Annotated in this window: 101 protein-coding genes, 6 pseudogenes and 1 CRISPR repeat array (1 of these 108 running past the window's edge); of the genes and pseudogenes, 39 read left to right on the top strand and 68 right to left on the bottom strand. The window is 38.7% G+C overall.

Annotated features, from left to right (window positions below; translation table 11 throughout):
* The 4 genes from AC012T_RS27870 to AC012T_RS27885 all read left to right on the top strand — a co-directional run bounded on the left by AC012T_RS27870 (position 1) and on the right by AC012T_RS27885 (position 3,737).
* Positions 1-792 carry a ParA family protein gene (locus AC012T_RS27870; RefSeq protein WP_487067563.1) on the top strand — a complete coding sequence of 264 codons (792 nt, stop codon included), beginning with the start codon at positions 1-3 and terminating at the stop codon, positions 790-792.
* A 2-nt stretch (positions 793-794) separates the two neighbouring features.
* The gene (locus AC012T_RS27875) at positions 795-1,916 is read left to right on the top strand and encodes a ParB/RepB/Spo0J family partition protein (protein ID WP_487067565.1); all 1,122 of its coding nucleotides are present in this window, start codon (positions 795-797) and stop codon (positions 1,914-1,916) included.
* 517 nt (positions 1,917-2,433) lie between these two features.
* Positions 2,434-3,375: a ParM/StbA family protein gene (locus AC012T_RS27880; protein WP_487067567.1), complete on the top strand. Its 942-nt coding sequence runs from the start codon at positions 2,434-2,436 to the stop codon at positions 3,373-3,375.
* 74 nt (positions 3,376-3,449) lie between these two features.
* Positions 3,450-3,737 (top strand): hypothetical protein, encoded by a 288-nt coding sequence (locus AC012T_RS27885; RefSeq protein WP_487067569.1) that lies wholly within the window; start codon positions 3,450-3,452, stop codon positions 3,735-3,737.
* 424 nt (positions 3,738-4,161) lie between these two features.
* Here the strand turns inward: AC012T_RS27885 and AC012T_RS27890 are convergent, their stop codons facing one another.
* From AC012T_RS27890 to AC012T_RS27925, 8 genes are all read right to left on the bottom strand, one after another.
* Complete coding sequence (locus AC012T_RS27890; RefSeq protein WP_487067571.1) at positions 4,162-9,537, bottom strand: DEAD/DEAH box helicase; 5,376 nt, start codon at positions 9,535-9,537, stop codon at positions 4,162-4,164.
* A 191-nt stretch (positions 9,538-9,728) separates the two neighbouring features.
* On the bottom strand, positions 9,729-10,448 hold the full coding sequence (locus AC012T_RS27895; RefSeq protein ID WP_487067573.1) for a hypothetical protein: 720 nt from the start codon (positions 10,446-10,448) through the stop codon (positions 9,729-9,731).
* A complete protein-coding gene (locus tag AC012T_RS27900) occupies positions 10,445-11,341 on the bottom strand; it encodes a hypothetical protein (protein WP_487067575.1) in 897 nt (298 codons plus the stop codon). The genes AC012T_RS27895 and AC012T_RS27900 overlap by 4 nt, the downstream gene beginning before the upstream one ends.
* A 36-nt stretch (positions 11,342-11,377) precedes the next feature.
* Positions 11,378-11,680 carry a HepT-like ribonuclease domain-containing protein gene (locus tag AC012T_RS27905; RefSeq protein ID WP_487067670.1) on the bottom strand — a complete coding sequence of 101 codons (303 nt, stop codon included), beginning with the start codon at positions 11,678-11,680 and terminating at the stop codon, positions 11,378-11,380.
* A gap of 28 nt (positions 11,681-11,708) precedes the next feature.
* Positions 11,709-11,999 (bottom strand): nucleotidyltransferase family protein, encoded by a 291-nt coding sequence (locus AC012T_RS27910; protein WP_168642875.1) that lies wholly within the window; start codon positions 11,997-11,999, stop codon positions 11,709-11,711.
* A 366-nt stretch (positions 12,000-12,365) separates the two neighbouring features.
* Positions 12,366-16,418 (bottom strand): Eco57I restriction-modification methylase domain-containing protein, encoded by a 4,053-nt coding sequence (locus tag AC012T_RS27915; RefSeq protein ID WP_487067577.1) that lies wholly within the window; start codon positions 16,416-16,418, stop codon positions 12,366-12,368.
* 22 nt (positions 16,419-16,440) lie between these two features.
* On the bottom strand, positions 16,441-16,839 hold the full coding sequence (locus tag AC012T_RS27920; protein ID WP_168697606.1) for a four helix bundle protein: 399 nt from the start codon (positions 16,837-16,839) through the stop codon (positions 16,441-16,443).
* Between the two features lie 78 nt (positions 16,840-16,917).
* Positions 16,918-17,874 carry a hypothetical protein gene (locus tag AC012T_RS27925; RefSeq protein WP_487067579.1) on the bottom strand — a complete coding sequence of 319 codons (957 nt, stop codon included), beginning with the start codon at positions 17,872-17,874 and terminating at the stop codon, positions 16,918-16,920.
* 140 nt (positions 17,875-18,014) lie between these two features.
* On the opposite strand from AC012T_RS27925, the gene AC012T_RS27930 reads away from it, so the two are divergent.
* Both AC012T_RS27930 and AC012T_RS27935 read left to right on the top strand, forming a co-directional pair.
* A complete protein-coding gene (locus tag AC012T_RS27930; protein ID WP_487067581.1) occupies positions 18,015-21,086 on the top strand; it encodes a DarT ssDNA thymidine ADP-ribosyltransferase family protein in 3,072 nt (1,023 codons plus the stop codon).
* A complete protein-coding gene (locus AC012T_RS27935; RefSeq protein WP_487067583.1) occupies positions 21,067-21,750 on the top strand; it encodes a macro domain-containing protein in 684 nt (227 codons plus the stop codon). Before AC012T_RS27930 ends, AC012T_RS27935 begins: the two co-directional genes overlap by 20 nt.
* Before the next feature lie 44 nt (positions 21,751-21,794).
* On the opposite strand, the gene AC012T_RS27940 is transcribed toward AC012T_RS27935, so the two are convergent.
* The 9 genes from AC012T_RS27940 to AC012T_RS27980 form a co-directional block, all read right to left on the bottom strand.
* Positions 21,795-22,511: a hypothetical protein gene (locus AC012T_RS27940; protein ID WP_487067585.1), complete on the bottom strand. Its 717-nt coding sequence runs from the start codon at positions 22,509-22,511 to the stop codon at positions 21,795-21,797.
* 252 nt (positions 22,512-22,763) lie between these two features.
* Entirely contained in the window at positions 22,764-24,425 is a 1,662-nt protein-coding gene (locus tag AC012T_RS27945; RefSeq protein ID WP_487067587.1) for a hypothetical protein, read from the bottom strand.
* Positions 24,426-24,495: 70 nt separating this feature from the next.
* Positions 24,496-25,221 (bottom strand): hypothetical protein, encoded by a 726-nt coding sequence (locus AC012T_RS27950; RefSeq protein WP_487067589.1) that lies wholly within the window; start codon positions 25,219-25,221, stop codon positions 24,496-24,498.
* A 163-nt stretch (positions 25,222-25,384) separates the two neighbouring features.
* Entirely contained in the window at positions 25,385-26,500 is a 1,116-nt protein-coding gene (locus tag AC012T_RS27955; RefSeq protein ID WP_487067591.1) for a hypothetical protein, read from the bottom strand.
* Positions 26,501-26,575: 75 nt separating this feature from the next.
* Positions 26,576-27,376, bottom strand: coding sequence for a hypothetical protein (locus tag AC012T_RS27960; protein ID WP_487067593.1), 801 nt, complete (start codon positions 27,374-27,376; stop codon positions 26,576-26,578).
* 886 nt (positions 27,377-28,262) lie between these two features.
* The gene (locus AC012T_RS27965; RefSeq protein ID WP_487067595.1) at positions 28,263-31,433 is read right to left on the bottom strand and encodes a hypothetical protein; all 3,171 of its coding nucleotides are present in this window, start codon (positions 31,431-31,433) and stop codon (positions 28,263-28,265) included.
* A 335-nt stretch (positions 31,434-31,768) separates the two neighbouring features.
* On the bottom strand, positions 31,769-32,392 hold the full coding sequence (locus tag AC012T_RS27970; protein WP_487067597.1) for a hypothetical protein: 624 nt from the start codon (positions 32,390-32,392) through the stop codon (positions 31,769-31,771).
* A 183-nt stretch (positions 32,393-32,575) separates the two neighbouring features.
* On the bottom strand, positions 32,576-32,965 hold the full coding sequence (locus AC012T_RS27975; RefSeq protein ID WP_487067599.1) for a hypothetical protein: 390 nt from the start codon (positions 32,963-32,965) through the stop codon (positions 32,576-32,578).
* Positions 32,898-34,778: a hypothetical protein gene (locus AC012T_RS27980; protein ID WP_487067601.1), complete on the bottom strand. Its 1,881-nt coding sequence runs from the start codon at positions 34,776-34,778 to the stop codon at positions 32,898-32,900. The genes AC012T_RS27975 and AC012T_RS27980 overlap by 68 nt, the downstream gene beginning before the upstream one ends.
* Before the next feature lie 628 nt (positions 34,779-35,406).
* Here AC012T_RS27980 and AC012T_RS27985 point away from each other — a divergent pair.
* Complete coding sequence (locus tag AC012T_RS27985; protein WP_487067603.1) at positions 35,407-35,949, top strand: hypothetical protein; 543 nt, start codon at positions 35,407-35,409, stop codon at positions 35,947-35,949.
* Positions 35,946-36,329, top strand: coding sequence for a hypothetical protein (locus AC012T_RS27990; protein ID WP_487067605.1), 384 nt, complete (start codon positions 35,946-35,948; stop codon positions 36,327-36,329). Before AC012T_RS27985 ends, AC012T_RS27990 begins: the two co-directional genes overlap by 4 nt.
* Positions 36,330-36,492: 163 nt before the next feature.
* On the opposite strand, the gene AC012T_RS27995 is transcribed toward AC012T_RS27990, so the two are convergent.
* The 4 genes and pseudogenes from AC012T_RS27995 to AC012T_RS28010 all read right to left on the bottom strand — a co-directional run bounded on the left by AC012T_RS27995 (position 36,493) and on the right by AC012T_RS28010 (position 42,371).
* Positions 36,493-37,026, bottom strand: coding sequence for a hypothetical protein (locus AC012T_RS27995; RefSeq protein WP_487067607.1), 534 nt, complete (start codon positions 37,024-37,026; stop codon positions 36,493-36,495).
* A pseudogene (locus tag AC012T_RS28000) lies at positions 37,026-37,298 on the bottom strand (GNAT family N-acetyltransferase); the annotation flags it as partial. The gene AC012T_RS27995 and the pseudogene AC012T_RS28000, both read right to left, overlap by 1 nt.
* Positions 37,299-37,416: 118 nt before the next feature.
* Entirely contained in the window at positions 37,417-40,842 is a 3,426-nt protein-coding gene (locus tag AC012T_RS28005) for an RNA dependent RNA polymerase (RefSeq protein ID WP_487067609.1), read from the bottom strand.
* A 563-nt stretch (positions 40,843-41,405) separates the two neighbouring features.
* Entirely contained in the window at positions 41,406-42,371 is a 966-nt protein-coding gene (locus AC012T_RS28010; RefSeq protein ID WP_487067611.1) for a tyrosine-type recombinase/integrase, read from the bottom strand.
* Positions 42,372-42,508: 137 nt separating this feature from the next.
* On the opposite strand from AC012T_RS28010, the gene AC012T_RS28015 reads away from it, so the two are divergent.
* Complete coding sequence (locus tag AC012T_RS28015) at positions 42,509-43,084, top strand: hypothetical protein (RefSeq protein WP_487067613.1); 576 nt, start codon at positions 42,509-42,511, stop codon at positions 43,082-43,084.
* Positions 43,085-43,516: 432 nt separating this feature from the next.
* Here the strand turns inward: AC012T_RS28015 and AC012T_RS28020 are convergent.
* From AC012T_RS28020 to AC012T_RS28035, 4 genes and pseudogenes are all read right to left on the bottom strand, one after another.
* Positions 43,517-44,068, bottom strand: a pseudogene (locus AC012T_RS28020) (PQQ-dependent sugar dehydrogenase); the annotation flags it as partial.
* Positions 44,069-44,224: 156 nt separating this feature from the next.
* On the bottom strand, positions 44,225-44,605 hold the full coding sequence (locus AC012T_RS28025; RefSeq protein ID WP_487067615.1) for a hypothetical protein: 381 nt from the start codon (positions 44,603-44,605) through the stop codon (positions 44,225-44,227).
* A 93-nt stretch (positions 44,606-44,698) separates the two neighbouring features.
* Entirely contained in the window at positions 44,699-47,005 is a 2,307-nt protein-coding gene (locus AC012T_RS28030) for an AAA family ATPase (protein WP_487067617.1), read from the bottom strand.
* A 278-nt stretch (positions 47,006-47,283) separates the two neighbouring features.
* Positions 47,284-47,574 carry a CopG family transcriptional regulator gene (locus AC012T_RS28035; RefSeq protein WP_487067619.1) on the bottom strand — a complete coding sequence of 97 codons (291 nt, stop codon included), beginning with the start codon at positions 47,572-47,574 and terminating at the stop codon, positions 47,284-47,286.
* A 59-nt stretch (positions 47,575-47,633) separates the two neighbouring features.
* Here AC012T_RS28035 and AC012T_RS28040 point away from each other — a divergent pair, with 59 nt between their 5' ends.
* Positions 47,634-48,509, top strand: coding sequence for a hypothetical protein (locus tag AC012T_RS28040; protein ID WP_487067621.1), 876 nt, complete (start codon positions 47,634-47,636; stop codon positions 48,507-48,509).
* Positions 48,510-48,604: 95 nt separating this feature from the next.
* On the opposite strand, the gene AC012T_RS28045 is transcribed toward AC012T_RS28040, so the two are convergent.
* Positions 48,605-49,396: a sensor histidine kinase gene (locus AC012T_RS28045; RefSeq protein ID WP_487067623.1), complete on the bottom strand. Its 792-nt coding sequence runs from the start codon at positions 49,394-49,396 to the stop codon at positions 48,605-48,607.
* Positions 49,397-49,433: 37 nt separating this feature from the next.
* Here AC012T_RS28045 and AC012T_RS28050 point away from each other — a divergent pair.
* Positions 49,434-50,160 (top strand): annotated as a pseudogene (locus AC012T_RS28050) (response regulator).
* Positions 50,161-50,452: 292 nt separating this feature from the next.
* On the opposite strand, the gene AC012T_RS28055 reads toward AC012T_RS28050, so the two are convergent.
* Complete coding sequence (locus tag AC012T_RS28055) at positions 50,453-51,031, bottom strand: siphovirus Gp157 family protein (protein ID WP_487067625.1); 579 nt, start codon at positions 51,029-51,031, stop codon at positions 50,453-50,455.
* A gap of 2 nt (positions 51,032-51,033) precedes the next feature.
* On the bottom strand, positions 51,034-51,237 hold the full coding sequence (locus AC012T_RS28060; RefSeq protein ID WP_487067627.1) for a hypothetical protein: 204 nt from the start codon (positions 51,235-51,237) through the stop codon (positions 51,034-51,036).
* Positions 51,238-51,443: 206 nt separating this feature from the next.
* Between AC012T_RS28060 and AC012T_RS28065 the strand changes: the two genes are divergently transcribed.
* Together AC012T_RS28065 and AC012T_RS28070 are read left to right on the top strand one after the other, a co-directional pair.
* Positions 51,444-51,710, top strand: a complete 267-nt coding sequence (locus AC012T_RS28065) for a hypothetical protein (protein ID WP_487067629.1) — start codon at positions 51,444-51,446, stop codon at positions 51,708-51,710.
* A gap of 108 nt (positions 51,711-51,818) precedes the next feature.
* Positions 51,819-52,442, top strand: a complete 624-nt coding sequence (locus tag AC012T_RS28070; protein ID WP_487067631.1) for a PDDEXK family nuclease — start codon at positions 51,819-51,821, stop codon at positions 52,440-52,442.
* 529 nt (positions 52,443-52,971) lie between these two features.
* On the opposite strand, the gene AC012T_RS28075 is transcribed toward AC012T_RS28070, so the two are convergent.
* Positions 52,972-53,817, bottom strand: a complete 846-nt coding sequence (locus tag AC012T_RS28075; RefSeq protein WP_487067633.1) for a peptidoglycan-binding domain-containing protein — start codon at positions 53,815-53,817, stop codon at positions 52,972-52,974.
* 394 nt (positions 53,818-54,211) lie between these two features.
* On the opposite strand from AC012T_RS28075, the gene AC012T_RS28080 reads away from it, so the two are divergent.
* Together AC012T_RS28080 and AC012T_RS28085 are read left to right on the top strand one after the other, a co-directional pair.
* The gene (locus tag AC012T_RS28080) at positions 54,212-56,506 is read left to right on the top strand and encodes an AAA family ATPase (RefSeq protein WP_487067635.1); all 2,295 of its coding nucleotides are present in this window, start codon (positions 54,212-54,214) and stop codon (positions 56,504-56,506) included.
* 103 nt (positions 56,507-56,609) lie between these two features.
* Positions 56,610-58,148: a phytoene desaturase family protein gene (locus AC012T_RS28085; protein ID WP_487067637.1), complete on the top strand. Its 1,539-nt coding sequence runs from the start codon at positions 56,610-56,612 to the stop codon at positions 58,146-58,148.
* 61 nt (positions 58,149-58,209) lie between these two features.
* On the opposite strand, the gene AC012T_RS28090 is transcribed toward AC012T_RS28085, so the two are convergent.
* The 8 genes from AC012T_RS28090 to AC012T_RS28125 form a co-directional block, all read right to left on the bottom strand.
* Positions 58,210-58,542 carry a DUF5615 family PIN-like protein gene (locus AC012T_RS28090; RefSeq protein ID WP_487067639.1) on the bottom strand — a complete coding sequence of 111 codons (333 nt, stop codon included), beginning with the start codon at positions 58,540-58,542 and terminating at the stop codon, positions 58,210-58,212.
* On the bottom strand, positions 58,539-58,763 hold the full coding sequence (locus AC012T_RS28095) for a DUF433 domain-containing protein (protein ID WP_190909286.1): 225 nt from the start codon (positions 58,761-58,763) through the stop codon (positions 58,539-58,541). The genes AC012T_RS28090 and AC012T_RS28095 overlap by 4 nt, the downstream gene beginning before the upstream one ends.
* Positions 58,764-59,370: 607 nt before the next feature.
* Complete coding sequence (locus AC012T_RS28100) at positions 59,371-60,372, bottom strand: hypothetical protein (RefSeq protein WP_487067641.1); 1,002 nt, start codon at positions 60,370-60,372, stop codon at positions 59,371-59,373.
* Between the two features lie 68 nt (positions 60,373-60,440).
* Positions 60,441-60,833 (bottom strand): PIN domain-containing protein, encoded by a 393-nt coding sequence (locus AC012T_RS28105; RefSeq protein WP_487067643.1) that lies wholly within the window; start codon positions 60,831-60,833, stop codon positions 60,441-60,443.
* Positions 60,834-60,845: 12 nt separating this feature from the next.
* Positions 60,846-61,106 carry a hypothetical protein gene (locus AC012T_RS28110; protein WP_487067645.1) on the bottom strand — a complete coding sequence of 87 codons (261 nt, stop codon included), beginning with the start codon at positions 61,104-61,106 and terminating at the stop codon, positions 60,846-60,848.
* Between the two features lie 111 nt (positions 61,107-61,217).
* Positions 61,218-62,711 (bottom strand): glycerol kinase GlpK, encoded by a 1,494-nt coding sequence (gene glpK / locus AC012T_RS28115; RefSeq protein WP_487067647.1) that lies wholly within the window; start codon positions 62,709-62,711, stop codon positions 61,218-61,220.
* 37 nt (positions 62,712-62,748) lie between these two features.
* A complete protein-coding gene (locus AC012T_RS28120) occupies positions 62,749-64,611 on the bottom strand; it encodes a relaxase/mobilization nuclease domain-containing protein (protein WP_487067649.1) in 1,863 nt (620 codons plus the stop codon).
* Entirely contained in the window at positions 64,608-64,970 is a 363-nt protein-coding gene (locus AC012T_RS28125; protein WP_487067651.1) for a plasmid mobilization protein, read from the bottom strand. The genes AC012T_RS28120 and AC012T_RS28125 overlap by 4 nt, the downstream gene beginning before the upstream one ends.
* 739 nt (positions 64,971-65,709) lie before the next feature.
* On the opposite strand from AC012T_RS28125, the gene AC012T_RS28130 reads away from it, so the two are divergent.
* The 5 genes from AC012T_RS28130 (at position 65,710) to AC012T_RS28150 (ending at position 69,785) form a co-directional block, all read left to right on the top strand.
* A complete protein-coding gene (locus AC012T_RS28130) occupies positions 65,710-66,864 on the top strand; it encodes a ParM/StbA family protein (RefSeq protein WP_487067653.1) in 1,155 nt (384 codons plus the stop codon).
* Positions 66,865-66,866: 2 nt separating this feature from the next.
* Positions 66,867-67,418: a hypothetical protein gene (locus AC012T_RS28135; RefSeq protein WP_487067654.1), complete on the top strand. Its 552-nt coding sequence runs from the start codon at positions 66,867-66,869 to the stop codon at positions 67,416-67,418.
* Positions 67,419-67,565: 147 nt separating this feature from the next.
* On the top strand, positions 67,566-68,342 hold the full coding sequence (locus AC012T_RS28140; protein ID WP_487067656.1) for a P-loop NTPase family protein: 777 nt from the start codon (positions 67,566-67,568) through the stop codon (positions 68,340-68,342).
* Between the two features lie 81 nt (positions 68,343-68,423).
* Positions 68,424-69,206, top strand: coding sequence for a DUF6753 family protein (locus AC012T_RS28145; RefSeq protein WP_487067658.1), 783 nt, complete (start codon positions 68,424-68,426; stop codon positions 69,204-69,206).
* Between the two features lie 33 nt (positions 69,207-69,239).
* Positions 69,240-69,785, top strand: coding sequence for a hypothetical protein (locus AC012T_RS28150; RefSeq protein ID WP_487067660.1), 546 nt, complete (start codon positions 69,240-69,242; stop codon positions 69,783-69,785).
* A gap of 165 nt (positions 69,786-69,950) precedes the next feature.
* Here AC012T_RS28150 and AC012T_RS28155 read toward each other — a convergent pair whose 3' ends face one another.
* The 4 genes from AC012T_RS28155 to AC012T_RS28170 form a co-directional block, all read right to left on the bottom strand.
* Positions 69,951-70,340 carry a hypothetical protein gene (locus tag AC012T_RS28155; protein ID WP_487067662.1) on the bottom strand — a complete coding sequence of 130 codons (390 nt, stop codon included), beginning with the start codon at positions 70,338-70,340 and terminating at the stop codon, positions 69,951-69,953.
* Between the two features lie 186 nt (positions 70,341-70,526).
* A complete protein-coding gene (locus AC012T_RS28160; RefSeq protein ID WP_487067664.1) occupies positions 70,527-70,688 on the bottom strand; it encodes a hypothetical protein in 162 nt (53 codons plus the stop codon).
* Between the two features lie 18 nt (positions 70,689-70,706).
* Entirely contained in the window at positions 70,707-70,952 is a 246-nt protein-coding gene (locus AC012T_RS28165) for a hypothetical protein (RefSeq protein WP_487067666.1), read from the bottom strand.
* Positions 70,953-71,395: 443 nt separating this feature from the next.
* Entirely contained in the window at positions 71,396-72,016 is a 621-nt protein-coding gene (locus AC012T_RS28170; protein WP_487067668.1) for a primosomal protein, read from the bottom strand.
* 527 nt (positions 72,017-72,543) lie between these two features.
* Here AC012T_RS28170 and AC012T_RS28175 point away from each other — a divergent pair.
* The 6 genes from AC012T_RS28175 (at position 72,544) to AC012T_RS28200 (ending at position 75,795) form a co-directional block, all read left to right on the top strand.
* A complete protein-coding gene (locus AC012T_RS28175) occupies positions 72,544-73,905 on the top strand; it encodes an AAA family ATPase (RefSeq protein WP_487067672.1) in 1,362 nt (453 codons plus the stop codon).
* Positions 73,898-74,380 (top strand): hypothetical protein, encoded by a 483-nt coding sequence (locus tag AC012T_RS28180; RefSeq protein ID WP_487067438.1) that lies wholly within the window; start codon positions 73,898-73,900, stop codon positions 74,378-74,380. Before AC012T_RS28175 ends, AC012T_RS28180 begins: the two co-directional genes overlap by 8 nt.
* A gap of 93 nt (positions 74,381-74,473) precedes the next feature.
* The gene (locus tag AC012T_RS28185; RefSeq protein WP_487067440.1) at positions 74,474-74,701 is read left to right on the top strand and encodes a hypothetical protein; all 228 of its coding nucleotides are present in this window, start codon (positions 74,474-74,476) and stop codon (positions 74,699-74,701) included.
* Positions 74,698-74,991 (top strand): nucleotidyltransferase family protein, encoded by a 294-nt coding sequence (locus tag AC012T_RS28190; protein ID WP_487067442.1) that lies wholly within the window; start codon positions 74,698-74,700, stop codon positions 74,989-74,991. Before AC012T_RS28185 ends, AC012T_RS28190 begins: the two co-directional genes overlap by 4 nt.
* A 25-nt stretch (positions 74,992-75,016) precedes the next feature.
* Positions 75,017-75,373 (top strand): hypothetical protein, encoded by a 357-nt coding sequence (locus AC012T_RS28195; RefSeq protein WP_487067444.1) that lies wholly within the window; start codon positions 75,017-75,019, stop codon positions 75,371-75,373.
* A complete protein-coding gene (locus AC012T_RS28200; protein ID WP_323313870.1) occupies positions 75,370-75,795 on the top strand; it encodes an HNH endonuclease in 426 nt (141 codons plus the stop codon). The genes AC012T_RS28195 and AC012T_RS28200 overlap by 4 nt, the downstream gene beginning before the upstream one ends.
* Positions 75,796-75,851: 56 nt before the next feature.
* Here AC012T_RS28200 and AC012T_RS28205 read toward each other — a convergent pair whose 3' ends face one another.
* A complete protein-coding gene (locus tag AC012T_RS28205) occupies positions 75,852-76,088 on the bottom strand; it encodes a hypothetical protein (RefSeq protein WP_487067446.1) in 237 nt (78 codons plus the stop codon).
* Entirely contained in the window at positions 76,078-76,308 is a 231-nt protein-coding gene (tumA, locus tag AC012T_RS28210) for an antitoxin TumA (protein ID WP_487067448.1), read from the bottom strand. The genes AC012T_RS28205 and tumA overlap by 11 nt, the downstream gene beginning before the upstream one ends.
* A gap of 218 nt (positions 76,309-76,526) precedes the next feature.
* Between tumA and AC012T_RS28215 the strand changes: the two genes are divergently transcribed.
* Complete coding sequence (locus AC012T_RS28215; RefSeq protein WP_487067450.1) at positions 76,527-78,113, top strand: ATP-binding protein; 1,587 nt, start codon at positions 76,527-76,529, stop codon at positions 78,111-78,113.
* 172 nt (positions 78,114-78,285) lie between these two features.
* Positions 78,286-79,137, top strand: coding sequence for a M90 family metallopeptidase (locus tag AC012T_RS28220; protein WP_487067452.1), 852 nt, complete (start codon positions 78,286-78,288; stop codon positions 79,135-79,137).
* 151 nt (positions 79,138-79,288) lie between these two features.
* Here the strand turns inward: AC012T_RS28220 and AC012T_RS28225 are convergent, their stop codons facing one another.
* Positions 79,289-79,846, bottom strand: coding sequence for a TetR/AcrR family transcriptional regulator (locus AC012T_RS28225; RefSeq protein WP_438893391.1), 558 nt, complete (start codon positions 79,844-79,846; stop codon positions 79,289-79,291).
* A gap of 204 nt (positions 79,847-80,050) precedes the next feature.
* On the opposite strand from AC012T_RS28225, the gene AC012T_RS28230 reads away from it, so the two are divergent.
* The 4 genes from AC012T_RS28230 (at position 80,051) to AC012T_RS28245 (ending at position 82,771) form a co-directional block, all read left to right on the top strand.
* Entirely contained in the window at positions 80,051-80,200 is a 150-nt protein-coding gene (locus AC012T_RS28230) for a hypothetical protein (RefSeq protein ID WP_438893392.1), read from the top strand.
* 232 nt (positions 80,201-80,432) lie between these two features.
* Positions 80,433-81,035: a glutathione S-transferase family protein gene (locus AC012T_RS28235; RefSeq protein WP_487067455.1), complete on the top strand. Its 603-nt coding sequence runs from the start codon at positions 80,433-80,435 to the stop codon at positions 81,033-81,035.
* A gap of 292 nt (positions 81,036-81,327) precedes the next feature.
* Entirely contained in the window at positions 81,328-82,290 is a 963-nt protein-coding gene (locus AC012T_RS28240; RefSeq protein ID WP_487067457.1) for a flavin-nucleotide-binding protein, read from the top strand.
* 64 nt (positions 82,291-82,354) lie between these two features.
* Positions 82,355-82,771, top strand: a complete 417-nt coding sequence (locus tag AC012T_RS28245; protein ID WP_438893396.1) for a nuclear transport factor 2 family protein — start codon at positions 82,355-82,357, stop codon at positions 82,769-82,771.
* Between the two features lie 104 nt (positions 82,772-82,875).
* On the opposite strand, the gene AC012T_RS28250 is transcribed toward AC012T_RS28245, so the two are convergent.
* The 4 genes from AC012T_RS28250 to AC012T_RS28265 form a co-directional block, all read right to left on the bottom strand.
* The gene (locus tag AC012T_RS28250) at positions 82,876-83,658 is read right to left on the bottom strand and encodes a peroxiredoxin-like family protein (RefSeq protein WP_487067459.1); all 783 of its coding nucleotides are present in this window, start codon (positions 83,656-83,658) and stop codon (positions 82,876-82,878) included.
* Between the two features lie 398 nt (positions 83,659-84,056).
* Positions 84,057-85,871 carry a bifunctional 3'-5' exonuclease/DNA polymerase gene (locus AC012T_RS28255; protein WP_487067461.1) on the bottom strand — a complete coding sequence of 605 codons (1,815 nt, stop codon included), beginning with the start codon at positions 85,869-85,871 and terminating at the stop codon, positions 84,057-84,059.
* A gap of 236 nt (positions 85,872-86,107) precedes the next feature.
* Positions 86,108-86,734 carry a hypothetical protein gene (locus tag AC012T_RS28260; protein ID WP_487067463.1) on the bottom strand — a complete coding sequence of 209 codons (627 nt, stop codon included), beginning with the start codon at positions 86,732-86,734 and terminating at the stop codon, positions 86,108-86,110.
* A gap of 344 nt (positions 86,735-87,078) precedes the next feature.
* Positions 87,079-87,774 (bottom strand): hypothetical protein, encoded by a 696-nt coding sequence (locus AC012T_RS28265; RefSeq protein ID WP_487067465.1) that lies wholly within the window; start codon positions 87,772-87,774, stop codon positions 87,079-87,081.
* A gap of 129 nt (positions 87,775-87,903) precedes the next feature.
* Between AC012T_RS28265 and AC012T_RS28270 the strand changes: the two genes are divergently transcribed.
* From AC012T_RS28270 to AC012T_RS28280, 3 genes are all read left to right on the top strand, one after another.
* The gene (locus AC012T_RS28270; protein ID WP_487067467.1) at positions 87,904-88,212 is read left to right on the top strand and encodes a hypothetical protein; all 309 of its coding nucleotides are present in this window, start codon (positions 87,904-87,906) and stop codon (positions 88,210-88,212) included.
* 209 nt (positions 88,213-88,421) lie between these two features.
* Entirely contained in the window at positions 88,422-90,362 is a 1,941-nt protein-coding gene (locus AC012T_RS28275) for a M23 family peptidase (protein ID WP_487067469.1), read from the top strand.
* A gap of 481 nt (positions 90,363-90,843) precedes the next feature.
* Positions 90,844-91,593 (top strand): hypothetical protein, encoded by a 750-nt coding sequence (locus tag AC012T_RS28280; protein ID WP_487067471.1) that lies wholly within the window; start codon positions 90,844-90,846, stop codon positions 91,591-91,593.
* On the opposite strand, the gene AC012T_RS28285 is transcribed toward AC012T_RS28280, so the two are convergent.
* Together AC012T_RS28285 and AC012T_RS28290 are read right to left on the bottom strand one after the other, a co-directional pair.
* A complete protein-coding gene (locus tag AC012T_RS28285; protein WP_487067473.1) occupies positions 91,547-91,855 on the bottom strand; it encodes a UPF0175 family protein in 309 nt (102 codons plus the stop codon). The genes AC012T_RS28280 and AC012T_RS28285 overlap by 47 nt on opposite strands.
* A 495-nt stretch (positions 91,856-92,350) precedes the next feature.
* Entirely contained in the window at positions 92,351-93,433 is a 1,083-nt protein-coding gene (locus tag AC012T_RS28290) for a DUF5895 domain-containing protein (protein WP_487067475.1), read from the bottom strand.
* Between the two features lie 150 nt (positions 93,434-93,583).
* Between AC012T_RS28290 and AC012T_RS28295 the strand changes: the two are divergent.
* Both AC012T_RS28295 and AC012T_RS28300 read left to right on the top strand, forming a co-directional pair.
* Positions 93,584-94,525, top strand: a pseudogene (locus AC012T_RS28295) (DUF4351 domain-containing protein).
* A gap of 160 nt (positions 94,526-94,685) precedes the next feature.
* Positions 94,686-96,554, top strand: a complete 1,869-nt coding sequence (locus AC012T_RS28300; protein WP_487067477.1) for a type IV secretory system conjugative DNA transfer family protein — start codon at positions 94,686-94,688, stop codon at positions 96,552-96,554.
* A 71-nt stretch (positions 96,555-96,625) separates the two neighbouring features.
* Here AC012T_RS28300 and AC012T_RS28305 read toward each other — a convergent pair whose 3' ends face one another.
* From AC012T_RS28305 to AC012T_RS28390, 18 genes and pseudogenes are all read right to left on the bottom strand, one after another.
* Positions 96,626-96,955 (bottom strand): element excision factor XisI family protein, encoded by a 330-nt coding sequence (locus AC012T_RS28305; RefSeq protein ID WP_487067479.1) that lies wholly within the window; start codon positions 96,953-96,955, stop codon positions 96,626-96,628.
* Positions 96,943-97,356: a XisH family protein gene (locus tag AC012T_RS28310; RefSeq protein ID WP_487067481.1), complete on the bottom strand. Its 414-nt coding sequence runs from the start codon at positions 97,354-97,356 to the stop codon at positions 96,943-96,945. The genes AC012T_RS28305 and AC012T_RS28310 overlap by 13 nt, the downstream gene beginning before the upstream one ends.
* A 109-nt stretch (positions 97,357-97,465) precedes the next feature.
* Positions 97,466-98,122 (bottom strand): hypothetical protein, encoded by a 657-nt coding sequence (locus tag AC012T_RS28315; protein WP_487067483.1) that lies wholly within the window; start codon positions 98,120-98,122, stop codon positions 97,466-97,468.
* 103 nt (positions 98,123-98,225) lie between these two features.
* Positions 98,226-98,639: a hypothetical protein gene (locus AC012T_RS28320; RefSeq protein ID WP_487067485.1), complete on the bottom strand. Its 414-nt coding sequence runs from the start codon at positions 98,637-98,639 to the stop codon at positions 98,226-98,228.
* Between the two features lie 152 nt (positions 98,640-98,791).
* Positions 98,792-99,256, bottom strand: coding sequence for an ASCH domain-containing protein (locus AC012T_RS28325; RefSeq protein WP_487067487.1), 465 nt, complete (start codon positions 99,254-99,256; stop codon positions 98,792-98,794).
* Positions 99,257-99,350: 94 nt separating this feature from the next.
* Positions 99,351-99,710, bottom strand: coding sequence for a hypothetical protein (locus AC012T_RS28330; protein ID WP_487067489.1), 360 nt, complete (start codon positions 99,708-99,710; stop codon positions 99,351-99,353).
* 137 nt (positions 99,711-99,847) lie between these two features.
* Positions 99,848-100,525 carry a hexitol phosphatase HxpB gene (gene hxpB / locus AC012T_RS28335; RefSeq protein WP_487067491.1) on the bottom strand — a complete coding sequence of 226 codons (678 nt, stop codon included), beginning with the start codon at positions 100,523-100,525 and terminating at the stop codon, positions 99,848-99,850.
* 121 nt (positions 100,526-100,646) lie between these two features.
* Entirely contained in the window at positions 100,647-103,376 is a 2,730-nt protein-coding gene (locus AC012T_RS28340; protein ID WP_487067493.1) for a DEAD/DEAH box helicase, read from the bottom strand.
* A gap of 126 nt (positions 103,377-103,502) precedes the next feature.
* Positions 103,503-104,359 (bottom strand): annotated as a pseudogene (locus AC012T_RS28345) (hypothetical protein).
* Between the two features lie 276 nt (positions 104,360-104,635).
* A pseudogene (locus AC012T_RS28350) lies at positions 104,636-104,872 on the bottom strand (hypothetical protein); the annotation flags it as partial.
* Positions 104,873-105,251: 379 nt separating this feature from the next.
* Positions 105,252-106,544 carry a cytochrome-c peroxidase gene (locus tag AC012T_RS28355; RefSeq protein WP_487067495.1) on the bottom strand — a complete coding sequence of 431 codons (1,293 nt, stop codon included), beginning with the start codon at positions 106,542-106,544 and terminating at the stop codon, positions 105,252-105,254.
* A 38-nt stretch (positions 106,545-106,582) separates the two neighbouring features.
* On the bottom strand, positions 106,583-107,173 hold the full coding sequence (locus AC012T_RS28360; RefSeq protein WP_487067497.1) for a hypothetical protein: 591 nt from the start codon (positions 107,171-107,173) through the stop codon (positions 106,583-106,585).
* Positions 107,174-107,451: 278 nt separating this feature from the next.
* Entirely contained in the window at positions 107,452-108,054 is a 603-nt protein-coding gene (locus AC012T_RS28365) for a hypothetical protein (RefSeq protein WP_487067499.1), read from the bottom strand.
* A 150-nt stretch (positions 108,055-108,204) separates the two neighbouring features.
* A complete protein-coding gene (locus tag AC012T_RS28370; protein ID WP_487067501.1) occupies positions 108,205-108,888 on the bottom strand; it encodes a hypothetical protein in 684 nt (227 codons plus the stop codon).
* 108 nt (positions 108,889-108,996) lie between these two features.
* Entirely contained in the window at positions 108,997-109,353 is a 357-nt protein-coding gene (locus AC012T_RS28375; RefSeq protein ID WP_487067503.1) for a DUF4258 domain-containing protein, read from the bottom strand.
* Positions 109,354-109,689: 336 nt separating this feature from the next.
* Positions 109,690-110,365: a CRISPR direct-repeat array (repeat unit 36 nt; unit sequence CTTTACCGATTAACTCAAATCGGATTAGTTGGAAAC).
* A 130-nt stretch (positions 110,366-110,495) separates the two neighbouring features.
* Positions 110,496-111,380, bottom strand: a complete 885-nt coding sequence (locus tag AC012T_RS28380) for an XDD3 family exosortase-dependent surface protein (protein WP_487067505.1) — start codon at positions 111,378-111,380, stop codon at positions 110,496-110,498.
* Between the two features lie 93 nt (positions 111,381-111,473).
* Positions 111,474-112,067 carry an HD domain-containing protein gene (locus tag AC012T_RS28385; RefSeq protein ID WP_487067507.1) on the bottom strand — a complete coding sequence of 198 codons (594 nt, stop codon included), beginning with the start codon at positions 112,065-112,067 and terminating at the stop codon, positions 111,474-111,476.
* 75 nt (positions 112,068-112,142) lie between these two features.
* The gene (locus AC012T_RS28390; protein ID WP_487067509.1) at positions 112,143-113,720 is read right to left on the bottom strand and encodes a TIGR03985 family CRISPR-associated protein; all 1,578 of its coding nucleotides are present in this window, start codon (positions 113,718-113,720) and stop codon (positions 112,143-112,145) included.
* Positions 113,721-114,081: 361 nt separating this feature from the next.
* Between AC012T_RS28390 and AC012T_RS28395 the strand changes: the two genes are divergently transcribed.
* Together AC012T_RS28395 and AC012T_RS28400 are read left to right on the top strand one after the other, a co-directional pair.
* Entirely contained in the window at positions 114,082-115,218 is a 1,137-nt protein-coding gene (locus AC012T_RS28395) for a peptidoglycan DD-metalloendopeptidase family protein (RefSeq protein WP_487067511.1), read from the top strand.
* Positions 115,219-115,330: 112 nt separating this feature from the next.
* Positions 115,331-115,343: the 5' portion of a hypothetical protein gene (locus AC012T_RS28400; RefSeq protein ID WP_487067513.1), read on the top strand. 617 nt of this gene lie beyond the right edge of the window; only the first 13 of its 630 coding nucleotides appear in the window; its start codon is at positions 115,331-115,333; the stop codon falls past the right edge of the window.

Here is a 115,343-nt window from a genome sequence, read left to right on the forward strand (position 1 = left end):
ATGAAGCAGATAGTTCTTTCACTTATAGCTAACGCCGGTGGTGTAGGCAAAACCACACTGAGCGTACACATTGCCTATGAAATGAGTCGGCTGGGCTTTGATGTCGCAATCATCGACTTAGATCCACAACGTTCTTTGGATGTATTTTGTGGATTGCCTCCGGCTGAAGTATCAACCACTTTAGTTAAGGTATTATCAAAAGATTTCCAAGGCGATTGGGATTTAATTTCGGTTTGGGAACAATCAAAAACTCAAGTTTGTCAGGGACATCCACTTTTAGCAGAAATAGCCAATGAATTAGTTATCCGCAAACGAGGAGAGTACACACTAAGCGATCGCTTAAAAAAATACCCTTTGCCCCACAATCTAGTAATTTTGGATTGTCCGGCTACTTTAGGAATGTTAAACGTTAATGCTTTAGCTGCCTCAACCCATATATTAGTTCCCGTGCAATTGGAAATGAAAGCCATTTCTGGTTCAGCAGAATTGGTAGAGTGGTGTATTTCTACAGGTGATGAGTTACAGTTAGAACCTCGCCCACCAATCTTGGGATTTGTGCCAAGTATGTATGATGATACAGTGGCAATGCACAGGCAATATTTAGAGCAATTACCAGAGATTACCGAACATTTACATTTAAAACTTTATCCTAAAGTTCGCAACTCAAACGAATTCAAAAATGCCAGCGCTCACGGCTTACCTTTACAAAAATACCGTCCCAAACATCCTGCCTGTAGAGATTTTCAGCAAATTACAGATGATTTAGCAGCTTTAATTCAGGAGAACAAATAATCGTGGCATTGCCGAAAATTGCTAACAAATTCAGCGGCGCAATCCAAAAAACAGAGCAAGAGCAAAAAATTGCTGAACTGCAAGCCGAGATAGAAAGATTGAGAGCCGCCCAATCTCCAGATTTAGAAAATGAATTGCAAGAACTCCGAGAACAGCTGCAAAACCAATCAGGAGAATCACAAATTGATTTAGCTCTCATTGATCCTAATCCTGATCAGCCCCGGCAAACAATTACACCAGAACTAATACAAGCGAAAGCACGGCTGCTCAAAAAACATGGACAAATTTCAGCAGTAATTCTAGTACCACAGGGGAATGGTCGTTACACCTTACTAGATGGTCAACTCCGGACTGAAGCAGCTAAATTGCTGGGTTGGTCAACTATTCGTGCAGTCATAGCGGCAATGCCTAACGACTTAGATCAATCGGCATTACTAACTTTTCTTGGCTTTGAAGATTTGAATCCTTTAGATAAAGCAGAGGCAGTATTTAAAGAAGTAATTAAGTCGGCTGATTTGGAAATGGATGAAGTTGCCACAATGTTAGGCACGGTGATTAAAAGAGTAGAGAGAGATGGCAAGAGTAAAGAACTAGCAAAGTTAACAGCTGTAAACGCCGATGAACAACAGCAAGGCTTAGAACTATTGGGGATTACAGGTAGAGAACAGAATCTACTACAAGTGTTGCTAGAGTTAGGATTAAATCCGAGTTCGGTGAAAGCTAATCTCATGCCGATGCTGTACCTGGTTCCAGATTTAAAACAAGCAATTCGAGAACAAGGTCTAAAAGGCGCTCATGCTTTAGCGTTGGCAACTCTCTCTGCCAAGACACTAGACATATCAGAAAATCAAGCAGCCTCTGAACGGATGACGGCCACAGATGAAGTTTTAAAGAAAAATCTGACAGTAGCAGAAACTCGTGAATTCATTAGAAACATTAAGACTAAATATTTGAAGTCACAGAAACAAGAGTTAAAGGAAATAAAAACCATACTTCAAAAAGTTAATGGAATTTCTGAAGATTTGCTTACCAGAGCTAGTAGTAAACAACTTCAAGAAATGCGCTCTCTATTACAGCAAAAATTAGCAGAAGTTGAGAAAGTGATTGCCGTGAATGGTGAGTGATTTCATTAAGAGACTTCCAACTAAAAAAATATCCCGTCGTTGTGACGGCAGGGGGGCAGGGAGCAGGGAGCAGGGGGAAGAAAAGTCGCTTTGATTTGGTGAAATTGGATAGCGAAGCGCTGCTGCAAGCAGTTCATCTTTTTTGTGGAGTTCTCTAATCCTTTTTAAATAGTGTGCAAATATTCACAAAACCACTATAAATTACTAACTAAAACTAATGTGGGCTGCAAGTAGGTGTTTTATAGGGGTTAAGTATACCCCAAAAAGAAATTAGAGACTTGTATTTATTTCTTTTGACCCCTAAGTAACACCTAAATATATCCTGCCTAAGTGTTATTTAGGGTGCATTTCGCTGAATTAAATTAATTTGGGGTATAGGTAGGTGCTATATAGGTGGTATATATACCCTAACAAGAAATCAGAAAATAATTGAAATTTTAGCCCCTATCTAGGGTATATATAGGTGATACTCAGGGTATCTTTTTACCACCCATTTTTTGTATCCCACTTGACCCCCATGCCCAACATTCATGCCTTACAAAAAATTTTTCCAGCAGGATTCGATAACGGTTACGGCAGCCTGAAACTTTTCGTCGATGGATTTGAAGTTGTTCGTATCCCCAGCTATATTTCCACAGCAGAGATGGAAGATGTACCAGGAAGAATCGTCTTCGATGGAGCAGCTTACACAGTAGGAGAATCTGCCTTTCGTACAGGTTATCATTTTGACCGCAACACAGACCACAACGAAAACAAAATTAAAAATGCACTGTTGATGTTATTTGGTGGATTAGCACATCTGCCACATCGTAAAGCTTGGCATTTAAAATTAGTCGTCAGTTTACATGACATCGGACTAGCAGAAAATTTACAACAAGCACTCAACGGAGAATATCAACCAATCCTGGCGGGCAAAAAATCAGATGTCACCCTAGAAATAATCAAAGTCGTGCCAGAAGGAATGGGTGCATTGTTTGGGCATCAACTTCCACCCAAGCTCACAGTTTTAGATTTTGGTAATGGAACTACGCTTTATTCTCGTTACAACCAGGGAAAGCGAGAAGTTCACACCCCTTACCCAGCAGGTGTAGAAGTTCTCATCGAAGACATTGCTGAAAAAATGAAACGTCTCAACGGGGGGAAAATCGGCAACGCCTCCCAGATTCGATTTTGTTTGGAAAAGGGACATACCAAATACAGTCGTGACATTGATATTAAAGATATCTACACCAGTTGTTTGAAAGATTGGTATGAAAAATTCTTAAAGAAACCCGTAAGTCTGACACTAGATGCCAATCACCAGGGGGATGAAATTTGGGCGATTGGTGGAGGCTGCTTGTTACCTGGATTTAAGAAGCTATTGGAGAAGAACGGGTTCAAAATTCTGGACAATCCCGTAGAAGCTAATGCCTATGGATTGCTAGAGATGGCAAAAGCCATGATGAACAAGAATCTGTAGCCCTCTTGACCACCCCTGGCTTGAGCAATGATGCGCGAATTTTGAATCAACCAATTTGAATGGGAACGAAGCCAATGACACCGGAAAAAGTTCGGATTAAAGATAGCTACCGAGAACGCATATTTGCCGAATCACAGCAACTAGATAAAAGTTACCTAGAAACGCTTTACTTTATCATTGATTGCTATTTTGCTTTCAAAAAGGGTGCATTCCCCATGCAACAAGTAGTTACACATACCCCGGCTTTCAACCCGATTGTTACAAACCAAAGCCAACAAGACCAGCCCTCTGCAACTCCATCACTACCGGAAAATCCCAAAGATGCTGATGGCGAAACATTCACACTGGATTTTGATTTGTAATTGTTATGTCTTGGTGTGACTCAACTAACCATTAATGATCCAGATATTTTGGCTGTGATAAAAATCGCCGCGTTGCTCGGTTGCGCTGTACGCGATCGCATACAGTGAGTGGCGCTAAAAGAAATCTCCGCAGACATCACTCAAAAGTTTCCTCTAAGAATTATTCAAACTACGCCACAGATACCATAGGCAACAGTGCGGTAAAGTTGCCAGCGTTGCTTAAGTGGTTCTACGGTTTGTTTGTTGGCGAGATCAGGTAAACCATAGAGTTACGCAATATTGCAATAATGTTAAAAATTATGCCTCATTTCTTATACAGATTCAGCTTTCTGAGATTTTTTTTGCCTAGATTTTGCATATTAGGTACTGAAGAACCATATTAATTGGATATTATACCAATTTAAATGGATTACCAATTATCAATTCATAAACTCCCTAAAACCTCCAATTTCTCCTGCCAATTTTCATCATAGCGCAGAGTTAATATCTGATATCCTGCGTTGTACCTAAGATTATCTCTCTCAATTTGGTCTTGCTTTTTCTGTTCAGGACTATCATGAACTGAACCATCGCAGAAAATAGCGATCGCCTCCTGATGATAAATAAAATCTGGTTTACAGTTTGCTTCGGCAATTAATTCCTGGGCTGTATCAGGTAGTTTATAACCCCGTTGGTAAATCTCTTGTAAAACTTCTCGTTCAAAATCAGAGTTTGCATCTGTTTGTGCGAATAGTTTTTGATATTGTTCATCTCGAAATACACCGGATATCTCTACTGTACTTGCTTGCAGATCATCGAGTAAAGGTTTAATAAGATGACGATTAATCAAAGGATGGTCAAATTGATTCCTATAGGAAAGTAAGCATTCATAGCAAGCTTGTACACAGCTATCTTTAGGTGTTTTAAAATGACAGATATCTAATGCAGCATTTGCAATTTTTTGAAAAGCATTTGGTTGTTGGAGTAGCTGAGATAAAACTCCTGCACCACCTTCTGATGCTTCCCAAAATAAAAGATATTTACCTTCTCCTAATCGTTCTGAATCTAGTTCATCTGGTTCTAATTTATAAACTGCTTGAATTGCTGTTTCTAGGATGTATTGAAGAGTAGCAATAAAGGCTTCTTTGTTGTCTTGGGGAACACTCAAGGGTTCAATAACGAGAATATTACAAGTGTCATCTACCATTAAATTAACTTCAGTGTGTAAAGTTTCTGGAGGTAAGTTTGTTGGTGATAAATTTGTCTTTAAATCTCCCCAAAGTCCTGTTTTAATATCTAATTTAAAACCTCTTTCTTCGGTGTTTTTTTTCAGTCCCCGATTAATCCGCCATAAGGTGGCTGTACTACCATAGGTTAATTTGAATAGTGGTGTATGATCTGCTGCTAAAACTGTGGCAGATTCTTGTTTTTGGGCGGCATAGCGGAAATGGGTGGTGATGTTATAACCATATTTAAGTCTTTCTTCTTCGTCGCAGGTGATCCGTTCTCTTCTGCGAGTGAGGGCGGTATCCATTGCTAAAACACGACTTAGTTCAGAAAGATTTTGATAGGCATCTGCTTTGAACTGTGTACCGCAGTTTTCACAAGTATCACGACTCAAATTATCTGTATGGAAATAACCGCAGTTAAAACAACATTTTACACGTTGGTACTGGCTATCAATTCCGCCGACAGGGATTTTGGTTTTTGATACCATGAATTTACTACCTTCATAGTAAATAATATTACTGGGTGCAAATTCCCGTAAAGCAACAACACGAGGACGAGAGATAAATTCACCACCGTCATTAGTGGAAATATATGCCCTCACAGGTAAGCGGGGGAAGTTAAACCCTGGTAAAAATCCTTCAGCAGCAAAGTAGCGGTAGGGATAAAATTCAAATTCGCTATTACTCTTACCTTGGTTGAGTCCGACTAATAAGCTTCTTTGTCTTAATGCTTCTCGTTCCTGGGCTTTGGCAATGTCATTTTCTTCTTGGCTGACATAGCCTCTAGCATGACGGTCTATGATGTTGCGGGCTTTGTCTAATTGGATAACTGCTTCACGGTATAATTCCCGCCAGCGATCGCATTTTCTATTCAATGTATTCAGTGCATTCTCTATGGTAAATTGTAGCCAATTCACAGAATACCAAGAGGCTTTTTGTAAATCAGCTTGGCAGAAAGTATCTGCAAGTATTGATTGAGTGGCTTTTAAACATGATGCTAACTTAGTATCACTAAGTATCAATTGTTGACGAATACTCTCTTTCAGAGGATAACCATCAACATCTAAATCGAGAATTTTGTTCATGGAGTCATCTAAGTAAACTCCCGTATGTGCCAGCCAGATAGAATATACGTGAGACTGGACTAAATCTTGGTTGGCTAATTCTAATTTGGGTGGTGCAACAGCCCCAGCTACCATCTGTTCTTGACGTTTAAAGAAATATTGATCATGTCCACTACCAATAGCTGCATAGGTAATAACTAATGCTTCCTGTCCACTGCGTCCAGCCCGGCCACTGCGTTGGGCATAGTTAGCAGGACTGGGGGGAACGTTCCGCAAATGGACAACGCTGAGGTCAGAAATATCAATTCCTAATTCCATTGTCGGGGAACAGAATAAGCTGGCTAATTCTCCCTTTCTAAACCTTTCTTCCCGTTCCTGACGGGCTTGGGTGCGGACTTGTCCTGTATGTTCTCGCCCTTCCATTGTTTGGATTTGGTGGGCATTACTTTGATAAAATTCCTGAAAGAAGCTGTTAACAGGTCTTTTTGCGTCTTCCTGACCCTGTAACCGCTTAGATGCCAGGGGGTCTGGGGGAATTTCAGTTAATTTGGTAGCTTTCCAGACTAGGGAATCAATTCTGAGTTGAATTCCGGGTTTATCCTGGCATAGATAACCGGCATCTGATAAGGCATTAATTAAGGTAACAATTAAATTACTGTACTCTGCTTCTGTTAACAGTTCACTTCTGAGTGACCAAGCTTTGGGAGAACGTAAAAATCTACCTATTTTACTTCTGCTGGTGAGTTTTACTTTCGCTTTTTTATTGGTATTACTGTCTGTTATTGCCCATTCTGCAAAATGTAACTGTTCATTTTCATCAAATACCCAAGGTTCTTTAATGGCTTGAAAAACATCTCTAAGGAGGGAGTCTTTTTGTTCAAATTGGATTAATTTGGCATCAACGGCTAATTCTCGCCGCAAATGATTTAATAACGCTTGGGTAGCAATAAACCGTTCCTGGGGGGTAGCTTGTAATAAGACTGGGTGACGGTGTTTTTGCCACAGGGCAGTTTCCGCGCAGATATCTTTTAAACCATCATATTCGATGATCAGCAGTCCACACTGTTCTAAATTAGGTTGGACAATCCGCCAACCCCGGCGCAAGTCTTCATAAAGACGATATTCTATGAGTTTGCGAAATGCCTCTTCATTGCGCTGTTTTCCTCTACCAAACTCTGCCACTTCTTTAGCGTAAGCTGCTTGTTTTAGTCCCATTTGTTTGATAACTTCACTGACTAACTCGCTGTGGGTGAGTTGTCCTTTAGTTTGTAATGCACCTAATAAAGCAGCACGTAAAAAACTGGTTTGTACGAAGTCGTTAAAATGTCCCGCTTGTAATGAGGCATCCTGGCGGTTATCGGTGAAACTGAGAATTTTGGCGGCTTGGGCTTTTTCGCTTGTGAAAACTTGTTTGAGACGGCTGACGGTGGATAAACACAGCAGAGTTGTAGCGGTACTGCGTCCTTCACTACTCAAGCGGGAGAGTTTGGTAAATTCGTTTTTGTTACCGTCATGGACAACTCCACAGTTGAGACAAACACGAAATGGTCTAGGGATAAACCAACAGGTTGTTCCCTGTAAAATTGAGGTTGTAATTTTCCCGTTGGGGAGAATTTGTAATTTTTGGGGAATGAATTTAGCAAAGTCTTTTTTAGGAACTCTTCCTTTCTTTTTAGTTTCGGTAAACCAAGAATCAGGAAGTCTTTCTTCATCTTTATAAGAGTCCCAAAGTTCTGGTTCATCTAAGGTTAAATAACCTGCTTGAATATCAGCATATTCGGGACTCATATCTAATGCTGTGGGCAGTTGGGGAAGGACTATTTGTTTGTCATTATTGTAGTTGGCTACATAATAATCTTGTCCGCATTCTCGACAAAAGACAAGGGGATAAAGTAAACGGTTTTCTGTGGTGGTATATTGTCCTTCTAGGGTGAGAAAGCGTTTGTTTGGAGTTTCGATAGTGGCGTAAACACTACCACCTTGGGAGATAAATTGATGGAGTCGAAATGCTAATCCTTTGGCTGTGCTTCCCCAGAGAAACATTTGTTTAAGGACATTGAGATATTGTTCGTAGTTTTGCTTGACTGCATTCTCATCTTCTGGTGTTAAAGTGCAACTACTAGCCAATATTTCTGCACCAGATTCTAAACTTATGGGTGTACGTCGGACAAGATGACCTTGTTTATCTTCTAAACCAAAGGTCATTTCTATCCAGTAACTCAGGGGATGGTTCTGGAAGTTTTCTAATGTTTGTTCTGTCTCTGGTGGTAAACCTTTTTCAATGCTTTCTCGCAGTTCTTTTATCGTCGGTTCAGCCAGTTTTATAGAACGTTCTAAGGTTTCATCTATGACGTTATGGGGTTTAATTTCGACACCAAATAATTTACTCGCAACATCTGCTACTACTTGACGGCGTTCTGTGCGTGTTCCTTCTGTGGACATGGTAGCACTTGTTCCAATACATAATAATTTTTGTCCACAACGTTGGCGGAGTTTTCTAATTAAAATGGCTACGTCTGCACCTTGTCTAACGCGATAAGTATGGAGTTCATCTAATACTAAAAATTTTAATTCTGGAGAAGCAACAAGTTTTTCTTCATGGGTGCGGGAAAGCATTAATTCCAGCATCACATAGTTAGTTAATAATATGTGGGGTGGGTTGTTTTGAATTTCGGTTTTTTTGGTTAAACTTTCTTGTCCGGTGTATTTAGCAACGCGAATATGGGTGTTAGAAACGTTATTGAGAAATTTCTTGATTTCTTCTTCTTGGGAGTTAATCAGGGCGTTCATGGGATATACTAATATTGCCCTGACTCCTTGAATTTCTGGATGACGGAGTAAGTCGTTAAAAATGGGGACTACATAAGTCATGCTTTTCCCAGAACCTGTACCTGTTGTTAATACATAAGGTTCTTGTTTTTGAGCGGTTTCAAATGCTTGTTGTTGGTGATAGTGGAAGTGAAAAGGTTTACCGTTTTTGGAGAAGTATTGAGTACATTCAGGATGTAAAATACTGCTATTTACTAATTCGGTGACTGTTGCACCAGGGCGATATTTGGGATTAAGTTGGACGAGGGGATTTGTCCACAGTTGTCCTTTTTCAAGTTCTTGATTGACGAATTCTCTAACTTTATGATCACGGATTTTTAAGAAGCTTTCTATATAGCGGCGATAGTCGCCGATAATTTCATTACGGAAGTTAAATATATCGAGAGAATCGGGAATTGGTGATTGGTAATTGGTAATTGTAGAAGGTTGGGGGGTGCGTCCTAAACGATGATCTATATATTCACAAAGTTGGATAGCAAAGGTTTCTGTAAGGGTGTCAGGATTAAAGATTTCTGTTAGTTCTTCATAATCCCATGTTGGGGGAATATGGGTGAAAATTAGGTTTAGTTGTTCTGGGGTGAGTTCAGCAACGTTTGTACAGTCAACTAATGCTAATTTTTGTCCCATGAGGGAACTAATTGATAAAATTGCTGCTTCTGGTTGTTGTAATAGTTCTTGTAGTCTTACAGGTATTTTCATAATTATGATCAGGATTTTCTGAATTTATTTCAGGATTTATGGCTAACTTCACATTACGCGAACAGTATGAAATTTCGTATAATTTATCACTCATTAATTGTAACATGAGTAAAAAAATCCTGTTCATTTCTTAATCCTGTAAATCCTGATATGGCTTGCGCCACGCTACGCTATCAGACATTAAATTATCATTAAGTATGATGAATTTCCTGCTTTTGACGGATAAATTTAGAACGTCTCATTTTCACGATTTCGGGGATATATTCATTTTTATGATCTTGTCCCTCAAATCCCAACCTTAAATAGACATTACCTCCTATCCCTGGTATTACTTCACCTTCTTGGGTGCGTTCATCGTCTTTAGCAAAATAAAAGAATTCAAATTTACTATAGATATTTTCGTCAAATTCATCTTTGAGTTTTTGCTCTGCATTTTTATAAATGACAGGCGCAACTATAAATATCTTCTCTGGTTCTATTTTTTGAATCAAGTTTACTAAATTAGTTCTGACTACACAAGCACCAGAAATAATGGATTTAATGACAATCAAATACTGAACCTTCTCATAAGCAGGTTCTTGATATTTTTTGAGGATGGGAGCTACTTTTAAATCTTCAATTTCAAAAGGAGAAAATCGCTTGTTCCAAAAACAAGCAAAACCAATATTGTGATAATAATTTTCTAATTTTGAAAGTATGCCTTTAGCTAAAAAATCAGCATCTTCTACTGTACAAGCCAGGTATATATCAGGATTTTTATCATTAATTTTAGATATCAAAAATTTACCAAGATTACCACCTATCTTGGTCATAGTTACTTTGTACTGGTCTGGATTGACATCCTTATTGGCTAATGTTTCCAGTAATTTCCGAACGTCTTTACTACAAATATCTGTATATAATCTAGTCATATCAAGAACACCTCCAATTCTTCAAAGGAAGTGGGGCGATTTCTTTTAATAAGTTCCTCAAATTTTTGAAACCTTGGTGTTTCGATACTGTAAGATAATGTTCCTTCATTTAGTCCGTCGAAATACTCCCATTTTAAAAAGCCTCTGGTTAAATTATATGTGAAATCGTCTATTTTATCAAAAATATCTCTTACTTGTGGATCTAACTGTAGTTCTACTTGAAAGGAACGAATATATGAAGGGATGAAATGTTGAGCTTTTTTGAGAATATCTATAATAGGTACTTTAGATTTATCACTGGCTACCCAAGCACCAAGTAAAACTGTAGCCAGGCATTCAAGTTTATCTGGCTCTGGGTTCTCAAAAGCACATAAATACTCTAATGAACATCTAAAATCAGGTTCTTGAGAAATTATTTTAGGTAGGCTATCGGCAAAATAGAAGTGAATAACTTGGCTATAATCTTTAATATCATTATGGATGGTTGCTTGTAATTTATCTCGGAGTTCTAAAGAAGAAACTACAAGCGCAAGTTCTGATGCTTTAGAAATTGATTTATTTAATTCATACTGTTTTTTAAAGTCGTCATTTATTGATTTTTCTCCTGTTCCCCAAGTTACAGCAGAACTATTTTTAAGTTGATAGTGTTGCAGTGTGTTTTCTGAGACAAGTTCAATAATTAAGTCATCAATAAAAGATAGACATTGGCTTAATAAGTAAATTTCTTTGTTACATTCTAAAACGCATTTAGATAATAAGGATATTTTGTAAATAGCAAAAATGTTTTCATAAGTGTTACCTTTACTGTTACTAACACCACCTGTATTTTTATGTTTTATATATTTTACAGCGGGATCTCCAAATAAATTTTTGATTTGCTCTTCTGTATACATGAGGGTTTTTTATTGTCTATTTAGACAATTAATAACTTAAAATTCTTGAGAAATAATAATTAAAATTGCTGATTTCAAAGGACTAGTTTTAGTTTGAATAATATCCCAAATAATCTCATCTTCTAAGGAAAAATAAGCATGAACTAAAATATCTCTCAATCCGGCAATTTTGCGCCATTCAATATGTGGATATTTATTTCTTATTTCTAGTGGGATTTGTTTAACTGATTCTCCAATAACCTGTAAATTTATAATTACCGCATCAAATCTTAATTCATCAGCAAAAAAACTCTGATCATCTAATCCTTGAGTATAACGAAGAATTTTATCACAACTAATTTAAATATCATCACAATAAAGTTTTAAGCTACGCGACATAAATAGCGTCCTTTTCTACAGCATCAATAATTTGAGGTTTCAACATTTTTTTAGTGACTAAATCAACGGATAAAGATAAGTTATCTTCTAAGAAAAATTTTAAGTCCATATATTTATCAAAGGTAACTTTCCCTTGAAATTCTACTAATAAGTCAATATCGCTAGTAGTTTTTGCTTCATCTCTTGCATAAGAACCAAATAAAGCTAAGGAAGTTACACCATAACTTTTAATGGTGGTTAAGTTTTTTTTGAGAAAGTTGATTAAATATTCTCTGTTCATAATTTGCATTTTTGTCACAATCAGGATATCCAGGATTTGAGGATTTACAAGATGTTTAATATTTTTTGTCACAATCAGGATGTCCAGGATTTAAGGATTTACAAGATGTGGTTTGTTTGATTTAGTAATTTGAGAGTAGAGTTTTTGATGATTGAATAATTGTACTAATAAATTGCCTAATTAAATAATATTTTTAACATAATTTAATTTTTTCATATTTGATAATTTCCAAATAACATCCTGTACATCCTTAAATCCTGGATATCCTGATTCAGACAATTAATAATTATCAAACACACACCACAAATATCAAAATCACATCCTGTAAATCCTTAAATCCTGGATATCCTGATTCTAACAAAATAATTACGAATTACGAATTATTCTATCCCACGCTTCTAATACTAATCTTTGGGTTCTATATTCCCCAAATTGTTTGATTTCATTGTTCTTTAATACTCTAAATGTTTCACTGGGAAATTCTGCACCATAGACATCCGCATGATCTAATATATATCGTAGTTCATCGCGGGTGAGTTGGTAAAGTTTGGCGTAATATGCGTCTAATTCGGCTCGAATTAAGGCGCGTTTATTGGGATTCCAAATAAAGGGTTCTCCGTTGTATCCCATGTCTTGCGCGAAGGGTTGCATATCCCAGGATGTGTACACTAATTCGAGGACGCGGGGGGTGATATATTCTATGTCTTTTTCTGTGTATTTTTCTGGGGGAATAACAGGAAGTTGTTTGAGAATAAAGTAACTAAAATCAGTACCACCCATCTTTTGTCTAGTTACAAAATCAAATACCAATGAATTGAAATTAGCAATTAGACAACTAATTAATGAAATAAACTTTATATCAATAAAAATAAGAGGTGCTTTATGTCCTACAGCAATTTTAGGTAATAAGCTAAAAATAGCGGTACGTTCATTAGTTGAACGTCCAATACTTCTAAAACTTAATAACCAATCTTTTTTCCAATTCTGACTTAATCTATTTTCAACTTCAACCCGACTTACCCAATAGCGAGGTTGAACCGTAAAACTAGGATTTTGTTTTAACACTTCTGATGGTTTTGGAAGTATACCAACATTTAAATCAGCCTGTGTTGCATTTTCATAAGTTGAATAACGGTGATCAAATTGATGAAACATTTTAGCTTCATAAAGTGGAACTAAGTTATTACTTGATTCATTTTTAAACAAACCGCTATCATTAGCCATGTCAAACATACGCATAAATGAAATACCCCAATGGTTAATTCCTGTTTTCTCATTTTCTAGAACAGGTACATTCTTATATATCTTTTTGGTTAATTCTGAATCAGCATGAGTGCGAAATACAGGACAAGTAAAGGTATTAGGATTGATTAATAAAAAATCTAATTGTGTCAGAATTACTTGTCTAGCTATTTCATTAGCTTGTTTAACATTCCAAGCAAACCAAGAAAATTTCATTTCAACAAAATTACATTTTAATCCACCAATAAAAACTGTACAGAAAGATACTCGATGATCAACTCCAGGAAATAAAAATCTTTCGTTTTCAAAACCTATTATTTCTTGAAGACTGGATGATTCAACTAAATCACTAAAAAATTTAGATGTAGTCGCGTCAGTTGCGATACCAGTAGGAACAATTACCCCAACTCTACCATTATCATTAATTAAACATCTCGTAGTTTCCGCAAACACAGCATAAGTATTAATATCACCCACAGCAGTTAAAGGAAATCTCCCCCCTTCCCGAATAAACTTACTTTGTGCTTCCGCATCATGTTTAGCATCTTCAAAAGCTTGTGCTAAAGCTGGATTTTGCTTGGGTAACTCTTTAATCAACTTTTCCCGCGCTGCTTTATTTTGTGCGTTCGCAATTTCCAAATTACGAGAAGCGAAAAACTCTTTTTCTTGTAACTTAATTCTCTCCCAAGGAGGATTACCTAAAATACAACTAAAACCGCCATCTTCAAAAACTTCAGGAAATTCTAAAGGCCAATGAAAGAAATATTTTTCCTTTGCTAACTTATTAGCAGCTTCAATTAACCCTTGTAATTCGTAATTCGTAACTCGTAATGCTCCCTTCGGGAAAGCTTCGCTAACGTAATTAGAATCTGAATTAAGAACCTTTTGCACTAACTCACGTTTTAACCGATTTAAAGTTTCTGTTGTTGGTAATAACTGTAAATTATGTTCAGTTAATGGTCTAAAAAATGCCGAAGTCCATAAATTACAAGCTACATATTTTAACCACCAATGATTATCTAAAAGATTATCTTGATATTTTCTCTCTTTTTCTTTAACTTCTTGGGGTGTATTTTCGGAAAAGTCCGCTAATTCTTGCCATAATTTCGCAAAGATGTAACTATCATCAGCAGCAGTTTCAAAAATAGATAATTGTCCTTGGTTTTCCCGTTCTTTTTTATTCCGCTTCTTAAAATCAGTCGCTAACTTCTTATCATCACCAGTCACCGCTTTAAAAGCATCATCAGGAATACCTGCATCTAAACAATCTAAATCCAAAACACCAACCAGAGAATTACCGCATTTTATCCGATGATCTAAAAAGTTTAAAGGTTTACCAGTCGCAAAACCTTCAATCCATAAAGCCACCTTACACAAATCTACCGCTAAAGGGTTCAAATCTACCCCATAAATACAGTTTTGAATGACATCACGCACCGCTTGACGTAAAGGTTCGGGTGCTGGTTGAGATTCCCCTGTTCTCACCTTCGCTAATTCCTTTCCTATGCGTCTTGCTGCGGCTAATAAAAAATGTCCAGAACCACAAGCAGGATCTATAACTTTTAAACTTAATAACGCTTGTTCTAATCCCTCGTTTCCAGACTCCGGCTGGGAATGCACACGCTGAGGTTCTACCTCAATTGTACCAGTAGGCAGAGCCTCTGGATCTACATTCCCACGCAGAGCATGGGAACGAGAATTGCCAATTTTTTGTTCAGCTTGGCGCAATTTCTCCTCAATAACTGGTTCTAATGCGGTTTTAATTAACTGTTGAACAAGTTGGGGAGGTGTGTAATAAGAACCTGTGGTTTTTCTATCACTGCCAAATACTAAATTAAATTCATATATGCCTTGATTTTGTTTAATTTGAGGGTGAAAATCTAATAAACTTTCATAGACACTTCCCAATTCTTCCACATCCAAAGCTGCATAATTTACCCGGCGGATTTGTCCTTTATCTTCATACAAAGATAAACAACGAATGGCAGTTAATAAATCATAATTATCAATACCACAATCATCTAAATCTGTCAAGGTTTGTGAACCAAATAAATCACCATTTAAAGGCGATAATCCTAATATTTGTCCGCGCCAATTTTCATCAAATAACTTAAATGTCACCCGTAAACCTTGCCAAATATCTTGAAATCCTTCCCGACGATAGCGGGGACGTTCTGCTAATTCTCGCAAGCGTTCAATGCTGTAATATTCAAGATAAATTCTCGCTTTTTCTGTATCTTCTCCAATTAATAATAAGTTGCGAGATTCAGCCACCATTAAAAATAATAGGCGATAAATTAACCGCAATAATTGACGATAATAAGTTAATTCGTAATTATCGGAGTATTTTTGGCGGAGATTTTCACTATCACGATGTTGTAAAAAACCGTTTCCTAGCTGTATCAAGGCTTTTTCTACCCCGTCGCGCAGTCTATCGCGTACTCTTCCCCCTTGTTGGATACTCTCTTGATGGTAATATTCCAATAGGCATTTATCCGCATCATCGGCAGTTTCTGGTAAACGAGAACGGTGGAAAAGCCGATAAAATAGACCAAATTCGGCAAAGTTCTCACCGTTGAGAATCTGCTCTAAGTCAAATTCGATATAAGTAAGGCGAGTCATTAGGGAAGAGTCGCGCAATAACCGCCAGCGAAAACCATTAGTTGCGATCGCCCAAAGATGCTCTGTTTTGTTAAGATATTCCTGTACTAACCCATGTGCTGATAACCGAGGAGTACCACTGGGAGGACGTTTATCAATATCCAACCGACAACCAATAATATGAATGGGGGGATAATTCGTAATTCGTAATTCGTAATTCGTAATTGAAGAGTCGGATGGTAATACAGCGCGGTGGGAAATGGCGTAGGTTTGCCCTTCTACCACCTCAGCTTTAGCGGTATATACGGGGCTATATCCCAGACTTTTTAACAGCAGCACAGCCATTTCACGGGTGATACTGGTGGCTGTATCTTCCGCATCCAGCCTATTTAATTGGCGTTGAAAAGATGCCCAATAGGCTTTTGCATCACCCCAAGCGATCGCAATTTCATCTTCTAATTTATCAGATTTAGGTAAGCCAAAATCCGCCGGTGTTTGTCCTTTGATATTACCGGTTAATAGTTCGGTGGTAATATCTGCTGCGAGTAAGTTGCCTTCAAATTGTACGCCAATCATAGTTTTAATTCGTAATTCGTAATTATTTGTCTTTAAGTTTTTTGGTAGAAGCGACTAAGATTTTTCCAATTTCGTTAGCTTCTTGGAGAAGTAAGGTAAATTTTGGTTTATCTACTAATTCTGATTCTATCAAAATTTCTAACCAGTATTGAGTTTCTCTGGCTTCTTTCAGGGCTATTTCTAATTTATGAATGAAGTCTTTATCAGATTGAGCAGATTGAGCTTCTCTAACATTTGCGCCTACAGAAGTACCAGAACGCAATAACTGTTTAGAAAGTGTCCGATAAATTCCTGGTTTTTCATCAAGAAAGCAACAAGCTTTAATTATCCTAATTGCAAATTGTTTTGTCCTATCTGTAATTGTGATATGATTGTTGCTTTTGACATTTACATTTGCATTTGTGTTTGTCACCTTTAACATCCTCCCTTGCTTCTTTCTTAAATTCCAAATTCCAAATTCCAAATTCCAAATTCCAAATTCCAAATTACGAATTACGAATTACGAATTACGAATTACCCCCGGTTGCAAGATGTACACACCCAATAAATCCATCGGTAATTGTGGTATTACCTGAACCTTGCCCTCCTGAGTAATTGCCCGTACACGCTGATGGGATTGGGATAAGGAGTGCGATCGCTCTTTGGCAAATAGTTCTAAATCTGTTTGCAACTCATCTAAACGATTCAACAACTCTTCTACCTCCTGTTTTTTCAGCCCCGCAGGAGCATCAGCCACCGGGTTAGCTTGTTCTAACAATGCTTTTGCTTCTTCTGGTGCTAACCATATCGGATTTGAGGGCGGTCCGGTAAACCCCACTACCGCACATTCTTCTCCTAACAATTCATGATTACGCTTGAGCGTATCCCCACCTTGAGCTAAAGCCCGACTACTAACTTTTTGTGTCAACAAATGTCGCAATCTTAACAACAATAAAGTTGTCCGTTTAGTTACAGTATCCGTAGTAGTAAACCCGCACCTAGCCGCCAAAGGTTCTGGGGAATTAACCAAAGCTTCTTCGATAATATGACGCGCTAAACCCTCCACCAAAGGATGATTCCGTCCCACATATTCCACCCCAAACGGTACAGGTGTGGTAAAAGTAATTAACCGTTTTTCATTCCCTAAAGTGGGTTGTAAAAAAACAGGAATTGACGGTAATAACCATCCTTGTTTTTTCTCAATCAAGGCACAATTTAACTTTGCACAAGCATTATTCACAAACCTGAATACATCCTCTTCACTACCGAGAATTTGATCAGATTCCATCAATTCCTGTTCTACTTCCGTTGGTTTAATTGCCTTTTGTGCAAAGCGAGTCCGGCTGGTTTTTTCCCGTTCTACAGCCTTATCCCATTGTTTATGCACCTGTTCAACGGCTGATTCTCCCTCATCTAATAAATCTAATAATGACAACTGTTGCGCGTCTGTACTCTTATCAAATAAAGATTTAAACACCGCTTCAGAAACAAAAGCAGGAAAATCGGTCTGTAGAGAATATTGATCAAAAAATTGAGGATCTTATTTCTCAACTCTCAAATTTACTAGAAGCTGAATCTTCAGAAAGTGAGCAGGTAAGAGAGCAATTATTAGCATCTGTGAGAGATAAGATAAATTTACATGGCTACCGATGCCAAAGTATTCCCTTTGAGTTATTTCAAAATGCCGATGATGCAGTAATTGAGTGGAGAGGAATGTCATCACAAGGACAGTTAGATAAAAGAAGAAAAGAATTTATTATCAAATTTGATGACAATAAAATTCAATTTATTCATGCAGGTAGACCAATTGGTTGCTTTCAACATCCTGAATACCCGGAAAAGCAATATCGTGATAAAGGATTTGATCGTGACTTAGAGAAGATGTTGACTTTCAATATTTCTGATAAAGGAGAGGGGGTAACAGGTAAATTTGGTTTAGGATTTAAGAGTGTCTACCTTGCTTCTAGAAGACCTTACGTACTCAGTAAAAATTTAGGTTTTACCGTTGAAGGTGGACTTATACCATCACGATTAAATCCGCAGAAAGCTAGTGAACTTAGAGGCGATTTCAAAAGCTATACTGGTTTAGCCGATGCCACAATAGTGGAATTAACTCTTGAAGAGGATGTAACTTGGAAAAAGGTACTTCAGGACTTTCAATCTGTAGCCTATATTCTGTTAATTTTTTCCAAAGCCATCAAAACTTGTACTTTTGTTGATCATCACCATAAAAAAATTAGTTTATCTTGGCATCCTGCTGCTGTTTTGAATATTTCAGGAGTCGAAACAGGTAAATATAAAACTACCGATGATACTCAAGATTCGACACTACTATGCCTAAAAAGCAGCGGCGAAACAACGGCTACTTTGGTTTTAGGTATTATTGAGCAAAACGGTCGCCTTTATAATGCTTTACCTAAAAATATTTCAACTTTTTGGGTGACAGCACCGACAAGAGAAAAACTATTTCTAGATTTTGTATTAAATGCTGACTTTGACATTACGACAGGACGAGAAAGTTTAGTAAAATCTTCAGTTCGTAATCGTGAGTTAGCACAAAATATAGGAAAAAATTTAGGAGAAGTTCTTGACCATCTTTTCCGTGCTAGTGAAGATAATTGGCAGGGGTTGATAGAAGTTTTTGGTTTTACAAATGTTGATAAATATGAGTTTTGGAACTTCTTATGGGAGGTGTTAGCAGTTCGTTGGCAGCAAAAAGACCCCAGTGAAGGAATTGATATTATCCGTTGTATGTTAGCAGGTGATAATCGCACTATGGGTTATCTCATCACTCGTTGTCAATCTTTACCTAGTGGTTTATATGGTCGTCACCGTCAACTTATCTCACTTGATAATATTAACTACAAAGTAACAGGTAAACTCTCAGAACAAAACACTTTTTTACAAGTTGCTAACTGGGCTGGTTTTCAGGAAAAGTATCAGGATAACCTGATTGCCCGTGAGAAATGGGAAGAAGTTAAGAAACTATTAGGGGAAGATTTTATTAAACAACGTTATACTATCAGTGACTTACGATTACTTGATATCTTAAAAAATGAAATAGGAAATAGTCAACCAAGAGTGGGAGTATCCTCTGCTAGATATATTGGTGGTCTCATTTCTAAAGATTTTTTTAATACCTTTAGCGTAGCTTCTGAACTCACTGAATTTCAGAGGTTTTTAGAGACAGTTCACTTCATATCTCAATCTGGTAGTTATTTACCATGCCAGCAATTATTAATCAGTAATTCCCCTGTTATTGAAGAAAAATTGTTAGTTGATTTTGCACCAGATAGCCGCATTCTTCACCCTGAGTATAAAGATACTGCTTTAGATTTATTCTATGCTTGTCGTTCAAGAAGAGATAGTATTTCTAAAGACGAAATTATTAGATGGGCGCTAGAAGCAACAACTGAAGAGCAACGGAAAGCAGTATATATCTACCTCTTGCAAGGAGAGCAACGAGAAGAAATAGCATCTAGTTTATATACTAATCGGCAGCTTTATTGGTTTGCCCATGATCAACGGATAATAGACATACTTGAGCTTATGGTACTAATTATCATTGAAAGAGGAGAAAGTTTACCACCGATAAATATCAATGAAATTCCTGAAAATGAACTAGAAACAAAAGATTATGATCCTTTGTTTGAAATCCATACTAATTGTACAAGAAATGATTTTTCTTTAAATAGAACGCCAGAAGAATTAGAAGAATTTACACTTAAGCTACAAGCAGGACTTAATAATCAGTATTCCTCTTGGAAAGGATATATATACCACTTTACCCATATTGAAAATGCTGTTTCAATTCTCACAAATGAGAAATTACTAGCAAGGAATCTTTGTCGAAATTTCAATGATTCAGCAGGTGCAACTCTAATAGCTCGCACCAGTGATGATGTGAAAAATTTCGCCCGGTTCTATCTACGTCCAAAAACTCCAACTCAATGGCACAATGAGGGATTGGGCAAACGGAGAGGAAACATTTATGCTCTTTGTCCAGTCCCCATTTTCTTCTGTTTCAACCTGAAGCGAATTCTAGAAACACAGGGCAGCAAATGTGGTATTAGTAGTGGCAATCTTGCAGCTTCAGGCTCTCATTATGGTAACAGTACAACTTTTTTAGAGCAATGTTTTGATTTTGCTCATGTCTACTCTACACTGGAAGTGGGTAAAGAGACTTTTTTGAGAGCATCTCAACAAGAATTTATCATTCATAATTACCTCGATTTTACTGAGTTGAATTTAGAAGATATAAGTATTATTTGTCGAACAACTCAGGATAAAGAAACTTTGTTAAACCTCATCGGTACAAACTCACAATATGCTAGTCGAGTATTTAAAGAACGGGAAATAGTTGGTGAGGGTAGTTTATTTTATCATGATAATCCTTATGTATCAATCAAGGATAAGGGAAATTTTATTGATGTCCAAATTGATAACTACGATAAATATGGAAATATTAATGGGGAATTAATTCTAAGTTTTACAGAAGATCCTCCATTTAATAGAGAAATTATTTCACCGTTCAGAGACATTTCAAGAATTAACCTTGGAGAATCTATGAATATTAGTTCATCTCGTCATCTCCGGTTACAATATAAACCTAATACTCCTATGAGTGTCAGGTTTCAAGAAAACGGTCAGGAATGGTTAATTTATACAAATGAGCCTCAAAATTATTAAAGGCAATTTATTTACCTCAAATTGTCAAACACTGGTAAACACCGTTAACTGTGTCGGGGTAATGGGTGCAGGTATTGCATTAGAGTTTCGCTTGAGATATCCAGAAATGTATGCACGTTATGTGGATATTTGTAAGCAAAGCTCGATGGAAATTGGCAAGTTGTGGCTGTATAAAGATGACCATCGTTGGGTTTTGAATTTCCCAACCAAACATCACTGGAAGAAACCATCAAAATTAGAGTTTCTAGAATTGGGCTTACAAAAATTTGTTAATACCTATAGAGAAAAAGAGATAACTTCCATTGCGTTTCCGCTGCTTGGTACACAAAACGGAGGAATTCACCAAAACGAATCTTTAGAAATTATGAATAAGTATTTGAGTCAATGTGAATTGCCTATCGAGATATATATGTACGAGCCTAATGCACCTGATGATATCTTTAGTAACCTAAAAATTACTTTTTCATCACTATCGGAAAGAGAAATTGTAGAATTAACTGGTTTAGGTAAAACATACATTAAACGAGTTAAGCAAGCAATGCTAGATGAGAGTATATGTAATTTATCTAAATTTTTATCAACGGAAGGAATAGGGATTACTACAGTACAAAAAACTTTACTCCTACTTCCAAATTTTCACCCAACTATCTTACCTAAAACTTAGCAATAAATTTCTACAAGGGAGATTTGATTGATTTTACATTGAAGTTAACAACCAGGAATAAGCTTTTGGCAATAGCGTTGATTAATTGCCATTTTCCCTAATTCTAAAATTACTTCTAGTGGCACATCAACAGATTTAGCTGCTTCGGAAATAGTAACTTTATTAGTGCGTAACAAAGCTAAAAGTTGTCGGACTTTAGGAACAATAGGGTCATTTCTGTGAGTGTAACCACGTTTAATGGCAATTTTTAGCCCAGTTTCAATATCATCAACTGTAACTTGACGATTTTCATCTATTAATAATTTTTGCTGTCCAGGAATTGCATTAGCAATTTGAATACCAACATACCCAGGTTTTTTGCGCTGGGGAATGATATCAAAATTGTAGAGTCGCTTTTGTCCTTGAGAATCTACAGTTTGAACAAGTAAATTAGTGATAGCAGTAGTGGTAGACCCTGGAAACTTTAGAGGTTGGATTGCTCTTAAAAAGATAGTTGTAGCTTGTCCGCTTTTTAAATCTGTATCTGTGGTGTAGACCAGTCGTGAAGGATCTGCTACTAGAATGTAGGCGATCGCTTCGTTGGTTTGACTAAAGCTGATAGGTGTAGCCAGTCCTGGTGTAACTTGAACCTGAATTCTTGTTTTTGCAGCTATATCTCTGTCAATGAAGCGATAAGCAGGAGTTTGTGCCTGGACAATAGGTGCTGTAATCCCCAGCAATAATGCGCTAGTAGTGATGATAAAAGTAGTAAATTGTTTCATAAAAATAAGTACTCGTGCAAAATAAATTTCATATTGAGGAGAGGGAACTCTTAACAGGAGAAGAATACAGAGATTTCTGTTTTAAAAAAATCTGCAATCAATTTTGCTCAGGTACTTACCTGGTATGCGGGAAACTCACACTTTTGTGGGTGCAATTAGTTGAAGTAATCGGACAGAAATACTTACACATTAGATTTCAGGCTGGATAAAAGTTTTAGGTCAAAATTTGTGTAATTAATTTTGTCTTACTACTTACCGGGCAACTTTCAAAAAATTATTGACAACAACTGAGACTTCCGTACCTTCAGGTAAAAATTGAATATTAGGACGTTGTAGTAATTCCTGCACTGCTTGGTCAGACCGTCTCGACAGGCGATCGCTGACTGGACTAAAAAATCCCTCCAACGCAGCCGCCCAAATTTGCGGGTCAGCGGTGCTAGAAACACTATTTTGATTAAACGTGCCATTGGAAACAACAGTGCTAGATTGAGTCCGGGGTTGATTGACGATGCTACCTACTTTTCCCAAACTACTGAGTAATCCCACCAATAAATCTTGTTGAGCAATTTCTGACCCCACATCATTGAGCTTTTGAGCAATCAATGGTCGCTTGTTGTTACCACGAATTAATAGCGTACTAGCTGGTATTGTTTCCTGTTTAACTGTACCTTGGGAGTCAGGATAAACTAGAGCGATCGCACTAGCAGACACTAAATTATTCTTTTTACCTACGGCTATAGTTTTAGCAACAACAACAGTACCAGCCGGAAGTGCCTCTGTACCATCTGTGGCTTTAAGAGATTCGGTTAACTCCACAGCAAAGCGGTCATGAGGATTATTACCCCCCTCGTCCCATATCATTGGCATAATCACTTGACCTCGCACAGATGTACCCAGTGCTACATCCTTATTGCTGCTTACATTAGGATTAACTAAATTTACAGGGGTATGATTGAGGATACCCATCATACCTGGAGTTAATTCAGTTTGACTATCAACACTTTTAGAACCAACTAAAACTGTTTGCAGTTCAGTCTCTTGAGGAGGGGGTGTAGTGGGTTTTAAAGTTTTGAGAGTTTGATTACTTGCTGTTGATGCTATCGGTTTTTCCTGAGTTGACAGAGTTGAGTTGCTAATTTGTGACTGTCCGAGACTAGCTAATTGCTTCCATTGCTGTAAAGGATCAACATCATTTTCAGCTTGTTGTACTGGTTGTTGAATTGTTCGTGGGACTGTATGACTCACAGGCGAATTTACAGAAGCTGGGGAAGAATACCGCATCACTCTGGGTGCAGGTTCAGCAACTCTAACAGCAGTAGTGCGCGGTGCAACAGTCTGTCGCACTGCACGAACTTGTGGTGATGGCTGTGGTTTAGCTGGTGATGCTGGTGATGCTGGTGATGCTGGTGATGCTGGACTGGGAGATATAGTAGGAACTGGTTTGACGTTGAGTTGTTGTTGTTGGTCTTGAAAAGCCAATCGGCTTTTAAGTTCAGCAGACTCATCTAAAACTGGTTCACTACGGGTACTGCTGGGAGAAGGATCATTCGTTTTCGCCGCTTGTTTAGCAGGAGGTTTCGGTTGCAGAAATCCAAACCAGAGCGTTGAACCAGAGGCAATAACTATTCCTACCAAAGTGACTACTGATACTAGACGGACACCAGGTTTTTCTGCTAATGGTCGCTCTACTGCTGCTTCTTGATCTTGTTTCAAGCGATATTCTTGAGAGATAAGTTGATTTGCAGTAGGGTTATGGCCTGCCAGCATTTGCTCCTCTTCAGGACTGATATTTTCCTCATCTACAGCGGTTTGGGTAGAACGATGATTACCGTTATTATTATGAGATTCTAAGGAATAATTAGCCGAATTTCCATTGAGGGAATTAACTTCGTGATTTTGATTGGTATCGTTCATAATTTTAGCTTTTTCCTTGATTAAGAGGTCAATTCAGGAGGCAGAAGGGAACCCACGTTTAAGTAATCACTTAACGTCGTTGCTGAGGATTAAACTCAACCATTCTGATAATTTGCAACCCAGACGAACGCATTTCATAAATTTTCTGCTCTACCAGCGGAGCATTTTTTCCTAATGGAGAATGGGGAATTTCCACTGCTTGGACAGTAAATGTGCGGTTAAAAGGAATACGCTCATCTCTGCCAGTAGTGCGGTCAACTAAAATGCGGGTAGCAACCATGTCTATTTCCCATTCCCCTAGTCGTACTGCTCTTGGTTCTGAAAGATAGGAAATAATAGTTGTACTGCGAAGCTGTCCTGTGAAAACCCCGGTCGGAACTAATTCAGCAATCTTCGGTAAAGAAGCTTGAGCGAATTTTGGTTCTAGCAGCAGGGAAGCAAACCAAGTATTAGTAGGGATACGCCCATTTTTACCAACTTGAATACCTTGATCCGATTGATTAGTACCAGTGAGTTTGTCGTCCCAGTTAAATGTTAGAATTGTCCAGTCATTAACTACCTTTTGAATAACTGCTGCATAGCGCCAGTTGCGCTCTTGCTCAGAAACGTAAATTGTTTCACCGTTTACCAACTGAGCAAAGGTTGTTTTGCGTTCAGCAATTTTATTAATTTTGAAAGCAGTGAACAATGTTAATAATAGAATTAGCCCATTAAATGCTGTCAAGCATAAAAAACATAGGGCTAATAAATTTTTCGATTCTGGCAGCAGCGGCGCTTGAATTCGTTTGATTTCCATAGCTAGACTAATGAAAGGGTGTGCGGGGTTTGTACCGAAAATTCCCAATCCAAAATCTAAAATCCAAAACCTAAAATTTTTCGGTCATGAAGAAAATACGTTAATTCTGTGTAAATCCTAAATTGAAATCAACTCAATTATGGATGTTTTCAACTCATTAGAATCACCCCCTGCGGAGCAAAGCAACGCTAGTTGCAGTACCAATAGCACTACTAAAGATATCAACTAAGCCTTTGACGTTGGCAGAAATACCGTTATAAATCGCCGTTCCCCCACCTCCCGCTATTAACACGGCTAGAATTGGTGCAAAGATACTTAGGAAAAACATGAATGCGACATCAGATGCTAATGCTGCACCTGATTTGACCAAGACAACGGCTGTTAGACCTACTAAAATGTTGTATCCCAGTTGGACACCAAATAGAGAAATAAACCCAGTTAACCATGCCCAAATAGGACGACCTTGCAATGGTAAAAGTGATAAACCAACAGCAATAGGTGCAAATAAAGCAGTTAGTAATAATGCTGCTTCTAAAATGTTGACAAATCCCCATTGCAGAGCATAGAGAATTAAGCGAATAATGGGAATAGCCGTATCTCGAAATACACTACCTGGGTCATTGACAAATTGAATAGTAGTACCAATTTGACCAGGCAATGTCCTAGACCAAAGGAATTGAGCAAAATCTTTGAGTGGTTGAAGTGGAGATTCGGCTTTCTCTTCAGCTGCGGTAATAATAGCTTCTGCTTGTTCTCGTTTTGAATCCCAGCATTCAATTAACTCTTCTCCAACTTGTCCCTGACATTCACTATAAAGATTTTCTAATTGTTGTCTAGCAATACTACTAATAGTAACATTAGTAATCGCCGACTTGAAAGTTAATTCACTAACTTGAATTTCCAGGATATTTTGTACTTGGCTATAAGCAAAGCCTCGGATAAAAAAAATAGTTTTAGCTAGGAAATTACCATTACTACCAAGAAACATCATAATTACAAGTGGCCAAACAAAGATAGCTGCTAATTCTGACCAAGATTGTTTTTCAATAATTTCTTTGCCTGTTGTTAGTGCCACAAATAAGATACTAGCTGCTCCCAAAGTGATACCCAAACGAATTAAACCGTACCATAAACTAGATGAGGGATCTAGGGTAACTTGCCAAACTAAATTCCAAGATTCAACGGTGGCACGAGATAGTTCTAAGGCACTGGAGACAATATCTAAAGCTTGAGATTCTCCACCAGTAGCTGGAAGTGATTGAGCAATTAGGTATATCATATTAATTACCAGCTTTGAAAACTAAAAATGACGCAAACTTTTGGCAACAGTAAATGACAGTTTAGAAATTGAAATTCACTTTTCGTCACCTAAAGTGACACCACCAGGCATCATTAGTAATCCAGCTTGTTGAGTCATGGCATTACCAGCAGCTATGCTTTTACGTCGGTCAGCAGTGTTAATAGCTGCTAGTTCTTTAGCAGTTTGAGTAATCAAAGCGTTGTTTAAGGCACGGTCAATTCTTGCTTGCTGTGCTTCTTGAAATATTCGTTCATTGATTTGACTATTGAGTGCTGTTTGTTGAGACAAGTTTTGTAAAATTTGCTGGGTAACATCCAAGGCTTGGGACTCTTCTCCTAAATTGACAATTGCTTGAGTGTCTTGTCGATTAGCTTCCTTAATTTGAGCCATTTGAGTTTGGGCTGTATCTCCTAAAGTTGCTTGATTAGCAATTTCAGTTACAACATTTCTAGTAGTATCCTTGCCGATATCCTGTCGAATACCGTAAGAACTTTGACCATTGGTTTTATTTTCCAAGATTTCCGATAATATAGAGCCAGGGCTTTTACTAGCTGAACCTCCCAAAATCTGATTCCACAATTTAGAAATATCGGGAATTTGGAATGCGCCAATTGTCGAATTAATCAAATTGGTTATGGGATTGAACAAGTCTTGTTGGACAAAGTTGTTTACATCTCCTAGAAAATCATTAATTTGATTTTCAGTATTCTCTACAAAAATATTGCTCCCGTTAACTTGATTGCTGTTTGCTGTATTGTTAGCTTGAGTATTAGCTAAGGCTGGTTTATTGATCGAGCTAATACTCAAAAATAACATCATGCTGATGAATTTAATCGAAAAGAATTTGAATTTCATAATCAAACTTCCTTCAGCTACAATTAAATTTCAAGGATGTGAATCAAAATCTTATTGCTTCATCTTCAAAACAACAGATTTACAACATTTCTTTCTCATCGAGGACTTACGGACAAATAGTGTAAAAACGTAAGAATTTAGGAGTCATCAGGGATTTATCACCACAATTCTCAAAGCCTTATAAAATATAGATTCTGCATTTCACACTACATCAAAAAAATAATGTGTTAAAAATGTCGGAAACATATTTTGGGTAAGAATTATGGGGAATGCCTTCGCGGGACTTGCGAGAAAAGCAGGTCAGAAGTAAAATGATAAGTTGCTGATCATGTAAGCTTACTTCTGGAGTAGAAGTACCCAACGATCTCAATCCAAAGTTTAAAATTAGCAAGCTCAAGTTGTGGAGAGCGAAAATTTGAGGCAAGGAAGGAAAACGACTTTGTTAACTAGCAATTAAAGGTCGATTTTCAGCCTGTTCATCAGAGTTAGATTGAGAATGAAATTGATTAGGTTGCACAGTAGATAAGTAGAAAGGCGTAAAGAAACCGAAGTATGTAACAATACTGTAGCCAATTTACGAGGGTGAGATGATGACGCTTTAACCATTAACTCCCATTTATCTGAGGCTTGGCAAAAACAATCAGTCCTAATAATTCCTTTAAGGTTTCCCTCTAGGTTTTTTTAATGTATTGAAAGCAGGATAAGGGTTTCAGATTCCAAACCACCTTTTTATCGAAACGCTTATGTATGCTTATTTTTGCCAGTTTTGCCAAGAATGGTCAAGGCTCTTTCTTTGGCTATAGTATTGATGTAACTAAAAATAAAGTTGCCCCAAACCCTCTTCCCTCCTGCCTTCTGCCTCCTGCCTTGCCCTAACGATAAATATTCATGCCCACCTACTTACATCCTGTCCAATATGTTGAAAACCTTTGTTTTCCTTTAAAGCTGAAATATACGCATTCGCAAAGGCTCTAAGTCCTAACAGTCTACTTTTAGGGGTATTTGGATACTGTGCCATTACCCGTGACCTGGCTTCTCGTTCATCTTGGTTATTAGCAACACTAGCCAACATCATTTCACCAGGGTAAAAACGAGTACGCCAAAATCTACCCCCTGTTTCTACCAACCAGCAAGAATAAAGGTCACTAATCCGGGGCAAAAATGCCTCAGTTGCATTCTGGCTAATGATATGGGCAGGATAACCCAGATAACGTTGAAAAGAAGTAACTCCAGTACTGGTAATCCGTCCAGTGATTCGGTAAGTCATATTTTGCATGATTTGAGAACCTGTTGAACACTCACAGATGGTGTCTGGGTCTTGAGATAGCAGCAATACAGCAATACCTTCCTTGCGTCCTGTAGCACAAGTTTCTCCTATCACTTGTGCAAAACCATCTTTACGTAAAAGCACTGAAAGCTCATCACCAATAAACAAACTTTTGGGATGGGATAAAGCGTTACGGATGCAAGCAGTATGAGCATTAATCGCCATCAAATACGCATCTTGTTCGTTAGTTAATCCACTCAGGGCAAAGAATTTAATCGCTGGTTCAGGAGAAAATGTACTCGGACGTGCGATCGCTTTCCCCAACCTCGATGCCAGTAATGCACTCACCTGATTTTGGATTTGGTTCAGTGCTTGTCGGTCAATTTCTTCAAATGAACGCAGATTAAGGCGTTCTCTGGTGCAGAACTTCACAAAATCCGGCAACGTGGGGATTTCTTGCCATTCTGCTGACAACCAACCCATCTCAAAAGCGCGGTTATAGCGAGCAATCATATCTGCGTCTTTGAGAAACACATCCAAAGCCTTGACTAGCATTGCATCAACTCTTTGGGCTAAATGGGGATTTTCGACTTTACCCATTGCAATAGCCACTAATGCTTTACGAATAAAATCCTTCCAAGATTCCATTCGTCGTTCCCGTTCTGGTTTCTCAAACCTACGTAAGTCCGGCGGTTCTAGCAGATTACTACTGCCACTAGCAATGTCATAATATGCACCCTGTTCACCCAGTAATTCAATCGTTGTTTTAAAAGTGCTATTACCACCTGCTGAGATATCCATACCGACCACGGGAATATTGTTCACTAAGGCTTCTTCTGCAAATCGCCACCCTAAAACACTCTTTCCTGAACCAGAAGTACCTGTAATTAAAGCCCGTCCAATTTGTTGATGAAATAAATCTACGTAAATGGGTTTACCACCACGACTAGTCAAAAACTCTACACCTTGCTGATCAATATCTTTGGGAATCGTCAGAGGCATCAATCCAGCAATTGTCTGGGTATCAAGTGTTAATCGGCGTTCACTCAAATTACCATCATGTAATAAGCGTTTGCAGGTGATAGGTAAAGTTTGTAACCATATTTCCCAAGCAATATTGCGTTCTCTCAGTACCTTGGCGGTTTCAAAACTGTTAGCCAGTAGATTGCAAGCATGAGTTAATTCCTCGGCACTATGACGATACACTAAAAAGACTGGCGCACAATGTAGAGCTTTTGTACCTTCGTACAACCGCCGTTGTGCTTCAAACGATTCTTCTTGCTTAATTTCTGCACCAATATCACGCCCCTGTCCTTTAGTTATTGCTACGGTGCGGGCGGCTTTAGATTGCTTTGCTTGACGGGCTAAATTGTCTTGAATGAAAAAGTCATTACCACGACTGATTTCCACCCATGCTTCTGTATCATGGACATAGCTGGAAGACAGTATTTTCCACACCCATTTGAGTTGTTCTTGGGTATTTGTCCAACCCAGTGGCGGATCTGTCATTGTCATCACACCGCAGACTTTACCTTTGCCTGTGAGATAAACTCGATCATGATCTGAGCGATGTTCAGGACTTGCAGAGCGCCCTTGTGTACCTTCAATTAGTAAGGTACAAATGTGTTTGTCTGTGGTTACAGTTTCTGTGAGTTGTAGTCCTGTGGCGGTTTCTTCTAGGGTGATAACTTGGGGAATGGCAGGTGCAACACCTTCGTTAAATCTATTCCACAACCATTGCCATAAATCACCTGCGCTACAAGGTGTGACTTCTAAGCCAATTTTAGTATTTAGTAACACTTCCCATTGAATAAATCCTTGTTGAAAGCCTTGCAATAATAGCTTTTTGAAGAATGTTTCTTGGTATATTCGTTTATTGCCTGTGATTGATTCTACTACCCAAGAGCCGAAATTACGGCATTTTTCAATCACAGCACCGACAAAATCTTTTTGCTGGGAACTACCTTGTTGATCACTTGTCCAGGTACAAAAGGCTATTTGCTGCCACTGTTGGCGTGTACCTGCATTTTTCAATTCTTCTATTCGGAGTTGTTCATTACGAATGAGAACCGATATGGGTTTGAGGTGACAATCATCGGCTAATGTATTGAGTTGGGTTTGGCGTTGGGTATCATCACTGTAGCAGCCTGTACAAAAAGTGATGCGTTCTCCAATTGGTAAATCTTTCATCCCCTCTGCAATGGCATGAGCAAATTCACTAACTTCACTTTCATGTAAGATGTTGTGCAGTCCAGCAATATGAAAACCAAATACTAGTTGATATTGCGATTTTCCTTGTTCTAATAATAGGGCGGCAACTTGTCGGTCATCCTTTTTGATTTCTGCAATACAACAGATATTAACTTCATTTTGAAAGGGCATAAATCTACTTTTACCTCCATACTGATTTGGCACTATTAGGGGTTTAAATCTGATGTTTATTTGTGAATCACTGTAGCGATGACGTACCCAAGGAGGACGGTTTTCTGGTATTGGTGAGATGTAGATATTGTTGGCGTTATACCATTCGTTTCCGGGTGGTTTACGCCATCTATCTAGGAATTGATGAGGTTGGTTGCCGGTTAAAATCCACCAACTGACAATGAGCCAGAATGATGTGGCGAAAAACCAACCCATGCCTAAGCTGAGTAACCCATTAGTAATGATGTAAGCAACTATGATGATGGCAATCCAAGGAACAAGTTGTTCTGCTGGTATTGGTCCGATGCTGGCTTGTTTACCTAAAATTCGGTTAACTTTGATAAATTCGTTACGTGGATTGTTTTCCATAACTGATGATAATTTTCAATTAACACAGATACAGGTGTAATCAATTGATAATTGATAATTGACAATTGTTCCATTCAAGGCTTACGCCACGCTACGCGGACAGAAACCAAACCGGATTCCTATAGATCCTATTTTTCAAGCCACATCAAAAAATAACCTGTCAAAAATGCCCGAAAGATATTTTAGGTAAAGATTATGAAGAATATATTCGCTAGACTTGTGAGAAATGTGGAACTAAGAAAGGCAGCTATTGTTATCATGTTTAATTGCGTTGGCTTAGGGTTTTGTAGATAAATTTATGCTGCCTTTTTACTTTTAAAATTAGCTGCTGTACCTTAAACACCTCCTCCTGTACCATTGCCAATAAATATAAAAGTGATTACATCTATAGCAATGACAATTGCAAAAGCTAAACCAACTTGAGTCACAATTGGCCGCCAATCATTACCTTGTTGTGCTTGGTTATAGGCAAATAAAGAAGCAGCGGCTACCAGCAGTAAGAATGCACCTCTAATTAGGTTAAATGTTAAACCAACAACGTTGGCATCCAATGTGTTAGTACCACCTCCTGCTTGTGAACTTTGTTGGGCTAAAGTGACAAAAAACTGTTCTAACCCACTTAAAAAAATGGCATGGGCTGGAGTTGCAAAGGTATCGAGTAAAGCGGTGACAACGATAATGGCAGTAACGAGATGCCAAAAGCGAATTTTTCTGCCTAAATACTGTTCTAAAATTGGTACTGTGCGGATTAAATAAGCAATACTCAAGAAAACAATGCTGGCACATCCCAAGATAGTCATAAATATGGGTTTAGTCGCCAACAAATAAATTCCCATCGCCAGAGCTATAAAGATAAAAATTAAGTCGGTGCGGTTGATTTTCTGGTTTTTCCAGTTAGTAGCAACTTGGGCAGGTGGCAGCAATTTAAACTGAGAATTGGGAGATTTTGGGTGATTCATCTTTCTTTTCTCGGTAAACTTTAACTGATTCAACAATTCTTTTATGCTCAGAATAAAAACTTTTCTTTTGAGACTCGAAGCGCAAGAAATAATGCATCCTTGTTTCCAACACCTACATTCATGTATGGGGTTTTATCTTCCCTTGCCCCTTGTCCTCTGTTTTGAGGGATGTATTCTGCTGAATTAAACTTGCATTTCTGATTTGTTAGCTTTGGTTTTAGCTTGCTTCTTCTGTTGTTTGGCGGTATCTTGATCAGCTTGTTGAGAACGAGTTGATTGCTGATTGTCTAGTAATGCTTCCATTTCTCTCAAGGGGATACTGCATTGCCTAATCTCCGGGGGTTCTCCTGGTACTAAAACGGCATCCAGCACTAGTTCATTGTCACGATTGGGGTTAAATCCTTGCAGTAGCTGTGTCTGTTTGTCATTAGGCAGTTGCACCACTTCAAAGTCGTACTTGGCTTTACCTTTTTCAGCCCAGGTAAATATTGGTTTATCATCACCGTTAAATTTGTGGGGCAGTTGCGCTTGGAACTTTTGAATTAATGCTTGGGTGGTGGCTTTGAGAGGCATATTCTTCTTTTGACTGTGGCAGTTTGCAGATACCAGTCTTTTCATCAGCGTTGAGATTATCTTGGACTATCGCCCACTGTCCCTGAGTGCAAGTACCCGCAAAAAGTGTTTCCCCTTGGGCATTTTCTAAAGCAATGGCTACGTCCGCAGATATCCCTGTTTGCTCGGTTTGTTTACCCTGTTGTTTCACTTTTAAAGTTTTGTTACTGGAAATAGGAATATTTTCAGGAGATTGGTCAAATAATTCACTAGCAACATTAGCAAATCCCACTAAAGCATTAGCACAAGCAATTTGTTGTTGTTGGGCTTGCCGTTTTGTTAGATGTCCTAAAACGTCATTTTCTGGTTGGTTAGTAGAGTTAAATTGGACAGTTTCTTCAGCAGTTTCTGATGCAATTACAGAACTGTTTTGTTGTGCTGCCATCTGCTTCTCTAGGCGGCTAACTACCTTTTCTAAACGGTCGAGTCGCTTGGATATAATTTGCAAGTAATCTTCAATTTGCTGGAGTTGTTCTGTAATGCTGGCATCTTGATCTAACTCAAAAGGTGGCGACTGATTATTGGGATCTAATTGAGAACCCAATTTATCTACTTTGGAGCCGATTTTCATAGCAGCTACAGCCACTGGATTATCTGCTGTGGATGCTTCAGATACAACTTGATAATCTTGAGAATTTGGGGAATTTGAAGAAGTTCGAGAATTTGGAGAAGTTCGAGAATTTGGAGAAGTTTGAGAATTTGAAGAAGTTTGAGAATTTGGAGAAGTTTGAGAATTTGGAGAAGTTTGAGAATTTGAAGAAGTTTGAGAATTTGAAGAAGTTTGAGAATTTGAAGAATCTTGAAATTCCGATGAGTCAGGCTTGATTTCCTGTAAGCGACTGGTGAGGTTATCAACTCGGTCATTCTGTCTTTGTAGTTGTTTGAGAATTCGTTCTAGCCGCTTTTCATCAGCTTCGGCTGCTAGTTGTTCTAAAACTCCTTGTCCGACAGCAATTCCTAAAGTTGCCAATTGTCCAGCTAATCCTCCCAAATTTACCCCGTTCACTTCTCGTCCATTGGTGGCTGCTGTGGCACTTAAACGTGAAGCTTCGTCTAGTGGTTCTTGGGATTTGGATTTTTTGGTAGCAGTTTTATTGGTTGGGGTTTTATCTTGAGTTTTAGTTGATGTTTTGGGTTGGGACTTACTTTGGGGTTTAGTTACAGTTTTAGCTTGAGGTTTACTTGAGGTTACACTAACACGACCCTGAGGTAATTCGTCTTCTTCATCTAAGTCGTCTGGGTCATCTAGTTCATTGTTAAAATCGTCATTTAACAGGTCGTCTAGTTCGTCGTCAATTTCATCTATTTCTTCGTTTTCCTCTTCTAAATCGAGTAGGTCATCTTCTAATTCATCATCTAAATCATCTAGTTCTGTTTCTGCAAAACCGCAAATTTCGGCAATGTTGGAAGGGGTAAAGTAGTTTTCATCTTTGTTGGTTATTCCTTCTAAGTTTTTAATCAGGTATTTACCACTGGTTCTGTGTCCAGGGTCACTGGTGAGGTAGAAGCGATAGCCTCTAATCTCGTCGTCATTGTCTCCTCCTACGCAGAGTTCTACGGTTATGGGGGCTTTCCCTGATTCCTGGCTGTAATTTTCTACACAGTCTTTAAAGTCTTCGTGGGACTGGATAGAATCGTTCTGAATTGACTCAGAAATGGCTTTATCGAGTGTGTTTTCTATATGGCGGAGTTTACGGCGGTCTGTCAGGTTTTCCCAAGAGCGAGTTTGAGAGCTTTGTTTGCGCTTCGGTTTGGTCAGTGTTTTGGTAGCCATTATGTACTCAACTCTGATTGCCTTAGCACTTAAGCTAACAGGACTTTGTTTAAGATGTCCTAGTCCTATTGGCTATTTATTTTTTGTCCATCTGGCTAATTTTGACAGTTGCTAGTTCAGCGACAGGCTATCATCACACTGAGTCAATGCGTAGTTGTAGCCTTTAGAAAATGGTATTGTTACGCCAGTCAAATAAGTCCCTCAGTATAAGCAAAAAATTTTATGTTCTTCCGTACTTACTATGCTAAATTATTTGGACAAATCATAAAACCATTGCCATATAAGGATTTGAGATAAATTCATCGGTTGATTTGACGTAAATTTGGCATCAAAAATCATAAAAACCTTATAAATAAAGAGTTGTGGGGTAAATAAACTCATAATGGGAGCATAACAAGTACCGAAGAGCCAAATTTTATGAGTTATGAAAATTGACAAATCAGAGATATGAAGAATATATTCAAGAAATTAGTTGGCAGGGTTTAATATGACAGGACATCAGAAGTTTAGCAATCTTACTAAAGATTTTTCCTCATAAATAAAAGCCAAAATTGCCACTCAAACAGCTAAACTAAAAGAAGAAACAATCGCACTTTACTTTAGGATATTACGATTAAAATATTAATTAATGAATTCCAACTCAAAAGAATTGGTAATCACTAAACTTGAAAAGGGATTACCTGCTATCACTCCAGCTTTTGGTGCAACACTAGCAGAAGCCTGTGCTGTTTGTTTAAACAATCAAGGTTATATTCAGGGTATAGAACTCACAATCAAAGGAGAGTTTACCGCTGTCTTTAAACTATATTGGCAAGAAGTAACAGACCAAATGCTGCGCTGTTGGAACGATAGCGAATATACTACAGAACAGGCAGCTTATGGAATCGCTTTCTTAATTATACAAGAACTTACGGACTATACAGTTATCGAACGTTCTCGCAGAGGAACAGGATTTGATTACTGGTTAGGTAAAAAAGGTGATAACAATGAACTACCATTCCAAAACGCAGTGCGCTTGGAAGTTTCCGGCATCCGTAAAGGCGACGACAGCCGAATAAAAGCTAGAATTAAACAGAAGCTTGAGCAAGTCAGCCCCACAGATGGCACACTTCCAGCCTATATTGTGGTTGTTGAATTTAGTAACCCTTTAGCGTTCATAGTCAAAAAATGAGTCAGATTCAAGAGTTACATAAACAGGCTATGGATTTAGCCGAAATGGCACAAGTTGCTAAACTTAAAAATAACTCGGATTTAGCTGCTCAATTATCCCGACAAGCATTTGAAAAAGAACGATTAGCAGCAGAATTAATAGTAAATGATTTAGCAGCAGAACCAACCCGTTCCATATTGTATCGTAGTGCCGCAACCCTAGCAATTGACTGTGGAGAAATTCACAGTGCAGAACATTTAATTGCAGTTGCTTTATCAGGAAATCCGCCAACTGAAATCGCAGAAGAACTCAAGGATTTATTTGTGCAAATCAATATTCATAAATATTTTGCCCGTCGTGGTTTGGTATTTGATGAAGCTAAACTTCAGATTATTAGCTAAAATTAGCTTGAATAAAAAACCTCACTTTTATTTTGATTCTCAGCGATAATGTCAAACTAATACAGCCTAATTTAAAAGTGAAATCAGTTTGATATCACAGCTTGACGTATGCTATGTTTTTATTGTCAGTTTATACTTCATTAACTTGTCGTCTGCTGTATCACTATGCCGAAATTCTCTGAACCAAAACCTGTTGGATAATTTGCTGCTTTAACACATCCGCTGCAACTGAAGCAATAATTTCCCAATCTTCTTGAGTCAACATTACCCCAAGCAGTTCGCGCAATACCTGATGATTAGAAATAAACTCCTCTCCAAAAAGTTCATCCCTCTGCAACACAGCTTGAATATGTTCTTTAACAGTAGATGTAGGTAGCCTGAATCTTTCCAGCAACTTCTCTCTGGCGGTAGCAGATGCTATAGAAGTAGCAGTTCCTAAATTCCAATCTTTAAGCAACAAACGCACTTCTCGATTCAAAGAAATCCGCAAAGTTTTTAAACGATAAAACAATTCGGGATTAAGCAAGAGTTGATCAAAACCACCAAGCCAATCTAAACCAGCACCAATATTACTCCCTACCTCTTCCTCAGCTTGGATACTTTTTCTCAACCATTCTTCGTTCAGCAATAAATCCATCGGGTTTGCTAATTCTTGGTTAGGGGTGAACGGAATATAATTAGATTCTTGCTGACTCATTACTTACCCTCACTGCTTTTGTTATAAGAGCGCCATACACCGTACTCAAAATAAACTAAATCATCGTAATCTTCATCCTGACCTAAATCTAGCATTCCTTGATTATCGTAGAATTTTTCCGTTCCTGGTAAAGAATGCAAACCTATCCTACCTTCATAACCTAGCTCTAAACTGCGGGTTCGGACAAATACCAGAAATACACTTCCAACACCTTTATATCGTGGTGGGCGTTGGACATCCTGGCGATTCCAAGGTGCTGTAGTAATTCCATTATCTGCGTTCAATTCTTACTGCTTGTACCTCACTTGAATGGGAATTACTATAGTTGAGAATCCTTACGTGCAGTAGACAAGATTTACTACTGCTTCTGCACAACCTTCACCAACTTTATCAGTTCAATTCTATATTCTGACTTCGACTCTGGTTTCTATTATTTGATATTTTCTGTTTATTATTTAGCGATGGCTGGGTTGAGTATAGCGACTTCCCAAAGGATATATTTGCAGATAATCGCTCCCTCTCTAAAATCATCTCCTCTAACTCACTTGCGGCTGCTTCTGAAAGTGGAAATATCTCCTCACCCGTGTGAATATTCCCTCTACAAATCGTTCGCTTATTCTCATTCCGCACAATAAAATCACCACTAGACTGAACATAAGCCGTCCACTGTCCACCAATTTTGAATTGCTCAATTTCCTTACTTTCAGATTGATTGGCTTGTCGCTGTTCGTAGGTAATACCAATTGCTTCTACCAAATTATCAAACATTTCCTGCCGCCAAAATTCCCGGTGAATAGCTTGCAATTCCCCAGCAGTATCTAACATTGGTTCTGATTCTGTTAATGTCACCTCTGGCAACTCTATCGAATCAGAATTAACCTTGAGGATAATACTAGAACCTTCTGGTTTTAACGTGGCTACAAATGTAGTTCCCACAGGCAACTTTGGACTATCAGGTGCAAAAGTTCCTAAATTCTGACCATCAATTTGTAATATTGGTGTCCCGTTATAACGATAAAAGTCTGGGTGTGATTCTGGTAATTCAAAAACTCCTACTTCTAGAGTAACACTTCGTTTTCTCCATTGCTTACTGGCAAAATTCTCATCAGCAAAATCATTGTATTTAATCCCCAACACTTTAATTTCTGCAAACTGAAAATCCTGAAGCTGCTGACATACTTCCTCTGTAAATAAATTATATGCCAAAGCCCCTACACCCGCATCCTGACGTGATGTTGCCCAACTATGATCTACGGGAGGGATAATTCGCAAATCTTTGGGGATATTCAATTCATCTAAATCGTGAATATTGTCACCAAATTTAGCCGCTAATTTTTCTGCTACTTTAGGTGATAAATCTTTAAAAGCAAATTCAATCACAGGTAATTGCGGATGAATAGTAGCATCAAATTCAATTCCCTTTTGTTCTAAAGACTCCTTCCACTTAATCGCATCTTTCCCAAACGGAACAGTCAAAACATAAGTATCTTGTGGTAATGCTGCACTAGGCATTTCATAATTATACTCAAAGGAAAACGTAATTTCCATCTGTGCTGCAAACTGTAAACATTCCTTACGATGTCGGTCTAATTCTGGACGGGTATGTTGGGTGTGCCACAGTGCTGCTGCACCCTCAAATCTATCCTCTGAAGTGGTGAATAATTCATCAATTTCGGCTCGATAACTATCGTAAAGTTTGCCCAACTCTTCATTAAATGCTTCCCTATCATCTCCCACCAGTTCTTTAATTTCATCTCTCGATTGTTGAAACCTAGTTTTTAATTCTTCTGCCCATTCTAAGGCATCTACAGATAAGGTTTCTTTGGGAAACAAATAACGAACTTCATGTCTATCTCTACTGCGAATCCGTGTTGGTTCCCACAAGGGATTTACTACTTCTCTAGCAATAACATTTATGGCTCCTGGGGCATCTGCTGGCATGGCAAAAGAACGATAAAGCCGTTCATCTTTTTTAAAGTCAAAAAAGTAACTGGGATGAGATTCTGACCATTTTTTAGCATCTGTTAATAAGTTCACACCATCAATTTCTTTGATGTCCTCCAATCTTTCAGCACTTTTGGGTGAATCTACTTCTACTTGTAGTGCCTGAAAAAGACGATTTAGCAGCTTCCTTTGTCGTCTGATAAATCGTTCGCTATTTTCACCTTCACGGGGCATTGAGGACTGGACACGCCCAATGTTTGTTGCTACCAATCCTACTTTATTTTGACTGCTGGCAGCGGCAATTTGCGATAAATCACGGTATTTTAAATTGCCTTCTTCATCTGTAATTTCTGTATATGCTAGTTTAGGACGTTGTTTAACTGGTTTAAAATGTCCGGGTTCACCTGCACGGAGTGTTTCTTTGGCAATATTGGGCAGTTTATTAGCAGGACTAACCATTAATTGGTCGCCGTCAAAATCAGCTTGGTGATATTCCTCAGCGTCTTTGGGGTGAATCCAAACTACGTTGCGAGTTTTCTTTAATTCTGGATCATGGACGTTATTGTAAAGACGAATATTGTCTGAGTTGACAATAGGGTAACGGGTGAGAATCACATCTCCTTCTGGTAGATGGGGGACACAAATTGTCCCTCGTGGTAAAGTGTCACATGGCATGGCCATACCAGAATTATGGCTGTATCCACTTTTAATCGCTAGGTCACGCCATTGATTGGCTATATAATCAGTAGCAAATTTGCGAAATTTGGGTGTTTCAATTAATTGACCATATTTATCGCTGCGGAGTAGGGAAATCCAGCGAGATTCCTGTACTTGATTGTTAGTATTATCATCTATTCCGTTAACAGTTTCTTCTATTTGTTCTTGTTGGGATTGCTGTTTATCATATTGTTGAATGATGTATTTTGCCAATGTCAAGGGATTACTTTGTAACTGTGCCAATTCCTGAGCTTTTTTCTCAGTTGGTTGACTTAAATCTTGTTGAACTGCTGCTTCTGAGTACCAGATGGTAAACTGCCAACTATTATCATAACTGGTGGCTTTGGCATTACCTCGATTACCTATTACTGCTTGGGGAAGTTGATATTCAGCACAAGGGATTAAATCTTGAAGTTGAGATTTTTTGATGCCTTTAATTGAGGAACAATCCATAACAATATCGTAACCTTCAGCATCTGTTAATTTAGCATCTGGTAAAAAAGTTCCTTTGGCTAAAAAGCTAGTTTTTGGAGATTGCAAGTAATCACTTTCAGCCCAACATTTCATCCATGCAAATCGAAATTGGAGTGGACAGTTGCGTTCTCCTCCCAGTTGTTTGGCTAGTCGCGGTGAAATCTTGCCGTGACAGTCTCCGGTTTTGTAATCAGCATATTGTGGGTCTGTAAAGTCTACGATTTTGACTCGTAAGTTGGTAAATGTTTCTGAACCTTTGTAGCAATTACTAACTAATAATGAACCATAACGACAAGCGGTATCGGGTTCTGTAGCAAATAACCGTCTAATTTTTTTCCGCAGTGCATCATCAGCAAAGTAATAATTATCGCCTGAACTAAAGGCTAATTTACGTTTAATGCCATCTGTAAATGTTCTTTGTCTTAAATGGTTGGCATCTGGATTTTTACTGTCAATTTTCACCAGGAGGAGAGATGGCAATTCTGATGGTTCAAATATTTGTGCTAATAGCGAATTTTTGATGATTTCTGGTTCAGATAAATATCTCCCCTTGCCGTTGTTGTACGACCCATCAAAGATAGGTATACTCAGACAAGAACTTTCTATGACTTTAGTGGTTAAATCCATTGCCAGTAATCTATTAGATGGCTGATCTAGCAAGCTTGAGATTCTAATATTCATCCTGGCATGGAATTACACTCAGTGAAATCATCCAAGTGGATAATTTACTGATGTCAAAAGATAACTTGGCAAGTGGGAAACGAGCGAACCGATAGCTAGTACAACACAGCACTAGTAAACCCACCATTAAAGTTGGCGAGAAATCTGTGATTTGAAACCCTGGAAGTAAATGATAGTGCAGTGATGATTTTGGGAGATGACACCCTCAAAGCGATCGCTCACCGCAATTATCGCTCCCATACTTCAGAGAAGTTACAAAACCGCACCCCGTAATTAGTAAAAGAGCAATGCAGTATCAGAATTAATGACATAATTTTTGAGGAAATCCAGAATCAGGGACATTGACGAAGGCAGGCATTCTGCGATCGCACATTTTTATTCTTAGGGGAAAAGTCACAATGAATTTATTCAGCAATTTTAAACTCTTTTGGATATTTAATTATTTAGGATTACTAATAATTTTATCAGCTTGCGCTCCTGCATCAACTCAAGGACATTAGCATTTGGGCGAATGTTTTACCCCCCCTGAACGGTTACAAAAAACCAAAATACGAGCGAAAGATTCAAACCAAATCCTCCAATAAAGCTGTAATTTTCCCCTGGGCTTTAGTGCGGTTATCATCATAAATCATTAAAGTATTCAGATTGGCATGGCGGCTCAACTTCTGCACACTCCTGACATCCCCACTACTAGCATCCAACGCCGCTGTCACTGATGAGTGTCTAATTTTATGGGGGCTGACAACTTTGGATATCCCCGCCACACTAGCAATTTTGACAACAATCTTGCGAATTCCATCCCCTGTCAGCCGATGTCCGTAGTGAGGTCGCAGGGAAATAAACAACGGTTGCTTAATATCTAATTCCTTCCTCTCCCATAACCAATCCTGGAGAGCCTTGCAAGTCTTGGGATGCAAGTCAATATTTTCCTTCTGAGTACCCTTGCCCTTGCCCAAGATACTCAAAGTCCGGACTTCTAAATCCAAATCTTCAATATTACAGTGAGAAATTTCCTCCCGTCGCAGAGCATTAGCCCACAACAGCCGCAGCAGTGCATAATCCCGTTTTCCTTTGATTGTTTCCTGGTTTGGCACCTGAAGCATTTTTCTAAATGCTTCGGGAGTAATTCCCGTCGTATCTCGGTAAGGTTGAATTTTCTCGCTCTTAATATCAGCTAACGTCCAGTCACACATACCCACCTTATAGGCGTAGTTAACCAACGCCTTAATTGCCGCCAACCGGCGGTTAACAGTTGCTTCCTTCAACCCAAAGTCAACCAACTCCGCCTTATACCGCAAAACCAAAGTTACAGCCGAGTACCTGTGCATCTGCAAAAATTGCCCCACTAAAGTTGGTGTTGGCAACTGGCCGCACACAGAGAGGAAAAACTTGTTTAAATCTTTAGCGTATTCATGACGGGTGCTTTTATTGCGCTTGCCCACCAACAATTCTGCCAACAAATCGCGTTCAGCGGCAATTTGGAAGGGGTTGACCTTGGCAAGTGAATCTGACTCTTGGGGCGGCAACATACAATTATCGAAAATGACTCTTTTCGATAATTACTTTATCATTTATCTGGGGGTTTGAGTGACGCGCACCGACACCTGCTCCCACAACACATCTGGTAAACTGTCTGTACTAGGGTATATATCCGGTGTAGAAAGACATGACTAACGTGGAACGCGAATCGATTAATTTCAAACTCCCCAAAACCCTCACTAATGCACTCCGCGCCGCTGCACGAGAACGTAATACCACTGCTACTGATTTAGTCATACTCGGCTTGCATCACGTTTTGGGGCAAGTTCCTGGTACAGCCAATAGTTTAGAATTTCGTCTACAGGAACTAGAAACTCAATTTTCCCAAGTCGCCTCTGGTATAGAGCCACGTGTAGAAAGTGGTGTAGATGAGAACTTAAAGGAGAGACTTTCGCAGTGTGAACTCAAACTTGAAGGAATCGCTTTGAGATTGGCACAAATTGAAGGGGCAATCTCCTTACTCGCACAGCGTTCTTCAACTAATTCGAGGAGACAATCTTTTAATTACCACCCACCACAGATGAAACTTGAAGCTTATATGGGAGAAAATCTGGCTAAACGATTGGGTATTGATTCAGCTACTTTGGAACGAGAACAAAAAAATCAGAGTTCTCAGGATTTTGAAAGGTGGAGCAGGTCAAAAGATCCCGGTTCAGTTGGCTGGCGGTTTGGCGACGATGGACTCTACCACCCGATCAAATAAATTAGGGCTTGCTGTAAGGACAATACCTTTGCATTTAATTTTTGAGTGAAGAGGCTCTTGTGCAGGGGGGGATTTGGAATTCCCCTGCTCCCTTCCTTATCCCCGGATGTATTTCAGACATCAACGTTGATATTTTCAATCAAGGTAAAACTAAAAAACCAATTCCACCTGCATTTGAAATCTATTCCTAAAAGCAGTTGGAATGAAGCTATTGACAAGCTATCATCTAAAGCTAGTATTGTTTCCAGATTGCTAATAGAGATACCTACTCTTTCTTAAAAAAATGTCCACAATTTGTGGATAAAAATAGAAGTTCTTAATCTTTCATAACCGGGTTAGGTGCTAGTTCTCGCAAAAATGTCCACAATTTGTGGACGATAAACAAAACCTACGCAAGATCCTAATCCTTCCAGCTGTAGCGATCGCATGAACTTAACGAGTAATGCGGAGAATTTTATCCCGCTGTGGAGGGCAATTTCCCCGTCCATCACAGTTACTGGTTGTGACATATAATTCACCATCTGTCCCCATAATTGCTTCTCGCAGTCGTCCATATTGACCTTGCAAATATACCTCATGACGCTCAACTTGTTGGGGAGATTGGGGGTTGAAAACAACGCGCTGTAAGTGTTGAGAACGAAGGCTGGTAATTATTAAGCTGCCTTTCCACTCAGAAATAAAATTTCCAGTATAAATTGCTGCGCCACCAGGAGGTAAAGCTTCACGCCAAACAATTGACGGAGTAACCATTCCTTTCTTTGATTCACAACGGTAGATAGTAGGCCAGCCCAGATTGTCTCCTGCTTTTGCTAAACTGAGTTCATCGTGACCCCTTCTTCCCAAATCCCCACTAGGTCGGTGATCTGTCACCCATAGTGTCGATTTATCCAGCCAATCAAACCCCTGAGTGTTGCGAATCCCAGTTATATAGACAGGATTTTTACTAAACGGATTGTCTTGCGGTACTTGTCCTGGCAAATGTACTGTCAATTGTCTGGAGGCTATACTGTGATTGTAATACTTCCAGTAGTGTCGTTGTTAACTTCCATCATAATATTAAATGTGCTTGAAAGGGGAGGTTCTAAACCGTTCGGCTGACACCGTGAGCGTCAGCCTTGAATGAAACGAAACAATTGTCAATTAATCAAAGATTTCTGGTCTTTCAATAATGAACCATTCATGATACAAAATTGCTAGAAAGAAGTTTTCATTTTTTAGGCGGTCACAAACTGTCATAAAGCCAGAACAGAAGGGATCATCTTCATAGGTGGTATCCGATAAAAATAGCGTGAGTGATTTTTTATCTTCAGCCCAAATAGAACGGATTATGGAAATATTGGGGTGATGAGATTTATCCACAGGTAATAATACTGGATATCCATCAATTTCCATAAATTCCGGTTCCTCATATTGCAAAACAGATGACCAATCTTCTGGTCCTTCATGTTTTTCAATAATCCTATCCCACCGAACCAGTTTGATTTTTTCTAAAGCTTCTGGTGATAAATCTGATAGTTTCATAGCTTTTACTAAAATATATGTATTAGGACTAAATTATTACAAATCAGCCTGAAAAACTTGAGCATATTGACAGATTGACTGTAATTTTTTAGGTTAATTTTGTACAGACTTTCGCCAAGCCTGTACAAATATAATACTACTTTCCCAGTTCACTATTTGGTTAAGCAAATACTGCGTGAAAATCTCCTTTATAGCTTTTAATTCCTGTGGTTTTAGAGTCAGAGCTAAACGGTCTAAATAACTTGGTCGTTTTGCATTGGTAGCAAACAAACGATTGAGAAAGGCTGGTGTAATGTGCATTGGGGTGGAATTTTGCTCCAGAACCGCTGCCACTTTCAAACCAGCTACTTCAAAAGCCTGTCGCAAGTCCTCTACATCCCAATTCAGCATTGGGTCTGAGGAATTAGTATAAATAGCTTCTTCAGCCGTTACTAGGCGTTCGCCTAGGTTGGGGCGTAGTCCATCGTACAACTTAGCACCAAGCTTTTGCTGTTCCAGCAAACGATAAAGTCTTTGTGTATGCCGTGGCACAGTTTCTGCCAGTACAAGCCTTCCTGACTGGGGTAAGATTTGAGCTAAAACTTGGGCAGCCGCCATTTTATCAGGCTCATTTAATAGCGCATTCCGACCGATGATACAGTCAAATTGCACACTTGGTACTTGGGAGGCTAATACAGCAGGTAAGTCAGTTATCTTTGCAGTTATCACCATTGGTTGCCTTAATTCGTCCAGTGTCGCAGACTGTTCCAGTAAAGCTTGGGCATCACTTTCATTGTGAACACAAGCATACACTCCACCTTCTGGGACATGGCGGACTGCTTCCCAGGTCAGTAAACCAGTACCTGCATTGATATCCAAAACGACATGATGACGCTGTAATTGCGCGGTGGTGAAAATGCGAGCGCGTACTGCTGCTAACTGTGTACCTATTTGCGAAAGTGTGCGTTGCAACCAACGTTCTGAAGCTACATCAGTATTGCCGTAGGTAAGGATTTCTAGTGGCTCAGTACCTAAGCCGGACATCATAGCCGCAAGTTGAGCTTCACGGCGACGTGCCACCTGTGTATTAATTTCTCCCTCAAAACCTTGGGTTGAGGGTTGGTAAAATACCTGTCCTTGCAGACTAGCTGGTAGATATTGTTGTGCCACCCAGTGGTCACGGTAAGCATGAGGATAGAGATAACCTGCTCCATGCCCAAAACCTTTTTGATCGCGATTGGCATCTTTGAGGTGGGTGGGAACTTCTGCTTCTCGTTCCTGCTCAACTGCTGCTAAAGCATCGAAGAAGCCCATGATGCTGTTGGACTTAGGTGCAGTTGCCAAATAAAGGGCTGCTTGGGCTAAATGATAACGTCCTTCTGGCATTCCTACACGGTCAAAAGCTTCTGCACAGGCATTGACAACTACCACAGCCTGGGGGTCAGCTAGTCCCACATCTTCGCTGGCTAAAATTAACATTCGCCGGAAGATAAAGCGTGGATCTTCTCCAGCATAAACCATTTTTGCCAGCCAATATAGTGCTGCATCTGGGTCTGAACCACGCAAACTTTTAATGAAGGCACTGATAGTATCAAAGTGAACATCGCCTTCTTTATCGTATAAAACGGCTCGCTGTTGAATGGATTCTTCTGCAACTGCTAATGTGATATGAATAACACCTGTGGTATTGGCTAATATTGACGGTTGGCTTTTAACAGTGAACGGTGAATCCTCAGTAGTTAAGGGTGTTGTTCCTACTGCCAATTCCAAAGCATTTAATAATGAACGAGCATCACCGTTAGCAACATTAATAAGATGAGCTAGAGCATCAGGGTCTATTTTTACTGCTAAGTTGCCATAACCACGCTGTTTATCAGTTAATGTTTGTTCAACTACACGATATAAGTCTTGCTCGTTAAGTGGCTTGAGTTGAAAAATGCGTGAACGACTAATGAGTGCTTTATTGACTTCAAAGTAAGGATTTTCTGTAGTTGCTCCAATTAAGATGACTGTACCATTTTCTACCCAAGGTAGTAGGGCATCTTGTTGGGATTTATTGAAACGGTGGACTTCATCTACAAAAAGAATCGTTTTTTGGTTGTGGTATTTGCGTTGTGCTTGGGCTGTTTCAATGGCTGCACGAATTTCTTTAACACCAGACAATACGGCATTGATAGCAATGAAATGAGCGCGGGTAGTGTTGGCAATTACACGGGCAAGAGTAGTTTTACCTGTGCCTGGTGGCCCGTAAAAAATTAGTGATGATAATTGATCTAAACTAATGGCACGTTGCAGGAGTCGTCCCTGTCCGATGATATGGCCTTGACCAATAAATTCATCCAGAGTTCGGGGACGCATCCGTGCTGCTAGTGGTGCTTCCGTTTCTGTTAGTTGAATCAAATTTTGGTCAAATAAATCCATAAAATGCTGTGGTAAAAAATTTTTGTAGCTCTGGCGTTGCTTTTATGGAATCGAATAATAAATAAACCAATCTTATAGGCTGTAATCTTTATCAGGTTTGGGTTTTAAGGTTTTGAGTCCCTATAAACCTGTGATTTTAATGACGCAGCATAAAGTAGCGGAAGAACTAATAATTCTATTAGGAGCCTTGCAATCATAACTTGAACACTTTTGATAGAGAAGTTAAGCTCACAACTTGTTCCAGATTAAATTTGTACAACTTATTTTTACATGATGACTTAACTTACCTGAGTTGTTTGTTTAGCAACTAAATATTGCTCGATGGCTTCACGAATCAAATCAGGTACTGTGCATTTTTCTAGATCAGCCAGATTTTTCAGATGCTGCTTCATCTGTGGATGCATCAATACTTTTACTTGTTCTGAAAGTGGCTCGTCTCTGCCATAGTCAAAGCGATACTTGGTTCCAAAATCGGGATTACCACCAGGTCTCGCCATTAGTTCCACCTTGTAACGACAATCTAAATTATATCGCAACTGGCATCGCGCAAATATTTCTGAATCAGACACCTTAATTGCGTAGTACTACGTTATAATTCTGTGTATAACTAACCAGGAGCGCAAAAGAAATGATTGATGCGCCGCTTGACAAGACTACCACCGCTATCAGTGACGATTTGCTTCTTGATGCTACAAAGAGTGATACTGCTAATAGTAAAATAGCAATATTTGCTACTGAAGAACTAACTGAAGAAGAAGAGCGCGATCGCTTCCGTTTAGAGCGTCAAGTAGAGAGAGCGTTCTCCGCTGCGGGGAAAGCCTTGAGAGAATTGAGAGACAGAAAGCTATATCGCAACTCCCATCAAACTTTTGAGGAATACTGCAAAGACAGGTTTAGCTATAACCGTTCCCGTTCCTACCAACTCATCGACGCGGCCGATGTTGTGGACAACCTGGAAGAATGTCCACAAATTGTGGACATTTTGCCAACCGCTGAAGGACAGGTACGACCACTGACAAAACTGGAAGCCGAGGAACAAGTTAGCTGTTGGCAGGAGGCAGTAGAGGCGGCAGGTGGTAAAGTACCATCAGGACGGATTGTTAAAAGTATTGTGGACAAATTACGCGAGAAAACGAACTTACCCAACCCCTACCGTTTAGGACAAGTGTGTCAAATCTTACCTAAAGATATTCCAGAAATCAAAGGCAAAAACGGTTGTTGGGGAATTATTACTCATGTCGGTAGTTATAGTTGCACAATTACCACTTGGGAAGGAGAGTATTTGGTGAAGATAGAAAACCTCAAGTCATTGGATTATGATGAGACTGAGTGTGAATATATGCAGCAATTGTGTCAGCGTCTTGTCAGGTTGCATCAAGTCGGGAATCTTGATGATGCTGTGGGTTGGTTACTGACTGGTTTAGGTAAGCGATATCAGCCATTTTTGACACCACTGCAAGAAAAGTTTCTGACGATGGCTGAAGAAGAGTGTGGACTGATCTAATTGTCTAAGTACATCAGGACTTACGCAGATAGATTATTGATTGGAATCGGGAAGTTCTGTATCAAATCCGTTAGAATAACCACACCAAAAACAAGCTACAAACCCTGTTCAGAATCTAAACTATGTTCATTTAACCGGATTTGATATGATTGGTGCAACTTGGGCAAATACACTGTAAATATACTGCCTGTCCCTACAGTCGATGAAACGGAGATATTACCTTGATGGGCTTCAACAATTTGACAGGACAAATATAATCCAAGACCACTACCCCGACGCTGATGCTTACCCTGTCGAAAGCGTTCAAATAAAAATGATTTTTCTGACCGACTTATGCCAATACCTGTATCCTCTACTTCAATTTTTACTCCTTGAACAGTGGAACTGAGGCGAATTTCTACTGACCCAGCATCAGTGAAACGAATAGCATTGCCAATTAAGTTGGTTAGCAGTCGGTAAAGTTCTATTCTATCGCCCCGCACTTTCACCGCAGATGGTTGTGTGTTGTTTAATTTAGCATTCAGAGCTAAGTTTTTAACAACAGCTAAAGGTTTGAGTTCCCGAACTACTTTTTGCGCTAACTCCCACAAATCAACGAGAAAAAATTCCAAATCCTTACATCCGGTTTCATACTGATAAACCTCCAGCATATTTTCAACCATTGACAGTAGTGTTTGATTACTTTCAGTCAGTAATTGTAGATGTTTCCGTATTTCTGAGAAATTATAACCAAAATTGCCTTTTTGAATCATTTGCAGTAGTTGAATTGCTGATGTCAAAGGAGTTCGTAAATCGTGAGTCAGCTTAATCATAAAATCTTCACATCGCTGACGAGCGATTTGATCTCGTTGATTAATACTATGTTTTAGCCGGAGGAGCGATCGCACTAGAGAGAGTACATTTAGCTAGTTGTTGAGGTAAATGATGGCAAATATTAGAGCGGTAATTATCGAAGACCACCATTTGACTAGGGTAGGTATCCGTAGTTGTTTAAACGAGCAAAAGAATATTCAAGTTGTGGGAGACACAGAAACTGCTGCTGCTGGTCTAGAACTACTGCAAAATACTAAACCGGATATTGCTATTGTTGATATTGACTTACCAGATATAGATGGGATAGCACTGGTGCAAAGGTTTCGACAATCTATGCCACCAGAAACAGCAGCGCAAACGAAAATCATTATGCTCACTTCTTTTGCTCATGAGAAGATGGTCTTAGCAGCTTTCGCATCTGGAGCAGATTCTTACTGTGTCAAGACTATTAAGTTTGAGTTGCTGTTAGAAGCACTGTACATGACTTATGAGGGTTATTCTTGGATTGATCCAGCGATCGCTAGAATTGTTCTCAAGCATACTCGTCAATTGGCAGCAGCAGTGACGGCGGCGAAATCGAATGCAGCTCAAACAGTGACCATCTCTGCGATTGACCCAGAAGCAAGCCAGTATTCTTCAAGCAGATCCCCTGACAAAGCGGGAAATGCAAGTCTTGGAGTTAATCGTTCAAGGTTATACCAATCAGGAGATTGCCAATAAACTCTATCTCAGTTTGGGAAGTGTAAAACTATATGTGCGAGGGATTTTGAACAAACTTTCTGCCAATCACCGCACTCAAGCAGCTGTTATAGCCTTACGGGCTGGTTTGCTTAATTGAATTTACCGTACAGAAAAACTGTTCTGTATAGGATTTTAGGGTTTCAGATGTAACAGTCAGCGTGGCTTCTACAATCGCCTGTTCTGGTGTTAGGAGCCTTGCCAAAATAACTTGAACACTTTTGATAGGGAAGTTAAGCTCACAATTTCTTCCAGATTAAATTTGTACAATTTATTTTTACATAATGCCTTAGCAATAAGGTTATATAAAATGCCAAAGAAGTTAGAGATAGATAAAAGCCAACAATACAGGAAAAAACTGTTGTTGGCTGATAAATTAGTTGAGTAGACAGCTAAGGTAATAGCGAATCTTTCAAGTCTTGAATCGCTGTTGCTGTTAAAGCATAAACAACCCGACGCTTACGTTCAACATGAGTACCATCCACAGGAATTCCTTTTTTCCAAGCAGCAATAATTGCTTTCTTGTCTGCTGAGTAAACAGTCTTTTCTCTGCGGTATTTTAAAGGCAATTTTTCTGCCTCTACAAGTACATCACAACTCGGTGGGTTTTCTTTAATTGTGATCCGCAGTGAATTACCAACTATTTGCTCAGGGAGAATTCCTGTGGCATTTTGTTCTAAAATGGTTTCATCTAATTTCTGTCGCCAGCGTTCTAGTCTTAATAGTGCTGATTGATGCACGGCTTTGAGATGTTCTAATCGTTGCTTAATGGCTGCTATTTCTGCATCTAATTGCAATGCCAATTCGGCTTGAATATCAACAGCTTCTGATTGTACTTCTTGAGTTTCCCAAATAGCGGTGATGATAGCAGTTTCCTCTTCAGGAGTTTGACAATTGGTTAGCTGTTCCCAGAGATGAGCAGCAGTTTGAGATGATCCTGCTAAAGATTGTTGAGCGAGTGATAAAACCATGATTACCACCTGCCACAAGTTTGATAGTAGTTATGTTCAGCTTCAATTTGGTTGAGAATAGCTATCGTGCCTACATCTAAATTAGGATCGAGGCATAAATCGGAAATGACCTTTTGTGTAACTTGATTATTTTGCTCAATCACGGCAGTAAAATTAGGTTTAAGTGTAGTTACACTTTCTGTTACAATTACTGTTAGTTGTTGCATTGTTTTGGTTGTATAACACCATCAATTTGAGCGCGGTAGCGCATCTAAACTCCATCCATCTTGAAAACTTGAGTTGGCGCTATAGAAAAATTATAGGTTTCAACTTGGACGGGGTTTATCTGTGTTTGTATCCCACTTTTTTAAGTTAATTTTGTGTCATTTGTTCGTTATTTTGTCAACATCAAAAGTTAAACCTGTCAATAGATATGAAACTCATTAAAAAATCTGAAAAGCTCCTCCAAGAAACGAAAAAGGAACCTAAAGAACAAAATTTGCAAGTTGATTTTGCAAATAATCCTGATTTTGTAAATAATATAGAAGAACCAACAGGTGCTAAACAGGCAAAATTAGGGATAGAATATCAAGAACCTAATTATATTCCCTTACGAGACAATCCCATAGTTCACTCTGTTGGTAAGACTGGATGGCAGGTTTCTGATATTTGGAAAGATATTAGATTGGATAGTTTTTAACTATTACTTAATTCCACTGCTTTTGAATTATTAAAATTTTACAAAAAGTGTGGTTATTTGGTTTTGTTTAATGGGTATTATCCAACAAAAAAGTGTGATTATTTGGTTATGTCTAATGCGTATTATCCAATGATTCTTTATCCACCGTTAGCTAGGCGAGTTACTGGTGATAATCAAGGACAGAAGCATCTGAAAGCTTCGTTTCAAGGATGTGTGGCATTACCAGATGATAAAAGTACAGCCCAGCAAGGTGTGAGTGAAAAGCAGTTTTTTCGGCATTTACTGGCGGCTTTTCCTATAAATTTGATTTGTCAAGCGGTTGAGTTTGAAATTCCAGGTTATCCTCTGCGTTACTCGGCTGATTTTATTTTTTATCATCACTCATCTGGGTTAGCTTTGGATATTGAAATTGATGAACCTTATACTGGAAATACAGGGAAACCTCACCACTGTGTTGATGTTGATGATGATAAAATTCGTAACCGATTTTTCTTGGAAAGGAATTGGGGTGTAATCAGGTTTGCAGAAATTCAGGTGGTGCGTCATCCTTGGAGTTGTTGTAAGGTAATTGCTCAAACAATTGCTAAGTTAACAGGAGATAATAGTGTGTTTATGCTGCTGCAAAGATTGGCTGATGTACCTTTACAAAAACGGTGGACAAGGCGTGAAGCTAGGCTGATGGCTAAGAACAATTATCGTCAGTCTTATCTGCAAAAAAAGCTTTTTAAGTAAAATATTTTGTTGATTTGGCATAAATTAAACATTTCTATTTCTTAGAAGCAATCTCTATAGCAGTGTGCAGTTTAATGAGATACAAAAACTTGTTTTAAATGCTTTTAAGATAAGGAATTTTGGCTCTTGCGTTGTTTTTATGGTGATTGAGGATTGATTATAACAAAACCCTTACGGGGCAGGGGTTATAAACAATTATGCTTATATTTTCAATGAAATGCCCACACAATACGGCTTTCAATGGTTTTGAACCAGGTTTTTCATAAAAAGAACCGAAGAACCGGAATTTATTATTTTTATCAAATCGAAAACCGCCATAGCACAAAGTCTAGACAGGAGGAACTAATACCATTTCTTTGTGAGCCTGCGCCAAATTTTTTGATCTTTTATTTCTTTCTTCGCGCCTTCGCGGTTCGTTTCCTATCTAATTTGGCGCATCTTCATAGAGAATTGGTATAAGCCAAAATTAGCGATGGTGCAGAGCGCCCGCATGAGACGAACGCCCACCATTTATTCCAGTTCCAAATGATTAATTAAACAATGTACCGACAAAATTGAGAATCGGCTTCCAAAAAATACCAGTTAATACATATGGAGCATATTGCAAAACCGGGAAAATTGGCTGTTTTGACTGTTTTAATGGTAAACAATCTAACAAAAAAGGTACTATACAGGTAAGTCCATAAGCAGTTGCTAAAGCTTTACTAAATGTAGGTTCATAACCAGGTAAAGGACTATAATAAATACCCAGCAAAATGCAAGATATCATTAAAAATTGATTCCACAAAAACCAGGATTGAGGCGATAACAAATAAATTAATTGGGGGAAGCTTTGGTCTATTTTTTGTCGCATTCCCAATAATACAGACCAAGTTGCAGCACCAACAATCCCATCGTTTTTCAAACCATAGATATTTTGGAAGCGTTTAACAGCTTTTTCTGTTTCTCTATCAAAACATCCATCAGGTTTCTTTTGAGAAAATCCTTCTTCATAAAGGATATTTTGCACTTCCTTAACTGCATCTTGTAATTCTGGAGATATATTTTTCTGATGGCGATAAAGCTTTGGGTAAAGAAGGCAAGCCCAACTCAATGGACCAACTATTCCATCAACTAGAAGGTTATTTTTTTTCTGGAATTCTTTAACAGCTTCTTCTGTTTCTAAGTCAAATCTACCACTAACATTTGCCAGAAGACCCTGAGCATATAAACGTTCTTGCAATTCAATGATTGAATCTTCTACAGAACTGGGCGTAAAGCCTCGGTAAATTATAGGACGTTTATTGAATACACAGACTTGTTTTTCTGCTGGGAAATAAAGTCGGGGTTGTTTGATCTGAAGCAAGATACTGAAGGATTTAAGTAGTCTATTCATTTGGCGCTCCTACGTAGTAAAGTGTCAAAACCAGAAATCGGCGTTGCTGAATTGAAATATGAAATTGGTAAATTTAACCTTTGCAACCTTGATTCTTTGCGCCTACCCTGCGGGAACGCCAAGGGCAAATGCGTGAGACATATTCATATCTTCATTCAGCAACACCAGAATTTTTGTAGGGCATTGAGCAGTTCCTTATATCTGCACCCTGGTGGATACTGAAAATAAGTGACTTAAAAATTAAACTACTGAATTGAATACAACTAAACAATTAGCAACGTTCAAAATTTGTTAATAATTTGTTAAAGCCTTGTTGGTTAAAATGTTGCTAATATGACATTGATGACAGACTTATTGGGTGATATTTATGTCAAGTCAGTCAGAGGGGTGGAATATGTCCAAAACTTGGTATCGCAACGCTTTAAGGGACTGGGATGTAGATCGGTTACTGACGGACTTGGAAGCTAAAATTAAAGAGCGATATAGGCAAAATACTAAGAAAGACTTGTTATTGGGGTTACTGTGTGGGTATAGCTTAACGAAGCTTTGCAAGGATTTACACAAGGGTAACGCTGCCGTCAGAACTGTTCTGAGCAACATATATCGAGATATTGAAACTTTAACAGGAGAGCCAAATAACACTGTCAAGTCAAGTAACCTCGTTTACGTTCTGGAAAGACATGGATATCGCAGAGGTTCTGTTATATCTGCTATCCAAAGCCGTTCCATTCCCCAAAATTTGCCATCACCAACCTACACAGAATTTATTGGCCGCGAGGCAGATATGAAGAAGTTACTGGAACGCCTTTCACCAGATCATGGCGCTCACATGATCACTGTGCATGGCATTGGTGGTGTAGGTAAAACGGCGCTGGTATTAGAAGCTGCTTACTTATGCTTAAAAGCCAGTCGTGAAAACCTTGCTGTCCTAACGAAATTTGATGCGATTATTTTCACTTCTGCCAAACAACAGGAACTTATCCCTGATAGTATTTTGCGACGGCAACAAGGACAGCGTAACCTGCGCGATATTTTTCGAGAGATTGCCCATGCTTTGGGCGACCCAACCATTATTCAATCTCCTCCCAATGACCAATTTGACCGTGTACGCCACAGTCTTTCAAAACAGCGAACACTACTGATTGTGGACAATATGGAGACTATAGAAGATCGGGATCAGGTTATAGAGTTTCTATATAATCTGCCGATTTGCGTCAAAGTAGTAATTACTACTCGCGAACGGATTGCTTTGCTACCAATTAGTCTGCGAAACTTACCCCCAGATGATGGTTTACAGTTGATTCAACAACAAGCGGAAGAAAAAGGTATAGTCCTTAACAAGGATGAATCTGAGCTACTTTACGATCGCACTGGAGGAATTCCCCTGGCCATTGTTTATGCGATCGGTCAAGTATCTAGTGGCTATTCTCTGAACTCTGTTTTGGAGAAGTTAACTTCAGCTACAGGTGATGTGGCTCGTTTTTGTTTTGAGCAATCAGTGCAAGGAATGAAGGAACAGCCATCCCACAAGTTACTAATGGCACTGGCGATTTTTCCTGATTCTCCAATTCAAACCGCCCTAGTTGAGGTGGCTGGACTGACAGCTGCTCCAGTTTCTGTCAATGATGGTTTGGCACGTTTGCAACAACTTTCCTTGGTGAATTTAAACTCAGAGAAAAAGCGGTATGAAATGCTCTCTCTCACTCGTGAGTATGCCTTGGCAGAATTAGCTGCTTATCCAGATTTTGAGAAAGAGGCAAGACAACGTTGGGTGAAATGGTATCTGGATTTTGCCCACAGTTATGCCGGAGAAGATTGGGAAAAGTGGATACATTACAAAAAGTTGGAGGAAGAAGAAGGGAATCTCCGGGCTGTACTTTATTGGTGTAAAGACCAAGACTACTATCAAGAGGTTAGAGATTTATGGCTGCTGTTGAACCACTACGCAAATCTCTATGCCTATTGGGACGATCGCCTGGATTGGTTAAAATGGCTTATAGAACAATCAGAACGACGAGGTGAATGGTCATCTTTAGTGAAAATCATTATTCGCAAAACCTGGCTGTTGATTCGGGTGTGTTCACCGCAAAGTTTGAAAATAGCAGATAAAATGTTGCAGCGGGCATGGATTTTACGCGAGCATACAGACTTATGTGTTCAGGCAGATTTAGCCGAGAGTATTGCTCGGTTGCGAATTAGACAGAATGACTATACAGAAGCGTGTCTATGGCTCGATATAGAACAAAAATTGGTGACTCAAGCTAATTTAGAGGAATCAAAACACATCCGCCACTATATCCCCATTCTCTATCATCGGGCGATTATCTTTTATCAAGAACATAAATATACTGAGGCTAAGACGCTATTTCAAGAAGTGATGTACAGTGCAGAAAGAATTTCCTGGTATCGAGTCATCAATTCTGCTCAAAATTGGCTGGCTGATATTGCCATTGAACAAGGCGATCGCGATTGCGCTCAACAGCTTTTAATTAAAGGTTTAACTGTAGCCGAACGTAGCAACAACAAACGGCGTTTAGCCCGCTATCAACGTTCTCAGGCTCGCTGGGAAAAAAAGTGGGGAAATTTGGATAAAGCCCGCCAATTCTCAACTAAGGCTATGGATAGTTTTAAACATTTGGGGATGATACAAGATGCCGAGGAAATGCAATTTTTACTTGATTCTCCATAACCCTAATTGGTCTTTGTCGTCAGTTTGGAAACGGATTAAGTTTTCTTTCTATCGACCTCAACATTTATGATTTTTGCAAAAGCCCAGTAATCAACAATTATTCATGAGTAACACAGAAGTAGTCGTAATTGGTAGCGGTATTGGCGGATTGAGTTGCGCTGCACTCTTAGCACGCTATGGAATTGATGTCACAGTAGTAGAAAGCCACTCCATTGCCGGTGGTGCGGCTCATGCTTTTGAACGCAACGGTTACAAATTTGAGTCTGGACCCTCTTTATATTCTGGTTTATCTTATACCCCTTCACCTAATCCCTTACGTCAAGTTTTAGATGCTATTGGCGAAGATTTACCTTGTGTTAATTACAATACCTGGGGTTGTTATTTACCAGAAGGCTACTTTGATGCTCAAGTTGGTGCTGACCAGTTCTGTGAAATATTGCAACAACTGCGGGGAGATAAAGCTGTAGCAGAATGGCGCAAACTACAGGAAATTATGACACCTTTGGGTAAGAGTGCGATCGCTCTCCCACCCTCTGCCTTGCGCTACGATTTAGGTGCGGTGTTAACTATGGGCAAATTTGCCCCGGCTTTACTGCAACAGGCCGCTAACGTGATTAAATTAACTGGGTCTTTTTCTAACATTATTGATGGTGTAATCACAGACCCATTTATTCGCAACTGGTTAGATTTACTTTGCTTCCTGTTATCTGGACTACCCGCAGATGGGACAATAGCCGCAGAAGTGGCTTTCATGTTTGCAGATTGGTATCGTCCTGATGTGCAGTTAGATTATCCGATTGGGGGAAGTGGTGCATTGGTTGATGCACTGGTACGGGGGTTGACTAAACATGGTGGTAAGTTAGTTTTAAATGCTCATGTGGAGCGAGTTTTAGTAGAAAATAACCGTGCTGTCGGGATACGTCTGCGGAGTGGTCAAGAAATCCGAGCCAGTAAAGCTGTTGTTTCTAATGCTTCTGCGTGGGATACTCTCAAACTCATTCCTGAAGGTGCTTTACCTAAACGGTATGTAGAAAAGCAACAAGCAATACCTGAATGTGATAGTTTTATGCACTTGCATTTAGGTATTGATGCAGCAGGATTACCTGAGAATCTAGGTATTCACTACATTGTCGTTAACGACTGGGACAAAGGCGTAACTGCACCGCAAAATGTGGTAGTTGTATCTATTCCTTCAGTTCTTGACCCGTCTTTAGCACCAGTGGGTAAGCACGTGATTCACGTTTATACTCCTGGTAATGAACCTTATGCTATTTGGCAAGGAAAGGAACGCAATAGCGAAGAATATGCGTTGTTAAAACAAGAACGTGCAGAGGTGATGTGGCAAGCTTTGGAAAGAATTATTCCTGATATTCGTTCTCGTTGCGAAGTTAGTTTGGTGGGTACTCCCCTTACTCATGGGCGATTTTTGCGTCGTCATCATGGTAGTTATGGACCAGCTATAGCGGCAGGGAAGGGTTTATTTCCTGGTGGTAATACACCTTTATCGGGGTTGTTGTGTTGTGGAGATTCGACTTTTCCGGGGATTGGGTTGCCGGCTGTGGCTGCTAGTGGGATGATAGTTGCTAATGCGATCGCTCCGGTACAGAAACATTTACAATATATTTCAGAGACATTTGGTTAAAATATCTTTACGCATGATTTGTATATCAGACAATATAAATCTCCAATATCTGGGAGTGTAATTAAGTTAATACCAAAATACTTTCCGTGTCACTACTATTAAATTGGGTAATTGTGGACAAATTATCTCTCAAAATCTGCACAATCTTTGATGTGGGACTATTACCAATACGCAGATAAATAAATTTTGGTGGATGACCATAAAGTAAACTACGTTGATGAAAGTCAGAATCTTTGGAAATAATCACAAAACTATTCATTTTGGCGAATTCCCAGATAATGGCATCATCAGTATTTATAAGTCCTAAAGTTTTAACGTGTTGAGAATCAGGATACAGATCAATAATTTTATCAACAATCCGATCTGATAAATTTTCGTCTAATAGCAATTTCATAAAGATGCAACAAATAACTTTTTCTCTCGGTCAGCAGCAAAAGCAAGACAAGCTTTAATATCTTCAGATGTCAGTTCTGAAAAATCTTCCAGAATTTCGGCTTCTGTCATTCCACCTGCTAAATATTCTAAAATGTCGTACACAGTAATACGCATTCCGCGAATGCAAGGTTTTCCACTGCGTTTTCCAGGTTCAATGGTAATAATATCTTGATAATTCATGATTTCTCCTGCGGTTTAATCTTTAGTTTATATAATTTTAGGATAATTTAGGGGTAGTAATTGTGCTATTAAGAAGATTGGTGGGGGCTGGTTTAAGATTTGGGACTTTTTGTATTATAGATAGCGATCGCTTATTGAGAGAGAAAAGAAGGAGCGATCGCATCTTCTGACTAATAACCTCGTTTTTTACGACATACAGAACAGAAAATCTGCATATTATCCCTAATTTTCTTCCCACATAAACAAGTTCTAGCTGGAGAAGAATAGTTAAAAACTTTTGGGATTTTCATTTGTGTGCTTAAATTTTGATTTTTCCTACAAGCAGAACATTGTATCTCTCCTGCTTTTCTAATTGTTTTACCACATAAACATTTGTATGTCATGTTTATAACCTCATTAGTTTTTTAATCATGTAATTATTTATATAGTATGCTATTAATACACTCTGAGTATTTATAGTGAAATTACTAGAATATCACAACACAATTCGTCTAAATAATTCTGGGAATTTACGCATATCCCAGCCTACATAATTTCTTATGAACTTTTCTATAGTTCATCTGGCTGATTACTTCTAGTTGTTCAATCATGCAAAATACGAAAATTATTACTCACTGCCAGCAGTAATCTTTAGTTCTATACAATACTTCGGTGGTGTAATTTCTAATAGTCTTGCCATACCTGTATTTTCACCATAACGTACTAATTGAATAAAGTCTTGACATGAGCAACCCACTCCCCCCATCATCAGATCAAATACAAAAAACCAAGACAGCGAACTTGCGTAAACATTTATAGATTCAATAAGTGATTCTAGCGTAAACTTATGTAAAGTATCCTTTGTTTTTTTACTGAGCATAACTGGTTTTGTAGCAAGCTTATGTATATTATCAATAGAAGTCAAAAGACATCCCAAATTAAGAATTGAAGATTGCTCTCCCTCAATAAGCTCTCTATATCTTTGCAAACCAATAGTATAGTCAAAGATAGAGGTTGCATCTAGTTTCATCTGTTGGTGCAATACCATTTGTTGTTGACGCTTTGGGAGTTCTTCTAGACAAGGATTATACATCAAGTATTTTATGCACTCATTTCCACAACCTTTCTCCACATAAGACTTATTCAAATTCTCAAGTTTCTGATGCTGTGCTATATTGAAAGATTGATAAACTGAACTTAGATCATAGCGACCATTAGCCCGAAATAATTTCTTCGCTTGAAGCAAGATACCCTTTTGAAAATTATTATTTGGTTCAATATAATCTTGGTACGTAAGAACAACCCCAATATCTGAATGTGTTATGCGACCCTCTTGATGCTTATTGTAGTCAGTTGTTGATATAGAAACATCCGTTTGTAAAAGACCACCATTTTTTCTAAGATCATTATTCAGATCCGACAAACTATAGGGAAGTAAATGTAATTTTGATGCACGTTCATCAAGTAATTCACATAATATTAAAGTTAAATGTTCCTCATGCGGTACAAAGCCACATGAAAACCTCTTAGCCAAAAGTAGGTCTACACCTTTAAAGTATTTGGAAAAGCATTTTGCCTCATAAGGACCTAGAACTGGAATTTTGGGGAGTTGTATAGAAGTTGGATTCATATAAATGTTTGAAGTCTTTGAGATAATTCTGTTACAACATACTAAATTGTTCCATCAAATCTGATTCTTTAATTTTTATTTCCCCTTTTATAAGGTTGTGCTGTAGTAAGATTTGATATTACCCTGTAATGCTTGACATTAAAAGTACATAGGGTAGCACCTCTACCCACAGCACAAGCACCAATCAAAGCATCAAGTAACCCTAAATTATCTGATAGATGATAGGTAGTAAAATTAGATAGAGCAAAAGCACAATCAATTTCAGTAGGCCAAATTACAGGTAGGGGAGCAACCAGCTTGAGAGTATCGCGCAACCGTTGGCTATTTTGAGCATTTTGAATGAGTTCCATAACCACAAAGCCAGGAACGCTCGGTATTTCTGGAAGGCTTGCAAACCAAGCGATTGCAGGAGCATGACCACGCTGAATATCAATCAAAATATCTGTATCTAACAAGTACATAATGAAATTTACCTAACCTCGCTCCCGTGTTTCAGCTTGATGACGTAACTCACGAGCATAAGCTTGACTATCAGTAATATCAGGACGGGAATTAATTACACCTTCATTTTCCCAATATTTAACAAGTTCTGCTCCAGTTTTCGGTAAATTATCTACAAATTTTCTGCTAGATAAAATATGTAAAATATATTCAGATAACGGTAAATTCAGTTGAGATGCTTCGGTATGAAGCTCGGTTTCTAGTTCGGGTGGTAGGTTGAGGTTAATACTCATTTTGATCTAATTTTATTGAATGGAATTTCAATTGGTTTCTCAAACAAATTATATCAACACATATCCCGTAAAAAGTATAAATTTACGTATTGTATATTTCACTTTTATTAATTATACCCAATCAAAAGTCCTACTAACAGCCTTCTTCCAAAGCCGATAACAACCTTCCCTCTCCACAGCATCCATCTTCGCTTCCCAAGTCTGATCCAAAAGCCAATTCTCAGACAACTCCTCCAAACTCCCCCAGAAACCAGTCGCCAACCCAGCAGCATAAGCCGCCCCTAAAGCTGTAGTTTCTGCTACCTGCGGACGAATCACCGGCACACCTAACACATCACTTTGAAATTGCATCAACAGGTTGTTGTACACCATCCCCCCATCTACCTTCAAAGCCGTTAAATTTACCTGCGCGTCTTCTCTCATCGCATCTAAAACTTCACGAGTCTGCCATGCTGTAGCTTCCAACACCGCACGGGCAATATGACCTTTATTTGTGTAGCGAGTCATCCCCACAATTGCACCTCTAGCATCATTGCGCCAATAGGGAGCAAATAACCCAGAAAAAGCCGGGACAAAATAAACACCACCGTTATCTGTAACTGTACTGGCTAAAGTTTCTACCTCTGCACTGCTTTGAATTAATCCCAAATTGTCACGCAACCATTGAACCAAAGCGCCAGCAATAGCTATACTCCCTTCCAAAGCATAAACCGCCGGAGCATCACCCAACTTGTAAGCTACCGTTGTCAATAAACCATGTTGGGAAACCACCTTTTGCTGGCCTGTATTCAGCAGCATAAAGCAACCAGTACCATAAGTATTTTTGGCTTCACCTACCTGAAAACAAGTTTGTCCAATTAATGCGGCTTGTTGATCTCCTAAATCAGCAGCAATGGGAACTCCTGCCAAAATACCTGTAGCTTGACCATAAATAGCCGATGAAGGGCGAATTTCTGGCAACATTTGCCGGGGAATGCCCATAATCTCTAAAATTTCCGCTTCCCAGTCCAGAGAATTCAAATTCATCAGCAAAGTCCGACTGGCATTGGTAACATCAGTGATATGCAAACCGCCTTCTGTACCACCTGTTAAATGCCAAATCAAAAAGGTGTCAATTGTGCCAAAAAGAGCGTTACCATTTGCGGCTGCGGCTTTTAATCCTGGTATATTTTCCAGTAACCACTTAATTTTGGGGGCGCTGAAATAGGTAGCCAGTGGTAAACCTGTTATGGCGCGAAAACGGTCTATCCCACCATCTGCTGCTAGTTGATTACAGATGTAGTCAGTTCTGGTATCTTGCCAGACAATGGCGTTGTAGTAAGGTTCGCCTGTTTGCTTATCCCAAACTACTACTGTTTCCCGCTGATTCGTAATGCCAATTGCTGTTATCTCAGCAACAGTAATATTACTTTGCTCTAAAGCATTTTTAATTACAATTTGAGTAGATGACCAGATTTCCTTGGGGTCGTGTTCTACCCAACCAGGTTGAGGATAAATCTGCTGATGTTCTTTTTGGGCATAGCCAGCAATTTTACCTTGCTTGTCAAAGATGATGAAGCGGGTGCTGGTCGTTCCTTGGTCAATTGCAGCGACGTATTTGGTCATGGGTTTATGTTGCTTGGCTATGCACTGGTAAACAATATCAAAGTTCCCAATCTTGAGGTTGTGGGATTTGGCTATGCTTGGGTTGCATTTTACTATCAGTTAACAGCTTATTCCAACCCGCTTGACCAGGAGAAACTCGTTTGGACTGTGGTAGTTCAGCCAATATCTCAGATACCAAGTCCTCATTCTCATTATCTTTAACCGCGATGATCACTGTATCAAGTGAGCGTAAAAATTCTAAAGGTATTTGAGAGCGATCGCTCGGCGCTGCTGCAAGCAATTCGCTTGTGGCATTGTACTCTCTCTCCATGCCCATACTCCAATACAATGTTGGTTGCCGCTTTCTTTTGTCAACAGTTGATTCTAAGGCAATAACAGAAAGAACTTCGATAGGGTCACTCAGTAGCACTGCTCTTTTGACTGTGGTATCCGTAGCAATCCAAAAACCACCGTTTTTCGTAGGTTCAGAGTTGAGAGGAATAGCAGTGAAGTCACCTGTTGGTTCTAGCTGCTTGGCTTGAGTGGGAATATCATCAAGTGTGCGTTCTACAAATACTGGTTGACCTGTTTTACTGGGATATAGCCAACCTTTTTGATACAGTTCTGTGAGCAGAGAATTGGGTAAATTGTACTGCTGGTGTAAATTTAGCCGTATTTGTTCCCAGTTTGCGGGTTCTGGTGTAGGTAAAGAATTTGGTTGCCTGATAGGTGGTGTTGAATGGTCAAATGTTTGTGCTGTTAATCGTTGGATACGCTCATCATCTTGTTTTGCTCCGACTGTTGATGTTGAATGGTCAACTGTTTGCACTGTCAGTCTTTGGACGAGTTCATCATCTTGTTTTATTCTTACTTTTGATGTTGAATGGTCAATTGTTTGTTGGATTTGAAGATGTTTGTCATTGTGTTTTTGAGCAACTGTTGGTGTGGAATTTTCAACAGGTTGCCCGATTTCAATGTGTTTCTTATCCAGTGGTGAAGCAACTTTTATTGTGCTATTTTCAACATTTGCCTGAACTTGAATGCCTTGCTCGTCCTGGTTTGGTTGATTGGATGTAACATTTTCAATATTTCGTTCCATCAGTTTTTGGATGAGTTGATCATCCCGCTTAGGAATATAGCTGACACCTAGATGTTTTTGTAAACCGGGAAAAGTATATGCTTTACCAAGATGCGTCCCACTGAAAGCTACACCGTCAAGTTGGTAACTAATGCCTTTGACTTTGCCTGTGCGAGTATAACTAACGCAGACATTAATACCTTGTTGTTGCGTTGGCGAAGCCGGCCGAAGGCATCGCTTGATAAACTCTGGCATAGTTGGGCGGTCATGGGTTGCTGCATCGAGCGATGGCAACGCCCGCCGTAGGCATCGCTGAAGTCTCACCCTAACACTTTCCTCTCCAGTTCTAGCGAGTTGTCTGCGTTCCCCAGTAGTAGGACTACGGTTCTCCTTTCTCTTACTTGGTTCTACTGATTGCAAATTATATTCTTTCTCTAACTTGCGAATTACTGCTTCACTTCTGGGATAGTCCCAGCTATCGAAAACTGTAGTTCCATCTAAGCGAATGCGATTGGCAACAATATGTGCATGATCATGAGTCCGGTCAGTGTGTCGCACCACAATATATTGGTTCATAGTAAAACCCATTGCTTGCAGATATTTCTGGGCGATTTCATGCCAAGTATCATCGTCTAAACTCTCATTGTGGGGCAAGCTGAGAGAGGCATGATAAACATTTCTAGTAACTTTTGGGTTAATGCGTGTAGAAAATTGCAACTCAGCAGCTAATGAGCGTGGGGTTGTTTCGTCCATATTGCCACCAATTTGTCTTGCTCCTTCCTTGCCAAAAAGGTATTTGAGCAATTTGATAAAACTTTTACCTTTAACCTGTTTAGCAATCAATTTTCCTCGTTTTGTAAATCGGTGATTAAATCAACTTCTGTAATCTCTCGTCGCACCTGTTTCACTAAATCTCTTATCTGTTCCAACAATCCTCTATCAACAACCACTGGCTCACCCATGAGTACCGATGTATTAATGGCTTTAGCTATTTGATTGAGGTTATTGCCTATTTTCCCCAATTCCCAGTAAGTTTGACCTGCCACTTTAGTAACACGCCTGGGCAATCTATTTTTGATAGTCTTAGCACGGAATAACTCTGCCATCGTCAAGCTATTTTCTGCTGCCATTTGTCGCACCTGTGCTTTTTCTTGCGGTGTGAGGCAGATATGAAATCTAATTGTGCGCTCTTTTTGAGGCATGGCTTAATTTATTGCAAAGATTATGTTTTACTTCCAGTTTGAAATATGTAAGTCAATTAGTCATTAACCAAATGGCTATTTTCGATTTGAATTTCACATCCAGCATTGAAAGCGAATACAAGTCCTATGAGTTTTGATTTTTTCGTATATTGAGAGTGAAGGCAAGTCCTGTGAGTTTTGATTTTTTTCGTATCATCCTCCCCTCCGTCACGGTGGTTAACCTACTGAGGTAGGGGAACCGTGAAAGGAGGGCAAGTCTGTCGCTGCTTCCCTGAAAAGTACAAAATTTTTGCATCCTAGAGATGCACATTGCGACATGGCTTGCTATGCTCCAAACGTTTTTTTAGTCTGCTCAAATCAAAAATATGAGTGGAGTTTCAGTGGAGTACCAATGGAGTAGGAGTGGAGTTTTACTGCCAAAATTATTATCAACAAGCTTTTTTATTGACAGTTACTAACTATACAAACAGCAGACAATGGCGTTTGAATGGAGTTTTACTGGAGTTTTAATGGCGGTTGAGTGTAATTCCAGTGGAGTTTTACTGGAGTACCAGTGGCGTTGCATTGCCATACTTTTAGAACTGGATCAAATTAACAGAAAAGCCAAGAATTGAACAACGATTGTGAAAAAAATAACCAACTGGCTAAAATTTGCAGCAAAAAAATAGTCAATAGAGTGATGTTCATAAGCAATATTTGGATTTAAGTTAAAAGCAGCTTTTACGTATAACCACAGCTAATGTCAATGTCAAACCTGATAGTCAGTTTTGACCCTGGTGCTTCCTTGACCAAGATTGTTTACGAACTAGCAACTGAAGGCCAACCATGTTTAATGACAATGGAACCAGAAATGCTGAAGTTGCCCCAAAGTTCGATTGACGCTTATATGTCAAGTCGCAAGGGTCTGGAATCTTCTAAACCAGTAGATGAAGCTTGGGTGTCTTGTGCGGTAGATGGTGATACACAATGTACAGTAGTTGGATTCCTGGCACGCCAGTTTTCAGCATCAGCCAGATTAGATAAACTCAAGTACGAAACTTCAATTGACAAAGCTTTAGCAGTAATTGGTGCGATCGCTCAACACAATAAACTGCCCAACAGGTTCTCACTATCGCTTACCTCACTATTACCCTATGGCGAATATCAAAATCGTCAAGCCTTTGAAGAACAGTTGCGGGTGGCACTCAAAGATTTTAAATTTCGGGGTCAAAGGTTGCGGGTAAAACTGGAACGATTCGAGTGTCTGCCTGAAGGTGCGGGATTAGCCATGATTCGTCAACGCCAGAATGGGAAAGAATGGTTTAACTCCCAAACCATTGCCGTGCTGATGTTTGGGCATCGCAATACCAGTCTGCTCTTATTTGAACGAGGGAAGATGACAGCGGGTTACACCAATGGGTTGGGTTTCCACCAAATGGTAAAACGGGTAATTGAACGCACATCTGGACAAGATGCCACCACTTTGACTGCTGCTATCTATGCAGCCGGTTCAGATATTACAGCAGATAACCAAGCGATTCGCGCTTTGGTTAAAAGCAGAGACGCAAAAAACATTGATTATGAGTTGCAGATGATTGTTAATGCCATTGCGACTGCTAAATCTGAGTATTGGTCTAGGCTTTACGATTGGCTGGAATCAACTTTACCTGCGGTCAACGAAGTGATTTTGAGTGGTGGTGCAGCTTTGTACTTAGAGCAAGAATTACAAGAATGTTTTCAAGAAATTCCCACTTATTGGGGTACGGATTTACAGCAGCAGGTGCAAGCAGCTTTCAAGAATGACAATAATCATTATCACCATAGTTTCCGAGAACAAGAAGCTTTATCCTTTAGGTTAATTGATGCTTTTGGCTTGTTTATGCGATTTAGAGCGCAAATGGAGAAAGTGGCATAAATATGACTAATAATAAATTACCTAAAAATCATGACCCTAATAGACAACACAACAGACAAAAGGAAGATTTTAGTTTTCGATATCGTCCTCTGGCAAATACTGTAGATGGGAAACTAATTGCATATTTACAACAGGGAAATAAAGCACAAACTGGTAAAGAAATGGTATTACAAGCAATTAGAATATGCTGGTTGCCATTAGCATACAAAGCCCAAGTAAATACAGGTGTAGGTATTAGTGATCAAGAAGTGCATCGCATAGGGTTGATTTGTTGTCATGCCCTAGAGCAACACTTAGCTTATTTGCGAATGGAATTGGGATTACCACACAAATCAAGTGATGTTTTAGCTGTACCTATAAGTACGATGAGTAATCCTCAGACACTGGCTACTATGTTCGGTTCAAATGCTGGTAATTTCAGTAGTAATGATGATAGTAGTAGCCAAGACCAAGGTAATAGTAATCAGGTAAAGAATCAAATTGATTCTGATTCTTTCATTTCTGGCAAAGGGTCTTTTTATGATGACAATAATGATATGTTTACAGATATTTAAGCATCTATAGGACTCTATTTAATTTCTGACCTGTTTTTCAGATAAAACCCTGTTTGGATAGAGATTTAAGTCTCAGTATATTTTCAAAATTCAAACCAGATTCCTATATAAATGCACAGTTAATCAAATCACAAAGGAGAGAATAAGATGGCTACAATTCACTTCATTGATGGTGAAAAAGGTGGTGTTGGCAAGTCTTTATTTGCCAGAGTCATGGTGCAATACTGCATTGACAATAAATTACTTTATGAGTTAGTGGAAGCTGACCAAAGTAATCCAGACGTAGGTGCATTTTACCCAGACAATCATAAAACAGCCATTTTTAGTGAATCAGAGCGCAAAGCTTATGAAGCTGATGAAATCTTTAATTTGGCACTGACAAATTCTGTAATTGTCAATTTACCTGCTCAAGTCTACCCAGCCGTAACTGATTGGATTGAGCGTAATCAAATTCTAGAAATTACTGGCAAAAATAAAGTCAAGATAAATAAATGGTTTGTTTGTAGTGGAGGATATGATAGTGTGCAGTTATTTATGCAATCTCTTCAAAAATTTGAAAAAAATATTAAACATATATTTGTCCGTAACTTTGGTTTATGCGATGATTGGAAACACATAGATGGACGTGAAGATTTACAGGATTTAATTAAGGCTTATAAAGTAGCAGTCATTGACTTTCCCAAGTTTAGTTATCGAGAACGGGATCTCCTTGATGCCCATCGGATAAATTTTTCTCAGGCTAAAGATTATGGAGAATTAGGAATATTAGGTAAGCAGAGACTGCACAGTTTTCTCAAAAAAGCTTGTGAGGAAATTGAAAAAGCTAAAATTTGGCATCTACCAGCAGCTTCAATTACTCCACCCTCAGAAAAAGCTGATAGTGCTAATACTAATACTAATGGCAAAGTCGCTACCAAGAAATAACCTATTTAACACTCTTCAATCTAATAGCGGAGTCTGGCTTTAGTCATAGACTCGCTCGTTTCCTAATTACCCAGTTATCCTATGAAGAATTCTCACACCGAAGAACTCGATTTAGATGATGATTTTTTGGATTCAGTCGCTGCTAGAGGTAGAGGTTTAAGTCGAATTCCTTACCCTACTTTACTAGATTTAGCAATTCGTGGTAAAGATGACACTTTTAAAGCCAGGGTTTGGGAAATAGTTGTTCAAACTGGACTTGATCCCGATGATCCAGCATTTCTAATGATGATTGCGACTGGCAGACTACAAGTGTTGTTAGAAGACAGTCCTCAAGAAATGGAGTCAATGTTTGATCAGTGGCAAACCCAACTTTATGACCATCTGCAAAATTATGAAAAAGCAGCAGTCAAAGGACAGCAGAAAGCGATCGCTCACGCAGTCACAACATTAATCAAGCATACAGAATTTGAGCGTGCCATTCATTCAGTTCCATCATTAATTGTAGCTGGAATACTCTTATTGATTACCGCAGGAGTGGGTGGAGTTCTCAGTGTGTGGGGAATGCTTTGGTATCAATCTAGCAATTTAGACCCAACTGGTTCACGCCAACTGACTCAACAAGAAGCTAATGCCTTGGAATGGGCAACCACTAATGAAGGCAAGTTTGCTCGCAATTTTATGGAATGGAATCGAGATTTATTGAGTCGAGATAATGCTGGTCAATTGGCTTGTACTAAGGAAGTGAAACGCTTGGGAGTGACACTGGAAATGGGAGCAAACAGCAGAAAAGCTGTATCAGGTTTTTGTACTCTTTGGGTGCAACCTTCTAATCAACGCAAGTTTGTCTCTCAATCAAAAAATTAGTTGTTTAATTGTGAAATAGGAGTGAAACAAAAGATGAGCTACAAACTTCGTGCAACTTGGCTATTAGTAATAGGAATAATCCTAGCAGCTTGTACCCCTAATACTGTAGATATAAGTGGAAAAAGTGAAAGTAATATAGCCAAAGCACAGAGTCCCTCTGTACCTAATTATCCACCAATGTATGATGTTGCGGTAAACGTATGTGGGAATATCATTGCTCCAGTTAAAGACGGGAAACGCTGTATCAAGCACAAGCTGCGTTTGTGGGGCCCAGTAGAAGAAGCTAAATTGGTTCAGACAGGTATTCCTCTGGCAGCAATGTCTGCTGTAGATCATAAATTAGCAATTAGCTCTAAAGGCTGTTATCCTGAATATTCTCAACCTTCCCAGCCGCAGTTTTATTGGGCGGATCTCCTGATTTATGTGAATAAAACAGGAAAGAAACCAACAATTGAACTGAACAAAACTCAACTGTCCAACCAAGAAATTTTCAGTTTAATGAATAGTCGGTTTTCTAGTCCAACAATTGCCACGTTTGGTGGGGTTGGTTGCAAACCGATACCTGTGAAAAAAAAGTGATTTTTCAGCCAGATAACGAGTTTTTACGGGTAAGGGTGAGTGGGCAAAAAAGCTATCCCACTTAAATACGAGGAAAGGGCGCAAGGGGATGGTCGTCAGATCAACGGCAAGAGGAAATAACTGCTTCCCCTTGCCTCTTTGGCTACTGGTTTCACCAGCAGATACTTAAGATGCTTCAGCAAACCTAGCTGTACGTTGTTGTTTGTGAGCCTTACGTCGCTCGCGTACTGCATCCAAATCTTTCAATCCATAGAAACGTTTAGCATAAGCTAATAATTCATTCATAGGAGTATCAGCATAGTCCTTGCGAAACTCTGTGTTGTGTTCGTTCCAATCAAATTCTTCTTGACTAAACCGTGCTTTGGCAGCGAGTTCTCGTCCACTTTCTTCTCGCAAAACTTCCAGTACCATTAACCGTACTTTGTCTGGATATCCCATGACCTTTTCTAAAGCTTTGATTTGTTGCTGCTGGAGTTTCCGTTTCCTCGGATTTTCCTGTTTCTGAGATTCCATGACTTTTTTCAAAGCTTTGGCCTGAGGCTGATTACGTTGCATACAATTTTCCTTGGATTAACAAATTACTTGCATCTCGCAGAGATAGCATCGACAGATGCCTTCCAAATTAAAATTCACTTTTTGCTGGTTGGAATTCAGTGGCAATTATTGTCTTCAATTCTGCTTTTGGGATTAGATGTGTGGAAAACCAAAATGCCCCGATGCAGATAATTTGGGGCATGATAATTAATCTTCAATTTCTAAATCTTCGTCATCTTCATCTTGGTCAAAATCGTCATCTATCCAGTCATTAGAGTTGTTACTTAAACCATTAAGTCCGTCCATGCGTTTAGAGCGAGCAGCTTTATGAGCAGCACGTCTATCTCGAATTTCGTCCAGATTATTCAAGCCGTAAAGTAGGCGTGCCTAATTGATTAATTCTTTCAATGGTGTGTTTATGTAGTCCTTACGAAATTGGGCATTGTGTTTTTCCCAATCAAACTCTTGTTCATTAAATCTGGCGGTAGCTGCTAATTCTCTACCCGATTCTTCTCTTAATACTTCAATGAGCATCAAGTGGACTTTCTCTTGATAAGTAATTACTCGCTCTAAAGCTGGAATGTGTTTGACAATTTTACGTGCTGATTTGGTAGTTTTGCGAGTGCTAACCATGAGAATTACTCCTTGATATTTTCGATTTTTCTCATAGAAACAGCATCGAAAGATGCAATTCACTGTAATTCCAATTCGTTGATTGTGTTCAATATTTTGTGGTAAGTGACAGAGTTAAATTTTTATCCAAATCTACTACTTTCGGAAGGGATAAAGTTGATGTTTTAATCACCTTTTCGATGACTATATTTACTAGATTCAGTCTGTAAATTCACAAATTTTAAGTAATGCGACAGAATTAGTTACACAACTGATTTCTCTGTTAAGAGTTTTCTCTCTGAACGAGTGAATTTAATTTTGTCCGACTACTTACTAAAAGTTTTTACGAAATAAGATGCATTCAATTTCAGGATTTTCTTGTTCAAATTCAGGAAAAAATAACCTGTATTGTTGGCAATACATGGTTATTTTGAGTTATAATTCTGTCAATTGCTAAGAATCAATTAATCGTCATCATCATCCTCATCTAAGTCGTCATCTTCATCCAAGTCTTCATCGAGTTCATCATCCTCATCTAAATCTTCATCCAATTCCTCGTCAAGTTCGTCATCCAAATCATCAAGTTCTTCTTGTTCTTGGAAAGAATTGCGACGTTCTAGTGATGCACGGTTGAATTCAACCAAATCAGCTATTGCTTGTTCTGGGTCGGTGCTGATGGTGTCGTACAGCATACTCATGAAGATGGCAACTACTTCTGGGGCATATTGGAGTGTATCTGGTTGTCCAAATAATCTAGGAAATAATTTAGTGTTCCATTTCTGCCAATCAAATTTTTTATTACCGCCTTTCTTTTTGACTTGAGCGGCAATATCAAGTCCGAGTTTTTCACGGGCTGCATGACCGACTTTAGTAGAAATTCTGGAGTCCCGTAGCTGTAATTTAATCCCATATTCTTTGAAGATTAAATTCCGCAACTCTTTCAATAAGGCTAATGCTTCCTGTTGCGGTGAAGCCTTTACTGCTTTTGATTTAGTTGCGGAAGCTGTATTATTTGCTTTTGCTGGTGTTTTACCGTTAGCTGTATGGCGAGTATTGCCGTTAGTACGAGTTTTGGCGATTGCCATTTTACTTTCCTCCTTTAAGAAGGTGAATTTTTCACCTCCTTGCCGCAATCGCGGCTTTCATTTCCATTTACTTCCAATTTCCTGATTGAGGTTTCAAATCTATCTTTGCTCTGATACTATTTACACTTGCAAATGTCCAAATAAACAAGCAGATTATTCTGGTGATATAGCAATCCGATTTGAGTTATCATAGCTGGCGAGGCGTAGCCATACTGAATCATAAAACAGGCAACATAAAGCATTCACATTTTATTTAGGATTACTATAGCAATTCCCATTTAAGTGACGTATGAGCAAAAAGAATTAACCGCAGATGGAAAAGGATGAGCGCAGATAAACACAGATAAATTTGTACCCCATTAGACTAGGAAATGCTATATGTGCTTATTCATACTTAATAAAGCAGTAAAAAAATGCAAAGTTAAACAGGAGCAACAAGAGCGAATACTGACGAATATATTTGCGTAATCTCCTCTTTGCTTCCCTATAAAATCGAGCATTTTGAGGATAATTATGATATGAATGCTATGCTAACCGAATTTACCCTCGCCAATTTTAAAAGTTACAGTACAAGCGGAACTCTAAACAGTTCGACAGACTCGCTATCCCACCTGTCAAAGAGCCGATTGCCTCTAGGATCTTTGACTGTCCTAATAGGAGCTAATGCCGCAGGTAAAAGTAACGCCCTAGAAGGTTTGCGGTTTCTGTCATGGCTGGCACAAGGGCAAAAACTCTCTAGTATTCAATATGCAGTGAATAGCGCCGACCGAGTTGTACGCGGTCGAGTCAATGACTTATGCCATCGGGGAGAATCAAGTTTTACTATCGGTTGCCGTTTAGACTCAACAGAGTGGAACGAACTCAATATAACTCTGAATGTGCGTGATGGAGAACTGCATATCAGCAGCGAACGAATTGTTGACTCGACAAATCCAGTTCCGCTATATGAGCTAAGTCAGCCTTCTGAAGGGATAAATACTGATGTTAGTGTCGCGTATAACAATTTTACCAAAGGAAAGAACAAGCCACGAATAACGTGCAGTGATCAAATGGCTATCTTTGTGCAATTAGACAGCCCTGCCCGTTTTGATGCCAAATATGAAAATTCCCAAAAGATAATTCCGGAGACAGTCCGCGAATATCAACGAGTCTTACAGAATATCCTGTTTCTAGATCCCGTTCCCGCCAAAATGCGCGAGTACAGCTTCAAATCTGATAAGCGATTACAAGAAGATGGTACTAATCTGTCCAGCGTTCTCTATCGCTTGTGGGAGAACCAACCCGAAAATCAACAGGCAATTCTCAACTTTATCCAGAGTTTACCAGAACAGGCTATAGATGGGCTAGATTTCCTTATTGGTCCACGGGATGAAGTCATGGTGCGACTAGCCGAAACTTTTGGTAATACCCGTCGCTATTGTGAAGCCGCATTGTTATCAGATGGCACTTTGCGGGTGTTAGCGATCGCAGCAGCTATGCTATCGGCAACCGCAGGAAGTTTGGTAGTTATCGAAGAAATTGACAACGGTGTTCATCCCAACCGTGCCAAGCATCTACTGTCTAGCATCCGAGATATTGCCGAGCGGCGTAAATTACGAGTGTTGCTTTCCACACACAACCCAGCCTTAATGGATGCTTTACCCGATGCTGCTTTAGGCGATGTAGTCTTTTGTTTCCGAGATCCAGAGGAAGGGAATCAAGGAAATAGTCGCCTGATCAGGCTTGGGGATATGTACGATTTCCCCAGTCTCATATCGCAAGGACCATTGGGACAACTGGTAACTGCTGGGGTAGTGGATAGGTTTGTTAAGTCACCGCACACACCTGAAGACAGAAAACAGCAAGCTCTGGCATGGCTGTCTCGTTTGCAGGAGTACGACAATGAGTAGTATTTGCCTGATTGATACCAGCATATTCCTGGAAATACTCAACGTTCCTAACTATAATCAACATAGAGCATCAGTTCTCGAAGATTTTCAGACCTATGCTCAATCTGGCTGTACTTTTCTGTTGCCTATGGCGACCATTCTTGAAACAGGCAATCATATTGCCCAAAATGGGGACGGCACAATGCGAAGAAAAACAGCCCTCCGTTTTGTTAAAGCAGTTAAGGAAGCATTTACAGGCGAAGCTCCCTGGCGAACTACTACATTCCCGAACACCGCAGAGATATTAATGTGGATTGATCAGTTCCCGGATTTGGCTGGCAAAAACAAAGCCCCTGATAAACAAGAAGGAACAAGCTTCGGGGATCTCAGCATTATTGAAGAATTTAATAAATCGTGTAAACTTTTCCCCATGAGTGAAGTGTTTATTTGGTCGCTAGACAGAGATTTACAGAACTATCACCAAACGCCAACATGAGCCAGTAGTAGACTAGCACTAGCAAAGGAGGTAGTATGGCAACAATTACGATTCGCAATATAATCTGATGAGTTGCTTGAGCGCATTAAACGCTTGGCAGCACAAAAGGGGGTTTCTATGGAGCAAGAAGTCCGCGATTTGTTGCAAAACGTTATGGGCAAAGGGATGACGTGCTTGCTCGTATTCGTCAACGAGCAGAGGTTTTACCGATGGAAGCAGAAAGTCGGGTGTAGTCTTGGAAGGGACGGAAAAATTGCAAGCAATGCGGAAATAATTGTATTTGTTAAGATTAAATTAACTGTGGCTGACGATAAAAGATGATGAAAAGTATTCATGAAGTTCGGGAAGTTTTATCACTACAAAAGCAATCTCTCTGTGAAATTTATCAAATTACAGAAATTGGGATTTTTGGTTCTTATGCTAGGGGTGAGGAGACGGAAGCAAGTGATATAGATATTTTGGTTGATTATGAAACAGTGCCTACTTTTATAATGTTGGTGGAATTTAGAGATTATTTAAGTCAGTTGTTTGGCTTAAAGGTGGATGTTGTTACTAAGAACGGGCTTAAACCACGGATTCGTGAGTGTGTTTTGTCAATGCGTAACTCCTAATTTATATTACTGAGAGCAAAAAATTATGCAAATTACTTTAGACATACCTGATGAAATGGCGCGAAATTTAGAATCTCGTAAGGAAGATTTACCCCAAATTTTGGCTTTAGGATTGCGAGAAATTAGTGCTAATCCGGCGACGGGTTTTTCTGGACTAACTGAAGTTTTAGAGTTTTTGGCAAAGTTACCATCTCCTCAAGAAATTTTAACTCTCCGTCTTTCGCCTATGGTTCAGGCTGAAATTGAATCTCTTTTAGACAAAAATCGTAATCAAGGTTTGGATGAAAGGGATTTGTGTCTGTGGCAACATTATGAGTTTATTGAGCATTTAGTGCGTCTTGCTAAAGCTCAAGCTCTGCTCAGATTACAACAAGGTGCATGAGTAAAACTTATATTCCTAGCAATTTACGACAAATTGTATTTGAACGCGCTCAGGGGTGTTGTGAGTATTGTTTAATTCCAGAGATGTTGGTTTTGGCTACTCATCAGATTGATCATGTGATTGCAGAAAAACATGATGGTGCAACGGTGTTAGAAAATTTGGCGCTGTCCTGTTCGCTATGTAATCAGGCTAAAGGTAGTGATATTGCTTCAATTGATCCAGAATCTGGTGATACGGTGAGACTTTATCATCCGAGAAAGGATAATTGGAGTGAGCATTTTTTGTTTGATGTAGAAAGCGGTATGATTCAGCCTTTAACGCCAATTGGGCGGGTGACTGTTAAGTTATTGCGGGTGAATCGTGTGGAGTATCTGCCTGTCCGTAAGATAATTGCTCAGTTGGAATTAAATAAAAATGAATGAATTAGACAATATGCTGATATATAAATATTGGCAGGTTGATGTGGCGGTTGTATGGGCTACGGTTCAGCTTTTTTACCATCACTAAAAGCAGTATATTTAATCTGATTATCTACAACAACAAAGGCTTCACTGACTGCTAGTAAATATCTAATCGCAAAACGTACCCTAATGCGGAGATTATCCCGCTCTGTCGTTAAAATGACTGCGCTATATTCCTCAATGTATGCATTAGAGCAATTGAGTAAAAGTTGCTCAATTTCATCTAAATACGCTTGGATAAGTTTACGTGACATCTTGGAGTTTGCTGGTTATTTCTTGATGTAAAGCTAGATAATGCTGATAATTTCCTGCCCATTCGACAAACACTTCATCATCAGAAGTTTTTCCTTGGCTATATTTGGCAAAAAAATCTTCTGAACTCATTTGGTACTTGATTTCATAAACATTTAACTGTTTGGTAAGGGCAATCAACGCATCTAGTGGAGATGTATATTCGATAACTTGTTTACGCATTTATTTATCTGTTTAATTTGATTAACTTAATCATATAGCAATCCTAATCAGATAGACTTTGTGAATATGATTATTGACTACCCTACGTTGCGTTGAAGATATCGCTATTGCTCAAATAAAAAACATAGTCTGCTGGATACTGATAATTGTCCATAAGGCTAAGGCATCAGTAATCAATTTACTCTATAAGGAGGAAGTATGTTGTTCAAACAAGATTAATGAAGTTGACAGATTGGACTGCCTTAGCTAACCAAAATACGGCAATTGTGGCTGTGGAATATCATACCCCTGACAGAATGCAGATTTTACAGCAATTTTACTATTGGGGTGAGGAACGGTCTTTGTCAGTTTTTCTCTGGAATCCCGGTTACTGCGAACTACAGCAATTAATTCAGCATCAAGGTCAGTACATCTTACAGTCAACAGATAGGGGTAACAATGAGGATATTCTTCAGTATCTTTTGTCAGACTATCAACCAGGTATTTATTTATTAGAGGGGATGCTCAACGAAGATGACAGTAGTAAAATTAGTCAAAAACTGAGTTATCAACTATTGAATGCTTATCATCAAGCTTTGTGGAATCAGCAAGATAATTATTGGGTGTTACTAGAAACTTACGTTCAGCTGCCTCTAGAATTACAGCCTTTTATTCCGGTGTTGTCTAATCCACTGCCAAATCAAGAGCAGGTGCAATTGATTGTACAGCAGTTTTTTGATTGTTGTTCGTACTCGACTTTAGCCAATGGCTATTCTTACTCAAACACAGCTTCAACCAACCAAGCACTGCAATTGCTAATTCGTGCCTGTCAAGGTTTACCCAGAGGTGAGATAAATCTGCTACTACAGCAATGTTTAGGTTTTACAGATCAACTTGAGGACATCGCCCAATTAGTTCTTGAGCATAAAGTTAACAAATTACGAGGACGGGGTTTAGAGTACATTGCCCAACCGGATATCCCTTCATCTGCGGGGTTAGATTTACTCTCAAAAAGGTTAGCAACTATTACCTGTTTGCTACAACCAGAAGCACAAACATATAATTTGCAGTTTCCCACGGGAATGTTGTTATGGGGACCACCAGGAACAGGTAAAAGTTTATCTGCCAAGTTAGCAGCCAAGAAAATGGGCTTGCCACTGTTAGCTGCTAATTGGGGTGTACTATTGGGTAGTCCTCATCCTGACCGAGCTTTAAAGGAATTTATTGCTTTGGTAACATCCCTTGCTCCCTGCGTTCTCTACTGGGATGATTTTGATAAAGGTTTTGCAGGTTGGGACGCGAATGCAGATGGAGGTGTAGCCCGGCGGTTGTCTGCGGGATTGTTAACGTGGATGCAGGAACATGAAGAACCTGTTTATACCATTGCTACTATCAACCGTCTAGAAATGTTACCTGCGGAATTAGTGCGCCGTTTCGATGATATCTTTTTTGTAGATTTACCCCACGAGGGGGCAAGATACGAAGTTTTCAATTTACATTTAGCTAAGTATTTTCCAGCTTTTGCAGGTAATGATTCACCTTGGAGTGATGAGCAATGGCGCAGGTTATTGACTGAATATAGGATTTGCACTCCAGCCGAAATTGGTAATGCTGTGCGTCGTTGTGCTGAGAACGCTTTTGCTCAAGCTAGAGCAGGGCGAATTGAGTTTGAGGATTTGTTGAAACAGCGATCGCTCTTTACTCCAGCTATGGAGCGAGAATCAGAACAGATGCAAGCGATTCGCAATCAGGCTATTTATGCTCAACCTGTGTCGAGTGAAGATGTTTCACGGTTTGCTTATCAGCATCGGGAGTTATTTGAATAAGCTGGTTTTATCCTCAACAATTTAGCTAATATATAATTAGCATTTGATTTATGAAATTATCTGTGTAGAGAGTGAATACGGAAAATGTACTGAGGTTTTCAGTAATTAAATATGATTCCTATATATGATTTTAAATTTTTATAAAATATGGCAGTAATGCGACCAACAATCAATGATTGAAACAATTATTGTCTTTGTCATTATTGGGTTAATCATCACGTTAATTTTAGTTAATCCCATCCTCATAAAAAGGAGAAGAAATCGTCTCAAACATCGCCCTTTTCCTCCCCTTTGGAATGCCGTTATTGAGAATAATCTTCCTATATATCTCTATCTGTCATCAGATGAAAGAAGGCGACTTCAAGGACATATTCAAGTATTTTTAACCGAAAAGCAATTTATTGGCTGTAGAGGTTTACAAGTGACAGAGGAAATGAAACTGATAATTTCGACTGTTGCCTGTTTACTTCTACTCAATGAACGAGGAGAATATTTCCCCAGACTGCGTTCAATTCTGGTTTATCCCAGTGCCTATATTGTCAAGGAAACAACTGCTATTGATAATTATGTTGTTGAGGAAAAGCGTGTAGCCAGACTAGGGGAATCATGGACAAAAGACCAGTTAATATTGTCTTGGGAACAGATAAAACAGGATACTTTTAATTGGCAAGATGGGCATAATGTTATCCTCCATGAATTTGCCCATCAGTTAGATCAAGAAGATGGAAAAGCTGAAGGTGTACCGATTTTACAACGCAATTCTGACTATCCGATTTGGGCTAAAGTGATGAGCGAAGCATATCAACAACTTTGTAACGATTTTCTCCAAGGAGTCAATAATGTCATAGATAGTTATGGTGCAACAAATCCCGCAGAATTTTTTGCTGTAGCGACTGAGACTTTCTTTGAAAAACCACACCAATTGTTATCTCATTATCCGGCAGTTTATCAGCAACTACAACGTTACTATCATCTAGATCCTGTGCAGTGGAATTATCCTTCTCCTGTCAATTTTGGCAAATAAGAAAGCGATACAAGAATTGAGGATTGAGCAAAAGACGTGGTAGCAAGCACTGGTTTTTTAATACCTCTTTTGTCACCCCATCAGATAAAATCGCTCTCCCAATTCGCCTAACTACCCCCTTTTTGATGCCTTCACAAGAACAATCATTCTGTCAGCTTTGAATATCCCGACAGAGTTGTTGCGGTAATTGTTTAATTATTCGCTGAAATGGAGCAAAATCTCGCAATCCGTGGGAAAGAATCAATGCGCCTTGAATGGCGATCATGGCATCTTCTCCGCGTTCCTTTGCTAAAGTTTCATCCAATCCTGCGGTGATAAGGACTTTAGAGATCGCCTCAATCCATTGAGAAAATGCCCAACCAATCTGTGAGTGAAAAAGATCATCACTCGATTGTTCCATCACCAAAACTGCCCATAGGCAGGAATTTTGCCCCGCATTGAAAAAGCGACTCGTTTCCTCACACATGGACTGAAATTTGTCGATAGGTTTTTCCTGACTATCAAGGATCTGCAAAATACTCGCCTCTAGCCACTGATTAACCTGAGCCAGAGCAGCAGCAGCCATTTCTGCCTTACCACCTGGGAAGTGATGGTAGAGACTGGCTTTCCCCAGCCCCGTTGCTTGGGCAATTTTGGAGAGCGTTACACCCTCATAACCATATTGGCGAAACAGTTTGAGCAGAGTTGGCACATAGGTTTGTTTAGACATTGGCAAAAAAGAGGAATTTATCTATTGACAATTATATCGAACGAACGGTACAGTAATTGCATACCGAACGAACGGTACACTAAATAAGCTTCCCAGAGGTTACAGATATGAACCCCACGCCAGGCAACATTCCTCAGATCAAGACAAATAACCGAGTTTGTCAGGATCAGCTTTGGTTCTTATCTTTGCTATTTCCCTTAGAACGTGAATTATTGTCAGCCGACTGCTTACCCTGGCAAAACCTGGAATATTGGTAATTGCCACGGCGCTTTGGCAGCCACCCAAATCTGGCATGATATTCGCCGCACAGAAGACACTAGTACCGCTTTCTCGGAATTAAAAATTGATAATTAAAAATTAAAAAAGCAGATTACATAGGCTTTATAGGGATTTTTAATGGACGTTCGGCGAAGCTCAGTCGAGCCGTTGGTTGATTTCCGCCGTTGTGTACTAGGCGATAGCGTATCCCTGACGGGAGTGCAAAGCACTCAGCGCTCCGTAGGAATCGCCTCTGGTAAATATTCATCTACCATCTCTAGCAACAATTCCAGCCGTTATTTAATCAATACATACTGAAGGAAAAACAATGATTAAGTTACATGGTCACGAAATCTCTGGTAACAGCTACAAAGTCCGTTTAATGTTATCACTGCTAAATCTTGAATATGAATGGGTCAGAGTTGATTTGATGAAGGGTGAACATAAGTCACCGGAATACCTGGCAATCAATCCTTTTGGACAAGTGCCTTTGTTAGTAGATGGAAAAACAACACTTGCTGATGCACAAGCAATTCTCGTATATCTAGCACGACAATATGGCGGTGAACAGTGGCTACCTGTGGATGCACTACCAATGGCACAGGTAATTCGTTGGTTGTCAACGGCTGCGGGTGAAGTGCGTCAAGGTCCAGAAAATGCTCGTCTCTACTATTTATTTGGGGCTGGAACTAACATCAATGTTGAACGGGCAACGCAAAAAGCCGAATTTATTCTCAAGCAACTTGAGCAGCATTTAAGTACACGCAATTGGTTAGAATTTGAGCATCCTACAATCGCTGATGTTGCTATCTATCCCTATATTGCTCTAGCAAGAGATGGCAAGATTGAACTTGATGCCTATCCTCATGTTTTGAATTGGATTGAACGGGTTAAACAACTCCCTGGTTATATTCCCATGTTAGGAATCTAGACAAATGTTAGCCATAATCTTGAATATCACAAATCTAGCAAAGGCACATAGCTTATTAGAGTTTGGAAGAGCGATCAGCAAGGTGATCTTATCTGAATTACGGTACCCGGATTTCTCACCACAATTCTCAAAGCCTTATAAACTCTAGATTCCGGTTTTTCACACTGCATCAAAAAATAACCTGTCAAAAATGCCCGAAACATATTTTGGGTAAGGATTATGAGGAATGCGTTCGCGGGACTTGTGAGAAATGCGGGGGTAGAAGTTTCTTTAATTTCAGGAGCAAAACACGATGGCAAACCCAGGCTGGTCACGTACCGAATCACCCTTTCACGCAGGTGAACTGGCAATTCAGGCTAGATTTGGAGCGCAGGAGCAGATAGACAAGCAAGGACGGCGAGTGATTCGAGACTATCTCCCCGATCAGCATCGGCAATTTTTTGCCCAACTGCCATTAGTAATTGTTGGAACAGTTGATACAGCCGATAATCTTTGGGCTTCGATTCTGGTGGGAAAACCAGGCTTTATTTCCACTTCTGATAGTCGTACCGTGCAGATTTTGTCCAAACCGCTCTTTGGCGATCCCCTGACAACCACACTCGCCGCCGGCATTAACATTGGCTTTCTCGGCATTGAACTACACTCTCGTCGCCGGAATCGTCTAAATGGGACAGTCATACAAACTCATGCAGATGGCTTTGAGGTGCAGGTGGGGCAAAGCTTTGGTAACTGTCCCCAATACATTCAGTCCCGGATGTTTGAGCTAGACGAGTATGAGGCCGCAGCGCCCAAACCAGTTCATCAGGTAACAACCTTGGGAGCAGTAGAACAAGCCATGATTAGGGAGGCTGATACATTTTTCATTGCCACTGCCTATCAAGACGAATCGGCGGGTGTAGCTGGAGGTGTAGATGTTTCCCATCGAGGTGGCAAAGCGGGTTTCGTGCGGGTGGACGAAGATTGCAGTTTGACTATTCCTGACTTTTCAGGCAATTGTCACTTTAATACCTTCGGTAATTTGGAGTTAAATCCCCGTGCAGGATTACTGTTTGTAGATTTTTCTCAGGGTAATTTGCTTTACCTCACAGGCACTGCCAAAGTAATTTGGGAAGGGGCTGAAATTAGCAGATATCGAGGGGCAGAGCGATTGTTACGCTTCTATGTTGAGCAGGGATATCGGGTGGAAGGTAGTCTTCCCCTCCGTTGGTCAAATCCTGAATTCTCACCCTTTCTCGCTCATACTGGTTCTTGGTAAGAAATGATTAATCGAGTATAGGAAATAACTATTAAGCTGCACACAGATTCAGGAACATGGCTTCATGGAAACTAAACCCCCTCTGCCTCCGTTTACCTTAGAAACTGCTCAAGCCAAAGTCCAAGCGGCTGAAGATGCTTGGAATACCCGTGATCCAGAGCGGGTTGCCCTGGCATACACGGAAGATTCTCAGTGGCGGAATCGCTCCGATTTTTTTAGTGGACGAACCGCTATTAAAGAGTTTCTTCAACGCAAATGGGCAAAAGAACTAGACTACCGCTTAAAAAAAGAACTCTGGTGCTTTATGGATAATCGGATTGCGGTGCGATTTGAATATGAATGGCACGATGATTCTGGTTCTTGGTATCGCGCCTATGGCAATGAAAACTGGGAATTTGCCGAAAACGGGCTGATGATGCGGCGTTTTGCCAGCATTAATGATATCTCTATTCAGGAGAGCGAGCGAAAATTTCGATGGTGATTAACCATCTTTGGCATTAAGCAGAAATCAGGGCAATCACTGAAATAAAACCTGAAAAAGCTTATCATATATGCTCCAACGCGATTATCCAGCATCTCCTTAGTTTACGCACAGTTTTCAATTAAGGATAAAAATGATAGCGGTTGGCTCATATTAGCAGCAAAGCCGAGAATTCCTGGATCTCGATGTTCGTAAAGTAACTGACCTTTGCTATCAAACAAAAAAGTGCCACCGCGCTGAGTTAAGTAGGCAGAATTCGGTACATAAGTCTGCCAATTTCTGAGAACTTCCACCATATTCCGTAGCCGCAGAGTAGCTAACTCAAAGGGGCGTTGAAAGCCACTGCCGCCGACTAATTGGAAAAACGAGCATTGGAAGGCAGGCAGAGGAGTACCTTGAATGATTTCATCATCTCCAATAAGTTGAGGGGCTTTGCGGTCTCCCTTGTATCCCCGAAAAACTTCAGCCAGTGTTCCCGGACTACCAATTCCTGCACACATCAAAATTAGATTTAGCCAAGCTTTCCCAGACTCAGCAAGCCCAGGGAGAGAAATATTCAGACCAGAATAGAGATTGAGTTGGCGATGTAATTCTCCATTCGGTTCGACAAATAAATTTTCCGGCGGAAATCCTGTATATTCACAGAATTTTGTGCCAGAGGCGAGATTGCCTATTCCCACTGCACGAATAGCGAGTTTTTTGTCTGTCAACTTTTTAGCTTCACGCTGCAACCACCACGCATATTCAAGACTATCAAAATCTCCAAGTTGTGGCCAAACTAAGATAAGGATATGTGAGGCAGTCTCGCAGTTTTCTAGCAAGGGTCGGCTCATGCCATCACTTACACGTTGATATTTGTTCTGATTAAGGATAGCGTAGAGGTTCATTACCAGGGATAAACTGCTATTTAGCTATTAAATTTTAGTTCAATTTAACAGAATTTACGTTGATTTTATCAGATTGCCGTAATACCCCGTCCCTCTATAGTGCAACTACGGTGTACACACAAGTCTTAAAATTCCTACTAGTGCTTGGTTTCGTCATCTAGCTTGAGGTTTTGTGATCGCTCTGGAAGCCTGTCATTGCGTTAGCGTTAGCGTCTCGTAGAGAGGAGGAACGACGGAGCAATCGCAAAAACCACGGGATGATGTGATTACTTCGCTCCGCTCGTAATGACAATTTAAGGGGTCTATAACGCCTAAAACCCTTGCAGATAGTACTTGTGTGTACACTGTAGCTATAGTGCAAGGAGCGTCAAGACATTTTTTGTCTAAGTTCCGCCAACTTACCAGGAATCACCTACTGTAATATCTACTACCACAGGCACAGGGTTGAGAAACTTAAGAGCCGCAGCAACCATACATCTGTGTAGCATTTTTCTCACTCGCTCAACGTCATTCTCTGGACATTCCAGGACAATTTCATCATGAACAACACAAATCAACCTTGCATTAGTCCTAGTTAACGGTTTAACCAGCTTCACCATCGCCAACTTATTAATATCTGCATTTAACCCCTGCACAGGATGATTAAGCATTTCTGCTAATCTGGGTTTATCAGCCCATCTCCGTCTTCTCCCAGCTAAAGTCCGACTTTCTTTAACACCCCGCAAATATGCTTGCTTAATCGTTTCATGCCACTTAGTCACACCAGAATAAGCATCAAAAAACCGCTTTCTAAAAGCCTTAGCTTCATCGAGTGTCATAGTCACACCATACTTAGTTTCAGCATAGATACGAAGTTTGGCAGCCCCCATACCGTAAATCAGACCAAAATTAATTGCTTTAGCCAGTCTGCGGTCTTCCTCTGTTACCTCCGTGATCAGCTTACCAGTTACCAAAGCAGCCGTAAGTTTGTGTAAATCAGCACCTTGACGGTATGCTTGGCGCATCTTAGCATCACCAGAGAGACGAGCTACTATTCTTAATTCGATTTGCGAATAATCTGCTGCTAAAATTTGGTAGCCAGGTGCAGCAATAAAACAATTTCGAGCTGCTGCATGACGGGGAATGGTTTGCAATGGTGGGTGACGACAGGAAAATCTCCCAGACCTTGCTCCTAGTTGATAGTAATTGGGGTGAATTCTCCCAGTTTTGGGGTGAATGTGTTTAGGTAAACTATCAGTAAAAGTAGTAGTAATTTTGGCAAGGTGGCGATAGTCTAAAAGAGCCTTAATAATAGGATATTCATTGGCTAAAGGGACTAAATCTTTTTGATTAGTTGATTGTACTGGAATACCCATAGCTTGGAGAGAGGCTAATACTTGTGGGGGTGAATTCGGATTAACAGTATCCGTTAGTTCTGGTAACAGTGATAGTTGAGATTTACCAGCCAAACGCAATTGTTTCAACTGTTGAAGTGCATTTATTTTATCAGCTTCTAAAGAAGCACCCAGCGTTTGCCATCTAGACAAATCAAACAACATTCCATTGAGTTCCATTTGGGCGACAACAGGCAGACAATGAAATTCCAGTTGGGCAATTTTTAGCAATTTCGCCTGTGTTAATTTCTTGACTAAAATCGGGTAAAGGTAAAGTAAAATAGCAGCGTCTGTAGCAGCATATTGTAATTGTGCTGGAGTCAGATGTTGATGCCAATTGCTGGTTTGTAATGTTTTATCTAGTTGTATACTTAACAGCTTACGAGTGATATTTTCTAAAGATGCACTGGTTTTAATGCCCGCATTTAAAACTTGGTAAGCAAGTTGAGTATCGAAGAAATATCCAAAAGGTTGAAGTCCGGCTTGAGTGAGAAATTGCCATTCAAATTTGGCATTATGAGCAATTTTTACAGCAGAATTGCAGAAGAGTTTTTTGAGCAGTAAACGATAAATTTCACTGCGTCCACCTCTGGTGCAGTGTAGTTGATTACTTTCACGATTGTGTTCTGCGCTATCGCGCACAGATATAGCTGGTAAATCAATTAGTACAACTGGGTAATTAGGTGCAGCTATTTGAATTAATCTAATTGTGTCAGTTAAAGGGTCGAGTCCTGTTGTTTCACAATCTAAGGCTAAAATTTCTGCATAAAACAAAGGTTTGATAATGCTTTTAAGAGTGAGGATATCTTTGACTAAAGTGTATTTTGGAGAGTAAATCATAGGGTTTATTAATTTGCTTTTTTAGCCATAAGTATTAGTCGGTATTGTTTTGATAAGAATAATCAAATTAATTCGTAATACCGCTACGCAGACGCAAGCTACGTAATTAAGTTTTGCAACAGGGATTTTGATCACAATACAAAACTTGCTGCCTTTAGAAGCAGGGGAGTTAAACTCCTAAACTTTGTTAAAGAGAGGTTTATATGAAATATTCCTCTCTTTTTAACTTGATTTAATTAACTAATTTGACGCTGATGTTTAGTTGTTTGTACAACTTGATGATGCTGGATATCCTGTTGAGAATTATGAATGGCAGTAGGAGCTAATTCTTGAATAATTGGTTTGACAATTTCTGGGGCAATTTCTAAGCGATTTTTAATTTGTGCTTGCAACCAAGCTAAAGGAACGCTTTTACCGTTAACTGTTTGTTTGATAATTAAGTCAGATTTAGGTTTTGAAGCTTTTTTAATGGCACTGGCAATTTTTCTGGCTGTGCGTAAATCAATTTTGTCTATGTTAAGAGTAACCGAATTATTGAGTTCTGGTTGTCCAGAAGTGCTACCATTTGATTGATTGCCATTGTCATTTTCAACATTGAGAGAACTATTTGAAGTATAATTATAGTGAGCAGATGGATGATAATTTTCTTGTTCAATATTGTTATTGCTATTTGTGGTATCAATAGGTTCAATGTTTGATTGCTCAGATGTTTTGTGGGCAGTACAAGATTCGATATTCAGAGTGACTTGATGCCATAAATGCACTAATCCCACCAGAAAATCAACAAGCATAAGAATGGTAGAAAATGCTGTAATTACCAGGATGAGATAATTTAAATTTTCTTGAATTTGTTGAATATTCATAGTGACTAAATTGAGATTTGATTATCAAAAACAACGAAGCAATAGCTTCCATTTCACCCTCTTTTAATCAACACAATTCAATGAAACTTAGAAAATTACAATATTTGTAGATTTCGAGTATTTCATTAATTGTGGGTGGTGTGCCGTGCGTCATTTGTGGACTGCTTGTGAGAAACAAAAACATCTGTTTACAGATTTATGGAATGCGGACACTTTCGTGAAATTTTGAATTTTTACTGCTTGTCTCGTTGTAAATTGATTGATACAAAAGTGATGAAATATGGTAAAGCCAATGTATCCTCAGTTTCAAATCAGAAATTTCAGACTGAGGATTTTTAGTAACTTTAAAACAAGTCCATTTGTACAGATGAATTGGAAGAAGATTCAGGAGGAGGAGGATTTTCAATTGAGTCTATCTTAGACTTAGCATTAACACGACGTTTACCCCATCCTTCTTGTGCTGCGTGTTTAACTATGCTGCGGCGAATTGATTGACTTATATCGTGAAAATCATTCTTTACCTGCTGAAAATGAATGATGGATTTATTGCTAGTATCACTTGTAGTACCATTAATAAATTCATAAAAACTCTGGCAGTCTTTTGGTAATTTGTTGTATTTAGTTAAAACTTCATTGCCTACCCAAAGATAAAGATCAGCGTAATCTCGATGTAAAGGTGCTTCGTAACTTGCAGGCATCATGTAAGTGAGAACTTCTGTAGCTGTGGCATACTTACCAACTTGATTTTGTTCATACTCATTGCAAATTAGTTCTAACCTGTCTTGAATACAGGCAAACTTCAACCATTGAGGAATAGTATCACTCCAAGAATTGCCATGAATAACCAATGGACCAGCTAGATAACGAATATGGTGGATAGAAAATTCGGCTATTTCTAATAAAGTTGCTAACAATTCTTTAGGAGTATTTAAACTAGCCAGGACTTGCAGCATTTTCAAGGTGTTGTCTGGCAGTTTAGCATTTTTATGATTATTGATTTCTGCCATGACTTCGGGTGGAATCAAGTTGATTTGTTCCATTTGTCTTCTCGATATGAGCGCATCACCAAAAATAGCCAATAGGCTAATATATAATTAGCCAATAGGTTATTGCTGTTACTCAACCAATCTTCTTATGCTGGTATTGGTATTGTTGTTCAGGTAATAGCCATGAATCAAGAACCCGCATTAAATCAAAACTCTGACGATGAAAATAATCATCAGGTGAAGTCTATGAATGGTTATCAATCACCGGGTTATAGCCTTGAGGAATCCGGTGATGAGGATAATGGTAATCCCTGGACAACAGACAGATTTGAAGATGGTTATCAAGAGAATATTTTTGAAATTAACTTTGGCGATACACCTTATACTGAATCATCTGCTAATCCCAATCCTAAATTACCAGGATATGGCTCTGTTTCAGGTTATAAGTCTAAGAAAAGTCAACAGTCAACATCCCCAGAATTAGAGTTATAAATCATATCTTCACTGATACATATAACTCAGAGGTAAAACAAACACAGTCTCAATACTATTCGGTTAAGCTTTTTTGGGCATTATAGACAACGATATCTTAAGGGGTTTAGTCTACTTTATTTCCTTAACCAATTCGTATTAAATCCAGCCTTGATTCAAGAAAATACTTGACTGATTGGGGTGAAGCCGTCATTTGAAAACATTGAATTATGAACAATTCAAAAAGATGGATATTTTTGCTCATTGTCATGAGTTTTATTATCTACAGTGTAACTGTGCAAGCTGCAACCAGTACATTCGATAATGGCAATCTACCAACTCGAATTGTAGAAGTTGCTAATGGTCAATCTCGATTACCTACTACCAAACTTTTGTTGCCCGACTGGAATCGCATTTCTCTTGACCAACTACCAGGTATCAGTCAGTCTGGGGTAATTGATGGCAGTTTCTACAGTCAAACATTAGGTTATGATTTGAGTCGAACTTGGACTGCGGGAATGACTCCTGATGAATATTTGAAGTTGGGAGATATCAGTGAAGCCTTGCAAGCAGAAAAGTTCTCTTTGCAAGCCATTGGAGATATAACATTTACTGATTTAAACAAGATTGCTTTGAGTGAATTTCCTTTAATTGCAGAACAAACATTGAGTCATTTAGCTAAAGTTGTTCCTCAATTAGCTCAAATACCAGTCAAAGATATTCAACCTGTTACTGCTTTACTGAAAACTCAAAGAATTAAAGCATCGAATTTAACATTAGCTCAGGTGTTGACACAATATGAATTTGGGAACATGAAGCTGGGAGAAATTGACTTGTCAAAGTTTTCGCTAACTTCAATTCCTAAGTTAGAAACAGTACCCATCCAAGATTTAAGCAATTGGATGAATAGCTTTGTCAAAAACATTCCAGGACTAGGACAAGTGCCTTTAGGATTAATGCCCAATCCTATCAATGAAATTGGTAATTTAGTCATGCGAATTGATGCGGTTTATGGAACAGCAGAAAATCGCCGTAACAATACAATTTCTGGTTCAGACGTGCAAGGATTTTCTGTACCCTGTACTCAAAAAGACTGTGCTTACGTAGAATTGGATAATTTGGAAAATGTAGGTAAGAGCGATCGCAATCAACTAGAAGGTAAGCAATGGATATCCGGTAAATACCAGGAGGTTGAGGGAGGTTGGGGGTTACTCAAAGCAGTTAACAACGGACGAGAACCAACGGGACGTTTACCCTTTGGCAAAGCTTTTAAAGTTGTGGTGATGGAAACAGATGAAACCACAGATACAGTAGATACGGCTTTATATTTTCGCTTCTGCGCTTGGCGGATGGGTTGTACACCCTATTTTATCGGACCGATTCCTTTTTTCAGCTATCAGGTGAATGCACTGATGTTTGTAGGTAATTTGGACAGTGGGAATGAGCAGAGTGTTAATACTACTTCTACATCAACGGGTGCAAATAAAGAGGTGAAAGGTAATCTCAGTCAAAGTAATACAGTAACAAGTCAAATTAATTCTTGCACATTTACCAGTGCTAATCGCTCAATTGTCAGTCAATCATTTTACGGTGTTAATTTGCCATTACTAGGAAACGCCATTGCTGAAATTGAAAGTGCTGGTAGTGGGGATTATAAAGCTGTTGGTGTGCATACCTGCGCTGATGGGAATTTAAACTGTGGTCGAGGACTGGGACGGTATCAGTTTATGAGTTACAACCCCTATGCAGTGCGGTTAATTGCTGCCAAACCGGGAGGGGAAGAGTTTCTTAATCAGGTAAGACAAGGTTATCAACCTACTGAGGCTGAATTATTTGAGTTTTTTCCTCCTGCTGATCAGGATAGGGCATTTATGACTGATATAGCCAATAAGATTCAAGTAACTCAAGGAGAAATTGACCCGATTACGGAACAATTATTCACTGGTGAACGGCTGATTGAAAGAGTAGCTCAAAAGCATTTTGGTGGTGATAATAGCAAAGTAGATGCTAGTAGTTCTGATGTTTTTGGTCGTCTCAGTCTGAAAGATTACGGACAAACTGCTTTAGCTTTTTATGGCAATAATAACAGCGATAATGGAACGTTGACCTGTATTCCTAGTTTAACTTCTAGATACATTAGCGATGCTCAAAATACTGATGATTCAAGGTAGGAAATACAGCAGGATATGGCTTACGCCACGCTATCAGGAGTTAGGCTTCGCCGTGAGTTTCGACAAGTCTTACAGTGAGCTTGCCGAACTGCTCAACTACCGCGTCAGCGGCTCGAGTGAGCCTTCCCTGCGGGACGCTACACGTAGCTCGCTTCCCCGGAGGGGTACGCCGAACTCCGAACGGAGTCAGAAGTGAAAGCCACTTAATATTTGATATCGCAGCGTGGTGTATGACTCTAGAGCCATATTTTGATTTTCAGTTTGTACCTCCTGCAACTTGCAATCTGCTGTTAATTGAAGAAATATAGCAACTGACATATTGGTTAGGATATAGCATTTTAATTGAAAGGGAACGGGTAACAAAAAAATGTCCTAATAATTGTGGCTATTGTTATAATTTCTCATAACAAATAAATTCGTTTAAATCGTCTTTTTTACGCTCTAAGAAGTTGCAAATTCCATATTTATGAAGGTGTTCTTTATGAATAATTTATCTACAAACTCTATATCTTATGAGCCAGAGATAAAGGATTTTTCTGATATTGACTTGCATTCAAAAAAGCAATTTGAGCAAGCAGCCCAAGAAAACGAAATTTATTCTTCCTCAGTTTCTTCTACTCAGCCTCAATTACTGAAAACAACAGCATATCAATTACCAGAACCTTCTATGAGAATACGTTATTGGGTGCATTGGTTTCGTGTTGGTTTAAGTATCTTTCTGCTGCTTTCTGTTCTCTGTGGTTTAGGAGGATGTAGTTTGAATGCAGCAACTGTGACTTGGCACAAAGCTGTTAATCTTGTCTCTAGTTCTGTAGTGGAACAGGTAATTGGAGAAAATACAAACTTAAATCCTCAAACATCTGTTGACAATACATTGGCTGTAAATTTGGCAGGAAAAGACGGGAATCTGACAATTTTCAACTTTAATACTCCAGATGTTTGTGGTGCTTTGGGTTGTCTGTATGCTGGTTATTGGTTCAAACAGAATCAACCAATTACTCAGGTATTTTTGAGTTATTTAAATCCTACATTACCCCCAGGAAAGCAATTATTAGCAGTAGGAGAAAATCGCCATCAGCCCTTACCTTGTATCAAGGTATTGCAAACAGAAAAACAGCAATTACGACAATTGAACTTTTGTTTTAATGGTAATCGTTATCAAGTTGCAGATAGTCAACTTTTGGCTACAAGGAATAATCTTCTTCAATACAGATTTGCTGGATTTCCTTAACATTATCACCTAACATCTTTGTTTGTTTAGCTTGTCCTAGATTTTCTTGGGTATAATCTAGAGAAACCTGAGATTGGTTTAAAAACACTTGAGTTTTTGAAAGTGAATCAAATTGTAGTAACTGTTGAATTTGTCCAGCAGTCATGATACCACTTCGATAAGCTTCTATTGCTAAAGTTTCTAAGATTTTTTGGGGTAAGTCTTGCCAGTTCTGTTGTAGTTGGTTGCCAATATCTTCAGGAATTTCGATAGTGATTTGCATAATTGTACCTTTTTTCCTTTCATCAGGATTAATAGGATTTATTTAATTATATATGATATTAATTGTCTGCATCATGATTTATGGCTAATGCTCCCGTTAGGTTTAATTAACACTAGCTAAATAGCTAACAATTTCAATTACTTATGCTCACAGCCAAAGTCATCAAATTTTGTGACCATACTGGCATTTGACTGTAAAATACAATCATGCTACTAGTAGTCTGTCAAGTTTAAAATTGTGAGTCATCAAATTTTATCAGCGTTTGTTAGTAATACTTTCAAACTTCGTTGACACATAAAATTAATGTTGACAGACTACTAGGATTCCAGACAGAAATTAAGATAAGCCAGTAACAAAGACTACTAAAGATGTAGTCTATTTACCTGAGAATGGCTGTAAATAAAAATAAGGTCTAGCTTTTTTAGTGAGAAACCTGCCATAGTGTTTGACTACGGCAGATTTTATGTTCAACACAAGTAATTTGATAGTATTAAACTATTCATCATCATCGTCAAATTCAAAATCATCATCGTCCAAATCGGTTTCTAAATCGTCGTTTTCATCCTCGTCATCTTCAATTACTTGAATTTTTCTGGGTGGCTTAGTTGCTGGTTTGGATTTACGGACAGCTTGAGTTTTACTCTTATTCTTATTCTTGTTTGGTGGTAAAACTTCCACTTCTACAGATGTCGATTCTCCTGGTAAAGCAGGTAGAGATTGTGGTTCATTGAAACCAGCGATAGCATCATGCTGTTGCCAAATTAAACTTTTAGCTGTGGTTTTACCTAAATACAGTTGGGGGAAATTTTCAACTGTAGGTTTAGTATAGGCTACAGTTTTGCAACAGTTATGTTTATTCTTACCTTCACCTTCTTTAATTGCTCTAAACTCAATTTCTAGCACCCCTAAACTCCGCCATTTATCACTTTTACCACTAAATGCTACTTGGAAATAATCAGCAAAGGTTTTCTCTAATGAACGGTAAAACTCTTCACGAACTGATTTAAAACTCCAGAGGGCTACATTCTTGAATCGGACAACAACAGGAGTAGTATGTAATGGTTGATTCTTGTCATCCAGAAACATGATTGCGTGTTCTGAACAGACATCCATTGTTCTTTTATCAAGACTTTGTTTATAATCATCATAAAGCCCAACAAACGAACCACCCACTTCTTCAACATCCGATTTATAGCGAATATATTCTGGTGCAAAAGCTAAAACCAGTAACCGACCTTCAGTAATTAATAATCCGGTGACATCTTCAGTTAAAGTGACAGTAGTTAAATCATCTTCTTCAGGCATTTCTAGCCAACCAGCTTTTTCTAACTGGTCTTCGGGAATCAATAGTCCAGCAGGTTTATCGTTAAAGACAATGCCATAGGGAAGAAGCGGTTTGCGAACTTGGTTATAATTATCATCGAAGAGTTCTGGATCTATTTCAAATTCTTCTCCTTCAAAGTCATAATCATCAGGTTCAGTTGCTCTGGCTTTGGTAGTTTTAGGTTTAGAAGCAGTAGTTTTTGTCGTAGATTGATGGGGGCGTTTAGAGTTGTTTGTAGTTCTTGATTTAACCATTGGACTACATAAATATGATTGTCCAACGTCTGAGGCGTTAGCCTCTAAATTTAGTACAAATTAATTATTTTATGTTAGAATATTAGGTAGATATTAACAAATCAAAGTAAAGAAACTGAGGTTGCAATAACTATTCTTAGCATAGGGTTTATGACCAAAAATGAAATCACTGCAAATTACGATGAATCCTGGAAAGAAGCATTAAACTAATATTTTGATAGTTTCTTATCCTTTTTCTTTCCTGTGGCTTACGAAGCAATTGATTGGACAAAACCACCGGAATCACTAGACAAAGAACTGCAACAAATTACAGCTTCATCATCAACTGAAAAACGGATTGCAGATAAACTGTACAAAGTTTGGTTATTGGATAAAACACAAGCATGGATTTTAATTCATATTGAGATTCAGAGTCAATATGATGTTGACTTCCAAGAAAGGATGTACACTTATAATTACCGAGCTTTTGACCTGTATCATAAATTTGTGGTGGGTCTGGCGATTTTAGGAGACACAAGTTCCACTTGGCGACCTAACAGTTATCATCAAGCTATGTTAGATTGCGAATTAAGTTTGAAGTTCCCCATTGCTAAACTCCTAGATTATGAATCACGGTGGACTGAATTAGAATCTAATCCTAATCCTTTTGCTACCATAGTAATGGCACATTTAAAAACCAAAGCCACCACGGGGAATTTATCAGAACGTGAGCAATGGAAATGGGTATTAATTAGAGGACTTTATGAACGAGGCTTAACAAGAGAACAAATTGTTAAACTATTTAAGATCATTGATAAAATGATGACATTACCCAAAGAATTGCAACGAGGATTAGTAACTAAAATCAAACATTTAGAGGAGGAAAAGCAAATGCCTTTCATTAGTCCAACAGAAGAATTAGCAATGGAACGCGGTGAACAACAACTAATTATCCGACTATTAAATCGGCGAATTGGTGGAATTGAATCATCATTCATTGATACAATTCGGACATTATCAATTGAGCAATTAGAATTACTCGGTGAAGCACTCTTAGATTTCTCCTCTGTTACTGATTTAGAAGAATGGTTACAAAATAAACCAGAGTTTTAGATTAAGTAAAAACCCCACTTTTCATTAACTACTGTGGGGTAACATTGATAACTTCTCACTGGAATCTGGGATTCTTGGGGGAAAATAAAATATCCATAAGGTCAATTCCCTAACTTTACCTTGATAACTAAAATTGCTGGTAAACCCATACACAACTGCCATGACCCTTTACCAGCAAAACTTACCAAACCACCATTTCACCACTCAAACAGCACTAATTCAACTACCATCTTACCAACCGACACTAGCCAATATTGACTTCGGTAAATTCTTTCAACAGTACAACAACCCCCAAGGCTGGACAATGATAGGTGGACTGTTAGTAGTCCTAATTCTGCTGCAAATCAGTGGTACGGGTAAAGGCAAAATCACCACTGGTAAAGTCTGCGGTGTCAGCGAAAAACTAGCAGCCACTAACCTGGCATTTAAGCAAATTCAAGAACACAAACACAATAAAGTTACCCTGTGGTCTGGTACACCCCGTTACTGGACAAAAGGTAAGTGGCGGGGGTTAATGGCTAACCTGCAAACCATGCTGGGTGCTGCACCTACAGTTTGGTTTCCTCATGCCGAACGGGGAACACTGGTAATAGGTGCGCCTGGTTCTGGGAAAACTTACTCAACCATTGACCGGATGCTAGAAAGTGCCATGCAGCAAGGGTTCCCGATTTTACTCTACGACAAGAAGGGCGACCAACTACGACTTCATGCACCCTTAGCAGCCCGTTATGGCTATAAAGTGCGAGTATTTGCCCCCGGTGAAGCTTTTAGCGGTGTCATCAATCCCTTGGATTTTATGCGTGATGCGCGTGATGGGGTCATGGCTGGGGAAATTGGTCAAGTCATTAACCGCAATGCTGCTAGTGGGGGTAAAAGTGACGAATTCTTTGCTAAAGCTGGCGACTTGTTAGCAAAAGCACTATTACAGTTAGTCAAGGGTTCACCTTACCCAGATATGGCCATGTTGTATGCAGTGTTGCGGTTGCCAAAATTGGTACAACGTCTTGATCATGCGGTACAGTCCAAACGCTTAGATGAATGGGTAGCTACTTCGTTTATTCAATTTTTGAGTGCTAAGGATGCAGAAAAAACCGTTTCCGGGATTTTGACGACAGCGGCTGGGACTTTCTCATCTTTTATTCAAGCTGATTTACTGCGGGCATTTATCGGTCAATCGGATATTCCCACTCAGCTATCAGGTAGAGAAATGGTGGTGTTCAAGCTAGATGATGAACGTCGTAGTGTGGTTGGTCCTTTACTGGCAGCAGCAATGCACTTAATGATTGTCGGTAATTTGAGCCGTCCTCGTAAAGACCCGTTGATTATTTCTTTGGATGAATTACCATCAATTAAGTTAGACCGACTGCCTCAGTGGATTAATGAATATCGTTCTAATGGGGCTTGTTTTATTTTAGGTATCCAAAGTTTAGAGCAGCTTTACGATATTTATGGCGATAAAATGGGAAGTGCGATCGCATCAGCTTGCAGTACCCATGTGTTATTCAATCCTGGTAATTACAAAACAGCGGAAGATTACTCAAAGCGTTACGGTGAAAAGGAAGTGCTGATTAAAAATCGGACTACTGGGCGTTCTTTGGGTGGACAAATGAGCCGTTCAATTAGCTGGAGTGAGAATTTACAAAAAATGCCTGTTATCAGTGCAGATGAAATTCTCAAGTTTCCCCAAGGTAAATGTGTAATTACCAGTCCTGGTTACAGTTCCGGGGGACAAGCTTCTATTCCCTATCCTTTAATTATTCCTGTGTCGAAAACCGATGAAAACCGAGCTAAAGAAAGTGAAGGTCTTTGGGACACACAAGTTAGATTGGCTTTAGAAAGTCAGGTGACAATTCCTGATCTTAAAATGTTGACCCAGGCATTGTATGACCGCATTGAGGAAGCAGGACGGATGTTACCATTACCAGAGGAAGATGTGGCGACAGTCCATGAGTCTAGTAATCATCAAGAACCTGATGTTTTGGAGAATTTTGTATCACGAGTTTATCAAACTCCGGGATTGCAAGGATAGGAAGCTGGTCGCTTTTACAAAGCTACAGGACTTTTACGAAATTACAGGATGGTGTGACTATTTTATTAACTTTAAGCAACACCGTATTTTGTATAAGGACGTTTATATGGGGGATGCAGCCCTAAAACAATATCTGAAGGTGGAACTCCTCTTTCCACTAACTCTTGACCGATATCAGCTTCCGTCATATTTTGTTGAATCCAGATTTTGTTGTCTTTAATGTCTAAATGAATGTAACAGGCATAAATGCGATTTAACTCTTGCCAACCAACATCTAGAAGTTGATAGTGATCATGTTCTGTATCAAAAATGAGTTGACATTCAATATTTGAATCATTTGGGGTGGCATGGGAGATTAATAATTCCCGGACAATTTGGCGATATTTAGCTAGTTTTTCCATACGATTATCTCCTCTGTATTTGGTTTATATGCTATTATTTTTAAGGCATATTTTGAGATTGCTGCTTGAGTAAAACGCTCCTGAAAAAAAGTATTAAAAATATCAATAGGAACGGCTAAATAGAGGATACGCTCTGGCTCTGTCATTTCCAAGGCAAGGCGATAATTAAGAAATTGACCGAGAGCATTATGAAAATCACTAATTGCAGAGGTATTGATAAAGCTCTTAACTTCTACAGCAATTTTCAGATCATCTTTTTCAGCAGCAAATACTTTTTCAGCAGCAAGATCAATTTCTAGTTTAACGCGCTCAATGCGAATGATTAATGGATCGCTAGTGATTATCCATCCGTTTTTGATCAAGGCTTGCTTGACTGCTTGGTGGAATAGGTCTTTGGCCATAGTCGAATATTTGCACCAATTTCCAAATACATGAGTTACACCTATATCCTACACCCTGTCACTTCAGCATTTGCTTTACTCGCTCTGCTAAATATGCTTCTAGTTTAGCTTAAATGCTAACTTCAGAAATATCATCTAAATTGACCAGTGACGATATATCCTGATTTATTTGATTTGATTGGGCATCATTCTCTTGAGGTTGATTCAGGAGTTTAATTAACCATTGTTCAGTCTGCCGATGATATTTCTTGTTCCAGCGTATATCTAATCTTTGGGGTGGTTTAACAGGGTCTAATGCTAAAATAACAAGCTGCATTTGCTTAGGAATAACTGAGTATTGAGTAGTCATAGTCCACAACTTTACTCGGTCTTGCCAGCTTAACTGAGGATGACGCATAGCCCATTCATAAAGTCTGGGAATACCTTGTTTAAATGCTATATTTGTGGTGACTTGAATAAAGTAATTTTCATTATTTACTGTCAGAGGTGCAATGACAGCGTTATCAACTAATAACTTCTTGCGAGATTGAAAGATTTCTGGTGCAAGTTCCTGTACTTGAGCAACCCATTGAGCAATTTGAGGATTGGCATTTAATAAAGGTTCTACAGGTAGTTGTAAAAATAATTGTTTCATCACTAGTTGAAAGTTATCTGCTATTATAAAGTCGAAAGCAGCGTGATTGTGATGATGCTTTGGGTGAGGAAATAGAAGTTGTTGCTGTGTTTTATTAATTTGTTGAATATCAGCCAGATTAATTATTGGCATGGTAGAGAGAAAATTACATCTCTCCCATGCAGCGTAACGCTGCCAATTAATTATTTTGATTAATCTTGCTTAAATTTATCACTAATTTGGCGCGAAAAGTTATTTATTCAGGGAATTTATAAATAATTCCCTCTTTGTCACTGGTTTCAAAATTAGCATTTAGTTGTTTAGCTTTTTCGTCTAGATATTGTTTAGCTTCCTCTATAGATATTTGAGCAGCTAAAGCAAATTTTGTGATGGTAATTTCTCCTTCTTCTTGTTGTAATAAACGCAGAAATAGTTGCTCTCTTTCTAATTGAAATTGTTTAAGTTTCTGTTGATGCTGCTGGCGTAACCCCCAAATAATCCATGTTCCTATAGCTGTTGATGGTATACCAAATACAACTATTGCTGCTAATGCACCTTCTTTATCTTCATTGGATTTATTAGAATCAATTAATTCTATAGTGCCTAGTAAGAGTATGGCTAAACCTATTATTAAGAATGAACCTGCAAATATTTTTTTGATAATTTTCATAGATGTTTATAAAACTCTGGTAGACAATTATTTTCGTGAATAGATACAGCAGATTGCAAGTCAATGAAGTACAAACTGAAAACCAAAATATGGCTTATACTACACTGCGCTATCAAGCAGTAACCGTGTTTAACCTCCTGCCTTCTGCTGTACTACTTGTATACCACACGAAACCGCTCACATACCAATAGCATTTCTGGTGTTGGATGTTTACCTATTTTGGGTAAGACACGGGAAAAATAGTTCCAGTGTTCTTGTCTCCAAAATTCCAGTGAACGGTCTCCTTCACCTTCATCATAAGCAAACTGGGTATCAACCTCAATATACGGTTTAATGCTTACTTCGGTTATTTCAATAATACAAATTGCTTGTTCATTACCATCAATTACAATTGCTTTTAATCCTACTTCAGGAAGTGCGCTTCCTTCTGCTTCCCATTCCCATAAAGCTGAACAAGTTGCAGTTTTGATTCCTTTGACAACTAAATCACTGAGTTGATTTGCTAAATCAGAATTGTCACCAAATTGACTTATATCATATTTATTGTTAGCTTGTGAATTATTTGGAACTGTGGCTAAATAATCTTGCCAATAATTTTCTATTATTTGATTATTCATGAGCGATAACATCTTAGATATTTTGTAAGTTCTCATTCATATTTTAAGCTGTTGTGCATTTGATTGAGATAAAACCTTTTTTTAGAGTTCATTACTATGCTATAGATTCAGATAGCAAGCCTGACATATCTAAAACTTGTTTAGACCAAATACCAGATTGTTCTGCAACTTCAGCACGCAATTTTTCATCCTCACAAATGTCATCCCAAGTTAATTCCCACATTGCTAGTTGAACTTGAATATTTACTAATTCTTCAGCTTGAATAGTTTCTATTTTTGCTGCTGTCCACTCGATAAACAACTTAGTTTCGGAAATTACACTTTTCACTGCTTCTTTATAAGCAACTTGGGAAAATGACTTAATCCGTGCTAAATTAGACGCTATATGTCCTAAGCGATTTGGTATATTGTTGAGTTGAAAACGAGCTTGTTTTTCATTTAAATTCTGGTTCATAACCACTTATTAATCTTTGAGTAATTTGTGTCATACGTTCTTGTATCACTGGGTCTTGAATCATCATTGAGCGATTATTTTGACACTTGGCGAATATTAATAATTGACTCGTAAGCCATTGTTTGTATAAAGCGCGATTAGGTGAAAAACGCCTTCAGCCACGACTCATTAATCTGTTCTAATGAATCCAGTTTGACATCTGCAATCGTAAATCGGGGATCTTCTCTTTCTTCTAATGCTGGGACGGCAATACATCGCATGGAAGCTGCTTTAGCACTGATGATGCCGCGAATAGAGTCTTCAAACGCTACACACTTTTGGGGATGCACATTGAGGCGATGGGCAGTTGTCAGATACACCGCTGGATGGGGTTTGCCAAATTCCTCTGTCTGAGCAGAACTGACAACATCGAATGTGTCTTGCAAATTTAGCTTGTTGAGAACTACCTCAATGAGACAGATGGGCGATGAGGTAGCCAATCCCAAGGGTAAGTGCATCTGCTGGCATAATTGTATAGTTTCAACTGCACCGGGCATGGGCTGTCCGAGGGTTGCTACAAGTTCGCTGACACGATTGATAATCCGTTCAGCTACCTTAGACTGACTCGTACCTGTCCAAGGAAACCGTGCATACCAATAGCCGACAACCTCATCGCAACGCAAACCCATTGTTTGATTGCACATACTCTCTTGTAGTGGCACTCCCAAGTTATTGAATACCTCTACTTCTGCTCTGTGCCAAAAAGGCTCGCTGTTAATCAGCAAACCGTCCATATCAAATATTACCGCCGTATCTATCATCAGTACCTCTGCCAAAACTGGAAAATTATTTGGTGAACCTTTTTAGCTACACCTCTAGCATGATACCTATTAAACCCTACCCTGTGAGTACGCTGTTGAGGGTAGGTATTGTTGCAAGTTTAACAACTATAAAATGCTATGTTTCAGGTCTAGCGATCGCATCCAACAACACCAACCCCAGTTGCTTCAATAAAGCAGTATTCCCATCAGGACAGCCATGTTGAATTAAACATTTAGCACAGCCAGTATGACAATTACAATCTCGTGCTATTACCCTACCAACATTAGCAAGTTTTGGCAGATGTTTAAACACAGCTTCAGCCGCACCATTGCCGCCATCACTGGTATCATAGAAGTAACCAGTGTAATTGTTATTTTCCCCTAATTCCTTCACCACAGTAAAATTCACCTGTTTGGGGTCAACTCTAGCTACAAGCTGTAATGCTCTCATAATTTGATGTCCAAAGCTGTGCATAGCAATGAAGGGACTGGAATATTCCCACAACTGTTGATAACCAGAAGGTATCGGTTCTTGACTGCGGGTTAAACTGGTTCTAGTTTCTTTAGCAAACTGTTGGATGTATTCTCGCGCACCTGAGTTAATTGTTACTTTCACCATAGGGGCGGAAAATTGGGTGCGGAAAGGCTGCTCAAACTTCGCTTCTGACAGGTTTTTGACAATTACAGCTTTGCGAGTGAGTTTGCGACATAGGGGACAACGCGGTTGTTGAGGTAAGGGTTCTTTATAGTTGAGACAGCGTTTATTCAAACAAGTCTGCTCGTAAATTTGCGTCATTAAACTGTAACCGCTGGTAATGTGTTTAACTTCACCAAAACTCAGTTCTAGGGTTAAATATTCCTGACAGTCTTCAACTTCAAGCAAAGGTGCAGGGTGCGAAATTTTCTCCTTTATTCTCTGTTCCTCCTTCACAGATTTTCCTATGACTACGATGTCAGTTTTGTGGGAAACTTTCCCCTTTATTTTCTGTTCCTCTTCTCCCTGTTTCTTTTCTTCTATCCCATCTGAAGAAAACAGCAATGGTAAATTTACTGGGTCAGTTAACACAGTTAAACTACTCGTTTGTGATACTGTAGTTGCAACTGTAAAAATTGCCTTATCTGTTGTTTGTTTTAAAATCGCTCGTTTACTGTTAAGGTCTAAGGAAATACACTGATAAGTTAGCATTTGTCCCTTGGCATCTTGGCGTTTATAAATGGCTTGGGGATGCACTTCTCGATGAGCGATATCTTCAGATATTTCTTCTAATTCTTCCCCAGAAATTGCATCTACTAATTTGATAGTTGTTTGCGATAAACCACCTCGAAAATTAACATCTTTATGGGGATAACCTTTAGCCCATAAACCATTTTTACCTTTGTGTAAATGTCCTTGGGCTAATAACAGTTTGGCAACATCAAAAGCGGCTGCACCAAAATAGTGTTTAATTTTGTTTGTAGGAATGCCTGTTTCTGCGGCTGCACACATCAAATGTTTGGCTGCAAAGATGGGATATTCATCATTAAAAAACACTTCTTCAGATTCTCCAGATACCAGCATTTCTGGATGTTCTGCTACATAACAATCAATAGGGTTGAAAGCATTGGGAAGCAGCACTGTGAGTCCTGGTTGAGAACGTCCGGCTCTACCACTGCGTTGCTGATACGCCATTTTAGAACCAGGCCAGCCACGCAATACACAACATTCTAATTCTGGTAAATCTATTCCTGCTTCTAAGGCTTCTGTGGCAATTATCCACTTAATTATACCAGATTGAAGTTGATTAACTACTTCGGCTCGACGCTCGGCAGTAATGCCACTATAAAATGCGGTGACTTGATTTGATTTTAACAGTTCTGTGACTTCTCGCACACTGCGTCGGGAGTTACAAAAGGCGATTCCTGATTTATTTTGATTGACTAAAAATTGAATTATTCTGGCTGTGTCAGCAGTTAAATTGTAACTTGGTTGGGTGACAATTACTTGTCTGGGTGGTGAAGCTGCGCCACTTTTACGAAGCCAAATTAAGGGTTTAGGGTTGAGTTTTGTAGGTTTTAAACCGGAGATTTTCAAAGCTAATTGTTTAGGATTTCCACAAGTAGCACTGAGGAAGATAAATTGCAGTTTTTGGGAGTCACCACCGTAATGATCTACTGCTAGTTTAATGCGGCGAATTAACCAAGCCATATTTGCGCCATAGCTACCGGAAAGGGTGTGTGCTTCATCAATTAAGATGTAGCGTAATCGTTGATAAAAGTTTGCCCAATTTGGTGATTTCCAAACTTGTTTGAGTTGGAAATGAATTAATTCGGGAGTGACACCTAATATATGGGGTTCACTGGCAAGGATTTGTTCTCTTTCTGCTGATTTGACATCTCCTGTGATCATTGCTAAGACTGGGCGATATTTTGGGGGTATGGTAGAAAGGAGTTGTGAGATTTTATGGAATTGGTCTAGTGCTAAAGCTCGCAGTCCATAAAATGCTAAGGCTCGGTGTTCTTGATTGATGCAACCTTCGATAATGCCGGGGTATGTGCTGAGGGTTTTACCACTGGCTGTAGGGGAGGTGAGGATGAAACTTTTACCTGTTCTAATTGCTTGTAAGGCTTTGATTTGATGGGAGTAAAGTTGGGTAATTCCTAATGATTGTAGGGCTTTGATTAATTGTTTTGGTAGGTCTTTGGGGATGGTTTTGAGGTTAGGTTCGGTGGCGGGAATTGTTTGTTGATAGAGTAATTCTTCTCCTAGAAATTCGGTGATTTCTGTTGGTTCTGGAGGATGGTGATTTGAGGGGGAATTTTCGGGAATGGGTGTGGTAGGTGGTGTCCACAGGCTTTGTAGTAATAAGCTGTAATTGGGCGTGTTCATGGTGGTGTTTTTTGAACTTTGCCCTTATAAATCCCCCAGTGGGGGAAGATATTAAGTTGATAGAAGTAAACTCCGAATTTACAAAGTTATTTTTGATAAATGCCATAGTAATTTACTATAAAATTATCATCTCGCAACGATTTTACTCTCTGAAGGATGTTTGTAATGGGGTTGATTAATTGTTGGACATAACATAAATAGTCAAAGGAATTATCAGTATGTTCTAGTTGCATATTCCGGGGTGCATTTAAAGCAATGACAGCATCTCCAATCTTTTCACAACGTTTGCAGTCACAGGCTGTTGATCCTTGAGCTAATATTTCCTGTAAATTATTGGCAATATTGATAAATCCCCTAGTATTTGAGTTTTTGGGTAGTTGAGCAGCAATTTGGATAAGTTACTCAATTTCTGAACGGTATTGTACTAAAAGGAATTGGTCAATCTGACATTTGCTGCGACAGTTTTTTACATCTCCAAACTCATCAGCAAACTGTTTTAATCCAGCCGCGAGATTTTGTAAGTCAAGGGTAAGCGGTACAAGGGCGCGGGTACAGGTGGTAGAATCAGTGTTGGTATTATTAAATTTTTTCCTGAGTAGAAGTTCAAAACGTTTGATATAAATTCCTAAAATAGAGATAGCTTTTTCTTTATCTTGGGGACTACTAAAGTTGAGTTGGTGGGTGCTAAAAAGTTGGGAAATAAGTTGTAAAATAGCTTTAAGTTTGCTGGTTTTAAATCTATTACTCCACAGTGCAATTGCATCGCCAATATTATTAATAGTTTCCAGGCGCAGCACAAAGTAGAAGGAAATAAGATTAATTAGATAACTGCGTCTCATTTCCATCTGCACGTAATTAGAAATATAAAGCGTTTGGTCAGTAAATTGAGATTCAAAATACTGCTTATAGACTTGCGTACCAAGTAGCAGAGAACGTAAAACTGAGGTATCTAGAAAGTGTTGAGGAATAGATTTATCATCCAATTGATGTTATTCCGAATGGTAGGGTATCAAAGCCTAAGTTTTCTAGAGTTAAAATTGCTTTTTCAACTAATAAGTTGTTGATTGTTTCTTGATTGACCAGGGATGTAAGTAATTCACAAACTCCCTGGTATTGACTGGTATTATATAGCAATCCTAAATGATTATAGAACGATTAGAGCATAGATACTATTGATGTAAGTCTAGCTAGATTAAGGTTTTAAGTATCCTAACCTTACTAAATCACTTGTACTATTTGTTCACAACTCAAATCGGATTGCTATAGTCAATCCAACGGTTAGAATAGAAGAGTGCATCATGTAATGCCATTACCACTTCTGTATAGGGATCAAATGGTAATTTATCGCGCATAGTACGCATGGTACGCAATAGGTTATCTGCATAGACAGATGCTATTGGTTCTCCAGAGCAAGAGGAGAGTTTTTGTAAATCTATTAAGATAGATTTGGTGATTTCTATTCCTGAAATTTCTAAGACGGTCTGCTCAATATTCATTGTATTTATGCAATAATTGTTAAGGTTTTAAATTAAATATTACTTTCTATTTTAATACATATTTATCTGTGTTGGTAATTGTTTGTTGACAGAGTAATTCTTCACCTAGAAATTCGGTAAAGGGTGTGGTAAGTGGTATCCAAAGGCTTTGCAGTAATAAGCTGTAATTGGGTATGTTTATGATGGTGTTTTTTGAACATTGCCCTCATAAGTAATTGGACAAAATCAATTACACAAAAATCTGAACCGAAATCCTTGACTGGCAAAGAATTGGTAAATAACCAATATGTAATTAATTCTGTTGTACTACTTAAATCCCCCAGTGGAGGAGTGATATTGAATTAGAATAAAAAAGCTTCTGAATGGTTATAGCAACTTATCAATTGCAATCTAGCTGTTTTCGTGATTCTGGGTCATTATTAGGGAAGCATAAACCGCTGGGAATGCGTTTAGGTAAATAGCGAGTTAGATTAGGATCTCGCAACCCAGTTTCCAAAAAAGCAGTTAAATTACTTACTTGTTCTGGGTTAAAATGTAATGGTTTAAACCAAACACTCAAATTACCAGCATATTTAGCCTCTAACTTTTGCGGTTCTGCTGTGTTAAAATATTCCACAATTTCGCGTATTGTCTTGAAAGATGCACCGTGACCGTAGGGTGAACTATCAGCTAAATTGTAAAGTTGCGGGACTTTGAAGTTAAAATCATCTTTTGGTCGTTTAGTAACAGCACCGCGACCAAGATTAAGACCGCTAAAATCGTTGGGGTGATCTGCAAAACCCACTGCACGAAAATCTTTACCAGATAAAGCAGGTCCAGTATGACACTGCACACAGGTAGAACTAAAGAAAATCTTTCCACCTTTGAGTTCCTGTGCAGACATGGCTTTTTCATCACCTTTTAGCCATTTTTGGAAGGGTGCTTGGTTAGCAAGTAATGTGCGTTCATAAGCTGCGATCGCAAAAGCTGCTCTTTTATTATCTTCTTCTTGAACATCGAGATAAGGACGATCTGGAAAAGCTTGAGCAAATAATTTTTGGTATTCAGGAATTTGGGCGATCGCTGCTAAACCCAGTCGATGAAAAGCTAAACCATCAATTGGTTGGGTTTCTAAACCATGTAATTGATAACGGTTAACATCATTACTTTTAATCAAATCTTCTTTAGCATTAGCACCAGCAACACCTAACCTACCATCCCACATTTTTGTTTCTTGATAAGCACCATTCAAAACCGAAGGAACTAAAACATCCTGCTTATCTATTTGTGCTGCTGGTGTTTCCGGGTCACGATGTCTCTGTTTGTTCCATCCCAAACCACCTGCTCCCAAACCTTGTGCCAAATTAGGACGAAACCCAGCTTGAGCAAGATGACAAGTTGCACAACTAGATTGTTGCCAGTGTTTTTTATTAATTGGGTTAATGCTTAAAGCGGTTTCATGAAATAAGAATTGTCCTAGTTTAATTTTCTGTTGTGTAATTGGATTTTGGGGGTCAGCAGGAATTTTATCAAGTTCTGAAGAGTCGGGAAGTGTAAAATATTTTAATCCTTGGTTATTGGGTACTGCTACTTTAATTAATTGTTTTAATTCTCTACTTAAAACATTTGTTGATTTTGATTCAATTGCATTAGCAATATTACAATTAATAATATTGATTATGCAGATTATCAAAAAAATTATAGTTAATTTGATCAAGTTTTGATTAGACTTCATTTTCCATCACTCCCAGGATTAGATGAGGATTTAATTTCTGTTAATAACAAATTACAAAATTGATTGAGGGGTAAATCAATCAAAGGTTGATAGATAGACGAAAAGTCATTTTTAAGTAAAACTTGGATTCTTGGTTGTGCTTGATAATTTCTCATAATTTCTATTTCTTGAGTAATCAATCTTAACGCGTGTCCAATAGTCAAAGTATTCCAAGTATCATCAGATAATTTAATATCAGTGATTTGGTAAATTATCGTTGGTGTTTTAATTATTGGACTTTTAACAGGTAAATTAGGACTAAGATTCCGGGCAAAATTCCTTAGATAGATACTCAAATTTAGTATTTTTTTTTGAGATGGTACTTGATCTATATTTGATAAATGATTGACTTCCAATTCTTCTAAAGTTTTAGGATTACCTATATTTCTCATTAATTCATATTCTAAAATTGTCGAAAATGAAGTATCAGATGAATTCAATGCTAAAACATTTAAAGAATTGGCTGTTAAAATTGCCACGAAAAATAACAATACTCCTAAATATTGGATTTGCTGATTAAATCTTTTAACAATTTCCAGAATATTCATGATGTGTAAATCTCCATAATTTCCTAGTTAATAAATCTAAAGATGAATTCACCATAATAAGTCTATAGAGATAATGTATAGAACCTAAGCAAGTAGCAGACTAAAAATCTATTGTAGGGTGTACCAGACGTTAAAAATCTGTTTATTTACAGGATTTATGTAGCCTGATGCACTCTACAAATTGGATGTTTTTTAATTGGAAGCCCCTATTTATTACTCAGATCCGAAGAGAGTCATATTTTATAACATATCCCTACAGTTATCAATTATGATCATTCTTAAATCTGTCTTACCGTACCTTTTAAGAAAGCATAAAAAACATCACGAAAAAACGCATCAGCATTCACTCGTTTAAATATATACTTTTTTCCTATTTTTCGGTTATGGATAATTAGTGTTAACACTGGAACTCTGGAATTCTGAGGATTATTATTCTGATTGAATACTGCATTAATATCTGAAATTTCCATGTTTTTAACTTTGTTATCCAGCATCTCTGATATATCTTGGGGAGTGATATTTTTAGGTTGTCCTTGTGCATTAATAAATCCCACAACTTCCAAATGACTGATATCTACTTGTCCATTAGTAGATGTAAAAGGTATTGCTAAAGCAGCATTATCTGGCATTTTTGCTATTGCTTGATAAACACGCTCAATACTTTCTTTTAATTTGCTATCATTACCTACGGGTGTTTGTGGTTGAGAATTATTTGCTGGGTTATTTTCTTGTTGTTGGGAGATAATACTATTGACTGAACCCATTACCACTATATTTCTGTTAGCAATACTCTGAATATCAGACAACTGAGCAAAACAAACAGAAGCAATACCTACTCCTATTCCTATGGATATTTTTTGAATTAAGTTTTTTTTATTCATTGGTGAACCAACCTAATTTTATCTAATGTGGATTAATGTTTTTACCTTTTTTCTGAAAATAGGCAATTTTTGAGGATGTTTGGTTACTAAAGATTTCTGACAGATCTTACCTCTCCTTAAAGGAGAGGCAATTTTTCAAGTCTTATTATTTTAAGCTCTTCTCACTTTACGGTTTAAGAAAGAGTTGAGGACATCACGACAAAAAGCATTCGCATTTACTCGTCTAAGTATCTCTCGTTTTCCTGTTCTTTTATGACGGATAATTAAGTTAAAAGTGGGAATTCTCCGCGCTTGGAGAAATGAACCACTAGCATCCGCTAGTAAAATATTTTGTGCTGAAGATAGCACACTTTCCGCAGTTAAATTACCACCATTTCTGCCTTCAATTGCCGTCATTTCCTCAACATCTCCTGCGGTAATATCTTTCGGTTTTCCTTGGCTATTAATATAACCAACTGCCTGATAATTTGTGCCTTGAGATGAGTTACATTGCTTTGGTGCATTTCCTATGCGAACAGGACTATTGGTACAAAAATCTACAGCTATAGCTAAATCTTCTGGCATTCGAGATGCTGTTTCATTGACATTTTGAATGCTTTGCATTAGTTCACTATTAGCGGCTAATTCTATTGGTGGTTGTGCCAGATAATCTAAACCAATTTCTTGGGGTGTAATGATAGCATCAACTAAGTCTAATTTAGCCATTTGACGATAAGCTTGGGTTGCTGCATCTACAGGTTGATGAAAGAACATAGCAGCGAAAAGTACAGAGATTCCTAAGAAAATTACGAGGGCTTTTTGGATAAATTTTGGCATCTTTAAAACTAGTTGCATCTGATTAATACCTGAATTAAAGTTTTTAGAGTTGGAAATGTTTTCCATTTATCTGTGTTAAATATTAATGCTGTGCCAGAAAAGCCTTTTTCCATTGGGTGTATTGGATTATATTCTCACTCGTTGCTTGGTTTTGATGTGCCAGTAGGTGGTAATAATAATGGGGTTCGGTGGTGCTGCTTTGCAAACTACACGCAGTCCTCGCAGTACATCATAAAATTTAGCGTAGGGAGTATGAGATAATTTTTTATCGGTTAAGGTGAATGTTACAGCACCGTAAATAAATTTTCTGACACCATAAGCAATGGCAATTTTAATCATGTCATCGCTGACGGCTCTTTGTTGTTTACGGCGTTGCAAATGATTAATATCTTTGCTATTTTGGTATGGTAGGATGTCACCTAAAAATTGCGTTTTTTCATCTTCTTTAACCAAAACCTGCATTTGATGAAAACTACTACTCATAGATACTTGCCTCTGTAATTGCACTTATGATTAATTATGATCTTGTCGGGAAAATGCTTTTTCCTTTGATTGACTTTTTCGACGTTCAGAATAATTGCTAAAGTATTATGTTGTCTAGGTTTGGGGGCTTTATGAGGCGATGTTTAAGATTTTTATCGACGCACCTCGGCAAATCGCCAAAACCCTATCTTTTTCGTTGAGATGCGTCGATGCCTTACTGGGAGAGGGTTTGAGGTATGTGTTTTTCTCTTTTTTGCTCAATGTGTATAATGTTTTTTAGAGGTGCGTCGATTTGGCGGCTGAAACCCTTACTGGGTAAGGGCTGCTAGACGAACCCTTTACCGATTAACTCAAATCGGATTAGTTGGAAACTTTGGATCTTAAAATAAATTTAAGTGGGCTGCCTTGCTTTACCGATTAACTCAAATCGGATTAGTTGGAAACCTGAGGTTTTCTATCAAAACTTAAAATACCTATGACTTTACCGATTAACTCAAATCGGATTAGTTGGAAACGTTACACTCCCATGCTCGGTTATAAATGTTAAAGTCTTTACCGATTAACTCAAATCGGATTAGTTGGAAACTTAATAAAGCCTTAGAGCTGTTTAATTAAAATTAAAGACTTTACCGATTAACTCAAATCGGATTAGTTGGAAACATTATTGTAAGCAAGGACTTGTACTAAAGTTTTACCTTTACCGATTAACTCAAATCGGATTAGTTGGAAACCTGCTGGGCATTTCCAACAGAGTATGAAAAAACAACCTTTACCGATTAACTCAAATCGGATTAGTTGGAAACTTTTTGAGTTATCTTGCAAATTGCATTTCCATCCTTTACCGATTAACTCAAATCGGATTAGTTGGAAACGATTGTAAGACCAGCTGTAGAATGAGCTTTTAAACTTTACCGATTAACTCAAATCGGATTAGTTGGAAACGCTGAACCCCGTTAGGTTTAATCATGTAACTTCTCTTTACCGATTAACTCAAATCGGATTAGTTAGTAATTATTTCACTCATTTATAAGAAAATGTGGAGACGCTGTACACAACATCTCCACATTTTTATTAAATTGGTTTTTAGTTGATTAATTTGAAAATATCCGCAACTAAAAATTACAGATTTTTATCCACCATAATTAACCAGTAACCACAGCTTTTTTCTGTTGTTTACGCTTACTGAAAGCTAAAACACTGATAGTTCCTAAAGTGAATATTCCAGTTAAAGAAGAAGGTTCTGGAACTGAAACTTTTGGATCTTCTGGATCATGAATTATTGGTGGTTTTTCGGCTACATTTCCTAAAATAGCCATCCATTCATTAGCACATTCTTGGAGTATCCAAGCTACAAAATCTCCAGGAGAAACTAAAGTACGGTTGATGCTAAATCCAAAAGTCTGAGAACCAATAGCACCAAAATGACTAAAATTTAAACCACTCAAGTTTGCAGGTTGAATATTATCCAAGAAATTGCCAGATGCAATTACGTTGTGAGTAGAATCTCCAAAAGGGGCTTGATTTTGTGCTAAATCTCCCATTGTAGGATTTTTGCCACTGTTAATCACAGCATTAGTATATGATGTGTTGGTAGGCCAACCATCATGGGCTGTAGCTACGCTTTTTGTACTAGTAACTTGATAAATTCCCGGTGCAGTTGTGAAGTTAACTCCCAAAAGTCCTTGAGTTGTTTTGATAAAAAAGTCACCCCAACCAATATGACTATATCCTACGGCAACGGGAACAACTGCACCATTTTGGGGTAAGTTGGCATTGATAGCAAACGTAAGTGTATTGTTGTCAATATCATCTCTGTAAGCTAAACCGTAACCTTCAAAAATGCCACCACCAACAGCAGTGGGTCCACCAGGATAGGTGCGGTATGTACTGTCATTAAAGGAATCAATGGCATAATTCCAACCATTGTGTAAAACTGATGCTTGAGCAGCAGTCATCATTCCTAAAGCAACTGCGGTACTTAATGCAGTGATAACAGACAATCGTTTAAGATGGGATAATTTGGACATGAGATTTTTTTCCTCATCATTAAGTGCAATTACTAAATGTAATCACTGAAAACAAGTGTAAAGGGTGGGGAAAAAGGCTCTTTCTTGCGTATGCTATGGAAGGTAATTTTCTAACTGGTGTATCACTTGCTTTAATTCTGCCACCAATACTGACTTGAAGCTATCTGACTGGTAAATTTCCAGAAATGTACTATAAAACCAGAGTGTTCCTTCCTTACCTCCTGAGAATTTCTCCCAGACTGCTTCCCCGTTCACTCTTTTTTCGATGAGAATAGAACGAGCATTATGTACTTTATCTGCTAAAGCAACGCGACGCACGGAAACCGAACCTTGAGAAATTTGTTGCAGATATCTAAGTTTGCGATCGCGCCAGGGTGGTTTTGGTGTAACACTGCTTTCTGTGCAACCATCAACTATGGCTGTGACTTTTTCGCCAAAGTGCTGTAATATCACTTCTCTGGTTTTCATTCCCCCCTGATCTTCTACTGCATCATGTAATAATGCAGCTATGGCTTCATCTTCATTACCACCATCTTCTAATACTAAAGCCGATACACTTAACAAGTGACTAACATAGGGTATTGTTGTTTGTTTACGAACCTGCAAAGAATGTAATTGTGTCGCATAAACAAGAGCTTTTTCAAAGCGTTCAGTTAATCTTATGTGCATTCTTTCTTGTACAATCATGATAGTTGAATTTTCTAGGATAAGATAATAATTGCTGTTACAACAATTCCTGTAGTGAGCGATTTATCGCTTAGTTTAATTTCCAGTTCTAAGATTATCCTCTTGATACATTTTCTCTGTTTCTTTAATATCATCAATGATCTTTTCTCGCAATTTTCCTGGAAACAGAACTTCAATACTTGAATTCCAGGCTTGTATTCTCATGATAATATTATTATCATTAACTCGATAAATAGCTTTGTAATAAGCGTCATCAGGATATTGATTAACTCTTGCCAAAATTCTTTCTTTTTCAGCTTTATCTGTTGCTATTTTCTGAATATAATTCCTTAGCTCTTTTTCAGATTCAATCAATTGAAAAGTTTGGTGCCTAAAAGTATCTTGAATATACTTGTCATTGAAATCTCGTTTAAAACGTAATAACAAAGGTGATGATTCTTCATAAAAATCTAATCCCCAAGCTTGTTCAAAAGCAATTTGTATTTCTTCAGGATTAGGTAATTTACCTTCCTGTTTTGATTTTAATAATTCAGCAGGAATCGAATCATTTTCCCAATCTAACTTACACCATTTTTTAACTCTATCCAATCGGTAATTATACCATTTCATCACATCTTTTGATTTCGGGGTTTGACCATAAGCACACAAGTAAAGGGCGCGTTGATAGTAGAAAATATACACAGGGTAAACAATTAATTTACCTTCTCGCCAATATTTAGCACTATCATAAGTAAATTGCATCACGGGAAAATTATCTGCTTCCCATAAACTCTTTAAATATGCTGCTAAATCTTCTGTGGATTCAATTGAACTCTGAGGAATAACATACTCAACGTGCATGGAAAATCTTTGCGTTCCATTAATAGGATCAGCCAATATTTTTAATGTGGTTGCTAAATCTGGATTCATGAACTCATATAGTTCTGATTGATTTTTATCATTATAATCTGTTGTGAGATTTGGTAAATTTTCAACCTTATAAAATACATTTTCACGCTGGTAATTTTTCTTTTTTTGTAACCATCCTTGTTTTACTAAGGTGTCAAAATCATTTTTTAAAGTTTTAGCTGTCACTGCAAATAATCTACCACCCGGTAAAGGTTCTCGCTTGGATTTACTAGAATTTTTTGAATCATCTTCTTTTTTACTACTAATAATACCCCAAGCTAATAACTCGTCTAGTTTATTGTCTTTTAAAGAGTATTCTTTTTGTAAAGCTTGACACCATTTGTTTTGCTGAAGTGGGTCAGGGTAAAAGCTAAACAGCGAGTCTTTTAAGGTGATACTACAACGACAATGGGGATGATGTAATTCCGGTTGTTCTTCACCTAAATGATGTTTATCTGCATCTATGAAAAATTTGTCTTTCCATTCTATAAATGTAAATCCATCTTCTACGGATAAATCATTTTTATAGGATTCTTCTCCATAAAAAAAGCAAAGAATGATATATAACCGCAGGGATTTAGGCAGATTTTGTTTTAAAGAACCTGCTGTTAAGGATTTTAAAACATCTATGCTGGGAGGATAATTAAATATTGCTGACATACACCCTATCACCTGGTTTTTTGTTGACTCATCTAAGTTAGCAAGTCTGTGGAAAAGGCGTTTTCCATCAATCTCATCATAGGCTATTCTAGGGTTATTAGACATCAAATACTCACATTCTAGATTCCCGACTTGCCCAATAAGTTGGGGATATGCGGTTTTAAGTTTATTTAATTAACTTAATAGTGATATAGCTTTAGCCAGGATAATTAGGACATGATTAGTCTTTGAAACCTAAGAATAACAAGGGTTTTACTCTTGCCTTTTGCTATAGGAAATAGCTTTTTCTAGAGGATGAGATATTGATTTTGTCAGCAAGTTTTCACGGAGTCGGTATTTCAACTTCATCGGAAATAGCTTTTTCTAGAGGATGGGATATTGATTTTGTCAGTCCGATTTCACATTAAAGCTCACAACTCAAAAGAGCTAAAAACACAAAAATTTCATTCATTTAAAAATATCAATCATGAACAAACTAAACATTTCTGGATTAGTTGTAGGTACTGCGTTCGCTGGAATTGCCATAGCTGTTAGTGCTTCTTCTGCCTCAGCAGAAACCTTTGTTCTTAATGGCAACAAAGCATTGAATACAAATGCAAATTTCCGTTTAATTGATGGACATCCACGTGCGTCAATTTGGGATCACATTCTTAATGATCCTGATCAAAACTTTGATCGCAAACCAGGTGCAAGAGGAGGGGAGCTTTTAGTTCATCGTCGTACAGGAAAATGCTTAAATGCCTATCGTCGCTGGAATGGGGCTGAAATCAACGTTTATCCCTGTAATGCTAACGATGCTGATCAGAACTTTAATGTTGAATCTGTGGGAAATGGTGAGGTACAAATTAGACTGTCTGAAATTAGAAATAATGTGAGATTTTGTGTAGATAGTCCCACCCGTAATAATGGTGGTATAACTACTTTGTGGCAATGCGTTGGTAATGCTAATCAACGTTTTAGGATTAATGGTGCAGGTACAGTAAATCCTCCTGTCAACCCTCCCACCAATCAAGGTGGTTCATACTATCGTGATCTTGGTTCTTTATCAAATGATCAGTGGGATCAATATAGTGGTGACAACACAAGATTTGATCCCAATCGTCAATGGGATGGAAACGTTGATGAAAGAGCTAAAACACCTGCGGCAATCAGTCAAATTTACACTGATTTGAGTGCAACTATTTTTGGATCTCGTCGCCCCATGAATTCTGGTTATTTGTATGATCAGAGTTACTTTAGAGGCTTTAAGAAATGGCACAGTGGAGTTGATATTGCTGCGCCAAATGGTACTCAAGTCAGAGCCGTAATTGGTGGTACTCGTTGGCGGATTCAAAATCAGGTTGGTAACTACTTTATGGCTGTTAAAAGCGATGATGGTAAGTTATGGATTTATGGACATCTTGGTACTTTAAATGGCACTAGCGGCAGAATTGAAGCCGGACAAGTAGTTGGGACAATTGGTTCTCAAAATCATCTGCATTTGGAAGTACAGAACAATAAAGACAAGTATGAACAAACTGTGGGCGCTCATCCTAATCAGCAGTTTGTCCGAGATGTAACATTCAGTCCACTTCAAGCATTCTGGCAGGTGAAGAATAGATAATTAACCTATTTTTGTGAATGAGTGATCAATTTAAAAATAATTGGTCGCTCATTTCTTTTTTTGATTGTCATTTAGTTCTGAATTGATTTCAATAATTTTAGTAGAGTCAGGTATGCAAATATCTA

This window comes from Anabaena sp. EIM26 (assembly GCF_057568715.1).

Bases quoted from the DNA above. Each gene is read 5' to 3' on its own strand.
- AC012T_RS28285 (WP_487067473.1), bottom strand. From the start codon at position 91,855: ATGCAAATCACTATCGAAATTCCTGAAGATATTGGCAACCAACTACAA.
- AC012T_RS28195 (WP_487067444.1), top strand. From the start codon at position 75,017: ATGCAAATTACTTTAGACATACCTGATGAAATGGCGCGAAATTTAGAA.
- AC012T_RS28065 (WP_487067629.1), top strand. From the start codon at position 51,444: ATGAAACTCATTAAAAAATCTGAAAAGCTCCTCCAAGAAACGAAAAAG.
- AC012T_RS28205 (WP_487067446.1), bottom strand. From the start codon at position 76,088: ATGTCACGTAAACTTATCCAAGCGTATTTAGATGAAATTGAGCAACTT.
- AC012T_RS28025 (WP_487067615.1), bottom strand. From the start codon at position 44,605: ATGAAACTATCAGATTTATCACCAGAAGCTTTAGAAAAAATCAAACTG.
- AC012T_RS28150 (WP_487067660.1), top strand. From the start codon at position 69,240: ATGAGCTACAAACTTCGTGCAACTTGGCTATTAGTAATAGGAATAATC.
- AC012T_RS27970 (WP_487067597.1), bottom strand. From the start codon at position 32,392: ATGAATCACCCAAAATCTCCCAATTCTCAGTTTAAATTGCTGCCACCT.
- AC012T_RS28260 (WP_487067463.1), bottom strand. From the start codon at position 86,734: ATGAATATTCAACAAATTCAAGAAAATTTAAATTATCTCATCCTGGTA.
- AC012T_RS28070 (WP_487067631.1), top strand. From the start codon at position 51,819: ATGTCTAATGCGTATTATCCAATGATTCTTTATCCACCGTTAGCTAGG.
- AC012T_RS28375 (WP_487067503.1), bottom strand. From the start codon at position 109,353: ATGAGTAGTAGTTTTCATCAAATGCAGGTTTTGGTTAAAGAAGATGAA.
- AC012T_RS28005 (WP_487067609.1), bottom strand. From the start codon at position 40,842: ATGAATATTAGAATCTCAAGCTTGCTAGATCAGCCATCTAATAGATTA.
- AC012T_RS27890 (WP_487067571.1), bottom strand. From the start codon at position 9,537: ATGAAAATACCTGTAAGACTACAAGAACTATTACAACAACCAGAAGCA.
- AC012T_RS28055 (WP_487067625.1), bottom strand. From the start codon at position 51,031: ATGGTTTTATCACTCGCTCAACAATCTTTAGCAGGATCATCTCAAACT.
- AC012T_RS27920 (WP_168697606.1), bottom strand. From the start codon at position 16,839: ATGTTAAAGGTGACAAACACAAATGCAAATGTAAATGTCAAAAGCAAC.
- AC012T_RS28325 (WP_487067487.1), bottom strand. From the start codon at position 99,256: ATGAATAATCAAATAATAGAAAATTATTGGCAAGATTATTTAGCCACA.
- AC012T_RS28240 (WP_487067457.1), top strand. From the start codon at position 81,328: ATGGCAAACCCAGGCTGGTCACGTACCGAATCACCCTTTCACGCAGGT.
- AC012T_RS27965 (WP_487067595.1), bottom strand. From the start codon at position 31,433: ATGGAAAACAATCCACGTAACGAATTTATCAAAGTTAACCGAATTTTA.
- AC012T_RS28280 (WP_487067471.1), top strand. From the start codon at position 90,844: ATGAATAATTTATCTACAAACTCTATATCTTATGAGCCAGAGATAAAG.
- AC012T_RS27870 (WP_487067563.1), top strand. From the start codon at position 1: ATGAAGCAGATAGTTCTTTCACTTATAGCTAACGCCGGTGGTGTAGGC.
- AC012T_RS27945 (WP_487067587.1), bottom strand. From the start codon at position 24,425: ATGAACGATACCAATCAAAATCACGAAGTTAATTCCCTCAATGGAAAT.
- AC012T_RS28265 (WP_487067465.1), bottom strand. From the start codon at position 87,774: ATGGAACAAATCAACTTGATTCCACCCGAAGTCATGGCAGAAATCAAT.
- AC012T_RS28015 (WP_487067613.1), top strand. From the start codon at position 42,509: ATGACTAACGTGGAACGCGAATCGATTAATTTCAAACTCCCCAAAACC.
- AC012T_RS28220 (WP_487067452.1), top strand. From the start codon at position 78,286: ATGATTGAAACAATTATTGTCTTTGTCATTATTGGGTTAATCATCACG.
- AC012T_RS27995 (WP_487067607.1), bottom strand. From the start codon at position 37,026: ATGAGTCAGCAAGAATCTAATTATATTCCGTTCACCCCTAACCAAGAA.
- AC012T_RS28395 (WP_487067511.1), top strand. From the start codon at position 114,082: ATGAACAAACTAAACATTTCTGGATTAGTTGTAGGTACTGCGTTCGCT.
- AC012T_RS27885 (WP_487067569.1), top strand. From the start codon at position 3,450: ATGACACCGGAAAAAGTTCGGATTAAAGATAGCTACCGAGAACGCATA.
- AC012T_RS28330 (WP_487067489.1), bottom strand. From the start codon at position 99,710: ATGAACCAGAATTTAAATGAAAAACAAGCTCGTTTTCAACTCAACAAT.
- AC012T_RS28060 (WP_487067627.1), bottom strand. From the start codon at position 51,237: ATGCAACAACTAACAGTAATTGTAACAGAAAGTGTAACTACACTTAAA.
- AC012T_RS28300 (WP_487067477.1), top strand. From the start codon at position 94,686: ATGACCCTTTACCAGCAAAACTTACCAAACCACCATTTCACCACTCAA.
- AC012T_RS28360 (WP_487067497.1), bottom strand. From the start codon at position 107,173: ATGAATATTCTGGAAATTGTTAAAAGATTTAATCAGCAAATCCAATAT.
- AC012T_RS28125 (WP_487067651.1), bottom strand. From the start codon at position 64,970: ATGCCTCAAAAAGAGCGCACAATTAGATTTCATATCTGCCTCACACCG.
- AC012T_RS27880 (WP_487067567.1), top strand. From the start codon at position 2,434: ATGCCCAACATTCATGCCTTACAAAAAATTTTTCCAGCAGGATTCGAT.
- AC012T_RS27915 (WP_487067577.1), bottom strand. From the start codon at position 16,418: ATGATTGGCGTACAATTTGAAGGCAACTTACTCGCAGCAGATATTACC.
- AC012T_RS28250 (WP_487067459.1), bottom strand. From the start codon at position 83,658: ATGAACCTCTACGCTATCCTTAATCAGAACAAATATCAACGTGTAAGT.
- AC012T_RS28085 (WP_487067637.1), top strand. From the start codon at position 56,610: ATGAGTAACACAGAAGTAGTCGTAATTGGTAGCGGTATTGGCGGATTG.
- AC012T_RS28090 (WP_487067639.1), bottom strand. From the start codon at position 58,542: ATGAAATTGCTATTAGACGAAAATTTATCAGATCGGATTGTTGATAAA.
- AC012T_RS27980 (WP_487067601.1), bottom strand. From the start codon at position 34,778: ATGGCTACCAAAACACTGACCAAACCGAAGCGCAAACAAAGCTCTCAA.
- AC012T_RS28385 (WP_487067507.1), bottom strand. From the start codon at position 112,067: ATGATTGTACAAGAAAGAATGCACATAAGATTAACTGAACGCTTTGAA.
- AC012T_RS27895 (WP_487067573.1), bottom strand. From the start codon at position 10,448: ATGACTAGATTATATACAGATATTTGTAGTAAAGACGTTCGGAAATTA.
- AC012T_RS28110 (WP_487067645.1), bottom strand. From the start codon at position 61,106: ATGAGTATTAACCTCAACCTACCACCCGAACTAGAAACCGAGCTTCAT.
- AC012T_RS28075 (WP_487067633.1), bottom strand. From the start codon at position 53,817: ATGAATAGACTACTTAAATCCTTCAGTATCTTGCTTCAGATCAAACAA.
- AC012T_RS28130 (WP_487067653.1), top strand. From the start codon at position 65,710: ATGTCAATGTCAAACCTGATAGTCAGTTTTGACCCTGGTGCTTCCTTG.
- AC012T_RS27940 (WP_487067585.1), bottom strand. From the start codon at position 22,511: ATGAAACAATTTACTACTTTTATCATCACTACTAGCGCATTATTGCTG.
- AC012T_RS28270 (WP_487067467.1), top strand. From the start codon at position 87,904: ATGAATCAAGAACCCGCATTAAATCAAAACTCTGACGATGAAAATAAT.
- AC012T_RS28175 (WP_487067672.1), top strand. From the start codon at position 72,544: ATGCTAACCGAATTTACCCTCGCCAATTTTAAAAGTTACAGTACAAGC.
- AC012T_RS28305 (WP_487067479.1), bottom strand. From the start codon at position 96,955: ATGGAAAAACTAGCTAAATATCGCCAAATTGTCCGGGAATTATTAATC.
- AC012T_RS27960 (WP_487067593.1), bottom strand. From the start codon at position 27,376: ATGAAATTCAAATTCTTTTCGATTAAATTCATCAGCATGATGTTATTT.
- glpK (WP_487067647.1), bottom strand. From the start codon at position 62,711: ATGACCAAATACGTCGCTGCAATTGACCAAGGAACGACCAGCACCCGC.
- AC012T_RS28095 (WP_190909286.1), bottom strand. From the start codon at position 58,763: ATGAATTATCAAGATATTATTACCATTGAACCTGGAAAACGCAGTGGA.
- AC012T_RS28135 (WP_487067654.1), top strand. From the start codon at position 66,867: ATGACTAATAATAAATTACCTAAAAATCATGACCCTAATAGACAACAC.
- AC012T_RS27985 (WP_487067603.1), top strand. From the start codon at position 35,407: ATGAATTCCAACTCAAAAGAATTGGTAATCACTAAACTTGAAAAGGGA.
- AC012T_RS27975 (WP_487067599.1), bottom strand. From the start codon at position 32,965: ATGCCTCTCAAAGCCACCACCCAAGCATTAATTCAAAAGTTCCAAGCG.
- AC012T_RS28180 (WP_487067438.1), top strand. From the start codon at position 73,898: ATGAGTAGTATTTGCCTGATTGATACCAGCATATTCCTGGAAATACTC.
- AC012T_RS28235 (WP_487067455.1), top strand. From the start codon at position 80,433: ATGATTAAGTTACATGGTCACGAAATCTCTGGTAACAGCTACAAAGTC.
- AC012T_RS27955 (WP_487067591.1), bottom strand. From the start codon at position 26,500: ATGATATACCTAATTGCTCAATCACTTCCAGCTACTGGTGGAGAATCT.
- AC012T_RS28275 (WP_487067469.1), top strand. From the start codon at position 88,422: ATGAACAATTCAAAAAGATGGATATTTTTGCTCATTGTCATGAGTTTT.
- AC012T_RS28030 (WP_487067617.1), bottom strand. From the start codon at position 47,005: ATGGATTTATTTGACCAAAATTTGATTCAACTAACAGAAACGGAAGCA.
- AC012T_RS28245 (WP_438893396.1), top strand. From the start codon at position 82,355: ATGGAAACTAAACCCCCTCTGCCTCCGTTTACCTTAGAAACTGCTCAA.
- AC012T_RS28200 (WP_323313870.1), top strand. From the start codon at position 75,370: ATGAGTAAAACTTATATTCCTAGCAATTTACGACAAATTGTATTTGAA.
- tumA (WP_487067448.1), bottom strand. From the start codon at position 76,308: ATGCGTAAACAAGTTATCGAATATACATCTCCACTAGATGCGTTGATT.
- AC012T_RS28145 (WP_487067658.1), top strand. From the start codon at position 68,424: ATGAAGAATTCTCACACCGAAGAACTCGATTTAGATGATGATTTTTTG.
- AC012T_RS28100 (WP_487067641.1), bottom strand. From the start codon at position 60,372: ATGAATCCAACTTCTATACAACTCCCCAAAATTCCAGTTCTAGGTCCT.
- AC012T_RS28290 (WP_487067475.1), bottom strand. From the start codon at position 93,433: ATGGTTAAATCAAGAACTACAAACAACTCTAAACGCCCCCATCAATCT.
- AC012T_RS28370 (WP_487067501.1), bottom strand. From the start codon at position 108,888: ATGCAACTAGTTTTAAAGATGCCAAAATTTATCCAAAAAGCCCTCGTA.
- AC012T_RS28080 (WP_487067635.1), top strand. From the start codon at position 54,212: ATGTCCAAAACTTGGTATCGCAACGCTTTAAGGGACTGGGATGTAGAT.
- AC012T_RS28105 (WP_487067643.1), bottom strand. From the start codon at position 60,833: ATGTACTTGTTAGATACAGATATTTTGATTGATATTCAGCGTGGTCAT.
- AC012T_RS27900 (WP_487067575.1), bottom strand. From the start codon at position 11,341: ATGTATACAGAAGAGCAAATCAAAAATTTATTTGGAGATCCCGCTGTA.
- AC012T_RS28315 (WP_487067483.1), bottom strand. From the start codon at position 98,122: ATGCCAATAATTAATCTGGCTGATATTCAACAAATTAATAAAACACAG.
- AC012T_RS27990 (WP_487067605.1), top strand. From the start codon at position 35,946: ATGAGTCAGATTCAAGAGTTACATAAACAGGCTATGGATTTAGCCGAA.
- AC012T_RS28010 (WP_487067611.1), bottom strand. From the start codon at position 42,371: ATGTTGCCGCCCCAAGAGTCAGATTCACTTGCCAAGGTCAACCCCTTC.
- AC012T_RS28320 (WP_487067485.1), bottom strand. From the start codon at position 98,639: ATGAAAATTATCAAAAAAATATTTGCAGGTTCATTCTTAATAATAGGT.
- AC012T_RS28255 (WP_487067461.1), bottom strand. From the start codon at position 85,871: ATGATTTACTCTCCAAAATACACTTTAGTCAAAGATATCCTCACTCTT.
- AC012T_RS28390 (WP_487067509.1), bottom strand. From the start codon at position 113,720: ATGTCTAATAACCCTAGAATAGCCTATGATGAGATTGATGGAAAACGC.
- AC012T_RS28310 (WP_487067481.1), bottom strand. From the start codon at position 97,356: ATGGCCAAAGACCTATTCCACCAAGCAGTCAAGCAAGCCTTGATCAAA.
- AC012T_RS28190 (WP_487067442.1), top strand. From the start codon at position 74,698: ATGATGAAAAGTATTCATGAAGTTCGGGAAGTTTTATCACTACAAAAG.
- AC012T_RS28040 (WP_487067621.1), top strand. From the start codon at position 47,634: ATGATTGATGCGCCGCTTGACAAGACTACCACCGCTATCAGTGACGAT.
- AC012T_RS28140 (WP_487067656.1), top strand. From the start codon at position 67,566: ATGGCTACAATTCACTTCATTGATGGTGAAAAAGGTGGTGTTGGCAAG.
- AC012T_RS28380 (WP_487067505.1), bottom strand. From the start codon at position 111,380: ATGTCCAAATTATCCCATCTTAAACGATTGTCTGTTATCACTGCATTA.
- AC012T_RS28225 (WP_438893391.1), bottom strand. From the start codon at position 79,846: ATGTCTAAACAAACCTATGTGCCAACTCTGCTCAAACTGTTTCGCCAA.
- AC012T_RS27935 (WP_487067583.1), top strand. From the start codon at position 21,067: ATGAGCCTCAAAATTATTAAAGGCAATTTATTTACCTCAAATTGTCAA.
- AC012T_RS28215 (WP_487067450.1), top strand. From the start codon at position 76,527: ATGAAGTTGACAGATTGGACTGCCTTAGCTAACCAAAATACGGCAATT.
- AC012T_RS28165 (WP_487067666.1), bottom strand. From the start codon at position 70,952: ATGGTTAGCACTCGCAAAACTACCAAATCAGCACGTAAAATTGTCAAA.
- AC012T_RS27950 (WP_487067589.1), bottom strand. From the start codon at position 25,221: ATGGAAATCAAACGAATTCAAGCGCCGCTGCTGCCAGAATCGAAAAAT.
- AC012T_RS27910 (WP_168642875.1), bottom strand. From the start codon at position 11,999: ATGAACAGAGAATATTTAATCAACTTTCTCAAAAAAAACTTAACCACC.
- AC012T_RS28340 (WP_487067493.1), bottom strand. From the start codon at position 103,376: ATGAACACGCCCAATTACAGCTTATTACTACAAAGCCTGTGGACACCA.
- AC012T_RS28155 (WP_487067662.1), bottom strand. From the start codon at position 70,340: ATGCAACGTAATCAGCCTCAGGCCAAAGCTTTGAAAAAAGTCATGGAA.
- AC012T_RS28170 (WP_487067668.1), bottom strand. From the start codon at position 72,016: ATGGCAATCGCCAAAACTCGTACTAACGGCAATACTCGCCATACAGCT.
- AC012T_RS28365 (WP_487067499.1), bottom strand. From the start codon at position 108,054: ATGAATAAAAAAAACTTAATTCAAAAAATATCCATAGGAATAGGAGTA.